Below are 113928 nucleotides of genomic sequence, written 5' to 3' on the forward strand. Positions count from 1 at the left end.
AGAACGATCGGGACAGCGGCGCCCGCCAGTCGAGGACCAGCGGCTCACCGGCGTCGTCGGTGACGTGCCGCCGCCCGACGTGATAGGCGAAGTCCTCGATGTCGAGCCGCCCGAAGAACAGCGGCGTGGTCGGATCGTCGGCGAGCTCGAGCACCCGCCGAGCCATGTGCCGCCCGAGCATCTCGGCGGTGTAGGCATCCCCGGCGACCTTGTCACCGGTGGAGAAGAGCGCCTCGGCGCGACCACGCATCCGCCCGAGAGCGGCTCGCGATTCACTGAGGTGCTGACGTTCGGCGGCGAGTTCGGTGTCCAGGTCAAATCCAGGCACGGTTCATCCTCAGGCCAGAGGGTGCAGGGATGCTCGCGTTCCCGAGGGCCGACCGCGGCCCGCGGCGCGAAGGACGTCCGCTGCGGTGCATGCTCACCACGGCCGTCGAAGCGGTCCACAACGTTACGCCCAAGTCATCCGCTGTCCACCGATTTTTCGACCGATCAGAGACGGCGTCGACAACCACCCGAGTTAAGAACATTCTTAACTCGGAGGTGCGCACGGTGGAGTGGGAAATCGGCAAGAGGAGATGGATGATGAGCGGAATTGAGCGTTGGCGGGACAGCGGTCACCTGGAGAAGGCCATCGAGAGCGCGGGTGGCGTGGAGGCGTTTGAGGCCAGCGTCAGCAAGATGCTGGATGAAGCTCGCGGGTGGCGGCTGGCGGAGCTGCGTAAGCGGCGGGAGATGACGCAGGAGCAGGTCGCCAAGCGGATGGGGATCTCCGTTGCGCGGGTTTCGCAGATCGAGGCGGGCGATGTCTCGACGCAGGATGTGCTGGCGCGCTACATCTCGGCGCTCGGCGGAACTCTCAAGCTCATCGCCGACTTCGGCGACGAGCAGCTCAAGGTGGCTTAGCCGCGCACTCGCGGCTCGTTGAAGAATGGGCGGCATGGCGGAGCGTGGGGTGCGGGTCAGTGATCCGCGGGTTATGCGGGCGCTTTCTCATCCGGCTCGGATCGAGATCGTGGAGTACCTGAGTGACACCGGGAAGGTGGTCACCGCTACCGAGTGTGCGGAGATCGTCGGGCTGTCGCCCAGTGCCACCAGCTATCACCTGCGGGAACTTGCCAAATATGGGCTTGTCGAGCAGGCGCCCAGCCGGGGGGACGGGCGCGAGCGGCTCTGGCAGGCGGTGGCCTCGGGGCTGCGGATCGACCCCGACTTTCAGGAGCCGGCCGCCAACGCGGCCGCCCGCGCACTCGTCGACATGTACCTCACCCGTGAACTGGAGCGGACGCGGGAGTGGTTCGGGCAGATGGACACCGAGACCGAGGAGTGGCGGAGCGTCGGGACGCTGCGCGGCAACCGGCTGCTGGTGACCCCGGACGAGCTGAAAGACCTGGTGGAACGGATCGTCGAGCTGGTCGACCAGTACCAGATCCGGGATCGGCAGGGCAGCGCGCCCGAAGGCGCTCGGGCGGTGGTCCTCAACCTCACGGCGTACCCGGAGCCGAACACGAAGGCATAGATGGGGGCTTGCGCCGACAGATGTGAAGGAATATTTTCGAAGTATGTCCTTCACATCTGATGAATCGCGCTGGGCGGATGTCTATCTGGTCTCGGGGACCCGGGCCGTCTCGGTGTGCGGCGACTTCCTCGCGGCCACCACGCTCGCCCTGGTCCTGCAGCAACGCGGGCACGGCGGGCTGGCCGTCTCCGGCCTGCTGGTGGCGGCGAGCCTGCCGCTGGCCCTGCTCGCCCCGATCGGCGGCCGGATCGCCGACCGCTTCGACAGCCGGACGATCCTGGTCGCGGCCGGCCTCATCCAATCCCTGATCTGCGTCGCGCTCGCCTTCGTGCACCAGCCGGTGGCGATCATCGGCCTGGTCGCGCTGCTGGCCGCGGGCCTGGCGGTGACCCAGCCGACGCTGGCGGCCCTGATCCCGCAGATGGTCCGCCCGGAAGACCTGCCGAAGGCGAGCGGCTTCAACCAGACCGCCGGCGTGATCGGCACGCTGATCGCCCCGCCGCTGGCCGGCGTGCTGCTCGGCCAGTTCGGGGCCCGGCCGCCGCTGCTGATCGACGCGGTCAGCTACCTCGCCCTGGTGGTGGCCGGCCTGGCCGTGAAGACCAGGCGCCGACCGGCGCTGACGGTGCAGACCGAGGCGGCGCCCTTCCGGGTCCGGGACGACCGGCTGCTGGCCATCATGATCGGGACGATGGCCGTGGTGATGGCCGGCGTGAGCGCGATCAACGTCGTCGAGATCTTCTTCATCCGCGACACGCTGCACGCCTCCACCACGACCTACGGCCTGGTGAGCGCCTGCTGGGCGGCCGGCATGCTGATCGGCAGCGTGCTCTTCGGCCGGGTGCCCCGCGCCTGGATCACCGTGCCCGTCCTGTTCCTCATCGTGGCCGGCACCTGCCTCCCGGCGGCCGTCGGCGCCCTGGCCACCAGCGCCCTCATGCTGGTGCCGCTGTTGCTGGTGGGTGGCATCTTCAACGCCGGCGTCAACGTCTTCGTCATGGTGATCATCGTCGGCCGGGTCCGGGCCGCCGCGCACGGCCGCGCCTTCGCCGCGCTGAACGGCGCCGTCCAATTGGCCGGCCTGATCGGCCTGGTGGCGGCCGGCCCACTGGTCGAGCGCTTCGACCCGCGCTGGCTGCTCGCCTCGGCGGCCGGCATCGGCCTTGTGGTCTGCCTTGCGGCAATTCCAGTCGCGCGACGCACGGCCGACAAGCCGTCGCTCGCGTCACCACAGCCCAGGATCGTTACGCCGGTAACGGCGCAGGGGTGAGCTTCCAAGCGCGGTCGGGGTCACTCGTCCTGTTTCTTCGAGCACCTTCAGCGCCCGCAGGACCTTCATGTGGCTGAGCCCAGTGCGCTGTTCGAGATCGCGGCGGCTGAGTTCGATCCCGTTTGCCAGAGCGTCCCAAACCAATTCCGTGGCGGTGCCGTCAATCCGGATCGGTGCCGGGTCGCTGACCTCCGGTGCGAGTACATACCGCGCGTGACGTCGCTCCCCCACACGCACGGCAATTCCGCGATTCACGAGGTCGGACAGTTCGGAAGTGGCTCGATGTGCCTCAAGACCGAGATTGCGCATGGTGCCGTTGGTGACGGTCCGTCCGGTGCGCATCTCGGCGAGCGCGAGATGTTGCGAAGTGGTCAGGCCGAGCTGCCCGAGACCAGCGATCCAGGCCGTTGTTGCGTCGTCGAGCAGGGCATGCCGCGGAAGTACGACCTTGAATCGAGTTATCCGATTGTGGAACTCAGGCGGAGGTGAGCCCGCTCGGCGGAGTTCGCGCAGCATGGTGGGGATGCCGCTGGCTCTGTTCTCGCAGACCATGCGGCCGGTTTCCGGCAGGCGGATGTCTTGAAGCAGCTTCGCCAGTACCGGATTGCGGCTCGAGGTAACGCCTTCGCCGCCCAGGTCATCCTCGGTAACCGCGCCGAACAGACCACCTGGATTGGCTACTACCAGGCGGTCCGCGTAGAGCGTGATTTGGACGGGTGTGCCGCGCGAGTAGGTCGAGTAGTCGCGGTGCAGCAGAGCGTTGGCCACAACTTCGCGAACAACCTCGGCAGGGTAGTCGTAGACGTCGGTTCGGCCACTTCCATCGACGAAGGATCGAACTGAGGTGTTGCGCAGTACTGCCGCCACGACCTCGTCAACGATTACGGGGATCGGACCGTCGAACGATCGATTATCGAGGAATCGGGGTCCGTTGGCCGGAACGTCTTGGGCCGAGGTGCCTGGGTATGCCACAAGTGTGGCGTTGAGCTGGGGAAAGAACTGCTGCGGATAGATGCCGAGAGCCAAAAGGCCGCCAAGCGTGGGGCGAACGACGCCATCGGTATCCTCGGCCACGACGTTGAGTCTGCGGAGAATATGAGGTTGGTCGAGGTTGGCGAATGCACGTGGCTGACGTTGACGAACCCGAGCAGCCAGCACCTGCACCTCAGTGGAGTCAAGATCCGCGAGGGTGGCGCCGGCAATGGGTTGACGGTCGTCCTCCGGCTGGCCGCGATTCGTGTGCAGGAGATGGATCTCGAAGTCGGTCAGGCGCCTGTCCCCATCGCCGCCACGAGTGAACGAGCCGTTGTACTCGCCTCGTGCCGACACGAAACAGGGCTTGAAGCGGGGGTCCAGCTCGCTGATCTCGGCGACGACCACCAGCGCGTCCTCGAACTCGACGATCTCGATCTCCGTGCGAACCGGTGGTTGGAGTTCGTCATTGCAGGCCGACGCGAGTGCACTGGCAATCCTGGCGGCGTCGAATCCAGGGGCCGGACGAAATCCGTCCTTCTCCTCAAGCCCCAAGATCACGGTGCCGCCGCGGTCATTGCTGAATGCGCTGAGTGTGTCACGGAGGGACTTCGGAAGTCCGCCTGCGGCGGCCTTTACCTCGACATCGCAGAGATCGCTGCCGGAGCGGCGAAGCAGACCCATCAGTTGAGTCAGTTGTTGCCTGTCCATCCGCGACCTCCTGCAACGGACCTTTGCAAAGGACCTTAGCAAGCCCTTGCGGAGCGATGTGGCTCACCATGCGTCCCCGCCCACGGGCAATGAGGCAGTCTCGGGGGATAGCGTCGAGGTCATGAGCGACAGCGCCGGTCGACCCCGGGTAGGGCACATTCAGTTTCTCAACTGCCTCCCGATCTACTGGGGCCTGATGCGCTCCGGCGCTCTGCTCGACGTCGACCTGCGCAAGGACACCCCCGACAAGCTGAGCCAGCAGCTTGTCGCCGGGGATCTCGACATCGGCCCGATCACGCTCGTCGAGTACCTCCGGCACGCCGACGACCTGCTGCTCCTGCCCAACCTGGCGGTCGGCAGCGACGGCCCGGTCCTCTCGGTCAACCTCATCTCGACCCGGCCGCTCGACGAGCTCGACGGCCGGCCGGTGGCGCTCGGCTCGACCTCCCGCACCGGCGTGCTGCTGGCGCAGATGCTGCTGGCCGAGCGCTACGGCGCCGAGCCCGAATACTTCCGCTGCCCGCCCGAGCTCACCCAGATGCTGATGGAGGCGGACGCCGGCGTGCTGATCGGCGACCCGGCCCTGCGGGCGATGTATGAAGCGCCGCAGAAGGGCCTCACCGTCGTCGACCTCGGGCAGGCCTGGCGGGACTGGACCGGCCTGCCGATGGTCTTCGCGGTCTGGGCGGTCCGGAAGGACTACGCGGCCGCCCACCCGGGCGCCGTCAAGGACGTGCACGAGGCGTTCCAGCGCTCCCGCGACCTGTGCCTGGACGAGCTCGACGAGGTGGCCGCGGCGGCCGCCCGCTGGGAGCCGTTCGACGCGACCACCCTCGCCACGTACTTCCGGGCGCTGGACTTTTCGCTCGGCGATCGCCAGATCGCCGGGTTGCGGGAGTTCGCCCGGCGCGCGGCGGCTCGTGGGGAAGTTCCCGCGTTGCCCGAGGATGGCCCGATCTTCGCCGAAGTTTGATCCTTTTCGAGGCAGGCCCTACGCTCCGCAGGCTCATCAGCGAACGGGGGACCTGCTCATGCGTCTGCGTCATCTCGCCTTACCCGCCGCGGTCACGCTGGCGGCCCTGACCGGGCTGGCCACGCCGGCCGCGGCCGCGCCCGACGACGAGCCGGCGTTCGTCGCCCTGGTCGTGCCCGAGCAGGTCACGGTCATCGAGGGCAAGACCAAGTCGGTCACGGCGACCGTCATCAATGCCAGTGACGTCACCGCCAAGGGCGTGGCGCTCACCTTCACCAAGATCGACGCGAGTGTCGCGGTGACCCTGCCGGCCGGGTGCGACCTGCCCACCGGCTGCGCGGTCGGCGAGCTCAAGCCGGGGGCGTCCCGCAAATACACGTTCAAGGTCACCCCGAACGTCGCGACCAGCGCCGACCTGACCTCGTCGCTCAGCCTCAAGGTGACCGGCGCGGACGGCGTGGCCGGCGACGAGGCGCAGGTGGCGATCGTGCGCGCGAAGGGCGGCGTGGACCTCGAGGTCGCCGACATCGCCGACATGAAGCTGAACCGTGGCCAGACCGCGGACGTGCCGATCACCGTACGCAACGCCGGCTCGGAGACGGTCGACGCGATCGGCGTCGTCCTGTTCGGCGAGGACGGGCTCGTGGCGCTCACCGAGTACCGCAACTGCGAGGACCAGTCCGAGGACGGGCTCAACGCGGTGGTATGCGTCTTCGAGCAGAATTTCCCGGCCGGCGCGGAGTTCACCGTGCCGTCCGCGACGCCGCTGCAGATCAAGGTCGCGGCCGACGCCGGTGGCCCGTACACCTACACGGCGGCGGTCGTCGCGGTCGGCATCAACAAGGTGGTGGCCGACTCGCTGGCCGCGAAGTCCGGCCCGACGCTGAAGCTGCAGAGCATCGAGGACGACTACACCGACGCTCCGGACGACCTCAACGAGGACGACAACGTCGCCGCGTTCGGCATCACGCTGGGTAAGTCCGCGGCCGACCTGCAGGCGATCGGCGGCACCTTCAAGGGCGCGGTCGGCGACGAGACCACGGTCCAGGTCGGCGTGCGTAACCTCGGCCCGACCGCGACGGTCCCGCCGAGCCTCGACGGAATCCTCACCGTCACGGTCGACCTCCCGACCGGCATCGAGGTCACCGACGGCGACGACACGTGCTTCCCCGACCTCTCCGGGGACCCGTCCCGCTATACCTGCCTGCTGCTCAACCGGGTCGGCGTGGGCAAGTCCGAGCTGTTCTCCTTCACCGCCACCATCCTCGACTCGCCCGAGCACACCGCGGGCTCGGTCATCGTGGACGGCGGCGTCCAGGACACCAACTCCGCCAACGACAAGGCCGTCCTCGGCCTCGAGCTCACCGGCGGCGGCGCGGGCGGCGGCCTCCCGGTCACCGGCGCACCGGCCGGGTGGGTTGCGGCCGGCGGCGCGCTTCTGCTGCTCATCGGCGGAATCTTCTTCTCGGCGGCCCGCCGCCGGCGAATCATCACCAAGGCCTGACTTCGGAGGGTACGGGGGCGGTCCTTCCGCCCCCGTCCTGGCCGTTCCCGGGAGCACGCGTTGATCCACGGGCTGCGCGGCCGCCCCCGATAAATGCGTCAAGGCGCCTCGCTGTCGACGCAGCCGAAACGATCCGGGTGACCGCGAGGGCCAGCCCGATCGGGATGAGCAGGACCGCCGGCACCGCGTAGCGATAGTCGAAGAGGCTGGTGGCGACGCTGACCACGAGCAGCCCGACCCCGGCCCCGGTGAACAGCAGCGCGTCGGCGGCCGAGCGCCACGACCGCCGCCGGACCCGCCACCCGGCCGCGAAGAGTGTCACGAGAATCCCGACCGCATAGAGCGGCCCGGGCGTGGTGACGACCCGGCCGTACGCGTGGAGCCGCCGAGCATCCGGATTGTCGACCAGGAAATGCGGAGCCGGCATCGCCCCGAGCCGGTCAGCCGGCGTGTAGTAGCGGGCCACGCAGTCGGAGCCGACCGTGACCGGCGGCAGCCAGACCCGGGCCAGGCAGTCGGCGTCGTCGTTGAGCGGCGGCCGCCAGGTCAGATGCCACCACGACTGCTCGGCCACCATGCCCACATAGGACAGCGGCCGCTGCTTGATCACCGTGTCGGCGAAGTCGCCGAGGACGGGATCGCCGGTCTCGGACGGGTAGAGGCGCCGGGCCGGACTCGCCGCGCTCCAGATGTAGTTGTCCGGCCGCTGATCCCAGCTGCGCGGCGCCTCCGGCATGCAGAGAGCGCGCTGCGAAACGGTGAGCCGCAGCCGGTCGCAGTCGGCGATCGGCATGACCCGGGCATAGAGGAACCGGCCCTGGTACTGCCCGAACGCGTAGACCCCCCGATGCTGGTGGTACCAGAGCAGATAGCCGCCGAGGATCGCCAGGACCGGCAGCGCGAAGGCACCCAGCCGCAGCAGCGAGACCCGGCGAACCAGCAGGTAGGCGGCGGCCAGCGCGAGGATCGGCAGCCCGACGGTGCGGGTGACCGCCGCGAACCCGAGCAGCGCACCCCCGCCCGCCGCCGCGAACCACCCGAGCCGATCGCGCCCGGCCAGCAGGAACAGCCCGCCGGCGGTGGCCGCCAAATACGCGGTCTCGGCCAGCACGTAGTGCTCGACCGTCAGCACCCGCGCGTCCACCGCGACCGGCAGGACGGCCAGCGCCGCGAGCCAGGGCCGGCAGCCGCGGCGCAGAAGGAACGCGTAGGCGGCGGCGAGGATCAGGACGCCGAGCATGTGCTGGGCGAGCGCGATCCGTTCGTACGGCATCCGGAGGAAGGGTTTCAGCAGCCAGGAGTATCCGAACGGGCGGATGACACCCGGTTCGCCCAGGAGGGACGACTCGATGTAGGAGCGGCTGTCCGGGAAGAAGAACGCGTAGGGGTAGGTGGCCGCGAACCAGACCCGCAGCGTCACGGCCGCGGCCAGTACCACCGAGAACGGGAGATGTCGGGATCGCAAGCTGGCCATCCCCCCGGGCGGCGGTCGATGAGCTGGCGAAACTATCAGCCGCCGCCGATCGACCTAACCGCCCGATTGGGCGAGCCCGTCCGGGTGTCAGCCGTTCAGGACGGCGTCCAGGGCGGCCACGTCCTCGGCGCTGAGCTGCCAGCTTCCGGCCGCCGCGTTGGCGTGCACCTGCTCGGCGTTGGTGGCGCCGGCGATCACGCTGGTCACCGCCGGGCGGGCGGCGAGGCCGGCGATCGCGACCTCGAGCAGGCTGTGCCCGCGCTCCTCGCCGAACGCGACCAGCTTCTCGATGGTGTCCCAGTCGGCGTCGGCAAGCACCCGCTGGTAGCGGTCCTGGGAGAGCCGGGTGCCGACCGGGGCGCGCTCGCCGCGGGAGTATTTACCGGACAGCAGGCCGGAGTCGAGCGGGAAGAACGGGAGCAGGCCGAGCCCGTATTGCTCGCAGGCCGGCACGGCCTCGTCCTCGACGTAGCGCTGGAGCAGGCTGTAGCGGTTCTGCGCGCTGATGAACGGGGTGTGCCCGGCGGCCCGGGCGGTCCAGTCGGCGTCGGCGATCTGCCAGCCGGCGAAGTTGGAGTTGCCGAGGTAGCGCACCTTGCCCGAGCGGACCAGGTCGTCGAGGGCGGCCAGGGTCTCCTCGATCGGGGTGGCCTCGTCCGGCTGGTGCAGCTGGTAGAGGTCGATGTAGTCGGTGCCGAGGCGGCGCAGCGAGGCTTCGACCGCGCGCACGAGGTAGCGCCGGGAGCCGCGGGCGTCGAAGTCGTTGCCGTTGAGGCCTTCCATGTCCATGCCGAACTTGGTCGCGACGATGACGTCGTCCCGGCGGCCCTTGAGCGCGGCGCCGAGACACTCCTCGGAGGCGCCGTGCGGGGTGCCGTAGATGTCGGCGGTGTCGAACAACGTGATGCCGGCCTCGATGGCCGCGTCCACCACTTCCCTGGTGCCGTCCGCGTCGAGCTTGCGGCCGAAGTTGTTGCAGCCGATCCCGACGACGGACACGACCAGGCCCGAGGTACCCAGCCTCCGGTAGCTCATCTCACTCATGATCCGAGCCTATGCCCGTTTGTCGCGTGGTTTGCCCACGGACACCGGACATAGGTGCAGCTCTATTGACACACGTTGTTAACAAAACTCACTGTGTGAGAGCGCTCTCCCCTTCCGCTCGAAGTACGGAAAGAGGTGTTCCCCGTGCGTACCGTCCTGCGTGCTCTCGCCGCGCTGGCCATGACCATCCCCGTCGCGGTCGCCGTCTCCCCACCGTCGGCGCAGGCCGTCGGTCCCAACCTCCTCCCGGTCACCGTCGCCAACAGCACCGGCCGCGGCGACGCGGTCTACCTGTATGTCACCGGCGTGCAGCTCTCCTCCGGCCGCCTCGGCTATGTCAACCAGGCCGGCACCTTCACCGCGTGGAGCGGCGGCACGAATCCGCCCTCGGCCGCGCCCGACATCGCGATCGCGGGTGCCGGCAACGGCGGCAGCACCACCATCAACTTCCCCCGCGGCTTCTCCGGCCGGGTCTGGTTCTCGCTCGGCGAGAAGCTGAAGTTCTTCCTCACCCCGGACGGACTCGTGCAGCCGGCGCCGTGGGCCTCCGGTGACCCGAACTACAACATCCTGTTCGACTGGAGCGAGTTCACCTACAACGACTCCGGCCTGTGGCTGAACAGCTCGCAGGTGGACATGTTCGCGCTGCCGCACGCGGTGACCGTGACCAACAGCGCCGGCGTCACCAAGCGCACCGGCGACCTGGTCGCCAACGGCCGCACCAACGTGATCAACACGATCAAGGGCACCTCCGGCTGGGCGAACACCGTCTACACCCGGTCCGACGGGACGGTGCTGCGGGCGCTGTCGCCGGGCAAGGCGGCCGGCTCGGGCCTGCTGAGCGCGAACTACCTCGACTCGTACATCTCGAGCGCCTGGAACGCGTACGCCAGCAAGACTTTGACCGTCGTGCCCTTCGGGGACCAGCCGAACACCAAGTACTTCGGGCGCACGTCGGGCAACGTCATGAACTTCACCAACTCGTCGGGCGCCACCGTGGCGTCCTTCAACAAGCCGTCCTCGGCCAGCGTGTGGGGCTGCGACGGCGATCTGCCGGCGCCGAACGACCTGGTCGTCGGGCCGATCTCGCGCACGCTCTGCGCCGCCCTCAACCGCGGCACGCTCGGCACCGTCGACACCCAGCCGAGCACCAACGCGGCGCAGTTCTACCAGAACAGCCCGACCAACGTGTACGCCAAGACCATCCACGCCAACATGAGCGACGGCAAGGCGTACGCGTTCGCCTTCGATGACGTCGGCAACTTCGAGTCGCTGGTCAACGACGGCGACCCGCGCTCGGCCGGGATCGTGCTCTCGCCGTTCACCGGTGGCGGCACCACTCCTCCGCCGTCGACCGGGACCGCGCTGATCAGCTCGCTGAACAACAAGTGCATCGACGTGCCGAACTCCAACTTCACCGACGGCGTACGGCTGCAGATGTGGACGTGCAACGGCACCAACGCCCAGAAGTGGACCTTCAGCAACGGCACGCTGCTCAGCCCGAGCGGCAAGTGCGGGGACGTGGCGTCCGGCTCCACCGCGAACGGCGCCGCGATCCAGCTCTGGACCTGCAACGGCACCGGGGCTCAGCAGTTCGTCCTGAGCAGCGCGGGTGATCTGGTCAATCCGCAGGCCAACAAGTGTGTCGACATCGTCGACCTGAACGCGAACGACGGCGCGAAGCTCCAGTTGTGGGACTGCGCCGGCACCTCGAACCAGAAGTGGCGCCAGGGCTGACCGCGCGCTAGGAGCCGCCGTCCATCGTGGACGGCGGCTCCGCCAATTCCCGGTACGCCGATTTGAGCAGGTCGACCAGCGGGATGTGCCGCACCCGGATCGGCGGCGCGTCGAGCGCGCGCAGCAGCAGCTCGGGCGGGGTGGTCACGCGGGCCGGCCGTTCCCGCAGCTTGCCGAGCGAAAGGCCGGGGGAGTAGTAGTCGGCGAGCCGCTCCTCCAGCGGAGTTTCCTCGACCGCGAGCGGATCCACCGCGTCGACCGGCTCGGGCGTGCCCCGCAACGCGCTGAGCAGGGCTTCCCGGTCGCGCCCACGCCAGGCGAGCACCAGGAACGGGTCGTCGTCGAAGGCTTCCGCGAGTACATAAAGGACGGCCGAGCCGTGTTTACAGGGGACTCCCCAATCTGGACAGTTGCAGCGAATGTCCAAATTATCGGGAAAAAGCGGGAGATTGTGTTCTTCGAATACGTCGATGATCTCGCGGGGCATCTCACCGGCCAGAAGTGCGGCCCGATACAGCGCGCGGCTCCCCAGTGATGACGTAACGTCGGTCCACTGTGTCTCGTCGAAAGCAGCGATGGCGATCTCCACGGCGTACGGCTGCGGGCGTGAACCCTGCACCCGGGCCGTCACCTTCCCGGCCGCCAGCTGGAAGTCCATGACCTGGCCTTTGCGGGCGTAGGCCCGCCCGCGGGCCAGCCGCCCGCCGTCGCAGACGCGTTCCAGCACGTCGACGAAGCGGCGCGACCACCAGCGTTCGCCGATCTTGCCGCGCTTGGCCCGCACCGCGAGCCCGCCGTCGACCTCGATCGTCTTGCCGGCCTCGTAGAACTTCCCGTCCCGGTCGAACGGCATCAGCGCACCCCCGCCAGGTCGAGCTCGAAGAGTTCGCGCAGCTGATCGGTGCCGAGGTCGGTGATCCAGCCCTCGCCGGTGCCGACCACCGACGAGGCGAGCGCCTTCTTCCGCTCGATCATCGCGTCGATCTTCTCCTCCAGCGTGCCGGTGCAGATGAACTTCCGGACCTGCACGTCGCGTGACTGTCCGATCCGGTACGCGCGGTCGGTGGCCTGGTCCTCGACCGCCGGATTCCACCACCGGTCGAAGTGGACGACATGGTTGGCGGCCGTCAGGTTGAGGCCGGTGCCGGCCGCCTTGAGCGACAGCAGGAAGAGCATCGGCTCGTCACTCGTCTGGAACTCCTCGACCAGTGCGTCCCGCCTGGCCTTGGCGAGTCCACCGTGGAGCCAGAGCACCGGACGGTCGAGGTGGGCGGCCAGGTACGGCTGCAGGAGCGTGCCCCACTCGGCGTACTGGGTGAAGACCAGCGCCTTGTCGCCGTCCTCGACGATCTCGGCGGCCAGCTCCTCCAGCCGGGCCAGCTTGCCGGAGCGGGCCGGCAGCTTGGAACCGTCCTTGAGCAGGTGGGCCGGGTGGTTGCAGACCTGCTTGAGCTTGGTCATCGCGGCCAGCACGTTGCCGCGGCGCTCGATGCCCTCGGAGTTCTCGATCGTGGCCATCATGTCCTCGACCACCGCCTGGTAGAGCGTGGCCTGCTCGGGCGTGAGCGTGCACCACACCTTCATCTCGTTCTTCTCCGGCAGGTCCGAGATGATCGACTTGTCGGTCTTGAGGCGGCGCAGCACGAACGGGCCGGTCGCCCGCTTCAACGCCTCGGCGGCGAGCTCGTCCTGGCGTACCTCGATCGGCTCCTGAAAGCGCTTGCGGAACCGCTTCGCCGGGCCCAGCAGGCCGGGGTTGCAGAAATCCATGATGGACCAGAGCTCGGCCAGGTGATTTTCGACCGGCGTGCCGGTCAGGGCGATTCGGGTACGGGCGGGGATGGCGCGCACCGCCTGGGCCTGACGGGTGCCGCTGTTCTTGATGGCTTGCGCCTCGTCGCAGACGATGCGTTCCCACTTGCCGGCCTTGAGGATCGCCAGATCCCGCACCGCGGTGCCGTAGGTGGTGATCACCAGATCGGCGGTCTCGATACCTTCTTTATTACGCGACGCTCCATGATGGACGTAGGTCCGGATCTGCGGGGCGAATCGCGCGACCTCCTTCTCCCAGTTGCTGACCAGAGACATCGGACAGATGAGAAGCGTCGGTTCCGGTGTCGCGTCGGCCCTTTCCTGGACAAGGAGCGAGATGGTCTGGGCCGTCTTGCCGAGGCCCATGTCGTCGGCGAGGATGCCGCCGAGGCCGATCCGGGCCAGGAAGTGCAGCCAGGACAGGCCGCGCTCCTGGTAGGGGCGCAGCGTCCCCTGGAAACCCGGTGGCGTGCTGATCGGGGCCAGCCGCTCGGCCGCCTGCCCGGAGATCAGGTCGCCGAGCATCCCGTCCGCGTCCACCTCGACCAGCGGCAGGTCCTCCTCGCCGCCGTCGACCACCTGCTGCAGCACCTCGCCGGCGGTCAGCTCGCCCTCCCGGCGCCGGCCGACCGCCTTGAGCGCGGCCTTGAGCTGCCGATCGTCCAGCTCGACCCACTGGCCGCGGACCCGGACCAGCGGCACCTTGAGCCGGGCCAGCTCGGCCAGCTCCTCGGCGCTGACCACGCCGTCCCCGATGACCAGGTCGAGCCGGAAGCCGACGATCTCCTCCAGCCCGAACCCGGAGCTGGCCAGCGCCTTCCCGGAGCTCTTGCCCTTCGAGCGGGTGGTCAGCTTCAGGCCGACCCCCTTGCGACCCGCCCACTTCGGCAGCAGCACGCCGAACCCGGCCGCCTGCAGCAGCGGCGCGGCCTGCCGGAGGAAGTCGTGCGCCTCGCCGGTGTCCAGCGTCATCGTGGTCGGTTCGGCCTCGGCGAGCCCGGCGTGCAGCAGCGGGAAGAGCCGGACCGCCCGGCCCAGCCCGGCCAGCAGGGTCTCGTCCGGCCGCGGCGGCATCCCCGGGAAACGCGCGCCGGCCCACACCTCGTCGGCGCGGAGATAGAGGTTGGGGTCCTCGGCCGACTGCAGCGCGAACTCCAGACCCCAGTCGTCCTCGCCGGGCGGCGGCTCGCTCAGCCGGAAGCTGACCCGGACCGGCCCGTTTGCCTCGTTCGCGGCCCGCATCCAGTCGCCGAGGGCCGCGCCCAGGTCGCGGACGTCCTCGGCCTTGGCTCCCGGCAGCGCCGGGTCGTCGGCAGTGAGCGCCGAGATCCACCGGTCCGGCAGCGGAGCCTTCGGGCCCGGCCGGTGCCCGAGCAGCAGCCGCTCCGGCATCAGGGTCCGGGCCGCCGCGTCGACCAGCACGTTCAGCGCGTCCCGCAGGGTGCGGGCCAGCCCGGCACCGGTCGCCCGGACCACCGGCGGCATACCGGCCGCGAAGTCGCGGTAGGTGGCGGCGTCGGCGCCGGTGATCACCGGGCGCCAGCGCGCGGCCGGCGTCCCGCCCTCGTTCACCAGCTGCGGCAGCATCCGCCCACGCCGGGCCAGGTCGAACGCGAACCCGGCGAGCACGCCCAGGTAGCGCAGCGACGGCCCGGCCAGCCACTCGTCGCCGCCGGCGTCATCGGCCGAGGCGAGCGTGGCCAGCGCGTCGCCGTCGGCGACCAGGAGAGCCGGCACGTCGTAGGTGCGCAGCTTGACCGCGCGGGTCGTGGCCAGCTCGGCCGGCGGCACCGGGCCGCGGGTCGTCCCGGGCAGTTTCATCGTCAGCGTCGCGGGCTCGCCGTCGAGCACCCCGGTGAGATCCTCGAGCCCCTCGGCCCACAGCGCCAATCCCGCGCCCGGCACCCAGCCGGCCTGTACGACGAGCACACCTACCCCCTGACGACGGGATCGAGAGTACTGAGGTGACCCTCGCCGCTGCCGTCACCGTGCCGGGGGACGTAATCTTCGAAGCGTGACGGCTAACCGGGAGATCGACAGCATCCTGCAGCGTGCGGCCGACGGTGGGCGGATCACGCCCGAGGAGGCGCTGCTGCTCTACACCGACGCTCCGTTCCACGCGCTGGGCGAGGCCGCCGACACGATCCGGCGCCGCCGCTTCCCGGACGGCGTCGTCACCTACCTGATCGACCGCAACATCAACTACACGAACGTGTGCGTCACGGCGTGCAAGTTCTGCGCCTTCTTCCGGGCCCCCAAGCACAAGGACGGCTGGGCGCACCCGATGGAGGAGATCCTGCGGCGCTGCGGCGAGGCGATCGACCTCGGCGCCACCCAGGTGATGCTGCAGGGCGGTCACCACCCCGAGTTCGGCGTGGCCTATTACGAGTCGCTGTTCGCCGGGGTCAAAGAGGCGTACCCACAGCTGATGATCCACTCGATCGGGCCGAGCGAGATCCTGCACATGGCCAAGGTCGACGGGGTGTCGATCGAGGAGGCGATCCTGCGGATCAAGGCGGCCGGGCTCGACTCGATCGCCGGGGCCGGCGCCGAGATGCTGCCGCAGCGGCCGCGTAAGGCGATCGCCCCGCTGAAGGAGAGCGGTGAGCGCTGGATCGAGGTCATGACGATCGCGCACCGCAACGGGCTGTCCTCGACCGCGACCATGATGATGGGCACCGGCGAGACGCACGCCGAGCGGATCGAGCACATCCGGATGATCCGCGACTGCCAGGACCTCGCGGTCGCGAACGGCTACCAGGACAGTGCCGTCGAGACCTCGCATCAGGTCGGGGGCTTCCGGGCCTTCATCCCGTGGACGTATCAGCCGGAGAACAACCACCTCAAGGGCCGCACCCAGGCCACCACGATGGAATATCTGCGGTTCATCGCGGTGTCCCGGCTGTTCTTCGACAACATCGCGCACCTGCAGGCGTCCTGGCTGACCACCGGTAAGGACGTCGGCCAGCTCGCGCTGCACCTGGGCGTCGACGACCTGGGCTCGATCATGCTCGAGGAGAACGTGATCTCCTCGGCCGGCGCCCGGCACCGGTCCAACCTGCACGAGCTGATCTGGATGATCCGCACCGCCGACCGGATCCCGGCGTGGCGCGACACCCTCTACAACCACCTGCAGGTCCACCGCACCGAGGCCGACGACCCGACCGACGATCGTGTCGTGTCTCACTTCTCGTCGATCGCGATGCCCGGTCGCAAGACGCTCCCGTTGGTCGACGCGAAGTAACGGCCCCTATTCGGGGGGTCGATATCCGCCGTTCGGTCAGGGCGGGGTCGGTTAAGCGGCGTGGGGGTCATTGCTGCTTCGTAACGAGGCCGGTAAACCTCTACCCCACTCTGTTCCCGCTGGTTACGTTCCTCGCGTAAGTCTGAGAACTTCCTTGGAACGGCAGGCGGCATCGCTTAAGACCCGGTGGAGCCTGACGGTCGCGGACCCGACCGATTGCGGTCGTTTATATAACGCATAAGGCACGGGCGGGATGGGTGACCATCCCGCCCGTTCTGTTTGTCCCGGGTGGCAGAGTTACGTGCGTGACGCGCGCAGATCTGGACAAACAACCGCACGAGGTCGCCGAGATGTTCGACGGCGTGGCCAAGCGGTACGACCTCACCAACACCGTGCTCTCCTTCGGTCAGGACCGGGGCTGGCGGCGGGCGACCCGGGCCGCGCTCGGGCTGCGCCCCGGCGAGCGGGTCCTGGACGTGGGGGCCGGCACCGGCGTCTCCACCGAGGAACTCGCCCGGTCGGGCGCGTTCGCGGTCGGCGCCGACCTGTCGATCGGCATGCTGCGGGCGGGCCGGCACGCCGGTCGCGAGGTTCCGCTGCTGGCCGGGGACGCTTTGAAGCTGCCGTTCGCGGATGCCACCTTCGACGCGGTGACCATCTCCTTCGCCCTGCGCAACGTGGTCGACACCGAAGGCGCGCTGCGGGAGCTGGGCCGGGTGACGCGACCGGGCGGCCGGCTGGTGGTCTGCGAGTTCAGCCACCCGCTGAACCCCGCATTCCGTACCGTTTACCTGCAGTACCTGATGCGATCGCTGCCGACCGTGGCGCGGGGTGTGTCGAGCAATCCCGACGCGTACGTCTATCTCGCGGAATCGATCCGCGCCTGGCCGGACCAAGCCGCTCTGGCCGACCGAATCGGCCTTTCCGGGCCGTGGAAGCGAGTCGGCTGGCGCAACCTTTCCGGGGGTATTGTCGCGCTCCATCGTGCTACTCGGGTATAAAACGGTCATTCGCCTTACAAGGTCGGTAAAAGCTGTTTGGCTGCGGCTATGACGACCTTTGGGCATCTCGAGGACACCGACATCGACATCGCCATCGACGAGGGTGAAGCGGGCGAGCGCCGCGGCATGGAGTTGGCGGCCCGGATCCGGATGGTGGCCGCACAGGATCCCGAGTTGGCCCAAGACCTAGTAGATGAGCTGATCGTCGCTCTTGATCGGGCAATGGGCGGTACGTTTCGGGAATACCTGGATCAAGAGCCGCGAAATGAGGCGGAGCGGCCCTTGACCGAGAGCGGATCGGGCATTTCACCGGTGCGAAACAGTTAGGGTTGCCTAACCCGAAGGTGTTTCGATGGCCGTCCTAGACTCCGATCTGGGCGTGCTTGTGAACTGTTTCACGAGCCCGCACGAGACGGAGGTGTGCCGTGCAGAGCCACGAAGTAACCGGGCCCGCTGGACCGTCAGCACCGATCGGCGATGAAGCAGATGTAATCGTGGTCGGGGCGGGGCCGGGGGGCTCCGCGGCGGCCTACCATATGGCGCGGCACGGTCTTCGCGTGCTGCTGCTCGAGAAAACCGAATTTCCCCGCGAGAAGGTCTGTGGCGACGGCCTGACCCCGCGGGCCGTGCGACAGCTCGTCCGGATGGGTGTCGACACCTCCGAGAAGGCGGGCTGGCTGCACAACAAGGGCCTGCGCGTGATCGGCGGCGGGGTCCGGCTCGAGCTCGACTGGCCCGACCTGGCCAGCTTCCCCAACTACGGCCTGGTGCGCACCCGGCTCGACTTCGACGACATGCTCGCCAACCGCGCGGTCGAGGCCGGCGCGTTGTTGCGGACCGGTGTGAACGTCTCCGGACCGATCCTCGACGACGAGGGTCGGGCCATCGGCGTTCTGGCCAAGGTCGGCGCCGGCAAGGAGCCGGTCGAATTCCGCGCGCCGCTGGTGATCGCCGCCGACGGTGTCTCCGGCAAGCTTCCGCTGGCCATGGGCCTGGCCAAGCGGGACGACCGCCCCATCGGCGTGGCGGTCCGGCGCTATTACCACTCACCGGTGCGCGCCGACGACGACTATCTCGAGTCGTGGCTCGAGCTGCGCAGCGCCAGCGACCCGAGCGTGCTGCTGCCCGGCTACGGCTGGATCTTCGGCCTCGGCGACGGCCGGGTGAACGTCGGCCTCGGCATCCTGAACTCGTCGGATGCCTTCGGCAAGACCAACTACCGCTCGCTGCTGACCGACTGGCTGGCCGGCACCCCGGACGACTGGGGCATGCGCGACGAGACCAACGCGGACGGCCCGATCCTGGGTGCCGCGCTGCCGATGGGCTTCAACCGGGTGCCGCATTACACCCGCGGCATGATGCTGGTCGGCGATTCGGGCGGCATGGTCAACCCGATGAACGGCGAGGGCATCGCGTACGCGATGGAGTCCGGCGAGTTGGCCGCGGAGGTCGCCGTGCAGGCGCTCGCGCGGCCCGCCGGTGCCGACCGTGAACGCGCTCTCCGGGCCTACCCGGCCGAACTCAGCCTGCGGTTCGGCGGCTATTACCGCCTCGGTGGGGTATTCGTGAAGTTGATCGGCAACCCGCAGATCATGCGTCTGGCCACCAAACACGGCATGCCGCACCCCACGCTGATGCGGTTCGTGCTGAAGCTGCTGGCCAACCTGACCGATCCCCGCGGCGGCGACGCCATGGACCGGATCATCAATGGCCTGACCAAGGTGGCTCCGGCCGTATGACGCCTACAGGGGTACCCCCGGTCGACGCAAGGCTGAATCGGATTAATAGTGTGAAGCCGCTAACAGTCGAGCTGGAGAGATGATGCATCTCAACCCGTACGTCCCGATCTTGGGGCTCTTGATTCTGGGCGCGCTCTTCGCGCTGTTCTCGGTGGGTATCGCGCCGATCGTCGGGCCGAAGCGCTACAACCGCGCGAAGCTCGACGCGTACGAGTGCGGCATCGAGCCGGCTCCGCAGCCGATCGGCGGTGGCCGCTTCCCGATCCGGTTCTACCTGACCGCGATGCTCTTCATCATCTTCGACATCGAGACCATCTTCCTCTACCCGTGGGCCGTGTCCTTCGGGTCACTGGGCGTGTTCGGCTTCGTGGAAATGGTCCTGTTCATCGTCTCCGTCTTCATCGCCTACACGTATGTGTGGCGGCGCGGCGGCCTCAACTGGGACTGAGCTGACATGGGAATCGAAGAGAAGCTACCCGCAGGCATCCTGCTGACGTCCGTCGAGAAGCTGTCCAACTGGGCCCGCAAGTCCTCGTTCTGGGGTGCGACCTTCGGCCTCGCCTGCTGCGCCATCGAGATGATGGCCTCCGGCGGTCCGCACTACGACCTCGGCCGCTGGGGCATGGAGGTCTTCCGGGCGTCGCCCCGGCAGGCCGACCTGATGATCGTCGCGGGCCGGGTGAGCCAGAAGATGGCGCCGGTCGTGCGGCAGATCTACGACCAGATGCCCGAACCGCGCTCGGTCATTTCCATGGGCGTTTGCGCGTCGTCCGGCGGGATGTTCAACAACTACGCGATCGTGCAGGGCGTGGACCACATCGTGCCGGTCGACATCTACCTGCCCGGCTGCCCGCCGCGGCCGGAGATGCTGATCGACGCCATCCTGAAGATGCGCGAGAAGGTCATGGCCACGCCGCTCGGCCCCAACGGCCGCAAGATGCTCGAGGCGCGCAAGGCCGAAGGCAAGATGCCGATCGTCGCCCCCGGCGCGATGCCCTCCTCCTACCGGGCCGACAAGGTCCGGCGCGCGGAGTGGACGCAGGCCGTCAAGGAAGGCCGCGAGGAGCAGCTGCGCATCGAGAACTGGATGAAGCTGGCGCCGCACCTGCGGGAGGGTGGCAAGTGAGCCTGGAATCTACTGGTGGCGTGCCGGTCAATGCGGAGCCCGTCGGTGCTGACATCGACGCCCCCGCCCAGACGCCGGCTTCGCCGCAGAAGGGCATGTTCGGCGTCAAGGGCACCGGTGACGTCTCCGGCTTCGGTGGCCTTGCCCGCCGCACGCCCGACGTGGTCGGCAGCCCCAAGCCCTACGGCTCCTACTTCGACGAGGTCACCGACGCCCTCGAAGAGGCCTACCCCGGCTTCGCCGACGCGATCGAGAAGGTCGTGGTCGACCGGGGCGAGCTGACCCTGCACATCGTGCCGGAGAAGATCGCCGAGGTCGCCCAGATCATGCGGGACGACGAGTCGCTCCGCTTCGAGCTGTGCTCCTCGGTGTCCGGCGTGGACTACCTGAACAGCGACGCCCGCCGGCTGCACGTCGTCTATCAACTGACCTCGATGACCTACCGCCGCCGCGTGCGCCTCGAGGTGGCCGTGCCGGCCGGTGGCAGCGTGCCGACGGTGACCAGCGTCTACCCGACCGCCGACTGGCAGGAGCGGGAGGCGTACGACATGTTCGGCGTCATCTTCACCGGTCACCCCAACCTCACCCGGATCCTCATGCCGGATGACTGGGAGGGCCACCCCCAGCTCAAGGACTACCCGCTCGGCGGCGTGCCCGTCGAGTACAAGGGTGCCGAGATTCCGCCTCCTGACCAGCGGAGGGTCTACCAGTGATCAGTGCGAGGAGTGAGCTTGCGAGCCCCGCAGTCCTGATCGGAGGAAAGCGATGACACAGTCCGGCTACGCCACCGAGCGCGAGACCACCGAGGGCCGCGTCTTCACGGTCACCGGCGGCGACTGGGACACGATCACCGGCAGCATCGATCCGCTGTCGAACGAGAAGATCGTCGTCAACATGGGCCCGCAGCACCCGTCGACGCACGGCGTGCTCCGTCTCGTCCTCGAACTCGAGGGGGAGACGGTCACCGAAGCGCGATGCGTCATCGGCTACCTGCACACCGGCATCGAGAAGAACCTCGAATACCGCAACTGGACCCAGGGCACCACGTTCGTGACCCGGGCCGACTACCTGGCGCCGCTGTTCAACGAGGCCGGTTACGTCCTCGGCGTGGAGAAGCTGCTGGGCATCGAGGACCAGATCACCGAGCGGGCCAAGACGATCCGGGTGCTCTTCATGGAGCTCAACCGGATCTCGTCGCACCTGGTCTGGCTGGCCACCGCGGGCATGGAGATCGGCGCGATCTCGATGATGCTGTACGGCTTCCGCGAGCGCGAGTACATCCTGGACATCTTCGAGGAGACGACCGGCCTGCGGATGAACCACGCGTACTTCCGCCCCGGCGGCGTCGCGCAGGACATCCCGGACTCGGCGATCAAGAAGATCCGCGACTTCCTCGTCTACCTGCCGAAGAAGCTCAAGGAGTACGAGGACCTGCTCTCCGGCCAGATCATCTGGCAGCAGCGGACCCAGGGCGTGGCCGTCCTCGACGTCACCGGCTGCCTGGCCCTCGGCATCACCGGTCCGGTGCTGCGCTCGGCCGGCCTGGCCTGGGACATGCGCAAGACCATGCCGTACTCGGGCTACGAGGAGTACGAGTTCGACGTGCCGACCGCGACCACCGGCGACGTGTGGGGCCGCTACCAGGTGCGGATGGCCGAGATGCGGGAGTCGCTCAAGATCGTTGAGCAGGCGCTCGACCGGCTCAAGCCCGGCCCGATCTTCGTCGCGGACAAGAAGATCGCCTGGCCGGCACAGCTCGCGGTCGGCATCGACGGCCTGGGCAACTCGCTCGAGCACGTCGCCAAGATCATGGGTCAGTCGATGGAGTCCCTGATCCACCACTTCAAGCTGGTGACCGAGGGCTTCCGGGTTCCGCCCGGCCAGGTCTACATCGGCATCGAGCACCCGCGCGGCGAGCTCGGTGTGCACGTGGTCTCGGACGGTGGCACCCATCCCTACCGGGTCCACATGCGCGACCCGAGCTTCGTGAACCTCCAGGCCATCCCCGCGATGGCCGAAGGTGCGCTGCTGGCCGACGTCATCGCCGGCGGCGCGTCCCTGGACCCCGTGATGGGTGGGTGTGACCGCTAAATGTCCGATACCGCTATCGAGTTCTCCCCGGCCGCGGCCCCGCTGGCAGCCAAGCTCCTCGGCCCGGCGCTCGAGATCATCGCGCGCTACCCCGAGGGCCGCAGCCGGTCGGCTCTTCTCCCGCTGCTGCACCTGGTGCAGACCGAGGAGGGCTTCGTCAGCCCGAACGGTGTCGCGTTCTGCGCCGAGGTGCTGGGCATCAACAAGGCCCAGGTCGGCGCAGTCGCCACGTTCTACACCATGTACAAGCGGAAGCCCACCGGCGAATACCTGGTCAGCGTCTGCACCAACACGCTGTGCAACCTGATGGGCGGCCAGGAGGTCTACGACCGGCTGACCGAGCACCTCGGCGTCGGCAACGGCCAGACCAGCTCCGACGGGCAGATCACGCTGGAGCACGCCGAGTGCCTGGCGGCCTGCGACTACGCGCCGGTGGTGACGGTCAACTACGACTTCGCCGTCGACGAGGCCACCCCCGAGTCGGCCGTCGAACTCGTCGAGCAGCTGCGCAAGGGCGAGCGGCCGACCCTGTCGCGGGGTGCCCGGGTCTGCTCCCTCAAGGACATGCAGCACCAGCTGGCCGGCTTCGCCGACGAGCGCGAGGGTGCGGTCGGCGACGGCCCGGCCGGCGTGTCCACGTTGCGCGGTGTGAACCTCGCCGACCAGCACGGGATCGCGGTGCCGAACTTCAACCTCGATGCCCCGATCGCCAAGACCAAGCCGGCTCGCGAAGGCAAGCCGGCCGGCAATGAGGTGAAGAAGTGACTCAGCCACGGCGTGAGGTCCTGGAAAAGCTGACCCCCGTCCTGACCAAGCGCTGGCTCTCGCCGGACGCCTGGAAGATCGACGTCTACGAGCGACTGGACGGCTACGCGGCCCTCAAGAAGGCCCTGGACGTGCACCCCGACGACCTGATCCAGCTGGTGAAGGACTCGGGCCTGCGCGGCCGCGGCGGTGCCGGCTTCCCCACCGGCCTCAAGTGGAGCTTCATCCCGCAGGGCGACGGCAAGCCGCACTACCTCGTCGTCAACGCCGACGAGGGCGAGCCGGGCACCTGCAAGGACCTGCCGCTGATGACCTACGACCCGCACGCGCTGGTCGAGGGCATCATCATCGCGTCGTACGCGATCCGGGCCAGCCGCGCGTTCATCTACATCCGCGGCGAGGCGGTGCACGCCGCGCGCCGGCTGCGGGCCGCCGTCAAGCAGGCGTACGCCAAGGGCTACCTCGGCACGAACATCCTGGGCTCGGGCTTCGACCTGGACCTGGTCGTGCACAGTGGCGCCGGCGCGTACATCTGCGGCGAGGAGACCGCGCTGCTCGACTCGCTGGAAGGCTTCCGCGGCCAGCCCCGGCTGCGCCCGCCCTTCCCGGCCATCGCGGGTCTCTACGCCAGTCCGACCGTGGTCAACAACGTCGGCACCATCGCCAGCGTGCCCTACATCGTGCTGGGCGGCGCCGACTGGTGGAAGAGCATGGGCACGGAGAAGTCGACCGGCCCGATGATCTATTCGCTCTCCGGCCGGGTCGTCAACCCGGGCCAGTACGAATGCGGCCTCGGCATCACGCTGCGCGAGCTGATCGAGCTGGCCGGCGGCATGAAGCCCGGCCACGAGTTGAAGTTCTGGACGCCGGGCGGCTCGTCGACGCCGCTGCTCACCGCGGAGCACATCGACACCCCGATGGACTTCGAGGGCGTCGCCGCCCAGGGCTCGCTGCTCGGCACCACGGCCATGCAGATCTTCAGCGACAAGGACTGCCCGGTCTACGCGACCTGGCGGTGGCTGGAGTTCTACCACCACGAGTCGTGCGGCAAGTGCACGCCGTGTCGCGAGGGCAACTACTGGATGGTCCGCACCTACCGCCGGATCCTGTCCGGCGAGGGGACCCACGCCGACCTCGACACCCTCCAGGACACCGCCGACAACATCTTCGGCCGGTCGTTCTGCGGTCTCGGCGACGGCGCGGCCACGCCGGTCATGTCGACGCTGAAGTTCTTCCGCCAGGACTACCTGGACTACATCGAGGGCCGGACCGCTCCGCGGCTTTCCGCCAAGGCTCTGGTTGGAGCGCACTGATGACGGACGTAGCGAAGAAGGTCGCTGATCCTGCCCAGACGGGCGTCACGCTCACCATCGACGGGATCGAGGTCACCGCCGAAAAGGGTGAGCTCGTCATCCGCGTTGCCGAGCGGATGGGGATCGCGATCCCGCGGTTCTGCGACCACCCGCTGCTCGCCCCGGCCGGCGCCTGCCGCCAGTGCCTGGTCGAGATCGAGGGCCAGCGCAAGCCGGTCGCCTCCTGCACGCAGGCGGTCGCCGAGGGCATGATCGTGCACACCCAGCTCACCAGCGCGGTGGCCGACAAGGCCCAGCACGGTGTGATGGAGCTGCTGCTGGCCAACCACCCGCTGGACTGCCCGACCTGCGACAAGGGCGGCGAGTGCCCGCTGCAGAACCAGGCGATGTCCAACGGCCGCACCGAGTCGCGCTTCCACGAGCACAAGCGCGAGTACGAGAAGCCGATCCACATCTCCAGCCAGGTGCTGCTCGACCGCGAGCGCTGCATCCTGTGCCAGCGCTGCACCCGGTTCTCCGAGGAGATCGCCGGCGACAAGTTCATCGACCTGATGGACCGTTCGTCCGGCGAGCAGATCAACGTCTACCGGGACGACTTCTTCGGCGGTCGCGGCACCGGCGACGGGCAGGTCGGCGAGGGCGAGGGCGACGTCGCCTTCAACTCGTACTTCTCCGGTAACACCATCCAGATCTGCCCGGTGGGTGCGCTCACCGGCGAGCAGTACCGCTTCCGGGCCCGCCCGTTCGACCTGGTCTCCACGCCGACCGCGTGCGAGCACTGCGCGTCCGGCTGCTCGATGCGCGCCGACCACCGCCGGGGCAAGGTGCTGCGGCGCCTGGCCGGCGACGACGCGGCGGTGAACGAGGAGTGGAACTGCGACAAGGGCCGGTGGGGCTTCCGCTACGCCACCGCCAACGACCGGATCATGAACCCGCTGATCCGCGACGCCAAGACCGGTGAGCTGCGCGAGGCCTCCTGGAGCGAGGCTCTCGTCACCGCGGCCGAGGGTCTGAAGGCCGCCAAGGCGGCCGGCGGCGTCGGTGTGCTGACCGGTGGCCGGCTGACGGTGGAGGACGCGTACGCGTACGCGAAGTTCGCCCGGGTCGCCCTCGGCACCAACGACATCGACTTCCGGGCCCGGCCGCTGAGCACCGAAGAGGCCGACTTCCTGGCCTCCTCGGTGGCCGGCGGGATCTCCGACGTCACCTACGACGACGTGGAGAACGCGCCGGCCGCGGTCATCGTCGGGCTCGAGCCGGAGGAGGAGAGCCCCATCCTCTTCCTGCGGCTGCGTAAGGCGGCCGACAAGCGCAAGCTGCGGGTCACGGCGATCGCGCCGTTCCTGACCCGGGGCTTCACCAAGATCAGCGCGACGCTGGTCGCGGCCGCGCCGGGTGGGGAGGCCAAGGCGCTCGCCGAGGACGCGACCGTCGCCGCCGCGCTCGGCACGCCGGGCGCGCTGCTGATCGTCGGCGAGCGCCTGGCCGAGGTGCCGGGCGGCCTGTCCGCGGCGGCCGCTCTCGCCGCTCGCACCGGCGCCCGCATCGCGTGGGTGCCGCGCCGGGCCGGTGACCGCGGTGCGGTCGACGCCGGCTGCCTGCCCAACCTGCTTCCCGGTGGCCGTCCGGTCAACGACCCGGCGGCCCGCGCCGAGCTTTCGCTCGCCTGGGACGTCGAGGCCGGCGCCCTGCCGAGCCGGCCGGGCCGGGACACCGACGCGATCGTCGCGGCGGCCGCGAACGGCACGCTCGGCGGCCTGCTGGTCGGCGGCGTCGACCCGGGCGACCTGGCCGACCCGCGCCTGGCCGAGCAGGCCCTGGACAACGTGGGCTTCGTGGTGAGCCTGGAGATCCGCGGCAGCGCGGTGACCCGCCGCGCCGACGTGGTGCTGCCGGTCGCCCCGGCCCAGGAGAAGTCCGGAACGTTCATGGACTGGGAGGGCCGGCTCCGCTCCTTCGGAGAGGTGCTGCCGACCGTGGCGATGACCGACGGCCGGGTACTCGAGGCGATCGCCGCCCTGCTCGAAGTCACCCTGGGCACCGGCGACGTGATGGCGATCCGCCGCGAGCTCGGGGCCATGCCGCCGAGCAAGGCGGACCGCCCGTCGGTGCCGTCGGCCTCGGCCGGCGCGCTGCCCACCACCGGTGCCAACGAGGCGGTCCTCGCCACCTGGCACCACCTGATCGACTCGGGTTCGCTGCTCGACGGCGACGACGTGCTCAAGGGCACGGCGCGGCCGGCGTTGGTGCGGATCGGCAAGGACCTGGCCGAGTCGCTCGGGGTCGCCGAGGGTGACGCGGTCACCGTCAGCACCGACCGGGGCGGGGTCACCCTCCCGGCCGCGATCACCGACCTGCCCCCGCAGGTGGTATGGCTTCCCACCAACTCGCCGGGCTCCAGCGTTCGTCGCAGCCTCGGCGTCACTTCGGGCGCGGTGGTCCGGCTCTCCGCCGGTAAGCCGGGACCCGTCCTCGCCGAGGGGGCGAACTCGTGAACTCGATGATGGTGGCGGCGCACGCCACGGACCCGAGCCTCCAGACGTTCGAGAACGACATCTGGTGGATCACGCTGATCAAGCTGCTCGGCGTGTTCGTGATCCTGCTGCTCCTGACGCTCTTCACGATCAACTACGAGCGCAAGGTCGTGGCCCGGATGGCGGTCCGGCCGGGCCCCAACCAGGTCGGCCCGAACGGCTGGCTGCAGAGCCTCACCGACGGCCTGAAGCTGCCGTTCAAGGAGGAGATCATCCCGAAGACCGCCGACAAGGTGGTCTACTTCATCGCCCCGGTGATCTCCTGCACGACCGCGTTCACCGCGTTCTCGGTGATTCCGTTCGGCGGCGTGGTCAGCATGTTCGGCCACAAGACCGCGCTGCAGCTCACCGACGTGCCGGTCTCGGTGCTGGTGCTGCTGGCCTGCTCCTCGATGAGCGTCTACGGCGTGGTGCTGTCCGGCTGGGCGTCCGGCTCGACCTACCCGCTGCTGGGTGGTCTCCGGTCCAGTGCCCAGATGATCTCGTACGAGGTCGCGATGGGCCTCTCGATCGTCGCGGTCTTCATGACCGCGGGCACGATGAGCACCTCGCAGATCGTCGCGGCCCAGGCGCACGGCAACCCGTTCCACCTCTTCGGCATGGAGCTCACCACGCCGAGCTGGTACGCGGTGCTGCTCTTCCCGAGCTTCATCATCTACATGATCGCGGGCGTCGGGGAGACCAACCGGGCGCCGTTCGACCTCCCCGAGGCCGAGTCCGAGCTGGTCGGGGGCTTCCACACGGAGTACTCGTCGTTCAAGTTCGCGATGTTCTTCCTCGCCGAGTACATCAACATGATCACCGTGTCGGCGTTTTGTACCACGCTCTTCCTCGGTGGGTGGCGTGCCCCATGGCCGATCACGGCCGTCTGGCACGGTGCCAACGCCGGCTGGTTCGGGCTGATCTGGTTCCTCGCCAAGCTGCTGATCTTCCTGTTCGGCTTCATCTGGCTGCGGGCCACCCTGCCCCGCATGCGCTACGACCAGTTTATGCGCTTCGGCTGGAAGGTCCTCATCCCGGTCAGCCTGGTGTGGATCCTCTTCCTCTCGTACGTGAAGCTGGCCAACAACGAGCTCACCGACCGCACCAAGTGGTACTCCATCGGTGGTCTGGTGGTCGTCGTCCTGGTGGTGGCCATGCTCTGGCCGGCCAGCCGCAAACCACGGCAGCTGTCCGTCGAGGAACAGCTGGCGGCCAAGCCGCCCGGCAGCTTCCCGGTGCCGCCGATCGATCTGCAGGTACCCCCGAGCCCGCGGGCCCGCCGCGCGGTGGCCGAACGCACCCCCGCCACCGTCGGCGGCGATACCGAAACCAAGGAGGTGTGACGTGGGGACGTTCACGGGCTCGTTCAAGGGCTTCGGAGTGACCTTCGCGCACATGTTCCGCAAGGTCATCACGACCGACTATCCGTTCTCGCCACCGAAGCCGGCGCCGCGCTACCACGGCCGGCACATCCTCAACCGGCACCCGGACGGCCTGGAGAAGTGCATCGGGTGCGAGCTGTGCGCCTGGGCCTGCCCGGCCGACGCGATCTACGTCGAGGGTGGGGACAACACCGACGAGGAGCGCTACTCGCCCGGTGAGCGGTACGCGAAGATCTACCAGATCAACTACGCCCGCTGCATCTTCTGCGGCCTGTGTATCGAGGCCTGCCCGACCCGTTCGCTGACCATGAGCAACGAGTACGAGTTGGCCCGGGACAACCGGCAGGACCTGATCTTCACCAAGAAGGAACTGCTCGGCCCGCTGCTGCCCGGCATGGAGCAGCCGCCGCACCCGATGCGACTCGGCGACACCGACAAGGACTACTACCTCGGTGCGCTGACCAACCCGGGCACGTCGGCCGGCGCCGAGCGGGCGCCGTGGGCCACCAACGACGCGGCCGACGGCACCGGCGGCTCCGGCGAGGCCGCGAAGGAGGCGGCCCGATGAACCACGTCTCCACCGCCGAGGCGGTCGGGTTCTGGATCCTCGCCACGATCGCGGTGGCCGGTGCGCTCGGCATGGTGATCGCCCGCAACGCGATCCACTCCGCGCTCTGGCTCGTCATGACGATGCTCTCGCTGGGCTTCATCTACGTGATCAACGCGGCGCCGTTCCTCGGTGCCGTCCAGATCATCGTCTACACCGGCGCGATCATGATGCTTTTCCTGTTCGTGATCATGCTGGTCGGCCGGGATGCCTCCGACTCGCTGATCGAGACGCTCCGCGGCCAGCGGATCGCCGCGATCGTGCTCGGCGTCGGCTTCGCGGTCCTGGTCGGGACCGGGCTGGCCCGGGCGCTCGGCGACACCCCGGTGGTCGGCCTGACCGAGGCCAATGCGGCCCACGGCACCAACGTGGAAGGCCTGGCGAGTCTGCTGTTCACCCGCTACGTCTTCGCGTTCGAGGTCACCTCGGCCCTGCTGATCACGGCGGCGGTCGGCGCGATGGTGCTGGCCCACGTCGAGCGGGCCAAGAGCGAGATGGTCGACCAGGTCAGCCGGATGACCCAGCGCTTCCGCCCGGGCAACTACCCGGGTGCGAAGGCGGGCCCGGGCGTCTACGCCAACACCATGTCGGTGGCGGCGCCGGGCCGGCTTCCGGACGGCAACGGGTCGGAGCGCACCATCTCGCCGATCCTGCCCGTGCGTGAGCTGACTGCCCAAGAGGCGGCTCCGAAGGGAACCGAGAAGTGACTCCCGACTACTACCTCGTACTTGCGGGGATCCTGTTCACCATCGGTGCTACCGGGGTGCTCATCCGCCGCAACGCGATCGTGCTGTTCATGTGCATCGAGCTCATGCTCAACGCGGCCAACCTGGCATTCATCACCTTCAGCCGGATCAACGGCAGCCTCGACGGTCAGATCATCTCGTTCTTCGTGATGGTCGTCGCGGCAGCCGAGGTCGTGGTGGGTCTCGCCATCATCATGTCGATCTTCCGTACTCGACGCTCCGCGAGCGTCGACGACGCGAACCTCCTCAAGTACTAAAGGGGCCTTCACGTGGAACAGACAGTGGAGTATGCCCACGCGACGGGAGCGTTGAGCGGAATCTGGCTTTTGGTGGCCATTCCGCTCGCGAGTGCCGCGGTCCTGCTTCTCCTCGGCAAGCGCGCCGACAAGTGGGGGCACTGGCTCGGGGTCCTCGCGGTGGCGGCCTCCTTCGTGCTCGGGCTCGTCTTCTTCATCCAGCTCGGTGGGCTCGACGCGGAGCATCGCTCCGCCGAGCTGAGCCTGTGGGACTTCATCGCCGTCGGTAATCTGCACGTCGACTTCGGGCTGCTCTTCGACCCGCTGTCCGGCATCTTCGTACTGCTGATCACGGGTGTCGGCTCGCTGATCCACCTGTACGCGGTCGGCTACATGGAGCACGACCCGGGGCGCCGCAAGTTCTTCGGTTACTTCAACCTGTTCGTCGCGGCCATGCTCCTGCTGGTCCTCGGCAACAACTACGTGATGCTGTACTTCGGCTGGGAAGGCGTGGGTCTCGCGTCGTACCTGCTGATCAGCTTCTGGTACAACCGGCCGGCCGCGGCCACCGCCGGCAAGAAGGCGTTCCTGATGAACCGGGTCGGCGACACCGGCCTGGCCATCGGCATCTTCATCATGTTCGCCACGCTCGGCAGCACGCAGTACGACGACGTCTTCAACGGCGTCACCGCGCTGTCCGGCACCACGGTGCTGATCCTCGGCATCCTGCTGCTGCTCGGGGCGGCCGGTAAGTCCGGTCAGTTCCCGCTGCAGGCCTGGTTGCCGGACGCGATGGAGGGCCCGACCCCGGTCTCCGCCCTCATCCACGCCGCGACCATGGTGACCGCGGGCGTCTACCTGATCGCCCGCTCCAACCACATCTTCTCGGCCAACCACACGCTGCAGACGATCGTGGTCAGCGTCGGCGCGCTCACCCTGCTGGTGGGCTGCATCATCGGCTCCGCCAAGGACGGCATCAAGCGGGTCCTGGCCTGGTCGACGGTCAGCCAGATCGGCTACATGTTCCTGGGCGTCGGGCTCGGCGGCGGGGCGTACGCCCTGGCGATCATCCACCTGGTGGCGCACGGCTTCTTCAAGGCCAACATGTTCCTCGGCGCCGGTTCGGTCATGCACGGCATGCACGACGAGGAAGACATCCGCCGGTTCGGTGGCCTCAGCAAGCACATGAAGTGGACCTGGCTCACCTTCATGATGGGCTGGCTCGCGATCATCGGCATCCCGCCGCTGTCCGGCTTCTTCTCCAAGGACCCGATCATCGAGGCGGCGTACGCCCGCGGTGACTGGACGTCCTGGCTGTTCGGCACGGCCGCCCTGCTCGGCGCCGGCCTGACCGCGTTCTACATGACCCGGCTGTTCGTGCTGACGTTCCACGGGCCGGAGCGCTACACCGAGCAGAACAAGCACCCGCACGAGTCGCCGTTCATCATGACCGTGCCGCTGATGCTCCTGGCGCTCGGCTCGATCGTGGCGGGCTTCCTGCTCAGCCGGCACTCGGCCATCCCGCAGTGGCTGGAACCGGTCACCGGCGAGGGCGAGCACGACCCGGTCATGCCGAAGCTCCTGATCTCGATTCTGGTGCTGGTCGTCTCGGTCGGCGGCGCCGGCCTCGCCTGGGCGCTGTTCAGCAAGGGCACCGCCCTGCAGGAGCAGCCGGCCGGTGCGGTGGTCACCGCCGCGCGGCGCAACCTCTACACCGACGCCTTCAACGAGGCGGTGTTCGAGCGCCCCGGTATCTACCTCACCCGGGCGCTGGTGTTCTTCGACAACAAGGGCATCGACGGCCTGGTCAACGGGATAGCGGCCGGCGTCGGTGGCAGTTCCGGACGACTACGGCGGCTGCAGACCGGGTTCGTCCGCTCGTACGCCCTCTCCATGCTCACCGGTGCCGTGCTCGTGGTCGGCGCCTTCCTTGCAATCCAGCTGGGGTGGTTCGCGTGAGTGGCTTTCCCTTCCTGTCCGTCCTCACCGTGCTGCCGCTGGTCGGCGCGCTGGTGGTGGGCCTGATCCCACGGCAGAAGGCCGAGCTGGCCAAGACCGTGGCGCTGGCCTGGTCACTCGTCGTCCTCGTGCTCAGCATCTTCATGTGGGTCGCGTTCAAGATCGATGGCGACCGGTTCCAGTTCCACGAGTCGTACCAGTGGATCCCCTCCTGGGATGCCCGCTTCACCTTCGCCGCCGACGGCATCGCGCTGGTCATGCTCATGCTGATCGCGGTGCTCACGCCGGTCGTGATCCTGGCGTCCTGGCACGACGTGGACGGGGACGGCAAGCGCTCGGCGCCGGTCTACTTCGCCCTGCTGCTGGCCTTCGAGTTCACCATGATCGGCGTCTTCGCGGCCGCCGACATCTTCCTGTTCTACGTGTTCTTCGAGGTCATGCTGATCCCGATGTACTTCATCATCGGATCGTTCGGCGGGGCCCGGCGGCAGTACGCGGCCGTCAAGTTCTTCCTCTACAGCCTGGTCGGCGGCCTGTTCATGCTGGCCTCGGTGATCGGGCTGTGGGTGGTCGGCGGCCACACCTTCGACTTCACCCGGGTGCTCCAGTCGGTCGGCGAGATCGACCAGAACACGTCCCGCTGGCTGTTCCTCGGCTTCTTCGTGGCGTTCGCGATCAAGGCGCCGTTCTTCCCGTTCCACACCTGGCTCCCGGACGCCGGTGGCGCCGCACCCGCCGGTGCGGCCGCGCTGCTCGTCGGCGTGATGGACAAGGTCGGGACGTTCGGCATCCTGCGCTACTGCCTCCCGCTGTTCCCGGAGGCGTCCCGCTGGTTCGCGCCGGCCGCCCTGGTCCTCGCGGTCATCGGCATCATCTACGCGGCGCTGCTCGCGGTCGGCCAGAACGACCTGAAACGCCTGGTGTCGTACACGTCGATCGCGCACTTCGGTTTCATCGGGGTCGGCATCTTCGCCTTCACCACCCAGGCCGGGACCGGCTCGGTGCTCTACATGGTCAACCACGGCCTGGCCACCGGCCTGCTGTTCATCGTGGTCGGCATGTTCGTGGCCCGGCGCGGTTCCAGCCTGGTGAGCGACTTCGGCGGCGCCGGCAAGCTGCTCCCGGTCCTGGCCGGGGTGCTGTTCTTCGCCGGTCTGGCCTCGCTGGCCCTGCCCGGCACGGCGCCGTTCATCAGCGAGTTCCTGGTGCTGATCGGCACGTTCACGGTGCACAAGGCGTACGCCGTCATCGCGACCGTGGGCATCATCCTGGCCGCCGCGTACGTCCTCTGGATGGTGCAGCGCACCACCCAGGGCACCTTGAACCCGGCCCTCGAAGAGGTGCCGGCCATGCGTAAGGACATCACGCTGCGGGAGAAGGTCGTGGTCGCCCCACTGATCCTCCTGCTGCTGTTCCTCGGCTTCTACCCGAAGCCGGTCACGGATGTGATCAACCCGGCGGTCCAGGCGACCATGCAGGACGTCGGGAAGACCGATCCGGGGCCGACGGCGGTCACTGCTAATGGAGGGGTGGCTCGCTAGCCATGGAAGCACTCAAACTTCCCGCCATCGACTACGGCGCGTTGTCGCCGATGCTGATCCTCTTCGGGTTCGCCTGCCTCGGCGTCCTGGTGGAGGCGCTCACGCCGCGCAGGTCGCGGCACGCCGTCCAGCTGGGCCTCTCCTTCGTGGCGATCATCGCGTCGTTCGTGGCGGTGATCGTCGAGCACAACACCCAGAAGATCACCATCGGCGGCGCGGTCGCGGTCGACGGCCCCACCCTCTTCCTGCAGGGCGCCATCCTGGCGCTCGGTGCCGTCTCGCTGATGCTGATCGGCGAGCGGTCGATGGAGAAGGGCGGCGCGTTCGTCTCCCAGGCGGCGGTCACCGTCGGCTCGCAGAAGGACCTGCGGCAGGCCGGCGAGCAGCCGGGTGCCACCGAGGTCTACCCGCTGACGCTCTTCGCGCTCGGCGGCATGCTGCTGTTCGTGTCCGCGAATGATCTGCTGACGATGTTCGTGGCGCTCGAGGTCTTCTCGCTGCCGCTGTACCTGCTGTGCGCGCTCGCCCGCCGGCGTCGCCTGCTCAGCCAGGAGGCCGCGCTCAAGTACTTCCTGCTCGGCTCGTACGCCTCGGCGTTCTTCCTGTTCGGGGTGGCCCTCATCTACGGCTTCTCGGGCGGCATCTCGCTCGGCGCCGTGCACGACGCGGTCGCCAACCCGCAGCGCAGCGAGGTCCTGCTCTACGCGGGCCTCGCGATGGTCGCGATCGGCCTGCTGTTCAAGGCCGCGCTGGCGCCGTTCCACGTGTGGACGCCGGACGTCTACCAGGGCGCGCCGACGCCGATCACCGCGCTGATGGCGGCCTGCACCAAGGTCGCCGCGTTCGGTGCCCTGCTCCGCGTGCTGTACGTGTCGTTCGAGGGCGTCCGCTGGGACTTCCAGCCGGTCCTCGGTGTCATCGCGGTCCTCACCATGCTGGTCGGCGCGGTCCTGGCGGTCACTCAGACCGACATGAAGCGCCTGCTCGCCTACTCCTCCGTCGCCAACGCCGGCTACCTGCTGGTGGGCGTCCTGGCGCTCAACGAGCAGGGCCTGAGCAGCACGATGTTCTACCTGGTGGCGTACGGCTTCTCGGTGCTCGCCGCGTTCGGCATCATCACCCTGGTGCGCGACGCCGACGGGGAGGCCACCCACCTGTCCCGCTGGGCCGGCCTGGGCCGCAAGAGCCCGCTGTTCGCCGGCACCTTCACCTTCATCCTGCTGGCCTTCGCCGGTATCCCGCTGACCAGTGGCTTCACCGCCAAGTTCGCGGTCTTCGGGGCGGCCGTCGAGGGTGGGCAGACCTGGCTGGTCATCTTCGGTGTGATCAGCAGCATGCTGCTGGCCTTCCCGTACCTTCGGGTCGTCGTGCTGCTCTGGCTGAGCGAGCCGGGCGAGACCACCCCGACGGTGTCGATCCCCGGCTTCCTGACGTCGGCGGCCCTGACCATCGGCGTGATCGCGACCTTCGCCCTCGGCGTGGTCCCGGCCCCGCTGATCGACCTGACCCGCGACGCGGCCCAGTTCGTCCGATAAAGATCGCCTGTGGAACGGGCCCCGGCTTCGGCCGGGGCCCGTTTTGCGTGCCGGGTCAGACCGGGAAATCGATCAGCGACAGCCGGGTGGCGTGGGTTTCCGGGTCGGCCGCGGCCAGCAGGCCACGGTGACCGCGACCATCGTGGTGCCGGCGGCGAAGTCGCCGGTACCCTTCGCCCCCGCGGCATCTCGGTGCCGAAGCGGGCTCGCACCACTGCCGCCCCGGCTTCGGCGGCGGCGATGGCGAGTTCGTGATCGTCGATCGACATGGGGCGGCGTAGGTCGGGCGGTGGCTGGAAATGATCGGGGCCGGAGAGCTGGTGGGCCGGGCCCGCCCGGCGGCCGCGCGCGGAGCGTGACCCACCGCCTGGCCGGGCGCTGGGGCGGGAACTCGGCTTACCCGTACATCTGATGGCTTCTGATTTTGATCTTGTGCCCCCTGATCCCGAAAGCGTCGGACCCATGTGGCATCGTGAAAGCGTGGTAAGCACCGGTGATATGACGCTGTCGTCGCTTGGCCTCGACATCGACCCCGCGGTTGATGCCTCGGTCACCGCGACGCTGGCCGCTGTGGAGGAGGCGCTGCGGGCCTACGTGGCCAGCGCCGATCCGTTGGTGGCCGAGGCTGCGCGGCATCTCGCCGATGCCGGCGGGAAGCGATTCCGGCCGTTGCTGGTGGCGCTGGGAGCGCAGTTCGGTGACCCGACCGCGCCCGAGATCGTGGCCGCCGCCAATGTGGTCGAGTTGACCCACCTTGCCACGCTTTATCACGACGACGTCATGGATGAGGCCCTGGTTCGCCGGGGTGCGCCGAGTGCCAATTCGCGCTGGGGCAACTCGGTGGCGATCCTGGTCGGCGACTTCCTGTTCGCCTGCGCCTCCGACATCGCCGCCTCGCTCGGGCCGGAGGCGGTCCGGCTGCAGGCGCGCACGTTCTCGCGGCTGGTGCACGGGCAGATCGCCGAGACGGTGGGCGCGCGGGGGCTCGATCCGATCGAGCATTACCTGCACGTCATCACCGAGAAGACGGCGTCGCTGATCGCTACGTCGGCGCGGTTCGGCGGGCTGTTCTCCGGTGCGTCGCCGCAGATCGTCGAGGCTCTCACCGGTTACGGCGAGACGATCGGCATCGCGTTCCAGCTCTCCGACGACCTGCTCGACATCGCGTCCGAGTCGGACCAGTCGGGCAAAACGCCCGGCACCGACCTGCGCGAGGGTGTGCCGACCCTTCCGGTGCTCTACGCGCTGGCCGACGACGGCGACACCGACGCGTCCGCGGTGCGGCTGCGCGAGATTCTCGCGACCGGGCCGATCACCGACGACGTCCTGCACGCCGAGGCGCTGACGCTGCTGCGCGAGTCGGCCGCGATGAAGCGGGCGCGGGAGACGGTGCGCAACTACGCCGAGGAGGCGCGGGCGCAGCTGGCGCCGCTGCCGGCGAGCGAGGCGAAGCGCGCGATGGAAGCGCTCTGCGACTACATCGCCGACCGCACGAGCTGAGCTGTACCGGCCGAGCTGAGCTGGACGGCACGAGCTGAGCTGTGCCGCACGAGCTGAGCTGGTCAGCCGGCGTCAGCCAGCAGGCGGCTTCCGAGCAGCATCAACACGGCGGCCGCCACCATCGCCACCGCCGCGGCGATCCACATGGTCGGATAGCCGGCCGGCGAGGCCACCGCGCCCAGACCCAGCGGCCCGGCACAACCCCCGGCGTAGACGCCGGTCTGGGTGATCGAGGTGGCCGCGGCCGGTGCCTGCGGATGCAGCCGCACCACGGCGAAGTTCATCAGGCCCGGCCACGACCAGCCGAAGCCGAACCCGAACACCACCCCGGCCACGAGTGGCACCGGCCCCGGCACGGCCAGCAGGAGCAGCCCCACCGCCCCGCAGGCGAGCAACCCGGCGATCACCCCGACCTGGCGGCTCGGGCGTCGATCGGCCTGCCAGCCGCCGCCGAGCCGGGCGGCCACGCAGACCGCGCTGCCCAGGGTGAGGGCGAGCCCGGCCGGGCCGGGCGAGATGCCGCGGGCGACGGCCGAGTCGACCAGGAAGGTGCCGAGCGCATTGGCCGAGCCGGCCGCGAGCGTGGCGGCCAGGCCGACGACGACCAGGGCTCCGGTGGCCCTCTTCTCCGGTTGGCCGCCGGATGGGGCCGATACCGGGCGGTCGGCCGGCACCAGCAGGACGGCCGAAGCGGCGAGCAGAGCGGCCAGGACGAACGCCCAGCGCCATCCGAGGGTCAGGGCCACCGTCGGCACCGCCGCACCGGCCAGGAGCGTGCTCACCGGGATGGCGGCCTGCTTCACGCCGAACGACAGGCCCTGCCGGCCGGGCGGCACGTGCCGGGACAGGCTGGTGTTGCTGGCGAGCTGGCCCATCGCGTTGGCGCCGGCGCCGAGGGCGAGGATGGCGATGAGGCTCCACAGTGCATTCGCGGCGACTGCGATGCCGAGCAGCGAGACCGCGGAGAGGGCGATGCCGGCCCGGGAGATCCGGGCGGCGCCGTAGCGCTCGACGAGGACCCCGGCCGGCAGTGAGGCGAGTGCACTGGCGCCGAAGTAGGCCGAGACGGCCAAACCGAGGCCGGCGGGGGAGAAGTTGAGCTCGTCGCCGATCTGCACGGCGAGACCGCCGACCAGGAACACCGGGACGCTCACCGCGATGGTCGTGGTGAGGGCGCCGGTCGCCGCGCGCACCGGACGGACTACGTTCACGCTGGTCGATGCGTTGCGGGTGCCGTTGATCTTGAACGCGGCCATCTCTCGGAGACTAGGCCCGGAGAATGCATCCGAGCGCGTTGAGTGCAAATGACCACACACGTCGTGTAAATCGATCGTGATCCACACGCTTTTGGCATTCCGTCGGCGGAAGATTCTTCATATGGTGTAAGTCCCTGGCGTCGGAGGTAGCTGTGCGCGACCCCCTGGCGGAGCCGTCCGATCTGATTCGGAGCGTGTCACGCGCGTTGCGCGTCCTCGAGTCGGTCGGCCGGGCCCCGCGCGGACTCACCGTGAAACAGATAGCGCGGCGGTGCGAGTTGACCGTCGCCACGACGTACCACCTCGTGCGAACTTTGGCGTACGAGGGATACGTGATCCGTCGCGAGGACGGCACGTACATCGTCGGTCTGGAGATCGCAGATCGGTACCGAGAGCTCGTATCGGCATTCCGTGGCCCGCCCGCGGTCGGTGAGGCGCTACGCCGCTCGGCCCTGGACACCGGCTACACCCATTACCTCGGCCGCTTCGTCGGCGGCCGGATCGCGGTGACCGCGTCGGCCGAGGGCGCTCGCTCGCCCTTCGTCGACGACATGGCGCCCGGCTTCGACGAGGGCGGCCACGCCACCGCCCTGGGCAAGGCGCTGCTGGCCACGCTCACCCCCGATCAGCGGGCGCGCTACCTGCGCGACTACGGCATGCGGCAGTTCACGCCGGCCACCCTGATCACGCCGGAGGCCCTCGAGGCCGACCTGTCGGCCGGCGAGCGACGCGGCATGCAGATCGAGATGGGTCAGTTCCGGCAGGGGCTGGCCTGCGCGGCCGTGCTGGTGGTCGCCGACCGTGACATCGAGCGCCGGCTGGTGCTCGCCTGTTCGCTCCCGGCGGCCGAAATGCTCACCTCGGCGCGGGTGGTGCGGGCCAAGCTGACCGCGGCCGCCCGCAATGTCGCGGAAGCGCTCTCCGCGGGTGAGTCGGCGACGGCCTGACATGCACCTCTAAGACTCCGTTGAACCTCCCGTAGCCCGGCCACGTAAGACAGGGTGCACGCGGGAGGTCAGCGGAGGGTGGTGACGGGGTGCACTGCGAGCATGAGCATGATGACGGGGCGTATGTGTTGGGTGCGCTGTCGCCGGCCGAGCGGGCCGCCTACGAGCGCCATCTGGCCACCTGTTCGTTCTGTCGGGAAGCGGTTGCTGACATCTCGGCACTGCCCGACCTCCTGGCGCGTCTCGACGCCAAGGAGTTCGCGAAGCTTCTCGACCCGACCCTGACGGCCGGCGATCATCCGGGCGCCTCACTGCGGGACATGGCGGCGCCGGCCATCGGCCGGGGAAAAAGGCGGAAGGCTTTCGGTGTACGGGTACTGAGCTCCATCGCCGCGGCCATCCTGGTCGGGCTGGTCGGCATCGGGGTGCTGGCCTGGACCCGCGGCACGACCCCGGCCGGCGCACCGACCGGTCCGGCGGTGGCGATGACCCGGGTCGAAGGCTCCTCGCCGGTCAGCGCCACGGTGCGGCTGACCAGCACCAGCGGCGGCACCACGGTCGAGCTCCGCTGCTCGTACCACGGTGACCAACCGGCGACCCTGCGCCTGGTCGCCTACGGTCCCGGCAACGAGCAGGAGCAGATCGGCTCCTGGCAGGGCGCGCCCGGCACCGATTTCCGGATGAACAGCCCGACCCACTTCGGCCGCGGCAGTCTTTCCCGGCTGGAGCTGGTGAAGTCCGACGGCAGTCCGCTGCTCGCCTACGACGTCCCCTGATCCCCTGATTCCGGGTCAGCGGGGTGGCAGTGCGGTGACCGGTTCGACGGTGGCGGCCGTCGTGCCGGTCGCCGTTCGTTTGCGCTGGTTCCGCAGCGCGTCCACGGTGAAGATGATCAGCGCGACCCAGACCAGGCAGAAGCCGGCGAGGCGGGCCGGCGGCATCGGCTCGTGGTAGATCAGCAGGCCGCAGGCGAGCTGCAGGATCGGCGCCACGTACTGCAGGATGCCGATGCTGGTCATCGAGATCCGGTTGGCGCTCGCCGCGAAGAGCAGCAGCGGCACCGCGGTGGCCACCCCGGAGAAAACCATCAGAACCGTGTGCAGCGTCGACACGTGGCCGAACTTCGCGTCGCCGGTGCTGGTCAGCCAGATCACGTAGACCAGCGCCGGAATCGCCAGGACCGAGGACTCGACGAACATGCCCTCGGCCGGCGGGAGTGACAGCCGCTTCTTGACCAGGCTGTAGGTGCCGAAGCTGGCGGCCAGCAGCAGCGCGATCCAGGGCAGCCGGCCGTAGTCGATGGTGAGCACGGCGACCGCGATGCCACCGACCGCGACCGCGGCCCACTGCCAGCGGCGCAGCCGTTCGCCCTGCACGGTCACGCCGAGCAGCACCAGCAGCAGCGGGGTGATGAAGTAGCCGAGCGCCGTCTCGACGACCCGCGACGAGTTGACGCCGTAGATGTAGGTGCCCCAGTTGATCGCGATGAGCACCGCGGCGATCGCGATGCCACCGAACAACCGGCGCGAGCGCAGCACCCGGCCGAGGAAGCGCCAGTTGCGCATGGCCGCGAGCAGCAGGGCGACGAAGACCACCGACCAGATCACCCGGTGCGCGAGGATCTCCAGCGGGGAGGCCGGGCGGAGCGTCTTGAAATAGATCGGGAAGAAACCCCACATCACGTAGGCCAGCAGGCCGTAGAGGTATCCGCGCCGCTCTTCGCTCATGCCCACACCGTAAGGCCGGGGGCCGGGAACGGTCCTTGCGTATGGCTCAGCTCACGGGCTGCGGGCAGTCAAGCTCGTGCACCTGACCGCCCCGCCCGCGGAACGTGCGACTCAGTCGTCGGAGCCGTCCGGCACCAGCATGTTGAGCAGCCAGCTCACCACGCCGACGAGGAGCGCGCCGAGCACGGCGCTCGGCCAGAAGTCGGCCACGTGGAACGGCAGGTCGAGCTCGCCCGCGATCCAGCTCGTCAGCAGGAACAGCAGCCCGTTGACGACCACCGCGATGAGACCGAGGGTCAGCACGTACAGCCCGCAGCCGATCACCTTGATGATCGGCCGGAGCACCGCGTTGACGATGCCGAAGATGGCCGCCACGACCAGCAGCGTGACGATCTTCTTGGAGAGCGAGTCGGTGTCCAGCTCGATCCCGCTGATCACGAGAGTCGAGATCCACAGCGAGACCGCCGTGATCACCAGTCGGATGAGAATGCCCATGGCCAGCGATGGTGTCACGATCATGCCAACGCCGGATATGGCACCACGCCGATCTTTTCCGGACTGCCGGCCTTTACCGTGTCGGGGACCCGATCAGCTGGCCCTCGATCGCGGTCTGGGCGAGCGCCGCCCAGCGCACCGCCCGCCGGTTGACCACGCCGACCATGTCGGGGCGGATGCGGGTCAGCCACTGGCCCACCTCGCCCAGGCCGAGGGCGCCGGCCAGCAACGTCGACTCCTCGTCGCGCAGCGGCTGCAGGATCAGCAGGTCGGCCCGGGAGGCGACATCCACGTCGGCCACCCCGAACTCATCGCGCACCACCAGCGTGGCCTGCCAGCCCTCGCCGGGCCGGGTGTCGGCGCCGACCGGGCCGACGTCGACCACGGTCAGCAGCGGGTGCAGGGCCGAGCCGGGGGCGATCTCGATCGGCCGGCCGGGCGGGACCACGGCGATCGACTCACCGGGCACCGCGGCGCCCCGGACGAACGGCTCCCAGGCCTGCGGGCGGGCGGTCTGCACCACCACCCGGGCGCCGAGGGCCATCGCCCGCAGCACCACCAGCTGGGCACAGGGCACGCCGCCGATCAGCAGCGCCCGGGTCGGCTCCGGGCGGAACAGCCGGATCACCACCGGGTTGCCGTGCCGGTTGCGGCCCAGCATCAGCCCGGACGTGCCGACCGGCAGGTTGAGCCCGTCGAACTTCTCGGCCGGATGCACCCCGTCCGGCGGCAGGCCGGGCACGGTCGCCGGCTGGCCGTTGCCGAGCGGCAGGGTGGCGGCCAGGCCGGCCAGGTGCTCGCCGTCCATCCGGCGAACGTTCGCGTGCTCGGCCGCGACGACCTTGCGCAGGGCCTGGCCGGCGACGCCGAGCGAGGTCGGCTCGGGCGCCGCGAGCCGCACGATGAGATCGATCGGGGTGGGGCCGCTCGCCGGGCGGGGACCGGCGGTCAGGGACACCGTGGTGGCCGCCGCGGGCAGCGTGAGCAACCGCGGCACCAGCCGCCGGGAGGTCTCGACCCGCAGGTCGGGCCAGCGGGTCATCCGGAACGAGGCCTGCGCCAGGCCGCCGACCCGCAGGCCGGGCCAGGTCTCCTGGGCCGCGCCGGACCCGTCGTCGTGCGCCAGCTCGGCCATCACCCGCAGCGTCGCGGCCTCGCCGAGCGGCCGGGCCGGCGCCGTGGAGAGCCGGCGGGTCAGCTTGCGCACCAGGCCGGAGAGGGCGCGCAGCAGCTCCTCCTCGGCCCAGCCCTCGGCGCGGAGCACCCGCACCGCCAGCAGCGCGCGGCTGTGCCCGAGCAGGCGGCCCTCGGTGAGCTGACGGTAGGAGTTGGCCGGGGTGCCGGAGCCGGCCCGCAGCGACGGCGCGGGCGCGCCGCTGAGCAGCAGCTGGATGACGACCGGCGGGTGGTCCGGACCGGCCGACGGCAGCAGGGCGGCCGGGGAGGGCAGACCGGCCGCGTCCTCGGCGAGCAGCCCGGCCGGGTCGCCCAGCTCGAGCACCGCGGTGAGGCCGGTGCCGTCGACGATCACGGCGGCCGGATCGCCACCGAGGTCGGCCTGCTCCACTCTGGACCCGGGCGCGACGAAGTCGAGCAGGCCGGCCGGCGCGTGGTGCCGCCGCCCGGAGTAGCGCATCGCCACCCCGATCCACTGGAAGACCCAGCGACCGCGCATCCGCAACCAGGTCAGCGCCAGGATGCCGATGGCCACGACGGCGGCGGCGGCGATCGCGATCGGGCCGTTGATCGCGCCGATCAGCAGTGCCACGGCCGCGACCTGGGTGCCGACCAGCTGGCTCGCCCGCACACCGAAGAGCCGTCCACCCCGGATCGGACGAGCGTCCGCCTTCGGTGCCGGTTTGGCCGGCCCGGTGAGATCGCGGTAGTCCCGGCCGTCTGCCACGCCCACCGTCACACCACACCGTCCTTCCGACCGCATTCACCCCGTGCGCGGCCCATCGTATGGCCTGGCGGTCCGTCGGAGGGGGCAGCGAGTTATCCACAGGCCCTGATGCCGGGGTTTCGCGCATTGAACCGAGTCGCTACCGTCGGCGTTCTAGGGGCACAAGTAGCTGGCCCATCACGGGCTGCCCCCCTCGATCGGGGCAGACCAGCTAACGTGGTGGTCCACGTCGATGCATCGGGGTCTACGTCGGACCCTGGCGTTTCGGCAAATCGAGCCAGGAAAGCGGGGTGAAGTCCGGGTGGCCGGACAGACGGAAGCTCAAGCCAGTGAAATGGCGGCAGGCGCTCAGAACTTCGAGCGGGTCAACCAGGACCTTACGAGCATGCTGAGCCAGCTCATGAACCAGCTGTCGCAGCTCAGTTCGAGCTGGAAGGGCATGGGTGCCCAGGCGTTCGAGCAGGTCAAGATTCAGTACGAGTCGGACCTCAAGCAGCTCAACCAGGCGCTCGCCGAGACCGCCGAGTCGATCAAGGCGTCGGGTCTCGGTTACGACTCGACCGACACGAGCGCTGCTAGCAAGCTGACCAACAGCGGTGGCAGCTTCAGCCTGCCGCTCTGACGCCTGGACGGGGAAAGGAACAAAGACCATGGCTGGTGACGGCATGCTGCTCGTCAACTTCGCTTCACTGCAGAACGCGAGTGCCGACATCTCTTCGGCGATCAGCAAGCTGCAGTCCTCGCTCACCCAGCTCGAGAGCGACGGCAAGCGGCTCACCTCGACCTGGGGCGGCGACGCTCAGCAGGCGTACGAGGTGCGGCAGACCAAGTGGCAGAACGCCTCGCAGGATCTCCAGCAGATCCTGACGAACATCAAGAAGGCCGTCGACGAGTCGGCCGAGGACTACATCAACACCGAGAAGCAGGCGACCCAGCGCTTCTCGTAGGGGCGCGGACACTGCTCGACGGCGAAACGGTCGGATCAGCCATGACGGCTGCCCGGCCGTTTTCCCGTTAAGTCCGTTCTTCCGTGTTTGTTGTCCCTCGATCGCGTACTGGCCAAGTTGGCCTTTCTGACTACGATCAGTGCTTGACTGATCGCGCCCAGCGATCGTTTTGGGTCCGTCGGCCTATTTGAGGTCTTATAGCGAGGGCGCCGTAACACAACACTTATCGGTCTTCGTCCTGCCGCCCATTGTGATCGCCGCCTGACCTTGTAGGTTGTACGCGTTGAGATGGCCTCGTCGCGCGGTGGGGAGAGGTGGACGTGTCCGAGTGGGAACCGGCTACGGACGCCGAGGTGGCAATGCGCGATGCGTTGCGGACCGACGACCAGGAGTCGTACTTTCGCATTCTTTCCGGCGTTGACCTGCTGTTACCGGTCTCGGCCGACGCCCTCGCGGGCCTCGCGCCGCTCGGCTGGGGCACCTGGAGCACCGGCGGCCGCACACACGTGCTGGCCTTCACGTCGTCGGGCGCTCTTCAGTCGTGCCTGGCCGACTACACCGGCTCGGCCCGCCGCGTGGCGTATGCGGAGCTGGCCAACACCTGGCCAAACCTCGAGTGGTGGCTGGCGGTAAACCCCGGCCTGCCGATCGAGGGCTACCTTCCGGCCTGGTTCGTGGCCCAGCTGTCCCGCGGTGACCTGCGGCTGCCCACCCGTGGGCCGGGCCGTGACAAGGCGCCGTCCGCCTCGCGCATCCAAGACCTGCACTCGGCCGCGATGGCAGCCAACGCGGCCGTCGCCCAGCAGGACGGTGCCGGTGGCCCGACCCACGAGCCGATCGCCTACCCGCAGCAGCCGGTCAGCGTTCCGCCGGCCGCGGCCGCTGCCGCCAACCACCCGGCGAGTGCGCCGCCCGCCGGTTACGCGCCGCCCGGGCTCCCGCAGCGGACGGTCGGCGCATCGTCCGGCGCCGCCGCGGGCCTCGCGGCCCCCAGCAGTGCACCCCCGGTCGGCTACGGCCGGCCCAGCAGCGCGCCGCCGGCCGGCTACGGTCAGCCGATCAGCGCGCCCCCGGCCGGTTATGGCCGGCCGATCAGCGCGACCCCGATCAGCTACCCGCAGCCGATCAGTGCGCCGCCCGCGGCCTACGCTCCGCCGACCGGGCATCCGCGCCCGACCAGCGCGCCCCCGGCCGCCGGTGGCGCCTCGTCCGGTGGTTACGCGCCGGCGCTCGGCGGGCCGCCCGGATACGCGCAGGCCGCGGCCGCCAACCAGATGCCGTACTTCCCGGCCGCCGACGAGGAGCCGGGGCCGGCTCCGGCCGCCGCACCGCAGTCGGGCCCACCGGCCGCGCCTGCCGGCCCGTCAGCACCCGCTTCCGAGCCGTTGTCGTTCGGCCCGCCGCCCGTCCGGCCGGCCCCGGCCGCGCGCCCGACCGGCCCGACCGGTCCCGCCGCGCTGCCGGTCGGTTTCGGCGGCCCGGTCGCGCCGCCGACCGGCCCCGGCCAGGCGGAGAAGCCACAGGTCGGCCCGGGTGGGCTGCCGGTGCGCACGCCGAGCGGCGTGATGCCGAGCGGCCTGCCGGCCCGCACCCCGCCGCCGGCTCCGGTCTCCGCCGCTCCGGCGTCCGCGGTCCCGACCGCCTACCGCCCGCCGTCCGTCCCCGGAGACAACCGGCCCGCCCCGCTGGACTCGCGTGGCCCGGTCCAAGACCTGAACGCCCCGCTGCCCGTGCGCACCCCGATGGCGAACACGCCCCCGGTGCCCGAGCACATCGCGAGCCTCCCGGTCGAGGAGCCGCCGCTCGACCCGCGCTGGGCCGGCGCCGGCGCCGCCATTCCGCCGCCCGCCCCGGCACTGCCCGAGCTTCCCCGGCGCCAGCCGCCGGCCGAGTCGGGGTCCAGCGGCTTCCCGCAGGGCCCGGCGTCACCGCAGGCCGCCGCCGCGCAGCGGACCGACATGCCCGAGCAGCCGGCCCCCGGTTTCGGCACCCCGCTGCCGCGCCGTCAGTCCGCCCCCGGTGGCGAACCGGCCCCGATGACGTCGTTCCCGGCGTTCAAGACCCCGGCCGAGCGGGCCGCCACGTCCGCGGCGCAGGCCCCGTCGCCGGGTCGGCCCGGTCTGCCGCCGCCGGTCATCCCGGGTTCGCCCGGCAGCGACCGCCCGGCGCGTCTCGGCGCCGAGCAGCCGCCGCTGGAGGTCCGCGGGGCCATGCCGGTGCCGCCGGTCGGCCGCCCGACCATGTCCGGCGCGATGCCGTCGCAGGTTCCGGCGACCGAGCCGTTCCTGCCGGCCAACGAGGTCGAGCGGGATCTGTACGACGCCGCCGAGGGTGGCAGCACCGACCAGTTCCTGTCCACGCTGCTGCTGGCTCCGGTGCTGGTCCCGGTCGCGAACCACTCGCGGCCCGGGAGCACGCCCGGCGAGTCCGGCTTCGCGTTCCGCACCGAGCAGATCGACGGCGAGGAGTTCCTGGTCGTCTTCACCAGCAAGGATCGGCTGGCCGAGCACTTCGCCGAGCCGACCCGCACGGTGAGCGTCCGGTTCTACGAGCTGATCCGGAACTGGCCCGACCCGTCGTGGTCGTTCGCGGTCAACCCGCGGACCCCGGTTGGTGCCCGTTACCCCGGACCGCAGGTGATCGCGCTGGCCAGTTGGGCCGCCGAGGCCGGTCTGGGTTCCGACCCGGCCGAGCACGAGGAGGCGGGCGAGCCGATCCCGGCGCCGCCGCCGGTCAACGACGACGCCCAGCACGCGACGGTCATGCAGAAGACGCTGCCGCCCGAGCAGGTCGACTACTACCTGGAGCGCGGTTACGACCGGGTCGCCGGGTTCGTGCACCGGGCCACCGAGGTCGAGCACCTGCGCACCCCGCACGAGCTGTTCGGCGCGCTCGGACTGACCTACCAGGGTTCGCCGCACCAGCCGGAGGCCAAGGAGGCGTACGTTCTGCGCTGGCCGGCCTACCGCCCGAGCCTCTACCGCATTCCGTACGGCGGCCAGAACGAGCAGGCGCTCAAGGCGATGGACGGCTGGGTGATCGAGCGTCCGCCGTTCCGCGGCAACGGTTTCGCGCCGGGCGAGGGCCGCGACGTGATCGCCGAGTTCAAGGTGGACAGTGTCCGCCTGCCGCACGGTTCCCAGCTCTGGCGGATCGACGCGGACGGTTCCGAGCACATGATCGCGATCTTCGACAACGACGGTCCGCAGTGGCGCCGGGTGGGTGAGCAGTGATTCGCGACGGCTACGTGGTGAGCTGGCAGGGCCGCGAGTTCGACGCGGTCCCGGACGGCGACAACGCGCGCATCTACAGCACCCAGCCGGCCGACGGCTTCGAGGAGATCAAGCCCGGCCGGTACGTTCGGGTGCTGACCCCCGAGGACTACGACGAGATGGTCTACGTCCGCACGGTCTGCGTGTGGCGCGGCGCCCCGTTCCTGGTCCTCGGTGAAGCCGACAACTGGCTGCGGGTGGAATACACCGGCGGCCGCGCCCCGATGGCCCGCCACATGGGCCTGGAGGAGTTCGACTACGGCGTCTACCAGACCTGGGCCCCGGCCCACGAGGTCTCCGACGTCCACGAACAGCGCATCTGACCGGCCCCGATCGGATCGGACCGCAGTAGTCGGGCGTCAGCAGGGCGCCTTCGGCCAGGGTTGAAGCCGAAGGGAGGCCTCGTGATCGCGGCACTCAACCGGATCGTCGAGCTCGTCGAGGAACATCTCGGCGACGAGATCGACGTCAAGGCGTGGGCGGGCAAGCTCGCCACGACCGAGTACCACCTGCGCCGGATGTTCTCGTCGCTGGCCGGCATGAGCCTGTCGGAGTATGTCCGGCGGCGCCGGATGACCGTTGCCGCCGCCGACGTCGTCAGCGGCCACGACGATCTGCTGAGCATCGCGGTGCGGCACGGGTACGGCTCGACCGAGGCATTCGGCCGGGCGTTCCGGTCCGTGCACGGCGCGAGTCCCGGTGACGTACGCCGCGACGGCGGCCCCCTTCGCACACAACCACAGCTCAGGTTCCGCCTGAGCGTCGAAGGGAGTACCCCCATGGACACCCGCATCGTCAACCACCCGGCCTTCCGGCTCATCGGCCACGCCGCCCGGGTCCCGCTGATCCACGAGGGCGTCAACCCGCACATCCAGCGGCACGTGACCGCCCTGCCGCCGGCCGAGCACCTCCGCCTGAAGGCCATGAGCAACACCGAGCCGGCCGGGCTGCTGGCGGTCAGCGACGACCTCGACCCCGACCGCACCGAGGGCAGCGAGCTCACCTATCTGCACGGGGTGGCCGTCACCGTGGACACCCCGGCCCCGGACGACCTCGACGCCATCGAGGTGCCGGCCGGCAGCTGGGCGGCCTTCCGGAGCTCCGGCCCCTATCCCGGCGCCCTGCAGGAGACCTGGGCGGCGACCGCGACCGAGTGGTTCCCGTCCAACCGATGGCGGCTGCGCCCGGGCCCGGAGATCGTCGCGGTGCTCGACCGCGCCGACGACTTCAGCACCGCGACGACCGAGCTGTGGCTGCCGGTGGAGCCGGGATAAACCGGTGGGCGTTCCCGCCCGCCTCCGCGAAAATGGCGGCCATGGACAAGGTCGAGGTCGTCGTCGCCCATGCCGAGCGCGTGACGCTGCGCCTCGGTGACACGTTCATGAAGATCGACGCCGATCAGGCACGGATCGCCGTCGAGGTCCAGGCGATGGCCATGGCGCCGGTCCCGACCCCCGAGGTGCGGTGGCACCAGCCGCCGGTGCTCGCGATCGCCGCCATGCCGGGGACAGCACTGGGCGTGCTCGGTGCGCCGTCCACCGCATCGGCGGCGGCGTGGGCGGCGGCCGGTGCCGCGATCCGGCGGCTGCACGAGGCACCGCTGCCGCCGTGGCCCGGCCGCCGCCTCGACGACATCGTCGCGGAGCTCGACCGCGAATGCGAGTGGCTGGTGTCGACCGGCACCCTCCCGGCCGACCTGGTCACCCGCAACCGGGAGGTGGCCGAGGCCGCGCTCCGGCCGTGGACACCGGCGTTCATCCACGGCGACCTGCAGATCACCCACGTGTTCGTCGACGGCGACGAGTTCCGCGGCATCATCGACTGGTCCGAGGCGGCCCGCGGCGATGCCATGTTCGACCTGGCCATCCTGACCCTCGGCCACGAGGAGCGCCTCGACGACGTCCTCGCCGGGTACGGCACCGACGTCGACCGCGACGTGATCCGGGCGTGGTGGTCGGTGCGCAGCCTCTCGGCCACCCGCTGGCTGGCCGAGCACGGTTTCGACCCGTCGGCGCCGGGCTGCGAGGTCGACGTGCTGAAAGCCCGGATGTGAGCCGGAAATCCGGTTGACCCGCGTGATGGGGTGGCAGCATGGTCACCCTTTCCGCCGGGCTGTCGCCGGCCGCTCTGCAAGCCATCGCCGACCTCGAGCACCGCGTGGTCGCAGCCGACGGCGGGCGGCTGAAACTGGAGTGGAACGCGTTGCGCCACCGCTCCGGCGAGGCCGTCGAGGACGTTCTGTGGTGGGACGGCGACCGGCTCCTGGGGTTCCTGGGTGTCTATTCGCACGGCGCACCGACCCTGGAGCTGGCCGGCATGGTCGACCCGGAGGCGCGCGGGCGCGGGATCGGCGCCGCGCTGCTGAACGCCGGGCTGCAACTGTGCAAGGACCGCGAGCACGGCTCGATCCTGCTGGTCGTGCCGCGGAGCTCGGCCGCGGGCCGCGCCCTCGCCGAGCGGCAGGGTGGCCGTCTCGACCACAGCGAGCACGCCCTCGAGCTGCTCGGTGACCCGGTCGAGGTGGCCGCCGACCCCCGCGTCACGCTGCGCGCCGCTGCCGAAGCCGACCGGCCGGCTGTCCGCGAGCTCATGCGGCTCGGCTTCGGCTGGGAGCCGCCCGCGTCGGCCGACCGCGACCCGCACACTCTCGTGATCGAGCAGGACGGCCGCCCGGTCGGCGCCGTCCGGTTGCTCCGCGAGGGCGATCGAGCCGGCATCTACGGCTTCGTCGTCCACCCCGACCAGCAGGGTCGCGGCATCGGCCGGGACGTTCTGCACCGCCTGTGCCGCACCGCGCGGGCCGAGGGTGCCGACGTCGTGCATCTGGAGGTGGAGACCGACAACGATCGGGCCCTGCATCTCTACACCTCGATCGGCTTCCAGCCGGTGATCACCGAGGACTACTACGCGCTATGAGGTCTTGAGCCAGCGGAGGATCTCGCCGGTGACCACGTCGGGCGCCTCCTGGTGGAGGAAGTGGCCGGCGTCCGGGATCAGCCGCCACTCGTAGGGGGCGATCACGTAACGGCCGGAGCCCTGGGCGGTGCGGGGGAGCGTGGCGGTGTCGAGGGCGCCGTGCAGTTGCAGCGTCGGGGTGATGAGCGGGTGCTGCATCAGCTTCACGAAGCGGTAGCCCTGCAGGCGCAGGGCGCTGCGGGCCACCCAGCGGTAGGCCTCCAGGGCGCAGAACGCCGCCTGCGGGATCTGCATGGCTTCCCGGCACCGGTTCACGTAATCGGTGAATTCGGCCGTCTGCCTCCACTGAGGACCGGTCCAGTGCGTCATCAGCTCGCCGACCAGCGCAGCGTTGTCGCGGGTGAGGACGTGCTCGTAGCGGGGGACCTGGAAGCGCAGGATCGTCGAGGACGCGGCGAACTGGCCGCGCGGGTCGGCGAAGAGGGCGGCGCGCAGCCGCAGCGGGTGCGCGGCGCCGAGCACGACCAGGCGGCTGACCAGCTTGGGGTGGAAGGCGGCGGCGGCCCAGCCGATCATGCCGCCGGCGCCGGCCCCGACGATCATCGCGGAGCGTTCGCCGAGCGCGCGGATCAGGCCGGTCACGTCGGCGGCCATGGTGTAGCCGTCGTAGCCGCGCGGGGGTTTGTCGCTGGCGCCGTAGCCGCGCAGGTCGATGGCGACGGCCCGGAAGCCGGCGTCGGCGACCCGGGTCATCACGTCGTGCCACGCCCACCAGAACTCGGGGAAGCCGTGCAGGAACAGCACGAGCGGGCCGGTGCCGGCCTCGACGACGTGGAACCGGCTGCCGTTCGCGCCGACGAAACGGTGCGTCCAGGGGCCCTCCACCAGGACACACGACTCGTCAACCATGGCCACAAGACTAGGACATGCCCTGGGCGGTCGATTCGAATCCGCCCGGGTCCCGTCGCGTTACCCGGCGAGTTGGACGCGCTCCAGCTTCGCCGTGCGGCCCGAACCGCAGTCGGCCGGGATCGTGCCGGGGGTGATCCGGGCCCGGACCTGGGCGCCCTTGGTCAGCTTGAGGCCCTGCGTGGAGTAGGTCGCGTAGGTCACCCCGGCGCTGGTGGTGAGGCCGTAGCAGGGGCCGGAGCCGCCGCGGGTGACGGTGGCGGTGATCCAGGCGACCTGCAGCGCCCCGATGTCGGGGGTGGCGTGCCCGGCCGGCCGGGACGGGGTGGCGGCGATCCGTGGCGGCAACGTTGCCGGTGCAGTGGTCGCGGTCGGCGCACCGGCGGGCCGGCCGGGAAGCGCCGCCGACGTCGGAGCGACGGTACCGGCGGAGCCGCTGGGCTGCGCGATCGGTGCCGCGGCAGCGATGTCGGATTTTTCCGGCTGTTCCTCGACGCATCCGGCAAGGAGCGCCAACAGGACGACTGCGATCGGTATGGCTCTGCGCACTGACATCTACCCCCGTGAACGTGCTGCGGCGGTAAAGGTTAGCCGGATTCACGTCAGCGCAGGGGTACCGATTCCACCATTTCCAGGAAGGTGCCGGGACCGCAGTACATCTTGACCTTGGCCGGTGCGGTTTTGATCCGGATTCGTGCGCCCTTGGCGAGTTTCGCACCGCCGGTGGCATGCAACGCGTACACCTTGCCGTCGTCGGTTTCCAGGCCGTAGCACGGACCGGAACTGTCGCCGGTGACCGTGCCCACCACCCAGTCGGTGGCCTTGATCTGGTCCGTCGGGCCCTTCGGCGGGCCGCTGGTCAGCGGGCTGACCGGAATGGCCGTCGAGGTCGACGACCGCGCCGCAGCTGGGGAAGAGGCGGTCGGCGCCGCCAAAGACGGCGCCGCTGACGACGCCGCTGACGACGTGGCCGGCGTCGTGGACGAAGGAAGAGACGTAGGGGTGGCCTGAGCGCCGCACCCACCCAGCGCGACCGTTGCCATCGCCGCGACCACCAGCTTGCCGTTCATCAGCACCTCCAGAGCGTTCCGATCAGACGCGCCGGACGTGCCCGACGTTCCCGCCAAAAGGGCAGCGCCCGGGGAGTGAACTCCCCGGGCGCTGTGGTGAACGTGCGAAATCAGGAAACCGCGACCGTCATCGACGTGCCGCTCTGGCTGACGACGCCGATCTTCACACCGACCTTGGGCAGCTTGACGCCCTGGTTGGGCAGCGCGTCGTAGTAGTACGTCCCCTTGTCGTTGAAGACCGGGTTGCCGAGCTGCGGCCAGACCACCGAGGGCTTGCCGTCCACGTGCAGCAGCATGCCGTCGGTCGGGTACAGGCTGAACGGAGCGTCATAGACCTGGACACGGGACCGGAACGGAACACCGTTGACGTTGTTGAACGGCTTCGGGTGCGCGTCGATGTAGAGGTTGCGACCCTCACCCGGGTGCTCGTTGGTGTTGTTGTCGGCCTGCGAGGTGTCCCAGTACGAGATCAGCAGACCGGTCTGGTAGTTGTAGTGCTCCACCCAGTCCGGCTTCGTGGACGGCCAGCCGAAGTTGTACGGGCCGGTCGCCAGGTACTTGTCGTACGAGGTGTAGCTGCGGTTGCCCGCGATGTAGAAGTGGTCGAACTGGTTGGTGACGCTCGAACCAACGACCGTCCAGCCCGCGAGGGTCCAGGTCGGCGTGGTCTCGGCACCGTCGGTCGACACGACCGCGCCGTCCGCGGTGACCGTGAGCTCGTCGCCGAAGAAGCCGCCGGACGAGACACCACCGTCGGTGATGTAGTGCAGGCGGAACTTGATCGCCTTGCCCGCGTACGCGTCGAGCGGGATCGAGATGTCCTTCCACGCGCCGCCCGAGTCACCGGTCAGCGCCGGCACGTCGCTCGAGTCGACCGGCAGCGGAGCACCGTCGACGGTGCCGTTCAGCGGCGTCCAGGTGGCACCGTTGTCGGCCGACGCCTCGAAGTAGAGGTAGTCGTAGTCCTGCTCGATGTTGTAGCGGCCCTTGACGCCGAAACTGCCGCTGGTCTTGCCGGTCAGGTCGATGTCCTTGGTCGCGCTGGTGTTCAGCCCGTCCGCGTTGCCGGAGAAGTACTGCTTGGTGCCGGCGAACGGCGCCCCGAGGTCGGTGGTCACCGACTTCTTCGGCAGGTTCACCACCACGGCCTGCGACTTCTTGGTGTTGAACTCTTCCGGGCCGAGCTGGACGACCTTCTTCGTACCGGCGTCCACCGCGGTGTAGTTGAGCCAGCCGAGCTGCAGCTTGTTCCAGGCACCGAGGTCACCCGGGTGGGTACCGATGGCCTGGTCGCCGGCCGCGCCGAGACGGCTCTGCGCCATCAGCGTCCAGTACTCGCTGTTGTTGTCACCGAGGCCGCTGGTGTCGTAGTCGTCCGGCAGGCCGAGGTCGTGGGTGTACTCGTGCACGAAGACGCTCAGGCCGCCGTTCTCCGGCTGGATGGTGTAGTCACCGATCCAGATGCCGGAGTTGCCGATCTGGGTGCCGCCGAGCAGGTTGCCCGCCGGGCCCGCGGTGCCCTGCAGCGTCGAGTACGCGTACCACCGGTGGCTCCAGATCGCGTCCTCACCCTGCTGCGGGTCACCGTCGGCCTGGTCGCCGCCGGCGTGCACGATCTGGAAGTGGTCGATGTAGCCGTCCGGCTCGTTGAAGTCGCCGTCACCGTCGTAGTCGTACCGGTCGTACTGGTCGAACGACTTCAGGTCGGCGGTGATGTCGGCCTGCGAGCGGCCGGCCGCCTCCTGCTCGGCGACCCACTTGTTGGCGGCGTCCCGGACCAGCGCCCACACGTTGGTGCAGACGTGGCTTCCGCAGACGTCCCGGCCGTAGCGGGCCTCGTTGTACTGCACCTTCACCCAGTCGGTGACCTCGCCGTCGACGCTGTACCGACCGGAGGACTGCGACTCGAAGTACTTCTTGACCGACTCGGTGTCCTTACCGGCCCCGAAGTACAGGTTGCGGTAGTAATCGGCCGAGTAGTCCGACTGCCAGACCGTCGAGTTGTCCTTGGTGCGGTCCGGCTGCGGGATCTGGTTGTTCAGGGGACCCTCGAACGTGGACGGACCGGCCGTGGCCGGATCCGAGTCGACGTCGGGGTAGCTGGGGTGCCGGTCGTTGCCGAACTCGGCCAGGATCACGAAGATCCGGTCGGTGCGCTGATTGTCGAGCTCGACGTACTGGTCCTTGCCGTGCTTACCGGGACCACCCTTGGTGTGCCCGACCTTGACGACCTTGCTGCCGTTCTTGGTGACCGGCTTGGCCTTGCCGCTGACCACATCGGACACGGCCTGCTCGCGCAGGGCGCGGCGCTTGTCCTCCAGCGGGTTGGGGAGATCGTCGATCTGGGCGGACGACTTCTCGCTGGAACTCGCCACCGGAGCCGGGTCAACCGGTGGTGCCGCCTGGGCCACCGCGGGGAGCATTACTCCGACGCTGGTGACCATCGCGGCGCCGAGTAGTCCTGCGACCACCTTGCGCACCACGCATACCTCCGTTATATGGCCGGGCGCTGGGGTAGGCCCGGCATAAAAAACGGCCCCGGGGTTCGGAGCTAGAGGTAAACGTATGCAAACACAACGATGGAAGAAGAGTGCACAGCGAATCGATAGCGATCGGTTATGTGTTATGGCCTGAACATAATGTCGAGACCGGCAAAAAGGGCAGAGGCCGGTGACGCTTTGCACGTCACCGGCCCTTGTCGCCCGAATTAGATCAGTCTTCGGTCTTTGCCGACTTCATCCCGGCGGAGATCAGGTCCATGACCGCGGAATCCTGCAGTGTGGTCACGTCACCGAGCGAGCGGCGCTCGGCCACGTCCTTCAGTAGCCGCCGCATGATCTTGCCGGACCGGGTCTTCGGCAGCTCGGCCACCAGCATGATCTGGCGCGGCTTGGCGATCGGCCCGAGCTTCTTCGCCACGTGATTACGCAGGTCGACGTTGAGCTGTTCGCCGGCTTCCCCGGAAGTGTCCACATTGCCGCGAGGGATCACGAACGCCACGATCGCCTGGCCGGTGGTCGGATCGGTCGCGCCCACCACCGCGGACTCGGCCACCGACGGGTGCGACACCAGGGCCGACTCCACCTCGGTGGTGGAGATGTTGTGACCCGAGATGAGCATGACGTCGTCGACCCGGCCGAGCAGCCAGATAGAGCCGTCCTCGTCGCGCTTCGCGCCGTCCCCGGCGAAGTAGATCCACTCGTCACCCTGCCCGGCGCCCGCACCGAACCGCGACCAGTAGGTGTCGAGGAACCGCTTGTCGTCGCCCCAGATGGTGCGCAGCATCGACGGCCACGGCTCGCGCAGCACCAGGAAGCCACCGCCGCCGTTCGGCACCGACTCGGCGGTGTCGTCGACCACGTCGGCCGAGATGCCCGGCAGCGGCGTCATGGCCGAACCCGGCTTCGACGCGGTCACGCCCGGCAGCGGCGAGATCATCACGGCGCCGGTCTCGGTCTGCCACCAGGTGTCCACCACCGGGGTGTTGTCGTGGCCGATGTTCTTCCGGTACCAGATCCAGGCCTCCGGGTTGATCGGCTCGCCGACGCTGCCCAGGATGCGCAGCGACGACAGGTCGTAGCCGGCCGGGATGTCGTCGCCCCACTTCATCATCGTGCGGATCAGGGTGGGCGCGGTGTAGAGGATCGACACCTTGTACTTGTCGACGATCTGCCAGAACCGGTCGCGGCCCGGGGTGTCCGGCGTGCCCTCGTACATCACCTGGGTGGCGCCGTTGGAGAGCGGGCCGTAGACGATGTAGGAGTGCCCGGTGACCCAGCCGATGTCGGCCGTGCACCAGTAGACGTCGGTCTCCGGCTTCAGGTCGAAGACCGCGTTGTGGGTGTAGGAGGTCTGGGTCAGGTAGCCGCCGGTGGTGTGCAGGATGCCCTTCGGCTTACCGGTGGTGCCCGACGTGTAGAGGATGAACAGCGGGTGCTCCGAGTCGAACGGCTGCGCCTTGTGCTCCGGGCTCGCCTGCTCGACGGTCTCGTGCCACCACTTGTCCTTGTCGGTCCACGCGACGTCCTCGCCGGTGCGGCGCACCACCAGAACGTTCTCGATGCTCGGGCACACCGCGACGGCCTCGTCGACGGTCGGCTTGAGCGCCGAGGGCTTGCCCCGCCGGTAACCGCCGTCGGCGGTGATGACCAGCTTGGCGTCGGCGTCCTGGATCCGGGTGGAGAGCGCGTCGACCGAGAAACCGCCGAAGACGACGCTGTGCGTGGCGCCGATCCGGGCGCAGGCCAGCATCGCGACCGCGGCCTCCGGGATCATCGGCAGGTAGATCGCCACCCGGTCGCCGGCGCCGACCCCGAGCTCGGTGAGCGTGTTGGCCGCCTGGCTGACCGACTTGAGCAGGTCGGCGTAGGTGATCGTGCGGGTGTCGCCGGGCTCGCCCTCCCAGTGGATGGCGACCTTGTCACCGTTGCCGGCCTCGACGTGCCGGTCGACGCAGTTGTAGGCGACGTTCAGCTCGCCACCGATGAACCACTTCGCGAACGGCGGGTTCGACCAGTCGAGGACCTCGTCCCAGGGCTTGGCCCAGGTGAGGCGCTCGGCCTGCTTCGCCCAGTAGGCGAGGCGGTCGGCGGCGGCTTCCTCGTACTCGGCTGCCTTGATGTTGGCGTTCGCGGCGAGCTGCTCCGGCGGAGGGAACTGCCGCGTCTCCGAGTAAAGGTTCTCCAGGGTCCTGTCGCTCATGAGGGCGGCTCCTGTTCAAGGCATGACCGGGGCTTCTTCGTTGCACACTAGTTCCGCCGGTGGGGCCCGGCGAGAATTGCGCACGGTAGCGCGCCCGATGGTGCGATAGGCGCGCTGGATGACAGGTTTGTGCTTGGTGCTGCGCGAATCTTGCCAGTTCCGAGCCGGTTTGCGCATCCCATGTTTCGGGTCTTTTACCGGTTACCGTGTTCGGGTGGACCCTCTCGCGCCTCTGCTTGATCTTGCCGACGTCGCCCCCGCCCTGGCCGGGGCCCGCGACCGGGTGGACGCCGCCATGCGGCACCGCGCGCTGCGCCGGCACGGCGGTCAGGTGGCCGCGGAAGCCAGCCTGCGGGCGGCGGTGGCGAGCGCCGCGCTCGAGGGCAACGCCTACGAGCTGGAGGAGGTCCGCGGCGGCACGGTCACCGATCCGGTGCTGCAGGGCGCGCTGCGGGTCGCCGAGGGCATCGGCGGCCTGGTCGACATGTGGCCGCGGGCTCCGCGGCAGGCCCTCGCGAAGCTGCACGTGCTCGCCGCCCGCGGTGTCGTGCCCGCCGCCGACCTGGGCCGGCTGACCAGTGGCGCCGAGCGCATCGACGCGCTGGCCGGCCTGGTCGCGGGCAACGACCGGACCCCGCCGCTGCTGCTGGCCGCGATCGTCCACGCCGAGCTGATCACGTTGCGGCCCTTCGCGGGACCGGCCGGCGTGGTGGCCCGGGCCGCCGCCCGCCTCACCCTGATCAACCGTGGCTTCGACCCGAGAGGCCTGGTCGCGGTCGAGGTCGGGCATCGCGAGCGCGAGCCGGAATACGTCGGCTCGGCCGGCGCCTACGCCACCGGCACGCCGGACGGGGTTCGCTCGTGGCTGCGCCACTACGCCGCCGCGGTGACGGCCGCATCCGAGGAGATGACCCGCATCGGCGACGGCGTGTTGGCCGCCGCCTGATTGGTCAGACTTTGCTGCGGACCTGTCATCCGGCTACGAGCCGCTGGAATACTCGCTCGAGTGGACGAGACCTGGACCCGCCCTTACACTCCCGGGCCCGGCCGCTGGCTGGTGATCGCCTGGGAGGCCGCTGCGCTGGCCTTTCTGGCCTGGGTCACGATCCGTCAGTTCGAGCTGAGCGGCCACGGCGTCAAGCTGGTGGCCTGCACGCTGGCGGCCCTGTGGGTGCTCGGCGCCTACCGCATCCTCCAGATGGGCGCCTACGTCGGCGCCGCCGGTCTGCGCCTGCACGGCCTGCTGCGCTCACGCACGCTGAGCTGGCACGACATCACCCACGTGCGGCTGCATCGGGCCACCCACCGGATGGGTCCCTTCGAGATCGAGTCCGGCATGACCGTGGTGATCGACCGCCGCGACGGCTCCACGATCAACACCGAGTTGTGGGCCAAGGGCGTCGACTTCCACGCCCGCCCGAGCCTCTTCCGCGCGGTCTACCAGGAGCTGCGCTCCCGTCACCGAGAAGCCCAAAACGCATAACACCATTGGAGTACGCGGTGGGATGAGTCCCCGCCGCTGCGCCACGCCGGGTGCAACGCACCCTCCGCGCGCCGCTACCGGGCGGGCCCGGGACAAGGGCAGAAATAGAGCCGGCGTCCCGCTAGGGGCGCCGGCTATGCGCGTCCATGCCGGGTTATCAAGCGTGCACCTGGGTCGTTGTCGACAGTCCACAAGCCTCTCGGCTGAGGTCCCGTCGCAACGTGCCTGCCGTGGCTGATCGCGCGTGGGTTCCCGGTGGCCGTGCACGAGGCCATCCGCAGCGACCGAGTGGCCGGTGCCGCCGAAGCTCGGGTATCCCCGCTCCTCGGCCTGCCTGTCTCCCGATCCCCTGGTCGGGCCCGACCTCTCGGTCGGTCTCTCCAGGTCTTCCGCATCAGGTCTCGCCGTTTCTTTCTACGCCCGTCGCGGCTTGATCGCCAGGCTTCAGCCCGGCAAATCTCGCTTTTCAGATTAGTCAGACCAAAGCCATTCGCCCAGCTCACTGCCTATGCATTTGCGTCCGAATCGGCCGCGAGACCGCCCATGCCCTCGGCGAGGGACCGCCCGTGCTCTTGTCGCGGGCCCGCCCGTGCTCTTGTCGCGGGCCCGCCCGGTAGCGGCGCGCGGAGGGTGCGTTGCACCCGGCGTGGCGCAGCGGCGGGGACTCATCCCACCGCGTACTCAAAGCGTTTCCTGGGCTTTGGAAAGCTCTTCAGGCGAGGGCTTTGGAACGGCGGTGGCGGGCGTAGAGGGCCAAGCCGATTACGGCGCCCACGCCGACGCCCAAGGCGGCGGCGACCGGGACGGCCGGGCGGTCGCGGAGGCGCTTTCCGACCGGAATCGGATTGCGGAACTCGAGAATCGGCCAGGCGTTTTCGATGGCGGCCCGGCGCAGGGCTCGATCGGGGTTCACCGCGCTCGGATAGCCCACCGCTTCGAGCAGCGGAAGGTCGCTCGCCGAATCGGAGTAGGCGTAGCAGTTGGCCAGGTTGTAGCCGCGGGTGGCGGCCAGCTCCGCGACGCCGACCACCTTGTTCGGCCCGGCCGCGTAGAACTCGATTTCGCCGCTGTATCGACCATCGACGATGCTCATTCGGGTGGCGATGACGTCGGTGATGCCGAGGAGCGCGCCGATCGGGCGGACCATTTCGTCGCCGGACGCGGACACCAGCACGACATCGCGGCCGGCCGCCTGATGCTCGCTGATCAGCGTGGCTGCTTCGGCATAGACGTAAGGGTTGATCAGCTCGTCGAGCGTTTCCGCGACGATCTGCTGCACCTGCTCGACCCGCCAGCCTTTGGTGAGCGCGGCGAGGTAGTCACGGGTGCGGGCCATCGCCTGTTCGTCGCTGCCGCCGCCCAGCCGGAACATCAGCTGTGCGTAAGCGGATTTGACGACATCCCGGCGGCTGATGAGGCCGTCACGATAGAACGGCCGTCCGAAAGCCAGCGCACTGGACTTCGCGATGACGGTCTTGTCGAGGTCGAAAAACGCGGCGCTGCGGCCCACGGGCCGAAAGTGTAGCCGGAAGTCGTTCACCGCCGCCGTCCCCGGCGCGTCACGGGGGCGATGGTGACGCGCTGTGAAATCGGTCAGAGGGGCAGCACGTTCGCACTGAGCCACAATCGGTACTCGACGGGTGCGGTTCCGTGAGGCATGCTAGTGCTGTTGCGATCGGGATTCATGTTGCTACCGTCGCGTTCCACCACCTGAACCCTCGGTGATTGCGCCCCCCGCGATCACCGAGCCGATTCGGCTCGACCCCCCCGGAGCCGAATCCTCGGACGGCCCCCGTCTCCCCCGACGGGGGTCGTTCCCTATGCGCCGGTGGCCTGCGCGGATTCCGGTGCTTCCGCGCCGCTCAACCCGTCTCCGAGTCCCTCGCTGAGTCCAAAGAGGTCGGACAGGCCGGTCACGTCGAGAACGCGGCGGAATGTTGCTGTCGGATTCACGACAATAAAACGCAGACCGGCTCCGATCGCGGCCTTGTAGCCCTCGATCAAGGCCCCCAAGCCGGTCGAATCGACAAAGGTCGCATCGCGCAGATCGACGCGGACAAGCGACGGGGTCCATTCCTCGACGGCGTCACGCGCACAGGCGGCCAACTCGTCGCAGTTAGCGAAGTCGATCTCTCCGTGCACGGTGACCGTGGCGGTGCCGTCGGTGGCAAGTGACCGGTTGAACGAGCTCTCCATGCAATCCCCATCGGTGGTCCGTGTCGGCCCAAGATACCCACCCGATGCTCGTCTCACTCCTCTCCCGCGCGCCTTTATCGGCCCGCCCGCATAGCAGATCGGCCCGGCCGGCGGGCGCTGTCCACAGGGCGGTGAGTTATCCACAGGCAGCCGTGGGTGGCGTTGCCCGGCCCGATCCGGCACCGCGAACGTGGGCGCCTCACCCGCCGACGTTGGAGAGCCACGATGCCCGAACCGAGCCTGCCCCTCGTCGTGACCGCCGACCCCGAGCTGCTCGACGACCTGCTCCGGCTCGCCGCCGCCGGCGGCACCGAGGTCGTGGTGGCCACCGATCCGGTGGCCGCCCGCGGCCACTACAACGCGGCCCCGCTCGTCGTCCTCGGCGCCGACCAGGTCCAGGCCTGTCGCTCGGCCCGATTACCGCGCCGGTCCCGGGTCGTGGTGGCCGGCCGCCGGGCCTGGCCGCCCGGCGTCGCCGAGGCGATCGGTGAGCTGCGCCCGGTCGAGGCCTGCCTGCTGCCCGACGGCGAACCGTGGCTGATCGACCGCTTCGCCGACGGTCCCGGCCGGCCGCTCGGTCGCATCCTCGCGGTCATCGGCGGTAGCGGCGGCGCCGGTGCCAGCATTCTGGCCGGCGGCCTGGCCGTCACCGCGGTCTCGGCCGGCCACCGCACCCTGCTCGTCGACGCCGACCCGCTCGGCGGCGGCCTCGACCTGCTCCTGGGCTGGGAGCAGATCGACGGCCTGCGCTGGCCCGCGCTGACCGCGGCCGGCGGCCGGGTCGATCCGCCGGCCCTGCTGCGCGCCCTGCCGCAGCGCGGTGACCTGGTGCTGCTGTCGTTCGCCCGGGACGAGTCACCGGTCGTGCCCGGCGAGGCGATGGCCACCACCCTGGACGCCGGCCGCCGCGGCCGCGACGTGATCATCACGGACCTTCCCCGCCGGCTCGACGACGCCGCGGTGCTGGCCCTGCAGGCCGCCGACCGGGCCGTGCTGATCGTCCCGGCCGAGCTGCGCGCCACCGCGGGCGCGGCCCGGATCGCCCAGATGATCCGCTTCCACCGCGACGAGCTGTCCGTCGTGGTGCGCGGCCCGGCCCCCGGCAAGCTGACCGCCCGGGACATCGCGGCGGCCCTGCGGTTGCCGCTGGCCGGTTCGCTGCGCCCGGAGCCGGCGATGTGCCAGGCGCTGGAGCGCGGCGCCCCACCCGCGTCCACCGGCAAGGGCCCACTGGCCGAACTGTGCCGCCGCCTGGTCCGCGACCTGCTCCGCGAGCAGCGGGTGACGGCATGACGGACCGGCTTCTTCGCCAGTTGCTCGGCCCGGCCGCAGGCGACGAACGGAAGGGCATGGCATGACCTCCTACGGCGAGTTGACCAGCACGGTTCGGCAGCGGTTCGCGGTCGACGGGGTGGAGGCGACGCCGGCCGCCGTGGTGCGGGCGGTCCGGCGGGACACGAGCCTCGGCGAGACCACGGTGCTGCGCGTCGCCGACCGGGTGCACGACGAGCTGGTGGGCGCCGGCCCGCTCGCGCCGCTGCTCACCGACCCGGAGGTGACCGACGTCCTGGTCAACGGCTTGCGGGTCTGGGTGGATCGCGGCGCCGGGCTGGAGCGGGCCGCGGTGGCGTTCCGCGACCACGCCGAGGTGCGCCGGCTGGCCCAGCGGCTGGCCGCCGCGTGCGGCCGGCGGCTGGACGACGGCCAGCCGTATGCGGACGCCCGCCTCCCCGACGGCACCCGGCTGCACGCGGTGCTGCCCCCGGTCGCCACCGACGGGCCGTACCTTTCGCTGCGCACCTTCCGCCAGCGCCCGTTCAGCCTCGCCGACCTGGTCGACCACGGCACCGTGCCGCCGACCGTGGCACCGGTGCTGGCCGCGATCGTGGCGGCCCGGCTGGCCTACCTGGTCACCGGCGGCACCGGCAGCGGCAAGACGACGTTGCTGGCCACGCTGCTCGGCCTGGTGCCACCGACCGAGCGGATCGTCCTGGTCGAGGACGCGGCCGAGCTGCGACCGGTGCACCCGCACGTGGTCGCCCTGCAGGCCCGCACCGCCAACGTGGAGGGTGCCGGCGCGGTCGGGCTCACCGACCTCGTCCGGCAGGCCCTGCGGATGCGACCGGACCGCCTGGTGATCGGCGAGTGCCGGGGCCCGGAGATCGTCGACCTGCTGGGCGCGCTGAACACCGGCCACGAGGGTGGCGCCGGGACGCTGCACGCCAACGCACCGGCCGACGTTCCGGCCCGGCTCGAGGCGCTGGGGCTGCTGGGCGGGTTGCCGAGGGCGGCGCTGCACGCTCAGGCGGTGGCGGCGCTGCAGGTCGTGCTGCAGGTGCGGCGGGTCGCCGGCGGCCGGGTGCTCGATTCGGTGAGCGTCCTGCTGCCGTCCGGCGAGCAGCGGCTGGCCACGGTGGTGCCGGCCTGGCGGCACAGCCGCGGCGCGGGCCCGGGAGCGACGGCGCTGGCCCGGATGCTGACGAGCCGGGGCGTCGCCGTGCCCGCCGTGCTCGAACCGCCGGTCGGGGTGGGCGCATGAACTGGACCCTGACGATATGCCTGCTGCTCGGAGCCGTGGTGATCGGCTGGCCGACCGGAAAGGCCCGGGAACGGCTTCGCCGGCAACGCTGGTGCCTGCCGGCCGGATTGTTCGCCCGCCCACACCGGACGGTGGTCGTCGCCGTCGGCGGGATCGCCGGCCTGGGCATGGCCGGCGGTGGCCCGGTGGCCGCGGTGATCGCCGGGGCCTACTCGGGTCTGGCCGGCCGGGCGCTGCTCCGCCGATCGGCCCGGCGACAGGAGGGGGTCGCACGGGTAGCGGCGCTGGACGGACTCTCGGCGCTCGCGGCCGACTTGCGGGCCGGGTTGCCACCGGCCGCCCGCGCCGTCGCACCGCTGACGTCGGATCGGATCGGACGGCTCACCTCCTCGGTGTGGCAACTGGCCGAGCGCACCGGCGCACCGGCCGCCGACCTGGTCGAACGAATCGAGGCCGACGCTCGGGCCGCCGACCGGGCCGGGGCGAAGGCGTCGGCGCAGGCGGCCGGGGCACAGGCCACCGCCCTGCTGCTGGCCGGCCTGCCGATCGGCGGGATCGGGCTGGGGGTGGCGATCGGCGCCGACCCGCTGGACGTCCTGCTGCACACGCCGATCGGCGCCGCCTGCGCGATCGGAGCGGTGGTCCTGCAGTCGGGCGGTCTGCTCTGGGCCGAGAGGTTGGCGCGATGACCCGCGAAGGCTGTTCGCTGGCCGTCCTCCTGAACGCCGGCGGCCCGGTGAAGGTCGAGGTCCGCCCGTGTTGCCTGTCCGCCCTGGTCGGCCGCCGCACACCGGACGGCGAGGTCATCTGCGAGGCCACCGCCCTCGCCACCGCGACATCAGCGGTGATCCCCACCGCCGCACCCGCCCTCTCCGTCATCGCTCCGGTGCTTTCGGCCGTAGGCACGGTCGACTTGACCGTCGCTCCAGTGCTTTCGGTTGTAGCCGTGGTCGACTCGACCGTCGCTCCGGTGCTTTCCGCAGTAGGCGCGGTCGACCAGACCGGCGTTCCCGGGCTTTCGGCTGTCACTCCGGTGGGCTCTGCGCTCGTCGCCGCTGCGTCGGTCGTCGCCTCCCTCGACGACGACGATGAAGTCGTCGAGTCGGAGGCGGCCTAGTGGTTGCGCTGCTGGCCGTTGCCGCGGCGGTGGTCCTGCTGGTGCCGGCCGCGTGGCCGGGCCGGGCCCGGCGCCGGCTTCGCGGGCTGCGGATGTCGTCCGATCCGCCGGTCTCCGATGGACGCCGGTCCCGGCTGGTGATCGCGGCCGGGGCCGGGCTGGCCGTTGCAGGTCTGCTCGGCACGTGGTGGGGCCTCGCCGTCGGAGCCGCTGCCGGGGTGGTGGCCGAACGGCTGCTGCGCCGGCGCGAGCCTCCGCGGGTGCGGCGGGAACGGCTGGCCGCGATGGCCGATCTTCCGCTCGGGGCCGACCTGCTGGCGGCGGCGTTGCGGGCCGGGGCGCCGCTCGACCGGGCGGCCGGCGCGGTGGCCGAGGCGCTGGGTGGACCGTTGGGGGAGCGTCTGCAACGGACCGCCCGGTCGCTGCGGCTCGGTGCCGGCCCGACCGAGGCGTGGGCGCACCTGGCCGGGGTCACCGGCGCCGAGCGACTGATCGCCGCGGCGGTGCGGTCCAGCGCCAGCGGGGGAGCGCTGGCCGGGGCGCTCGGCCGCCTGGCCAACGACCTGCGCGCCGACCGTGCGGTGGCCGCCGAGGCCGCCGCCCAGCGAGCCGGTGTCCTGATCGTCCTGCCACTGGGCCTGTGCTTCCTGCCCGCATTCCTGCTGGCCGGCCTGGTCCCGGTCCTGATCTCCGTGCTGGGCGACGTGCTTTGAGAGCTGGCGCGCGCTGTGCCTTGGTCCTGATCTCTGCGCTGGGAAACGGGCTCTGCGGCTGGGCGCGCTGGGGCCGGCCCTGAACTCCGTGTTCGGGGCGGGCCGGAGCGGCTCTATCGCGTGCGGGCCGCTTGCCGGGCGGTTCGGCGCAGTTCGACTCCGTGGCCCGTCGCCAGGTGGCGGGTTGCGGCTTCCGGCAGTGGTCGCCGAGTTCGGCGGCTGCTGGCACCAACACAACTGAAGGAGAACCACGTGCACCAACTGATCGCGAACTTCGCCCGGCTGCGGACCGAGGCCGCCGATGCCGGGATGAGCACCGCGGAGTACGCCGTCGGCACCCTCGCGGCGGTCGCGTTCGCCGGCGTCCTGCTCAAGGTCGTCGGCAGCGAGAACGTGCAGGCGGCGCTCACCGGCATCATCGACCGGGCCCTGAAGTGACCGGGCGCCGGTGGCCCGGCCGTGACCGGGGATCGTTCACTGCCGAGCTCGCGGCCGGGCTGCCGGCGCTCATCCTGCTGCTCCTGGCCGGCCTGACCGCGGTGGCCGCGGTGACCACGAAGGGGCAGTGCGTGGACGCGGCCCGGGAGGGAGCGCTCGCCGGCTCCCGGGGTGACGGAGCGGCCGCGGCGGCGGCCCGGATGGCTCCGCCCGGCGCCGAGGTGGAGATCGACCGGGGAGAGGACGCGGTCACCGCCGTGGTGCGGGCGCCGGTCCGCGTGCTCGGCGCGCACCTGCCCGCGATCACCGTGACCGGCCGGGCGGTCGCGGCCCGCGAGCCCGATCTGGCCGGCGGCGGGACGTCGTGAGGGCCCGATCTGGTCGACGGCGGGACGTCGTGAGGGTTCGATCTGGCCGGCGGCGGGACGTCGTGCGGGACCGATCCGGAGTGCGGGCGGGTCCCGGCCGGGACGATCGTGATCGGGGTGCGGCCACGATCTTTGTGCTGGCGGTGGGGCTGGTGTTTGTTGCGGCGGGGCTGGCGGGGGCGTCGATCGGGGCGGCTCGGGTCGGGCGGCATCAGGCGCGCGTCGCGGCCGACCTCGGTGCGCTGGCCGGAGCGTCGGAGGCGGTCTACGGGCAGCCGACCGCGTGCACACGGGCCGAGCGGTTCGTGAACGCCAACGGTGGCGAGATGACGCTGTGTGCGGTGGACGGCCTGGACGTCACCGTGCGGGCACAGGTCGAGGTGCGGCCGATGCCGGGGCTGACCCGACAGGCCGAGGCGGACGCCCGGGCCGGGCCGGTCTACATCCCGGTCGGGTGACCGGTCGGGTGACCGCTCGAGTGATCGGTGCGGGGAGCGGTCCGAGGGGCAGATCAGGGGGCGGGGGTTGGGCAGTTGAGCAGTTCAGTGACTAAGCAGTTGAGCGACTATAGTCGTACGCCTATAGTCATTGGCATGACCTCAGAGAGGATCCGGATTGTCGGCGCACATGAGATCCGCGTGCGCCTTGGCGGCAAGATCAGTCGACAGCGGGTTTACCAGATCACCGGCAGCAGCACCTTTCCGAAGCCGATCGCCACTCTTGAGCAGGGCAAGATCTGGGCGGCCGAGGATGTCGAGACCTGGATCCGGGAGCACCGTTCCGAGCCTGCCGCAGCGGGGCGGCCCAAGACCGTGCGCGCCCAGACCCGTCAGTGCACGACTTCCCTGCAGCCGAAGCGGCGGTGAGAAGCGCTGGTGAGAGTGACGATGAAAAGCAGCTAGCTCGACGGCGGAGCGGTGGCCAGGGCGGCGAGGACGGCGTCCAGCACGAACACCGCCCCGGGCTTGTGGAGCGGGTTGTTGCCGTTGCCGCACTTGGGGGATTGGACGCATGACGGGCAGCCCGCCTCGCAGGCGCACGCGGCGATGGCTTCCCGGGTGGCCGTGAGCCATTCGGCGGCGGTCGCGTAAGCGCGCTCGGCGAAGCCCGCCCCGCCGGGGTGGCCGTCGTAGACGAAGACAGTCGGTGCCTCGGTGTCGGCGTGGCTCGCGGTGGAGAGGCCGCCGATGTCCCAGCGGTCGCACGTCGCCATCAGCGGGAGCAGGCCGATCGCCGCGTGCTCGGCGGCGTGCAGGGCGCCGGGGAAGTCCGGCGGTTCCACGCCGGCCGCCTCCAGCGCGCCCGGTGACACGGTGAACCAGACCGCGACCGTGCGCAGTTCGCGGATCGGCAGGTCGAGCGGCCGGGTGTCGAGGACCTCGCCGGTGCCGATCCGGCGGCGCTGGTAGGAGACGACCTGGTTGGTCACGTCCACCTCGCCGAGGAAGAGGCCGACCGGGCCGGCATTGACGTACGAGCGGACGTTCACCACCGAGAGGTCGGTGACGTCGTTGGCGTGCGTCGACCAATTCGGCTCCTCCTGGTGCACGAGGGCGACCGCGTCGTCCAGGTCGAGGTCGTCGACCACATAGGTGACGCCCTGCTGGAGGTAGACGGCGCCGGTGTGCAGCATCGAGTGCGACGACTCGGGGTCGACGGTGCCGAGCAGCCGGCCGGTCGACTTCTCCACCACCTGGATCGGTGCGCCGCCGGTGCCGCGCAGGTCGACGTCGGGGCGGCCGGCGTGTGTCCAGTACCAACCGGACGGGCGGCGGCGCAGCGCCCCCGACGCGGTCAGGCCGGCGACCGCGGCGCGGGCCGGGTCGCCGCCGAAGAGTTCCAGGTCGGCCTCGGTGATGGGGGCCTCCGAGGCGGCGCAGCAGAGCTGCGGGCCGAGCACGTACGGGTTCGCCGGGTCCAGCACCGTCGCCTCGACCGGGCGGCCGAACAGCGCTTCCGGATGGTGCACCAGGTAGGTGTCGAGCGGGTCGTCCCGGGCGATCAGCACCGCGAGGGCCTCGCCACCGGCCCGCCCGGCCCGGCCCGCCTGCTGCCAGAGCGATGCCCGGGTGCCGGGGTACCCGCAGATCAGCACGGCGTCCAGCCCGACCAGGTCGACGCCGAGCTCGAGCGCGTTCGTCGACGCCAGCCCGAGCAACTCGCCGGAGAGCAGCGCCCGCTCGATCGCCCGCCGGTCCTCCTTGAGGTAGCCGGCTCGATAGGCGGCGACCCGCTCGCCCAGGCCCGGCACGGCCTCCTCCAGCTGCCGCCGGGTGATCGCCGCGACCAGCTCGGCACCCCGCCGCGAGCGCACGAAGGCGAGCGTCCGGGTCCCGGCCACCACCGCGCTGGTGAGCAGATCGGCCGTCTCCCGCAGCGCGGACCGCCGTACCTGCGGCAGCTCGATCTCCGGATCGAAGTCGGCGTCGGAGGAAGGAGCAGCGGAAGGGGAACGAGGAGCGGGCACATCGGGCGAGGAAGGCGAGGAAGGCGAGGAAGGCGAGGAAGGCGAGGAAGGCGAGGAAGGCGAGGAAGGCAAGGATGGGAAAGCGGGCTGGAGCGGCGGCTCCCACAGGGCGAACGTCACCCCGCCCCGCGGCGAGGCATCCTCGGTCACGGCGGTGACCGGCAGCCCGATCAGGCGCGACGCGGCACCGGCCGGATCACCCGAGGTGGCCGACGCGAGGACGAACGTGGGCCGCCCGCCGTAGCGGGCCGCGGCCCGGCGGAGTCGGCGCAGCACGTGTGCCACATGGGAGCCGAACACTCCGCGGTAGGTGTGGCACTCGTCGATCACCACGTACGCAAGCCGGCGCAGGAAGACCGCCCAGCGTTCGTGTCCCGGCAAAATCCCAAAATGCAGCATGTCGGGGTTTGTCAGAACAAACCGTGAGTGTTCCCGGATCCATTCGCGCTCGTCCCGCGCGGTGTCACCGTCGTACGTGGCGGGGCGGACGTCCGGGAGGCCGAAGCCCGCGACGGCCCGCAACTGATCCGCGGCCAGGGCTTTTGCCGGCGCGATGTAGAGCGCCGTGGCACGCGGATCGGTCAGGATCCGGGAAAGCACCGGCATCTGGTAGCCGAGCGACTTGCCCGACGCCGTCCCGGTCGCCAGCACGACATTCGCACCGTCGAAGGCGAGCGTCGCGGCCGAGGCCTGATGCGCCCAGGGCGATATGATCCCCTGCGCGCGGCAGGCATCGACGAAGGCCGGTGCGGCCCACCCCGGCCACGCCACCGGCCGCCCTGACCTGGGCGGGATCCGCTCGACGTGAGTGACCGGCGAATCGTCGCCGCGGGTCCAGAAGAGCTGGGACAACGAGGCGCTGGAGGTCACGAACTGCACTCTGGCACCGGTATGGCCGGAACCCCAAACGGGTAGGACGGGTGGGTGCCATGCGCCGGGCCAAGTGCCGCGATGGTTAGATTCGCAGGAGAGATCGCAGGGAGGAGGAGCGATGGAGCTGTCCCTTGCGACACGGACTGTCGCCGAGCACACGGTGCTCGAGGTCGGCGGCGAGGTGGACGTCTACACGGCGCCGAGGCTGCGTGAGCGCCTCGTGGAGCTGGTCGACGCCGGCGCGCGCAACGTGATCGTCGATCTGGCGGGCGTCGAGTTCCTCGACTCCACCGGTCTCGGCGTGCTGGTCGGCGCGATGAAACGGCTGCGGGTGGCGAACGGGACGTTCGGCCTGGTCTGCTCGAAGGAGCCGTTGCTGAAGATCTTCCGGATCACGGCGCTCGACCAGGTGTTCCCGATCTACCCATCGGTCGAGGCGGCTACCGGGGACGGCGACGGCAGCGGTCCGATTTCGTGATGGCGACTGTCCGCCTGTCCTTCTCGCCGGCTCCCGTGCACGTGCGCACGGCCCGGCTCGTCGGCGTGGCGGTGGCCCGGCGGGCCGGCGTCGCCGAGGAACTGCTGGACGAGGTCCGGCTGGCGATCGGTGAGGCGTGCACCCGTGCCGTCGCGCTGCACAACCAGTACGGTCTGGCCGATCTCGTCACAGTCGAAATGTCTGATTCGGACTCATATGCCGTTCGGGTGATCGATCATGCCCCGATCGAGGCGAGTGTGGGTCTGGCCAAGCTGCCGCCGGACGAGCTGGCCGCCGAGTCGCTCACCGACGAGGCCCTGACCACCGGCGTCGGCTTCGCGCTCCTCGCCGGATTTGTCGATGACCTGCAGGTTCGCCCGGTCGAGGATGGTCCGGGCACGGAGGTCCGAATGGTGTGGCCGGTACAGCGCCGCTGAGCCCAGAAAGATCAAAAACCGTCTTTACGACTCTGGCGCCGCGCTAACACAGCGGCGAACATCACCACGACACGGCCGGATCCGGGTGTGACCATCACCACGGTTGGCCGCTACAGTACGCGAGTTATCAGCTACTGCTCCTGGTCCCGCGACCGCGGGGCCCGGTTGTCGTCTCCCCGGTGACGGGGATGCGCCCGGGCGGTTACGTCCGCCTCCCGGGTGCGGTCGGTGTACAGGAGGACATTGATGTCCGGGACCTTGATAACTTCTGCCGCGGGCGGAGTGTCCCTCAGCGGTTCAAACGTCACATTTATCATTGTCGCGCTGGTCTTCGCCCTCATTGCGCTGGGCTTCGCCGCGATGTTCGTCCAGTCCGTGCTGAAGGCCGGGCGCGGCACCAAGAACATGCAGGAGATCGCCGGCGCCGTTCAGGAAGGTGCCTCGGCGTACCTGTTCCGCCAGTTCAAGACGCTGGCGATCTTCGTGGTGATCGCGGTCGTCCTGCTCTTCCTCCTGCCGGTGCACGACACCGACAACGAGGTATGGGTCAAGATCGGCCGGTCGCTCTTCTTCATCGTGGGTGCGGTCTTCTCGTCGTTCATCGGCGGCGCCGGCATGGCGCTCGCGACCCGGGCCAACCTGCGGGTGGCCGCGGCGGCCGGTGAGCAGGGCGGCCGTGAGACCGCGATGGGGATCGCGTTCCGCACCGGTGGTGTGGTCGGCTTCCTCACCGTCGGGCTCGGACTCTTCGGCGGCGCGCTGGTCGTGCTGATCTTCAAGACCGACGCGCCGACGGTGCTCGAGGGCTTCGGCTTCGGTGCCGCGCTGCTGGCCATGTTCATGCGGGTCGGTGGCGGCATCTTCACCAAGGCCGCGGATGTCGGCGCCGACCTGGTCGGCAAGGTGGAGCAGGGCATCCCCGAGGACGACCCGCGCAACGCCGCGACCATCGCCGACAACGTGGGCGACAACGTCGGTGACTGTGCCGGCATGGCGGCCGACCTCTTCGAGTCGTACGCGGTGACCCTGGTGGCGGCCCTGATCCTGGGCCAGGCCGCGTTCGGTCAGGACGGTCTGATCTTCCCGCTGATCGTCTCGACGGTCGGTGTCGTGATCGCGATCATCGGTGTCTTCATCACCCGGCTGCGCCCGTCCGACAAGAACGGTCTCACCGCGATCAACCGGGCGTTCTACATCTCGGCCGCGATTTCCGCGATCGTGGTGGCGGTGGTCAGCTTCCTGTACCTCCCGACCACCTTCGCCGGCTTCAACGACAGCGGCATCTCCGCCGACATCGTGGCGAGCGGCCGCAACCCGCAGTGGGTGGCGATCGGCGCGGTCGTGATCGGCATCGTGCTGGCCGCCGCCATCCAGGCGCTGACCGGCTACTTCACCGAGACCAACCGGCGCCCGGTGCAGGACATCGGCAAGTCGTCGCAGACCGGTGCGGCCACCGTCGTGCTGGCCGGCATCAGCGTCGGCCTCGAGTCGGCGGTCTACTCGGCGCTGGTGATCGGTGCCGGCGTCTTCGGCGCGTTCCTGCTCGGCGGCTCGTCGCTGACCCTGTCGCTGTTCGCGGTGGCGCTGGCCGGCACCGGCCTGCTCACCACGGTCGGCGTCATCGTCGCGATGGACACGTTCGGCCCGATCTCGGACAACGCGCAGGGCATCGCCGAGATGTCCGGTGACGTCGACGAGAAGGGCGCCCAGATCCTCACCGAGCTGGACGCCGTCGGTAACACCACCAAGGCGATCACCAAGGGCATCGCGATCGCGACCGCCGTGCTGGCCGCCACCGCCCTCTTCGGGTCGTACACGAACACGCTGGCCACCTCGCTGGCCGACGCGGGCATCTCGCCCGACCAGGTCGGCAACGAGATCCTCGGTCTGCTGAACATCTCGAACCCGCGCAACCTCGTCGGCCTGCTGGTCGGCGCGGCCGTCGTGTTCCTCTTCTCCGGCCTGGCCATCAACGCCGTGTCCCGCTCGGCGGGCGCGGTCGTGATGGAGGTCCGCCGCCAGTTCCGCGAGTTCCCCGGCATCATGGACCGCACCCAGCGGCCCGAGTACGGCCGGGTCGTGGACATCTGCACCCGGGACGCGCAGCGCGAGCTGGTCACCCCCGGTCTGCTGGCGATCCTGGCGCCGATCGCGGTCGGCTTCGGCCTGGGTGCGGGCGCGCTCGCGTCCTACCTGGCCGGTGCGATCGGCACCGGCACCCTGATGGCGGTCTTCCTGTCCAACTCGGGCGGCGCCTGGGACAACGCGAAGAAGCTGGTCGAGGACGGTGCGTTCGGCGGCAAGGGCTCGGACGCCCACGCCGCCACCGTCATCGGTGACACCGTCGGTGACCCGTTCAAGGACACCGCCGGCCCGGCCATCAACCCGCTGCTCAAGGTGATGAACCTGGTCTCGCTGCTGATCGCCCCGGCCGTCGTCGGCTGGAGCATCGGCACCGACGCGAACACCCCGCTGCGGGTCACCATCGCGGTGGTGGCGGCGGCGATCATCGTGGGTGCGGTGTTCTGGAGCAAGCGCAAGCCGATCTCGATGGGCGACGACACCCCGGCCAGCCCGTCCGGCGACGCCACTCCCTCGGAGCGGGTCAGCGCCTGATTCAACCGTCAAAAGGGGGCATCCGGGAAATCCCGGGTGCCCCCTTGCCCATGGATGAGGGTTGTCACACCCGGGCCGTACCCTGCTTCCATGCGTCCGGCCCGACCCCTCGCGGTGCTCCTTCTTCTTGCGCTCGTTCTCCCGGTCGCCGCGGCCTGCGGAAGCTCGCACGGTCCGCGCGTCTGGGCCGCCAGCGTGTGCACGACGCTGAGTCCGTGGCGCACCGAGATCGGCTCGCTGACGAGCCGGGCCCAGCAGCAGATGGATGTGGCGACCACGCCCGGTCAGGCCAAGGAAAATCTCGCCCGGCTCTTCTCCGGCGCGCACGACGCGAGTGAGCGGGCCCGGGCCGGTGTGCTGAAGGCCGGGGTCCCCGACGTCGACGACGGTCAGCGGATCGCCGACGGCTTCACCACCGCGCTGGCCGCCATGCGGGATGCCTACGGCCGTGCCGCCTCCGGCATCGACGGCCTGGCCACCGCGCCCGCCAAGACGTTCTACGCGCAGGTGGCCGAGGTGGTCGACAAGCTGAACGCCGACTACGAGGCGAGCAGCCTCGACACCAGCAAGCTCAGTTCGGCGGAGCTGAAGGCGGCCTTCGACGAAGTGCCCGAGTGCCGCTGAGCCGATGACAGAGACGGGCCGATGACCGAGACCGGGCCGAAGACCGAGACGGGCTGGCCGCTGATCCCGCGCGAGGTGCTGCCCGCGCCGGTCCCGGCGGTCAAGCGGAGCCCGTTCCCCCGTCTCCCGGTCCGGGACGGTGAGAGCGGCCGTCAGCTGCCGTTCTTCGGCGCCGAGACCACCGAGCCGACCCCCGCCGATCTCGCCGGTCTGCTGGCCGGTCCGGGCCGGTTGGGCCGGATGGGCGGCACCGCCCGGGTGACCGTCGAGGTCGACGCCGCCTGGCGGGTGCACGTCCTGGTGGCCGAGCTGGTCACGCGAGGCCTGGTGGCCCATTGGCGCCCTCTAGATCAAGATCAAGATCAAGATCAAGAGAGACTTGCTGATGTACGGGTGGAAGCGCCCCCGATCGAGCCGGTCGAAAGTCGTCCCGAGCAGGTCGGCGACCCGTTCGACGACCTGCCGCCGGAGGAGCCCGACCCCTGGGCCGATCCACCCGCTGCGGGTGACGCGCCCGCCCCGAAATCGGCGAAGGATGGTCGTGCGGGCCGGCGTCTTCCTGTCCCGGACGGGGATTTCTCTCTAGCGCCGGCCCCACCCCAAGAGTCGGACACGCCGACCGAGCCACCAAAAGAGTCAGAAGGGGATGAAACGCCAGACGAAGAGGCAGCGGAGCCAAAACCGAGATTCGAGGTGCTCACGGCGTACTCAAGTCGGTTGAATGGTCTTGCCCGCGCCTGGCCGGAGGCCGCCGCACAGCTTTTTCTCAGCGGAGGCCGGCTTCGGCTGTGGGTCGCGGCGGCGGGAGAGCCCGTCACCGGCGGTTACGCGCTGGGCCTCGACCCCGGCAAGGACCTTGCGGCGATCGATGCCGCCCTGGTCCGCGCCGGTCTCGCCGGTCGTCTTTCGGATGACGGGCGGCACTATCGGATCATGGGGAAAAGACGTGTCCGACGGCTTGCTGAGCTGGTCGGCGAGCGCCCCGCGGCGGCACCCGAGGAGATGTGGCCGTCCGGCGCGGGTGCGTGATCTTCCTGGATTGTGTGCGACACGACGCTACGTTCCCGGTGTACGGTGTCGCCGTCGGACGCGTGCGGTGGCCGGACCGTTACCATCCGACTCCTGGGTTCCCGGGGAATGGTTGCCCGTCCGGCGCGTTACGTTGAAAGTCTGCGCTCCGCCGGCACAGGGCTCGCCCGCGGCGGAAAACAGGATGAGACCCGTCCACAGGGCGGAACGCTGAGTCTGAAGTTTGGGAGTGCCGTGCCGAGTGAAGCCAGGACGACCCGTCTGGTCATCGTCGAGTCTCCGTCGAAGGCCAAGACGATCGCCGGTTATCTGGGCCCCGACTACTTCGTCGAGGCTTCCTTCGGCCATGTCCGCGACCTGCCACGCAACGCCGCCGACGTGCCCGCCAAGTACAAGGGTGAGGCCTGGGCGCGGCTCGGTGTCGACGTCGACAACGGCTTCCACGCGCTCTACGTCGTGTCCCCGGACCGCAAGGCGCAGATCGCCAAGCTGACCAAGCTGGCGAAAGAGGTCGACGAGATCTTCCTGGCCACAGATGAGGACCGCGAGGGCGAAGCCATCGCGTGGCACCTGGTCGAGACGATCAAGCCCAAGGTCCCGGTCCGCCGGATGGTCTTCCACGAGATCACCAAGCCGGCCATCCAGGCCGCGGTGGCCAACCCGCGCGAGATCGACCGCGACCTGGTCGACGCGCAGGAGGCCCGCCGCATCCTCGACCGGCTGTACGGCTACGAGGTCAGCCCGGTCCTGTGGAAGAAGGTGATGCCCCGCCTCTCCGCCGGGCGGGTGCAGTCGGTGGCGACGCGCATCGTGGTCGAGCGTGAGCGGCAGCGCATGGCGTTCCGCACCGCCGAGTATTGGGACATCCTGGCCACCCTGGCCGTGCAGGGGACGACCGAGGGCCCGCGCAGCTTCAACGCGACCCTGATCGCGCTGGACGGCGACCGGATCGCCACCGGTAAGGACTTCGAGCCCACCACCGGCCAGGTCAAGCCCGGCGCCGGCGTGGTGCACCTGGACGAGGCCGGTGCCCGTGGCCTGGCCGCCCGGGTGGCGGACCGCCCGTTCACGGTGACCAGGGTCGAGGAGAAGCCGTACCGTCGCCGCCCGTACGCGCCGTTCATCACCTCGACGCTGCAGCAGGAAGCGGCCCGCAAGATGCGCTTCTCGGCGTCGCAGACGATGCGCACGGCCCAGCGGCTGTACGAGAACGGCTACATCACCTACATGCGTACCGACTCGGTCAACCTGTCCGAGACCGCGATCACCGCGGCCCGTCGGCAGATCACCGAGCTCTACGGCGCCAACAACGTGCCGCCGCAGCCGCGTCGCTACACCGGCAAGGTGAAGAACGCGCAGGAGGCGCACGAGGCGATCCGCCCGGCCGGCGACAACTTCCGCACCCCGGGCGAGGTCGCCAAGGAGCTGTCCGCCGACGAGTTCAAGCTGTACGAGCTGATCTGGCGCCGCACCATCGCCTCGCAGATGACCGACGCGGTCGGCAACTCGGTGAGCGTGCGCATCCGGGCGATCTCCACCAGCGGCGAGGAGGTCGACTTCTCCGCCTCCGGCAAGACGATCACCGACCCGGGCTTCCTGCGCGCCTACGTCGAGTCCTCGGACGACGAGAACGCCGAGGCCGAGGACGCCGAGCGCCGCCTGCCCAACCTGGTCAAGGACCAGCCGCTGACCGCCGAGGAGCTGGCCGCGGTCGGCCACCACACCTCGCCGCCGGCCCGCTACACCGAGGCCTCGCTGGTCAAGGCCCTGGAGGAGCTGGGCATCGGCCGCCCGTCGACCTACGAGTCGATCATGCGGACCATCCAGGACCGCGGCTACGTCGAGAAGCGCGGCCAGGCCCTGATCCCGTCGTTCCTCGCGTTCGCGGTGATCGGCCTGCTCGAGGGGCACTACCCGCGGCTTGTCGACTACAACTTCACCGCCGCGATGGAGACCCAGCTCGACGACATCGCCGGTGGCGACCACGCGGCCCTCGACTTCCTCACCGCCTTCTACTTCGGCAGCCAGACGGCCGGGGCGGAAGACACCATCGCCGCGGCCGGCGGCCTGAAGAAGATGGTCACCGAGAACCTGAGTGCCATCGACGCGCGCTCGGTCAACTCGATCCCGCTCTTCATCGACGACGGCGGCCGCCAGGTCGTGGTCCGGGTCGGCCGCTACGGCCCCTACCTGCAGCGTCAGCTGCCGGAGGCGGCCGACGAGCCGACCGACGACCGGGTCTCGATCCCGGAGGGCGTGGCCCCCGACGAGCTGACCCCGGAGAAGGTCACCGAGCTGTTCCTGGGTGGCGGCGGCGAGCGGTCGCTCGGCGACGACCCGGCGACCGGCGAGTCGGTCCAGCTCAAGTCCGGCCGCTTCGGACCGTACGTGCAGGCCGGCGAGCGAAAGTCGTCGCTGTTCCGCACCCAGTCGCCGGAGACGGTCACCCTGGAGCAGGCGCTGCGTCTGCTGCAGCTGCCGCGCACCCTGGGCAAGGACCCGGAGGGCAACGAGATCTCGGCGGCGAACGGCCGCTACGGGCCGTACGTGAAGCGTGGCGACGACTACCGCTCGCTGGACAACGAGGACCGTCTCTTCACCGTCACGCTGGACGAGGCGCTCGCCCTGCTGGCCCAGCCGAAGACCCGGCAGCGTCGCGAGGCCAAGCCGCCGCTGCGCGAGATGGGTGCCGACCCGGTCACCGAGAAGCCCATGGTGATCAAGGAAGGCCGCTTCGGTCCGTATGTGACCGACGGCGAGTACAACGCGTCGCTGCGCCGCGATCAGACTCCCGAGGAGCTGACCGTCGAGCAGGCGTCCGAGATGCTGGCCGAGAAGCGCGCCAAGGGCCCGGCGCCGAAGAAGAAGGTCGCGGCCAAGAAGGCACCGGCCAAGGCCGCCGACGGCAAGGCTCCGGTGAAGAAGGCCGCCGCCAAGAAGGCCACGCCGGCCAAGAAGGCAGCTCCGGCCAAGAAGGCGGCAGCCGCGAAGAAGGCCGCCCCGCGCAAGGCGACGGCCTCCGCCGAATAAGTCAGCTGCCGAGCACCCGGTCCAGGTAGTCGTTGGCGAAGACCCGGGCCGGGTCGAGGCGGTCGCGCACGGCCACGAAGTCGTCGAACTTCGGGTAGGCCGGGCGCAGGTCGGCAGCGCTGCGGTAGTGCAGCTTCCCCCAGTGCGGCCGGCCGCCGAGCGCCTGGCACATCGCCTCGACGGCCCGGAAGTACGGCTCGTACTCGACCCCGGTGAACTGGTGCACGGCTATGTAGGCCGACTCCCGCCCGTAGCCGTGGGACATCCAGATGTCGTCCGGCCCGGTGAACCGGACCTCGACCGGGAACTGCACCTTGAACGGCAGCCCGCCGATGAGCCCGGGCAGGGCGGCGATCACCTCGGGCAGGGCGGCGCGCGGGATCTCGTACTCCATCTCGGTGAAACGCACCCGCCGCTCGGAGCAGAAAACCTGGTCCGACCGGCCGGTATAGGTCCGTGCGCTCAGCGCGCGGGCCGCGAACGCGCTGATCGCCGGCACCGTGCCGGGCATCGCCCGGCCGAGCCGGCACACCGCCGCGAAGACCGAGTTGGACAGGAAGTCGTCGTCCATCCAGCCGCGGAACTTCGACAGCGGCCGGTCGTGCGCCGGGACCCGGTTGTTGACCTTCAACATGGCCCGGTCGGTGTACGGGTACCAGAAGAACTCGAGATGGTCGTTGGCCGGGATCCACTTGTCCAGGCCGGCCAACACGTCGGCCAGGGCCATCGGCCGCTCGTCGGCGAGCAGCGTGAACGCCTCGACGCAGCGCAGCGTCACCTCGACGAGGACGCCGAGCGCGCCCAGGCCGACCCGCACGGCCGGGAAGAGCGGATCGTCCTTGCCGATCGCCAGGATCTCGCCGGTGCCGGTGACCAGCTTGACCGCCTCCACACAGGACGCCAGCGTGGCGTACTCGATGCCGGTGCCGTGCGTGCCGGTGGAGATCGCGCCGGCGACGGTCTGCCGGTCGATGTCGCCGAGGTTGGTCATCGCCAGGCCGTGCTCGGCGAGCACCGCGTTGAGGGTGGCCAGCTGCATGCCGGCCTGCACGGTGACCAGCGGCCCGTCGACCGCGACGAGACCGGCCATCCGGTGCAGGAAGAGGCGCTGATCGTCGGCGACCGCGATGGCGGTGAACGAGTGCCCACTGCCGACGGCCTTGATTCTGCGTCCGGAACCGGACGCTTCCTTGACCTGAGCGGCGAGCTCGTCGACAGTGCCGGGAGTGAGCACGTCGGTCGCGACGGCCTGCTGGTTGCCGCCCCAGTTGGTCCAGCGGGGGCCGATGACGGGGGTAGTCATTATGGCTTTGTCCTCCGTACGAGCGGACAGTCGCACAAAACCGGGAATGCCGAGTGTCCTCCGCGTCCCGTCGATGCCTCTCGCTCGTTGATCCGAGTAACGTTCCGATTATCACTGCTGAGAGGGAGTGGCGACGCGTGTCGACACCAACCGTCACCACCGGGCCGCTGCGACGCGTCCCGGTGCAGGGCAGAAGCGTTGCCCGGGTCCAGCGCATGCTCGACGCCTGCGCCGAGCTTGTCGATGAGGTGGGCTATGAGGGCCTCACCACGACGCTGCTCGCCGAGCGAGCCGAAGTAGCCATCGGCTCGGTCTACCAGTTCTTCCCTGACAAGAGGGCCATCGTGCAGGCGCTGGCCATGCGCAACATGGACGCCTACCTGCAGGGCCTGTCCGCGCGCTTCGCCAGCGAGACGTTCGCCCACTGGTGGGACGGTGTCGACGCGGCCATCGACGTCTACATCTCGATGCACCGCAACGTGCCGGGCTTCCGCACGCTGCACTTCGGCGATGTGGTCGACGTGCACCTGCTGGACATGGAGCGGGACAACAACGCGGTCATCGCCGATCGGCTGGCCGAGCTGCTGGTCGAGCAGTTCCAGCTGATGGACCGGGCTCGTCTGCGGTTCGCGCTGCAGATCTCGGTGGAGGCGGCGGACGCGCTGATCAAGCTGGCGTTCCGGCGCGACACCAACGGTGACGAGTCGGTGCTGACCGAGGCCAAGGCGTTGATCCGGGAATACCTTCACCGTCACGTGACGGCCTGACGGTAGGTCACCCGAGAAACGCATGGCCCTCGCCGCGGTACGTCGGGGCCGGCGTGGCTGTCCCGCCGTCGATCAGCTGAAGCTCGTTGACGTGCTCGCACAGTTCGCCGGCCTTGGCGTGCCGGAACCACACCCGATCGCCGGGCCGTAGCGTGGCGGCCACCCGGCCGAGCACCGGCGTCTGCACCTCGCCGGGGCCCTCGTCGGGCTTGAACCGCAGCCCGGCCGGAAGGTAGGGCTGCGGCAGCCGGGACTGGTCGGCCGGCCCGGACGCGATCCAGCCGCCGCCGTGCAGGGTGGCGATGCCCGGCGCCGGCCGCCGCACCACCGACAGCGCGAAGAACGCGGCCGGGGTGGGCCGCCAGTTGCGGTACGAGTCGAAGAGCGTCGGGCCGTACAGCCCGGAGCCGGCGGTGACCTCGGTGACCGCCGGGTCCGCGCTGGTCGCGGCCACACTCCCGGTGCCGCCACCGTTCACGAACTCGAGGTCGGTGTGCTCGCTCAGGGCGGCGACCGCCTCGGCGCGCCGCCGGACCAGCTCGGGGAACGAATACGCCTGCATGAGCCGGATGGCGCGGCCGCGCAGTGCCTGCCGGGGTGGGGCGTCACCGACTCCGGCGATCTGCGCCTCGTACGACATCATGCCGACCAGCTTGAAACCGGGCCGGGCGACGAGGCGGCGGGCGAGGGCGGAGGCCTGGGCGGCGGAGTGGATCGGTGAGCGGCGTACGCCCACGTGCAGCGGCCCGGCCGGCTTCCAGGACGAGTCAAGCTCCAGGCAGAGCCGGACGTCGGGCCGGTTTCCGGGCGGCACGACCCGGTCGATGAAGTCGAGGTGGGCCACCGAGTCGACCATCACCGAGATGGCGGCGCTGAGCTTCTCGTCCGCGGCCAGCTCGGTGATCGCGGTGCGGTTCACCGTCGGATATGCGACCAGGACGTCGTCGGTCACTCCTGCGCGCACCAGCCAGATCGCCTCGGGCAGCGAGTAGGCCATGACGCCGTGCCAGCCCGGCCGGGCGAGAACCCGCTCGAGCAACGGCCGGCAGCGCACCGACTTGCTGGCCACCCGGATCGGTTTGCCGCCGGCCCGGGCTTCGAGCTGGGCGGCGTTGTCGTCGAAGGCGGCCAGATCGACCGCGGCGACCGGCGTCTCGAGGTGGCCGGTGGCCTCGTCGAGGCGCCGCTGCAGGGAGGTGGGGTCGGCGCGCACGCCAGCACCGTAACCGTTTCACCAGCAACACGAAAGACATTCACTTCTTCGCCACCCGAACGTGCAAAACCCGGCTCGTCGGTGTCGCCGGTTAGAGTGCTCCCTGGCTGGGAGCACGGGAGGTACCACCATGACCGCCGAAACGCGCGAAAGCGGACCTGTCGACTTATCAGGTGCCGCGGCGCTGCGCTCCGTCCTGCGCATCCGGCCGTTCCGCCGGTTGTGGCTCGTGCTCGGGCTCGCCTCGTTCGGCGACTGGATCGGCCTGCTCGCCACCGGCATCTTCGCGGCCGCCCAGTTCCAGAGCAGCGCCGGCCAGGGCGCGGCCTTCGGCGGCACCATCGCCGTACGCCTGCTGCCCGCTCTCCTCCTGGGCCCGATCGCCGGCGTCTTCGCCGACCGGTTCGACCGCCGCTACACGATGGTCATCACCGACCTGATCCGGTTCGTCTTCTACGGCTCGATCCCGATCGTGGCGCTGGTCGGCGCGTCCCCGGGCGTCATCGTCGCGTGGGCCACCATCGCCACCTTCATCGGCGAGACCATCACGCTGATCTGGATCCCGGCCAAGGAAGCCGCGGTCCCCAACCTGATCCCGAAGTCGCGGATCGAGGTCAGCAACCAGCTCACCCTGGTCACCACGTACGGCATCACGCCGATCCTGGCCGCCCTCGCGCTCAGCGCGCTCACCGCCGGCGTGCAGCAGTCCGGCCTGACGCTGCCCGATTGGGCGCAGCCCGTCCAGATCGCGCTCTACCTCAACGCGATCTCCCGCCTGGCCACCGCACTCACCGTCTTCTTCGGCATCAAGGAGATCGGCGGCAAGAGCGCCGAACGCCAGCAAGAAGCGCAGCAGCAGAGCATGTTCCGGCAGTTCCTGGACGGCTGGAAATACATCGGCACCACCCCGCTCGTCCGCGGCCTGGTCCTCGGCATCTTCGGCGCGTTCGCGGCCGGCGGCGTGGTCATCGGCGCCGCCAAGACGTTCGCCACCTCGCTGGGCGCCGGCGAAGCCGCCTTCTACCTGCTCTTCGGCGTCATCTTCATGGGCCTCGCGCTCGGCATCGGCCTCGGCCCGATGATCATCCGCGAGCTCTCCCGGCGCCGCTGGTTCGGCATGAGCATCATCCTGGCCAGCGGCTCGGTCATGTTCCTCGGCCTCGCCTTCCACCTCTCCATGGCCCTGGCGGGGGCCCTGCTGGTCGGCGCGGGCGCCGGCATGGCGTTCCTGGCGGGTACGACGTTGCTGTACGGCGAGGTCGACGACGCGGTCCGCGGCCGGGTCTTCGCGGTCGTGCAGATCGGCGTCCGGATGGTCCTGCTGCTGGCCATCACCCTCTCCGGGTTCCTGGTCGGCCTCGGCAGCTCCCGCCGGGTCCACCTCGGCGTCGTTCACTTCGACGTGTCGTCGACCCGCGTGCTGCTGCTGGTGGCGGGCGCGATCGGCATCTGGGTCGGCGTCAGCGCATTCCGCCAGATGGACGACAAGCGCGGCGTACCCATCCTCGCCGACCTGTGGGGCTCGATCCGGGGCCGCCCGCTCAGCCCCGACGAGGAGTTCGTCCGCACCGGCGTCTTCGTGGTCTTCGAAGGCGGCGAGGGGGCCGGCAAATCCACCCAGGTCACCCGGCTCGCCGCCACCCTCGGGGCGGACGGCCGCGACGTCGTGGTCACCCGGGAACCCGGCGCCACCGACGTGGGCGCCCGCATCCGCCAGCTGGTCCTCGACAAGGGCGACGCCCCCGCCCCCCGGGCCGAGGCCCTCCTCTACGCCGCCGACCGGGCCCACCACGTCGCCACCGTGGTCCGGCCCGCGCTGGCCCGGGGAGCGGTGGTGGTCAGCGACCGCTACGTCGACTCGTCCCTCGCCTACCAGGGCGCCGGCCGCACCCTCCCGGTCGCCGAGATCTCCTGGCTGTCCTCGTGGGCAACCGGCGGCCTGAAGCCCGACCTGGTCGTCCTGCTCGACGTCGACCCCGGCATCGGCCTGAGCCGGGTCGACTCCCGTGGCCTCGGCCAGGACCGGCTGGAGAGCGAATCCCGCGCCTTCCACGAGCGGGTCCGCTACGCCTTCCTCGACCTGGCCGCCGCCGACCCGAAGCGCTACCTGGTGCTGGACGCCGGCCGCCCGGCCGAGGAGATCAGCGAGGCAGTGACCGCCCGCCTCGCCGGCCTGCTGTCCACCCTGAACGGAGGCCCGCACCCGGCGCCTGCTCCCGCGTCGACGGCCGTTCCGCCCGGCCCCGACCTGGATGCCCCTGACCTCCGCGACGAGCCGGTGCTGGAGGAGATGGCCGAGGTTCTCGGCCTCGAGGACGAGGCGCCGGAGGACCCGGTCCGCCGCCGCTGAACCCCCGAAATGCCGAAAGCCCAGGTCTCTGACCTGGGCTTTCGTTCCGAGCCGCCTGACGGAATCGAACCGTCGACCTACGCATTACGAGTGCGTCGCTCTAGCCGACTGAGCTAAGGCGGCAACGAGCGTTAAGTGTACGGTATCCGCCCGGCTGGGTTCTGTCGGACCCCGCGACTACTGTGCCATGGGTGACGATCGATCACTCCCCGTCCGCCGAGGCGGAACGCGTCGTGCCGCCCCGCCCGAGCAGCATGGACCCGAAGGAGCTCGGTTTCACGCCGCAGCGCCCGGTCGGCTGGCTGGCACCCCTGCTGCTGCTCAGCACCGGCCTGCGCACGCTGCTGGCCATCCTCTTCGGGGCCTACCTCGACAAGCGCGAGCTGCAGAACTCGTTGGACGGCTCCTGGTTCGACCTGTCCGCCACCGAGAACGACGAGCTGTGGTTCGACTACGTGGCCGACCTGGGCGACGGCTTCCACGCCACCTATTCGGTGGCGTGGCTGCTCGCCCAGGACAGCCTCACGGTCGGCGACGCCGAGCTGCCCCGCGGCCAGGTGCTGCTGATGGGCGGCGACCAGGTCTACCCACTGGCCAGCGGCGACGGCTACGAGAGCCGGATGAAGGGCCCCTACCGCGCGGCCCTGCCCGAACCGCCCGCCCGGCAGCCCCGGCCCACCCTGTTCGTGCTGCCCGGCAACCACGATTGGTATGACGGGCTCACCGCCTTCCTGCGCCTCTTCGCCCGCCGCAAGGACGGCCACATCGGCGGCTGGCGCACCCAGCAGCGGCGCTCCTACTTCGCGGTGAAACTGCCCGGCGACTGGTGGCTGTTCGCGATGGACGAGCAGTTCGGCGCCTACATCGACGACCCCCAACTGCAGTATTTCGAGGAGGCCGCGAAGAACGTCGGCCCCCGCGACCGGATCATGCTGATGACCCCGTCGCCGAAGTGGGTGAAGGCCGCCGAGGACCCGGAGACGTACGACGCGATCGACTACCTGATCCGGATGATCCTGGCGCCCACCGGTGCGAACGTGCGGGTGCTGGTCTCCGGCGACCTGCACCACTACGCCCGCTACTCGGGCGAGGACCGCGAGCTCATCACCTGCGGTGGCGGCGGCGCCTACCTGCTCGCCACCCACCAGCTGCCCGAGCAGCTCACCGTCCCGCCCGAGGAGACGCTGACCCGCAACAAGAGCCGCAGCCGGACGTACGATCTGCGGTCCCGTTTCCCCAGCAAGGCCGCCTCGAAGCGGATGAGCTGGGGCGTCTTCCACCGGGTGCCGACCCGCAACCCCGGCTTCGTCACCATGCTCGGCCTGATCCAGACGCTGACCATGCTCGCCGCGGCCGGCGCGGCCAGCCAGGGCGGCAACATCCAGCGGCTGTTCACCATCCCGCTCAGCCTGATGGTCGTGCTGATCATGGCCGGTACGGTGATGTTCGCGAAGCCACCCGGCGCATCCCTCAACAACCACGCGCGGCACTGGCTGTTCGGCCTGGGCCACGGCTTCGCCCAGATCGGCCTGGCCGTGCTCGGCGCCTGGCTCTGGCTGAACCTGCCGGTGCACGACTGGCCCTGGCCCGTCCCGCTGGCCGCCGCCATCGCCATCTACTGGCCGGTCGTCGGCTTCCTGTCGACCCAGGTGTGCGCGCTCTACCTGCTGATCGCCGGCATGTTCAACGTGAACGTCAACGAGCTGTTCGCCGGCCAGGGCATCGAGGACGCAAAGAGCTTCCTGCGCCTGCACATAACCGCCGACGGCACCCTGACCATCCACCCGATCGGCGTCGACAAGATCTGCAAAAAGTGGGTGGCCGACCCCGAAGGCGACCCACACAGCTCCTGGCTACGCCCGGAGCAGCCCCTGGTGCCCCACCGCATCGAGCCCCCCATCGAGGTCCGCTGACCCTCAGCAGCAACATTCTTCGTGGCTCGCTCACTTGTTCGAAAGCGGTATTGGTCCTAACCTAGTCTCATGACAACTAGTCTGCGGATTGTGAGCGCGGCCAGGCGTCGTGCAATGAAAATCAGCGCGCCCACCAGAACGGCCCCACGCGCAGTGTTGTACCTCCGGATGAGCATGGACAGGACCGGCGAGGGGGCCGGTCTGAAGCGTCAGGAGCAGGCGTGCAGGGCGCTTGCGCTGGCGCGGGGCTGGGTGGTTGTCGACGTGGTCGACGACACGATTTCAGCTACTACCAGCCGACTTGCAGATCGGCCGGGCTGGAAGCGAGTGGTCCAAATGATCGAGACCGGCCGAGCGGACCTCATTGTGGCGTGGCATCTCGATCGGGTAACCCGATCGATGAAGGACTTGGAGCTCCTGATCGACCTTGCTCTGGAGCGGGACATCGGTCTGGCCACCGCCACCGGAGACATCGACCTGACTACCGACGCCGGCCGCATGGTCGCCCGGATTCTGGCGGCTGTCTCCTGGGGTGAGACCGAACGCAAAAGCGAGCGGCAAGTCCTGGCCAACGACGTGCGCCTGGCTGCCGGCAAGCCGCAGTGGATCCGGCGCCCCTTCGGTTACGAAATGGACGGCACGCTGCGCGAGGGGGAAGCAGCGGCCGTTCTCAAGGCATATCACGACGTGCTTGCGGGCAAGGCGCTGACGACCGTGGCACGGGAGTGGAACGAGGCGGGCTTCAGGACCTCCGCGCCTGATGCGGCGACCGCCCGGCCGCGGGTGTTCCGCAAGAACGTCTACGACCCCACTGGTCGGTGGAGCAACGTCGCTGTGCGGTCGCTTCTGGGGGCTCCGCGCAACATGGCGAAGTCAACGTTGTACGGGGAAATCGTGGGCGACGGGAATTGGACGCCCATCGTGGACGAGCCGACCTGGCGCGCGATGGAGCTCTTCTTGGCCGACCGTGAGCGACCGAACAGCTCGGTAGGCAAGTTGACCAAGATGTTGTCGCGGATCGCCATCTGTTCGGTGTGCGGTGGCCCGATGGGGGCGAGCAAGCGCGGCAGCTTGCCGATCTACGTCTGTCAGGGGTTCAAAGACCCCACTGCAAGCCGGCGTGGTCATAGGGCCTGCACTCAAGCGGAGCCGGTGCCCTCGGCATCCGAACGCTCTCGACCTTCGTACGCCTGCCGCGGCCCGCACACCGAGGCTCGCGAACAGGAGCACCGAGAGCCATCGGCGTCCATTCGCACCACTACCTCGTCCTTGGGGACGCTATGAGCCACCACCCTGCCATCGCCTACGGGGGTAGTCACTCGTGTCCCCACCGAGGGAGCATCCGCCTGAAATCGGGCGTATAGGGGATGTTCGTACTTGAGGCAACACATGAGGCGGCCGCAGGCGCCGGAGATGCGCAGTGGGTTCAGGGGCAGGTCCTGGTCCTTGGCCATGCGGATCGTCACCGGCTCGAAGTCGGTGAGGAACGTGGCGCAGCACAGGTCGCGGCCGCATGAGCCGATGCCGCCCTGGACCCGGGCCGAGTCGCGGGCCGACAGCTGGCGCAGCTCGACCCGGCAGTGCAGGGTGGCGCCCAGGTCGCGGACCAGGGAGCGGAAGTCGACCCGGTGCGGTGCGGTGAAGTAGATCGTGGTGCGCGGGCCGCCGGAACCGGCCTGGTCCAGCACGTGATCGACGGCGACCACCTTCATCGGCAGCTCGTGTGCCTTGATCAGCTTCTTGGCGGCGACCTTGGCCTCGGCCTTGCGTTTGCGCAGCAGCTCGTCGCGGCGCAGGTCGTCGTCGCCGGCCAGGCCCGCGACCTTGGGGAAGCTGTCGGTGTCCTCGCTGACCCATTGCGCCGCCCAGACGCACTCCGCCACCTCGGGGCCGTCGTCGGTGGGCACCAGCACGCGGTCGCCGACCTGAGGCGAGAACTCACCCGGATCGAGGTAGTAGAGACGGCCGTACCGGTTGAAGCTGACCGCGCACAGCATGCCCATGGCGACCACCCTACGACGCCCGGTGGGCCGTACCAAATGCCGGATTTGGACTACCCGCGGGGGTTGTCGCATAGATGCCACGCAACTGTACAGATAGACCTTCGTTGGGCAGACCCGTAGACACCGCCACATCGCGGAACACTTCGGGAGGGAACCACCCAATGACGCCCGTAAGGTCGCTGGCTGCCAGTGTCGTCGCCCTCGGATTCGCCGGCACGATTGCCGCGCCGATGCCGGCCAACGCCGCGCTCGTGCCATGCGAACGAGCCGAGAACTACGCGGCGCAGTCCGGCGCCGAAGCGCTCCGGATCGACAAGCTCGAGATCCGTGCCGAGGATCGAGGGTCCGAACGCCCGGTGACCAAGGCCGGCCAAAGCGCGGAGAAGGCCGACGAGGACTCGGGCGGCGAAGGCGCGGCCGACCGGATCCTCGGCACCGGTGCGGCCGCCATCGACCCGACGGCTGGCGGCGAGGACGCCGACACGCTGAGCGAGGGCATCGGCATCCTCGGCGAGGCGGTGCTCGACTCGGTCGACCCGCACGGCGTGATCCCGCGTGCCAAATCCCAGCCGTTCAGCGCCCGGTCCTCAGCCGATCCCGAGTCGCACTCCGACGGCGACACCGGCGGCCAGGGCGGCGGCGAGATGGGCACCGGTGACCAAGGCGGTGGCCAAGGTGGCGGCGAGGAGGACAAGACGGTCACCGTTCGCGAGGTCGGGGTCGGCGAGGCGCGGACCGCGCTCATCGGGCCGGCCGCGGTGAAGTCGGCCGCGGTCGCGCGCATCCTCGACGGCAAGGTCTCCGGGAAGGACTCCTGGACGAAGCCGGCCGTTCAGCAGGCGCCGCCGTCGCACGCGACGGCCGCGACCCGGACCACCGCCGGCGGCCAGGCCGGGCCGTTGAAGATCGGTGCCGGCGCGGTCTCGGCGCACGCGCGGTGGGATGCCGGAATGGCCTGCGGCCGGACGCCGGGGGAGGCGGCTCGCTCGCAGTCCGCGGTGCGCGGCGCCGAGATCCTCGGTGGAGCGAAGAGCTCGCTGGTCCGGGTGCCGGAGAAGATCGCCGGCGTGAGCTCGACGGCGCTGGAGCGGTGGGATGGGACCGCGCGGACGGTGGCCTCGGCCACCGTGACCGCCGGGCGGATCGAGTTGGCCGACGGCCGGGTGCGGGTGCGGGTGCTGCGGGCGCCGTCGCTGGTCGCGACGATGTCGGCGACCGAGGGCGGCGAGGTGCGGTACCAGCCGGCCCTGATCGAGGTCTCCGGCGACGGAATCGCCACGAAGCGGCTGTCGGCGGCCGGCGCCACCGCCGAGTTCACCCTGGCGCCGGACCGGCACGCGATGGAGGCGGGCCTGCTCGGCTCGGGCCTCGGCGACCTGGGTTCGGGGGGTCTGGGTTCGGGCGGTCTCGGTACGGCCTCGGCGCTGCCGCTGCCGCACATCCCCGGCGTGCCGGCGGTGACGATGCCGCCCGCGGTGGGCGGGAAGTCGCCGGAGGCCGCGCCGGCGGCCGGTGCCACCCGGGTGCGCATCGCGCTCGGCGAGCTGCGCAAGGCCAGGAAGGGCCACGCCATCGCCGCCCGCGCCACCGCGATCAGCGTGTCGCTCGATCAGGTCGGCGCCCCCGTGGAGAGCGGCCGAGCCGATGACGGCGACGGCGACGGCTACGGCACGTCGCACGACAACGGCAAGCCCGGCGACCAGGGCAAGCCTGGCAACCAGGGCAAGCCCGGCGACCAGGGCAAGCCCGGCGACCAGGGCAAGCCCGGCGACCAGGGCAAGCCCGGCGACCAGGGCAAGCCTGGCAACCACGGCAAGCCCAGCGACCACGGTAAGCCCGGCGACCAGTGCACGTCCGATGACGACGACAAGCCGGGCGTCCCATGCGAACCTGGCGACCAATGCGAGCCTGGCGACCAGGGCACGTCCGATGATCACGGCAAGCCCGGCGATCAGAACAAGCCCGCCGATCAATGCGAGCCTGGCGATCAGGGCAAGCCTGGCGATCAGGGCAAGCCTGGCGATCAGGGCAAGCCGGTGGGTCCGGGTGCGCCCGGTAACCGCGGAAAGGCCGCCTCGGTCTCGCTCGACGTCGCTTTCGGTCTGATGGAGGCCGCTGCCGTCGCGCCGGAGAAGCGGATCACGGCCGACAACACGGCCGGCGAGGCCGGTGGACTGCCGATCACCGGCCCGCAGGTGACCGGTCTGGCCGTGGGTGGTGCGGCGCTGCTGGTCACGGGCGTGATCACGGTACTGCTCGGCATGCGCCGCCGCCGGACCCGCCAGTAACATCCCGCGCCGTCCCGGAACGCGATTGGCTGGATGGACATATGTCGATCCCCTGACGGCTGAGGCGAGAGCAACCGGTCGTTCCGTCCTGGCCCGCCGAGCGTCCGGAAGAGTCCCCAATGCCAAGACAATCGTCGATCCATGGCGCAAAGTAATCGGCACACCTGCGGGGGGTGCAGGAGGACGCGGCGTCGCATTCGGAGTCGGTACAACCCGAATGTGGCGCCGCGCCCATGCCCACCGAAGCCCGTTGGAGTGTCACATCGGAACAGGGCCGGCCAGGTCGGTGGAGCCGTGCAGCAGATCGTCCGCGTCGGCGTAGTTGTCGGCGATGGTGCGCAGCACCCGGGTGGCCACGGCGGCCGCGGCATCGGTCTCGGCCTGCGACGGCGGTGAGCCGGCCCCCGCGGTCAGCGTCAGCGCCTCGCCCGACGCAAGGACAGCGGTCAGCGCCTCGGCCAGGTCGGCGCGGGTCTTGGCCATCCAGTCGGTGAGTGCCTGAGCCAGGTCGGCCGTCGCCTCCAAGCGCTCGTCGAGGCTGTCGTCGTCACCGCTGAGCCGGTCGGTGACCCGCTGCCGAGCCACGCCGTAGGCCTCGGCCGCATCGCCCGTCCAGTCACCGGCCGACGGCAACTCGGCGGCCGTGGTGGCGCAGGCCCGGGCCTCGGCCCGCAGCTCCGGGACCGCGTCGTCGAACGCCGCCGGCTGCAGCCCGGCCACCGCCCGCGCGGCACCGCCGGGCAGCAGCCGCACTCGCCGCAGCTCACGCCACACCTCGTGCCCGACCGGCGCGCCGGACGTCTCGAGCATGTCGTCGACCCGATCGAGCAGCGGCGTGCAGACGGTGAGCACCTCGTCGAGACGATCCATCACATCTCCCGCGCGAACCGGCGCTGCGCCGCCTCGTCACTCTCGGTGTAACTCTGCGCGGTGGCTCGCACCGCGCCGGCCGCGTCGGTCAGCCGCGCCGCGAGCGCGCCGGCCTCCCGGGCCCGCGACTCCAGCACCGCGGCCCAGTGCGCATGCAGCTGCCGCCCGAGGCGCCCGGGCACGCCGGCCTCGTCGGCGGCGAACGCATCGGCCCGGACGGCCAGCGCCGGCATCCGCCGGTCGACCGCGGTGAGCGTGTCGGCGGCTTGATCGAGCCGGTCGGCGAGGTGGTCCATATCAGTCCTCTCCCAGCGAGTGACGCATGCCGAAGACCTCGCCGTGCAGCTTTTCCCGGGCCCACCGGGCTGCATCGGCGGCCGTGGTGACCACGGCTTGAATCTCCCGCGCGAACTCGGCCGGATTTCGATGGTGCAATGTGCCGTTGATCCGCACATCGGTGATCGCCCCGGCCGCGGTGACCACGACCTCGATCGAATTGTCGGGCGAGTGCACCGACACGGAATGCCCGGCAACCGCCTTGTCGAACTCGCCCCGCAAACGCTCAAGGCGTTGATATCGCTCGATGGCCTCGTCTATCCACCCCTCGTCGATCTCGCGCGCCATGCCCCTGGCTCCTCACCGCGCGTCAGCGCCCCGTCGCGTTCCGGCACCAGACCGTACCCGCTCCTGTCACCCCTTCGCTACGCCCAGTTGTCCCCTGTGGATAACCCTTTTTCGGGTACGCACATGGGGCTACCCAACCGCACCATCGCGAACCCGCCCCAGGGCCGATCCGCCTGCAACCCGAGGCCGTTCCCGGCCTCCGGCGAAGTGACCGAAAGGGCCGGCCCTGCGGGCCGCCGGGGCTGGCCGGCGAAGATGTCGGACCCGCGCAATACCATTCGGGGCGTGAGTGACGTCTTCGCTGACCTGGTGGGTCAGGACGAGCCGGTGGAAACGCTGCGCCGCGCCGCCGCGGCCGCGGCCCGGGTGGTCGCCGGCGACGAGGTTGCCGCCGGTGCGATGACCCACGCTTGGATCTTCACGGGTCCACCCGGTTCGGGCCGGTCGGTCGCCGCCCGGGCCTTCGCGGCCGCGCTCGAGTGCGAACGCGCCGGCATCGGCTGCGGCGAGTGCCACGGCTGCCACACGGCGCTCGGCGCCACCCACGCCGACGTGCGGTTCGTGGTGCCCGAGGGCCTCTCCATCGGCGTCAACGACATGCGTGCCCTGGTGCTTCGCGCGGCCAGCGCCCCGTCCGGCGGCCGGTGGCAGGTGGTCGTCATCGAGGACGCCGACCGGCTCACCGAGCAGGCCGGCAACGCGTTGCTCAAGGCGATCGAGGAGCCGCCGCCGCGCACGGTGTTCCTGCTCTGCACGCCGTCCACCCACCCCGACGACATCTCGGTGACCATCCGGTCCCGCTGCCGCGTGGTCGCCCTGCGCCAGCCGCCGGCGTCCGCGGTCGCCGAGGTGCTGACCCGCCGCGACGGCGTCGCCCCCGACGTGGCGGCCTGGGCCGCCGCGGCCGCTCAGGGGCACGTGGGCCGGGCCAAGCGCCTGTCCCGGGACACCGAGGCCCGCGGTCGCCGCGAGGCGGTGCTGGCCGTGCCGCGCCGGCTGACCGGGGTGGGTGCCTGCTACGAGGCGGCGTCCGCACTGATCAAGTCGGCGGAGGCGGAGGCGGCCGAGTCGTTCGCCGAGTCCGACGCCGCCGAGCGCGTGGCCCTGGAGCAGGCGCTGGGCGCCGGCGGCACCGGCCGGGGCGCGGCCGGTGCGATGCGCGGCGCCGCCGGCCAGATCAAGGAGCTGGAGAAACGGCAGAAGTCGCGGGCCACCCGTTCGAAGCGGGACGCCCTCGACCGGGCGCTGGTCGACCTGGCCGGCTTCTACCGTGACGTCTTGGTCACCACGATGCGGGCGCCGGTCTCGGTGGTGCACACCGACGTCGCGGCCCAGTCCGGGGCCGCCGCCGGCAAGTGGACGGCCGAGAGCACCCTGCGTCGCCTGGAGGCGGTGCTGGCCTGCCGCGACGCCATCGACCAGAACGTGAAGCCGGACATCGCGGTGGAGGCGATGATGCTCACCCTCTGGCGCGGCTGACCCGCGGCGGCGGAGCGACGCACTCGTCATGCGTAGGTCGGTGAGCGGCCTCGGCATTCGAGGGCATGTGTGGATCAGCCGGCGATGCGGTCGACCAGGGTCTCGCAGAAGGCCGGGAGGTCGTCCGGCCTGCGGCTGGTGACCAGGCGGTCGTCCACGAAGACGTCCACGTCCACCCACGTCGCGCCGGCGTTGGCCAGGTCGGTGCGCAGGCTGGGCCAGCTGGTCAGGGTGCGGCCGTTCAGCACGCCCGCCTCGACCAGGGTCCACGGGCCGTGGCAGATCGCGGCCACCGGCTTGTCGGCGGTGAAGAAGTCGCGGACGAAGGCGACCGCGTCCGGGTCGGCCCGCAGGAAGTCGGGGTTCGCCACGCCGCCGGGCAGGACCAGGGCGTCGTAGTCGGCGGCGTCGGCCTCCCGGACCGTGCGGTCCACGCGATGGGTGCCGGCCTTGTCCAGGTGGTTGACGGCCTGGATGTCGCCGTCCTTGAGCGAGATCAGTTCGGCGGTGCCGCCGGCGTTCTCGACGGCCCTGCGGGGCTCGGTGTATTCCACCTCTTCGACCCCGTCGGTCGCCAGGAATGCCACTCGCTTGCCCCGAAGCTGCGTGCTCATCGTGTCCGCCCTCTCGATGTCGACCGCTTCTCCTTGGCGTGCCCGTCGATGCGCGCCGCAAACTTCGCGGTGCGATGCGGGCGGAGCCTGCGAGCCGGATTCCCGCCGGGGCCGAGCCGGAAGCCGGGTGAAAAGCACGTGGCGCACGGAGATCTCCGTGCGCCACGTAACTCGTCCTACCCGTACGTTTCTAATAACCGCGATTTCCCACCGCGGCCTTGGCGAAAGCGGGGGTTCGGCCGTTCGCGAGCTCGCCGCCGAACCAGGCGCCGAAGCCGGCGATCGACAGGGCCAGCAGTTCGATGAGGAAGAGGCCGACACCGGCGGCGCGGTCCGCGGCACCGACCCGGACCATCAGGATGACGGCGAAGAGGAAGAGCACGCCCATGTTGAGCAGGGCGCGCAGCACACCGATGCGCTTCGCGGTGGGGCGGCGGACCAGGGCGGTGTCGATCGCGCCGGCCAGCATGGCCAGGAATCCCCCGATCAGGCCGGCCACGACGTTCCAGTAGGCCAGCGTGCCGAGGATGTCGGGGCCGCCGGCGATGTTCGCCAAATCGAAGATCACGGCCATCGTGAAGAGTCCGAGAGGGAACATCACGAGGATGGGTTGCACCGCTTGTCCCGCGATGCTCAGGCGGCTCTCCATGCGGTCATCGCCCTTCTACCTGCGCATATCGAAGATTCGTCATAGCTCGTCGCAGTTGGCCTACCCGGGGCGTACATGAATGAAACGCCACACGTCGGTCATGGTGACGCACGCCATCAAGTCCACATGGCTTGTACGCAATCTGCAACCTGGCAACTTGAACAGTGGCGGACTGCCGGGTCGCATGTTCTACTTACCAGTAAGGGCGGAACTCGAAGAGGGATCAGGCAGCGGCACCCGGCGGCAACCGGGTGCCGTTGTCGCCTCCAAAACTCCGTCACGACCAACGCACATCGGAGTGACCCGAGCGAGGCGGGGAAATCTCTCTGCTGCCCATAGTGGCTCGCCCTCCCGCGTCTCGCAAGGAGAACGGGGAGGGAGTACGTCATGCGTCTCTACTACCGTGGACGCGAGGCTGTGGTGACCAGCGAACATTTCGTTCGGCGCGTCCCCAGTTCACGGCATTTCGCGATCCGCGAGTTGCGCAACGTCCGCATCGTCGTTCCGGGCCGCATCGTCGAGGCCCTGTTCCGTCCCCAGTTGAGCACACGGGAGTGGGCACTGTGGGCGGATTACCGCGGCCGGTCCATCGCTCTGTACACCTCACCGGACGAGCGAGTGTTCAACCAGGTCACCCGGGCCCTCCGGCGGGCCCTCGAGGAGGTCGAGCCGTGGGACCGGGAGGCGGCCTGACCGGCCACGATGATCCTTTGTCGAAGCAGCCTCCGCGCAATGTGCCAACTAGCTGATTGAGGGGTAGCCAGCCGACAGTTGGCCGTGGATACTCGAAGACAGATAGTCCGGAGGGCGGAGTTCGAGGGGAAGCACCAAACAGCGGCACCTGGCGGCAACCGGGTGCCGCTTTTTCATCCCCGACCGATTCCTGAGCCGGCGTTCCCTTCTCGTGCGCAATGCCGAGGGAGTGGCCATGGCCATGCGGGTGTTCTATCGGGGCCAAGACGCAGTCATTACCGAGCAGCAGTTCATGTGGTTGACCGGCACGCTCCGCTCCTTCGACATCGCCCCCATGCGGCGGGTCTGGGTGGTCAAGCGCGATGCGAGGGTCACCGGCCCGCGGGCGGAGGTGGTCGCCTCGGCGGTCATGGCCGCGACCGGGATCGGGGTCAGCGCGATGTTCGTGGACGTACCCCTGGTGCGTCTGTCACTCGCCGGCGTGGCGGTGGCGCTGGTGGCGATCGCCACATTCCGGCGGCGCACGGTGCCCTGCTGGGAGATCAGGACCCTCTACCGGGGGCGCGAGACTACCATCTATACAACCCGTGACGAGACCACATTCAACCAGGTCAAGCGGGGTCTGAACCGGGCCCTGGAAACCTCGGCCGGCGCTCGTTACCGGGCGCGGGCGGCGACCGGGTGACGGCCACGTCGCGGAAGCGTGTCGTGACTCATCTCTTTTTGAGAAACACCAAGTAACCGCTTCGTCGTTTTGGTACGACAGTGGATAGCATGATGCCACCTCGCCGTCAGCACTGTGGCACCCAGCGAGGTGGCGCCTTCATATTGACGAACCCTGAAGGACTGACGAGAGACCGTGGCCGAGGACGTCTCGCCGACCATCGCGCGGCGAATCGTGCGATTGGCGCTGCGTGACGCCCGGGAGAAGGCGAAACTCACTCAGCCGCACGTGGCCGAGGCCATGGAGTGGTCACTCAGTAAAGTCATTCGGATTGAAAATGGCGACGTCAGCATCGCGCCCAATGATCTTAAGCCGCTTCTGACGTTTCTCGATGTCAAGGATCGGACAGTCGTCGCCAACCTGGTCGACCTGGCCAAGATCGCTCGCACCCGGCAGCGGACGGCGTGGTACCAGAAGCCGGGGATGAAGGAGCACCTGACGCCCCCGATGCTGCGCCTCGTCGAGTATGAAGCCGAGGCCGTGGAGATCAGGTATTACCAGGTCTACTACATGCCGGGTCCGCTGCAGGTGCCGGCGTACGGGCATGCCAACCTCGAGACCTACACCGACGACGACATCCCGGAGGAGACCCGGCGGCTTCGTATCGAGGCGCGGACCTTCCGGCGAAACACGGTGCTGAGCCGCTTGGGTAACGGACTCACCATCTTCGCCCTGCTCGACGAATCAGTGTTCCGCCGGCCGCTCGGCGGCCCGGAAGTATTTCTCGAGCAGTTGCGCGATTTGAATGACTTGGTCGCCACGGGAAACATTAAACTGCGAATGATTCCGTTCGAGTTTGACTCGGCGGTGACCAACAACGCCACGTTCGACCTGCTGACCCTCACTCCCGGGACCGCCGAAGAGCGCAGCGAAGTTCTCTATCGGGAGACCGGATTGCAGGACGAGATCGTGGAGGATCACACAGTCCGAAAGCATCACGAGCGCTTCGATAAAATTTGGAACGCTGCGGTTACCGAGGAAGACACGATCGACTTCATGGGTAGCCGGATCAAGGACCTGGAAGCGCAGATCCGCCACAGGAAAAACCCGTAGCGATAACCCGAATCCGCAGTACCGGTTCGGGCTGCGGGTTCCTTTTGTGTGGAGAGACAGACAATGGAGTCCAGCTCGGTCAACTGGCGCAAGAGCAGCCGGTGCGCCAGTAACGCGTGTGTCGAGGTCGCCAAGGTTGACGGCGGCGTCATGGTTCGCGATTCGAAGAACCCGGACCAGGCACCGATGCGGTTCACCCCAGAGGAGTGGTCCGCTTTCGTCGCGGGCGTCAACCTGGGCGAGTTCAGCTTTTGATCCAGGCGCCGGCCTCGTCCCCCGAGTTGTCCTCCGAGCCGTTCGGCATCGGTGTCAGCCCAGGGTACGAGGCCAGGCGTCTTTTACAGCACACGTTACTTAGCGGACTTAACCGGCGTAAAGGGAAGTGACATTCATCCGTTTCAGTGATGAATGACGCATTTCGCCGAGTTTCACTCATGTTACTTCCTCCGCGTTCTTTTGCTGCTCCCTTACCGTGGATGACGGGAACCGTCACGGAGGAGTAGCAAATTGATCAAGCTGACGGAGAACTTGCGATGGCGCCGATCGTCGCGCTGTGCGTCGAACACCTGCGTCGAGATCGCCACGGTGGGCCAGACCTACCTCGTACGTGATGCGAAGGACCCCAACGGCGCGGTCCTCTCCGTCGACGCGGCCGGCTGGGCCGCGTTCGTGTCGGCCGTCAAGACCGGCGAGTTCGACGCCTGAGCCGTTCATCATTCGCCAACCTCGGCCAACGCCGGGGTCGCCGCCCGCCACCGGCGGCATAATGACCCAGGTGAGGGCCGACCCGCACGCCACCGCCACCGCTCGCTTCGCGGTGCTGCACAACGCGGCCGAGGCGTTGCTCGACACGCTCGGCGAGCGATTCATGGTGGAGCGGCGGGAAAGCAAGGAGTTGCTCGGGCCCACCGATGCCCTGGTGCGCACGGTGCGACTCATTCCCCGTACGCCGGCGGCCGGCCCCCTCGCCGTGGCGTTCACCGACTTCCCGGGGCTGATGGTGCGCCTCGGCCGGTGGTGGGCCGAGGCGCTACCCGCGTGCGGGTGCGACGACTGCGGCGAAGATCCGGACGAGTTGGCCGACGTGCTCCGCACCCAGGTCGGCGCGCTCGTCGAGGGCGGGCTGTGGGAGCGGGTCCGGCGTGGGGTCGGCGGCTCGTGGTTCGAGTCCCGGCTGATCGGCGTGGGGTTGAGCGCGCGGCGGGAAGGTCCGCTGACCGCCCGGGATGCCCGGGAGGCGCGGCGCAGCGGTTTTGCCGCGCCGGTCCAGTGGGCGCCCTGGCCCCGGCGCTTCTAGCCGAGGAACCGCACGGCGGCCGCGATGCCGGGCCGATGGACCACGTCGGCCATCGCCAGTTCGCCGCGGCAGAACATCTGGAAGGCCCGCCAGCCCACCGGCGTCGCCATCGCCGCGTGCACCAGCAGCGGGCGGCGGGAGTAGACGCCCAGCATGTGGCGGCCGGCGGTCATCTCGGGGACGAGTTCCGCGCCGATCCGCTGCTCGTAACCGGCCAGGTCGTCGCGGGCGGCGGCCTCTCCCGCCCAGGTGCCGGAGCGCAGCGCGAAGCTGATGCCCTCCCTGGTCCACGGCTCGAGCAGGCCGGCCGCGTCGCCGGTGACGATCACCCGGCCGCGGCGCAGTGGTGAGTCCGGCCGGCGGCAACGGGTGAGGTGGCCGGAGTCGCGGACCACCGTGCGGTCGGCCAGGCCGAGCCGGGCCACGAAGTCGTGCAGGTACTGCTTGGTCTCGGCGCCGTGGCCCTTCGTCATGATCACGCCGACGGTGAGCTCGTCGTCCTTCGGGAAGACCCAGCCGTAGGAACCGGGGTAGGGACCCCAGTCGAGCAGCACCCGGCCGCGCCAACTCGCCCGGTCCTCGGCGGTGGCGGCGATCTCCACCTCGAGGCCCAGGTCCTGCTGGTCGAGGGTGACGCCGACGTGGCGGGAGGTGATGCTCGCCGAACCGTCGGCGCCGATCACCGTGCGGGCGACGATCTCGGTGCCGTCGGCCAGGGTCACGGTCGCCGCGTCGTCGTCCTGGGTGACCGCGCGGACCTGGGTGTTCTGCCGGACGGTGGCGCCGGCCGCGACCGCCGCCTCGTACCAGGCGTGGTCGAAGTCGTCGCGGCGGACCATGGTCAGCAGCGGGCGGTGCCGGGCACGGCGGGTGAAGGTCAGCCGACCGGCCTTGGTGAAGGTGATGGCGCTGATCGTGTCGCGGCCGGGGACCTTGATGTGCGACTCGGCGATCCCGAGCGAGGTGCCGATCAGGCCGCCGCCGCAGGTTTTGTAGCGCGGATGGGTGGCGCGTTCGAGCACGATGGTGCGGGCACCGGCCTCGGCCGCGGCGTAGGCAGCGGCGAGTCCGGCGGGGCCGGCCCCGATTATGGCGACATCCCAGGGCGGCTCTTGGTTCACGAGCGGATTCTAGACCCGAGAGTTGTGTACGATCGTACATATGGAGACCCGGACCATGCGGGAACGGATGCTCGCCGGCGAGCTGTACATCGCCGACGACCCGGAGCTCGCCCGTGACTCGGAGCGCGCCATGGCGCTCACCCACCGACTCAACATGGCCGACCCCAACGATCACGCGTTGCGCCATGAGTTGCTCAGCGACCTGCTCGGGGCGTTCGGCGAAGGCAGCGAGATCCGGCCGCCGTTCCGCTGCGACTACGGCTACCAGACGTTCGTCGGCGCGCGCACGTTCGCGAACTTCGGGCTGATCAGCCTCGACGTGGCCCGCGTGACGATCGGCGACGACGTGCAGATGGGCCCGAACGTGCAGCTGCTCACCGCGCTGCACCCGGTCGCGGCCGGCCCGCGCCGGGACAAGTGGGAGGCCGCCAAGCCGATCACCATCGGGCACAACGTGTGGCTCGGGGGTGGGGTCATCGTGCTGCCCGGGGTGACCATCGGTGACAACACCGTCGTTGGCGCGGGCGCCGTGGTTACCAAGGACCTGCCACCGAACGTGGTGGCGGTGGGTAACCCGGCGCGGGTGATCCGGGCGGTCGAGCCGTGACCGCGGTTCCGGCCGCGCGGGCGGCCCGCCGCTACGACCCCGACCGCAAGAGCCGCATCGTCGACGCGGCCATCGACGTGATCGCCGAGCACGGCGTCGCCGGCACCACCAGCCGCCGGATCGCGGCCGCCGCCGACGTGCCGCTCGGCTCGATCACCTACCACTTCACCGGCCTCGACGACCTGCTGGCGCAGGCCTTCGGCCGGCACGCCGAGCGGATGTCCCCGCTGTACGAGGCGCATTTCGACGGGGTCCACGACCTGCCCGGGTTCGCCGACGCGGTCACCGACCTGATCCACGGCGACGCCGGCGCACCGCAGCGCGACTGGGCGGTCGCGTACGAGCTCTATCTGGCCGCGCTGCGCAACCCGGCATTGCGGATCGTCACCGAGTCCTGGATGCGCCGGTCACGCTCGGTGCTCGAGCGCTTTGTCGATCCGGTGACCGCGCGCGGCGTCGACGCCCTCATCGAGGGCCTGGTCATGCACCTCACCCTCTCCACCGCCACGTTCGGCCGGGCCGACACCAGGGCGATCGTCGGCCGGCTTCTCGGGCTGCCGTGATGAGCGCGGCCACCGCCGTCGCCGCGCCGGTCCGGGCCGCCACCCGAGGTGTCTACACCGCCTTCACCCTGATGGGTTTCGCCAGTGCCAGCTGGGCCGCGCGCATCCCGCAGGTCCGCGACAAGCTCGAGCTCAGCCCGTCCGGGCTCGGGCTGGTGCTGCTCGCGATCGCGGCCGGCTCGATCGTGTCGCTGGTGCTCGCCGGGCAGATCGTCGCCCACTTCGGCTCCCGGCGCACGGTCACCGTGATGGCCGGTCTCCTCGGCCTGGCCCTGTCCGGCGTGGCGATCGGCTACCAGTTCGGCGTGCTTCCGGTGGTGATCGCGCTGTTCCTGGCGGGCTTCGCGAACGGCGGCTGGGACGTCGCGATGAACGTCCAGGGCACCGTGGTCGAGCGGCATCTCGGTAAGGCGATCATGCCGCGCTTCCACGCCGGCTACAGCGTCGGCACGGTGGTCGGCGCGCTGGTCGGCGCGGGTGCGGTGGCCGTGCACCTGTCGGTCACCGCGCACCTGATGATCTCCGCGATCCTGGTGGCGATCGTGGTCATGCTGGGCGTCCAGGCGTTCATGCCCGACGATCCGGCGGACATCGAGCCGCCGGTGCCGATCGAGCCCGCGCACGCCGCGCCGCCGGCCAGCCGCGTCGGCCGTGCCCTCGCTACCTGGCGTGAACCGCGCACCCTGCTGATCGGACTCTTCGTGCTGGCGTTCGCGTTCACCGAGGGTGCCGGCCTCGACTGGATCAGCATCGCGATGATCGACGGCTACGGCGTGCCCGCCACGGTCGGCACGCTCGCCTTCGCGACCTTCCTGGCCGCGATGACCGCCGGCCGATGGTTCGGACCGGGCTGGCTCGACCGGTACGGCCGGGTGCTGGTGGTGCGAGCGCTGGCCGGGGTGAGCCTGGTCGGGCTGGCGCTGTTCGTCTTCGGCACGGTGCCGGCGATCGCCTTCGTCGGCGTGCTGCTGTGGGGCCTCGGCGCGTCCCTCGGCTTCCCGGTCGGGATGAGCGCGGCGGCCGACGATCCCGCTCACGCTGCGCCACGGGTGAGCGTGGTCGCGACGATCGGTTACTGCGCGTTCCTGGGCGGCCCGCCGCTGGTCGGCTTCCTGGGCGACCACGTGACGGTCCTGAAGGGCCTGCTGGCGGTGGCCGCCCTGCTGGCCGTGGCGATCGCCCTGGCCGACTCGGTCAAGCCTCTGCGCCCGGCCCACGATTGATCCGCCGCGATGCGGGCGAAGCCTGCGAGCCGTGATCCCACCGGGGCCGGGCCGGAAGCGGGGTGATCGGCGTTTGGCGCACGGACCTTGCCGTGCGCCACGGGACTCGTCATGCCCGTACTCAAAAAGGTTTAGGTGTTTGCGGCTATGTATTCGGCGTCGGCCGCTTTCTTTTGGGCCAGGCCGTCTTTTCCGTTGTAGCGCAGGAAGCGGGGGAGAGCCGCGGCCAACGCGACCGTTCCGGCTATGCAGAGGACGCCGCCCATCCAGATCGAGCCCGTTACGCCGAGGCGGGTTCGGGCCATCAGGCCGGAGCGCAGCTGGCCCAGCAGCGGGCCGGTGGTGTAGCTCAGCATCTCGATGCCGGCCAGGCGTCCGCGCAGGTGGTCGGGGATGGTCTGGCTCCACATCACCGAGCGGAAGATGCCGCTGATCATGTCGGCGGCGCCGGCGAAAGCCAGGCAGAACAGGGTCAGCCACAGGGTGTTGGAAAGGCCTACGCCGACGATTCCCAGGCCCCAGAAACCGGCGGCGATCAGCACCATCACGCCGTGCCGGTGGACCTTTCCGGTCCAGCCGGACGTCAGTGTGGCGACCATCGAACCGGCGGCGGGAGCGGCGTACAGCAGGCCCAGAACTTTCGGGCCGCCCAGCTGCGTCGCCAGGAACGGGAAAAGGGCCTGGGGCATGCCGAAGAACATGGCGTTGATGTCGACCAGATAGGTGCCCAGCAATTCGGGGCGAGACTTGGCGTAGCGCAGGCCGGTCAGGACGGCTCGGATCGACGGGCGGTCGGCGGCCGGCGGTGGCGGGACGGCGCGGACGAGGGTCAGGCAGATCAGCGACACCGCGAAGGTGAGCAGGTCGAAGGCGTAGACCCAGGCCAGGTCCACGGCGGAGATCAGCAGGCCGGCCACGGCGGGACCGCCCAGTTGGGCCACCTGGAAGCCGAGTGACTGGATTGCCATCACCGCGGGTAGCTGCTCGGGCTCCACCAGGCGCGGGATCATCGCCTCCAGCGCGGGCCGCTGCAGGCCGTCGACGCTGGCGGCCAGGGCGGCGATCACGTACAGCAGCCACAGGTGTGGTTCGTCGCTCAACGCGTTGATCAGCAGCACGCCGGTCAGGGCGGCCAGGGCGAACTCGCCGCCCCGGACCAGCAGACGGCGGTCCAGGTAATCGGCCAGCGCACCGCCCACGAACGCCATCACCAGCAGCGGGACCAGCTCGCAGACGCCCAGCAGGCCGACCATCAGCGGGTCGTCGGTGATCTTGGCGACCTGGTAGGGGATGGTGACGTAGGTGATGAACGACCCGAAACCGGAGACCGTGCCGCCGGCGAAGACGAGCCGGAAGTCGCGGGATCTCAGCGGGCTGAGATCCATGCCCAGGTACCTACGCTTGCTCACGAGCGGCGACGCTACTTGAGCACGAGGCGTCCGGTCTCCTGAAATTCCTCGAGGTCGCGAAGGGTCTCCTCGATCACGAACGACTTCGGGCCGGGCAGTTCGTCGAGCGCGAAGAAGCCGGCGTCGATCGACTCGTCGGTCTCCCGTTGCAGCTCACCCTCCCAGCTGTCGATCCGGAAGCTCATCAGGATCTGCTGGTAGGTGTGCCCGTAGTCGTTGGTGTACGTGTACGCCGTGTAGAACGCGAACGGGGTCAGCGACGTGGCCCGCAGGCCGGTCTCCTCCCACACCTCGCGGATCGCGCACTCCTCCATGCTCTCGCCCAGCTCCATGGCACCCGCCGGGATCGCCCACCGCTGGTTGTCGGAGCGCTGGATGAGCAGGAGGCGGCCCCGCTCGTCGAAGATCACGCCCCGCGCCCCCACGAAGAGAATCGTGTCGGTGTCGCCGATACTCGCCCGTACCTTGCCGAGATAAGACTCGTCCCACGTCAGTGCCACGGGGCAACTCTAGTCACGCGGACTTCTTGACCGCCTTCTTGGCAGGCGCGGCTTTCTTAGCGGCCGCCTTCTTCGGTGCGGCTTTCTTGACGGGGACGGGCTCCTCGCCCCGGGCCTTCTTGGCCCGCTCGACCGACGCCTTCAGCGCGGCCATCAGGTCGATCGCCGCGGCCGGCGCCTCCTCGGCCTCCTCCGGCTGCACGATCTCCCGGCCCTCGACCTTCGCGTCGATGACCTCCTGCAGGGCGGCCCGGTAGTTGTCGGTGAACTCCTCCGGCTTGAAACTGCCGGCCATCGAGTCGATCAGCGAGCTGGCCATGGCCAGCTCGGCCGGGCGGGTCTCGACGTCCTCGTCGAGGAAACCGAAGTCGGGGGTGCGCACCTCGTCCGGCCAGAGCATCGTGTTGAGCACCAGCACGTCGTCGTGCACGCGCAGGGTGGCCAGCTGCTCCCGCTGGCGCATCGCGATCTTGACGATGGCGACCCGGTCGGCGTCCTTGAGCGCGTCGCGGAGCAACACGTACGGCTTGGCGGCCTGGCCCTCGGGTTCGAGGTAGTAGGTCTTGGCGAACAGGATAGGGTCGATGTCCTCGGCGGGCACGAACTGCAGCACGTCGATCGCCCGGGACGTGGTCAGCGGCAGCTCGGCGAAGTCCTCGTCGGTCAGGATGACCATCTCGCCGCCGCCGATGTCGTACCCCTTGGCGATGTCGTCGTAGCTGACCACCTCGCCGTCGATGGAGCAGGTGCGCTGGTATTTGATCCGGCCCCCGTCGGTGCGGTGCACCTGGTGGAACCGGATGTCTTTCTCCTCGGTCGCGGAGTACAGCTTCACGGCGATCGACACCAGGCCGAACGAGACCGCGCCCTTCCAGATCGCGCGCATGGTGAATATCCCCTCGTCATTCCTGATCAGGATCGCATCAGTGAGACGCCTGCGTAAGGTGTTCGCTCCTGCTTATGGTGATCGGGTGCCCGCTGCCCCGCTGTCTCCGATGCTCGCCACCGCCGGTGCGCTGCCGGCCGGGGCGGGCTGGAGCTACGAGTTCAAGTGGGACGGGGTCCGCGTTCTCGCGCTGTTCGCCGGGGGTCCGCCCGACCTGTTCGCCCGCTCCGGAGCGGTGGTGACCAAGGCATACCCGGAAATCGCCGACCTGCACCTGCCGGAGGGCACGCTGCTGGACGGCGAGATGGTGGTGCTCGACGCGCAGGGGCGGCCGTCGTTCACGGCCCTGGCCGAGCGCATGCACGTGCGCGAGCAGGGCCGGGCGGCGCGGCTGGCGGTGAGCGTGCCGGTCACGTACATGATCTTCGACCTGCTCTTCTACGACGGGCAGGACTACACCGGGCTGCCCTATCTGGCTCGCCGGGAACGGCTGGAGGAGCTGGGGCTGGCCGGGCCGCGCTGGATGGTGCCGCCGGCGTTCGGCGACGGGCCGGCGACCGCGGCCGCGGCCCGGGAGAACCACCTCGAGGGCGTGGTGGCCAAGCGGACCGACTCGGTCTATCTGCCGGGCAACCGTTCGCCGGACTGGGTCAAGGTGAAGTTCGATCGCACCGGGGACTACGTGATCGGCGGGTGGCGGTCCGGCGTACGCAAGCTCGGGGGTCTTCTTGTCGGGGTGCCCGGCCCGGAGGGGCTGGTTTTTCGTGGCCGAGTGGGCGGCGGCATCGGCGCGGTGGCCGAGAAGGAGCTGCTGGCCGCGCTGGAACCGCTCGCCCGGCGGGATTCTCCGTTCGCGCCCGGCGCGGTTCCGCGGGAGGATTCGAGGGGCGCCCACTGGGTAGATCCGCAGCTGGTGGTCGAGGTGCGGTACGGCAATCGCACGCCGGACGGCCGGTTGCGCTTCCCGCGCTTCCTGCGGATCCGCGACGACAAGTCCCCGGCCGAGTGCGCGGAGGAGGACGAGGATGGCTCCTGACCGGTTTCCGGTGTCCATCGAGGGCCGTGACCTGGAGCTTTCCAATCTCGACAAGATCTTGTTCCCGGCCGCCGGGTTCACCAAGGGCGAGGTCATCGACTACTACACCCGGGTGGCGCCGGTCATCCTCCCGCATCTCGCCGATCGGGCCGTGACCCGGATCCGCTATCCCAACGGGGTCGACGGCGTGCACTTCTTCGAGAAGAACAAGCCGGGGGGTACGCCCGGTTGGGTGCGCCTGGAGACGCTGCCGGTGCCGGGCTCGACCAAGAGCCGGGAGACGATCGACTTCGTGGTGGTGGACGACCTGCCCACCCTGGTCTGGCTGGCGAATCTGGCGGCCCTCGAACTGCACACTCCGCAGTGGAAAATCGGGAAAAATCCGGATCTGCTGGTGGTGGACCTTGACCCCGGCGCGCCGGCCGGGCTGCGGGAGTGCTCCGCGGTGGCGGTGCTGATGCGGGATCGGCTGGCGGCGGACGGGGTGGCGGCGTTCCCGAAGACGTCCGGCAAGAAGGGCATGCAACTGTGCTGCCCGATCTCCGGGACGCAGGATGCGGAGCTGGTCACCGCGTACGCCAAAAAGGTGGCCGAGGAGCTGGCGGCGATGGTCCCGGCCTCGATCACCGCGAAGATGGCGAAAGCCATCCGGCCCGGAAAGATCTTCATCGACTGGAGCCAGAACGCGGCGGCGAAGACGACCGTGACGCCCTATTCGCTGCGGGCGCAGGAGCACCCCACCGTGTCGACGCCGCTCACCTGGGACGAGGTCGAAGCGGTCGGCACCGGCGCGGCCGAACCGCACCACTATCGGCCGGCCGAGGTGCTCGACCGGATCGAGGCGCACGGTGATCTGCTGAGTGAGCTGCTGGTTCCGGGACCGAAGGTGCCCGTTTCGTGATCGACGACCGCTCGTAACTACCGCCGCTAGACCCTCGATCCCCGCCGGTGCATGCCGGCGGGGATTTTCTTCGTGGCTCTACCTTGCGTGGCAAGGTACTGTGTCTGGCATGGCAGAACTGGCGACCAGCCTCCGACGTGGAACCCTCGAGTTCTGCGTGCTGGCCATGGTCGAGCACGAGGACCGCTATGGCACCGAGATCGTCCGTCGCTTCGGCGAGGAGCCCAACCTCGCCGCCAGCGAGGGCACCATCTATCCGCTGCTCTCCCGGCTGCGCCGGGTCGGCTGGCTGGACAGCAAATGGGCCGAGTCGCCGTCCGGGCCACCCCGGCGCTACTACGCACTGACCGGCGACGGGCGCTCCGCGCTCGCGCACTTCCGCACCGAATGGGTTTCGTTCCGTCAAACCGTTGATCGTCTCGTGGGGACCGGTGAAGCCGCGTGAACACCAAGAACACTGACGTCGTCGCGGAGTACCTGCACGAGGTCGACGTCCGGCTGGCCGGGCTGCCCGTGCTTCAGCGCCGCGAGTTGCTCGCCGACCTGGCCGCGCACATCGCCAGCGAGCGGGCCGAGCGCAACATCCAGACCGAGGGCGAGCTGATCGAGGTGCTCGAGCGGCTCGGCAGCCCGGACGTGGTGGCCGCGGCCGCGCACGAGGAGTTCGGCCCGGCGGTGGCGCCACCGTCGGCCAAGAAACGGATCCCCTGGTATTGGCCGGCGGCGGCGATCGCCACGGTGGTCGTGGTGCTCTTCCTCTGCGCCGGGGCGTTCTTCTGGTCGAGCTCGTCCGGCCCCGAGCCGTCCATCGAGCAGGTGACGCCGGTGCCGGCGCCGTCGATGGCGCCCAGCCGTTAGTCGATCTGCGGAAGGGGCGGGCCGAGCACGTCGTCCGCGTCCACGATGGTGTACGCGTACCCCTGCTCGGCCAGGAAGCGCTGCCGGTGCGCGGCGTAGTCGGTGTCGATCGTGTCGCGGGAGACGACCGTGTAGAAGTGCGCCTGCCGGCCGTCCGCCTTCGGTCGCAGCACCCGGCCGAGGCGCTGGGCCTCCTCCTGCCGGGAGCCGAACGTGCCGGACACCTGGATCGCCACCGCCGCCTCGGGCAGGTCGATCGAGAAGTTACCGACCTTGGACAGCACCAGCGTCCTCAGCGAACCCTCGCGGAACGCGTCGAACAGCCGCTCCCGCTCCTTGTTCGTGGTCGAGCCCTCGACGATCGGGGCGTCCAGGTATTCGCCCAGGGTGTGCAGCTGGTCCAGGAAGCCGCCGATCACCAGCACCTGCTCGTCCGGGTGCTTGTCGACCAGGGCCTTCACCACCGGCAGCTTGGTGCGCGCGGTGGCGGCCGCCCGGTAGCGCTCCTCGGCCTCGGTCACCGCGTACGTCATCCGCTCGGCGTCGGTGAGGGTGACCCGCACCTCGACGCACTCGGCCGGCGCGATCCAGCCCTGCGCCTCGATGTCCTTCCAGGGCGCGTCGTAGCGCTTCGGCCCGATCAGCGAGAAGACGTCGCCCTCCCGGCCGTCCTCGCGCACCAGGGTGGCGGTGAGGCCGAGCCGGCGGCGGGCCTGCAGGTCGGCGGTGAACCGGAAGATCGGCGCGGGCAGCAGGTGCACCTCGTCGTAGATGACCAGGCCCCAGTCGCGGGCGCCGAACAGGTCGAGGTGGGTGAACGTGCCGCCGCGACGGGACGTCAGCACCTGGTAGGTCGCGATGGTGACCGGGCGGATCTCCTTGCGCTCGCCGCTGTATTCGCCGATCTCCTCCTCGGTGAGCGAGGTGCGGGCGACCAGCTCGCGCTTCCACTGCCGGCCGGCCACCGTGTTGGTGACCAGGATCAGCGTGGTCGCCTTGGCGGTGGCCATCGCGGCCGCGCCGACCAGCGTCTTGCCGGCGCCGCAGGGCAGCACCACCACGCCGGAGCCGCCGGCCCAGAAGCCGTCGACCGCCTCCTGCTGGTAGGAGCGCAGGGTCCAGCCGTCTTCCGCCAGGGCGATCTCGTGCGCCTCGCCGTCCACGTAACCGGCCAGGTCCTCGGCCGGCCAGCCGAGCTTGAGCAGCGCCTGCTTCAACCGGCCGCGTTCGGACGGGTGCACCATGATCGTCTCGTCGTCGATCCGGTTGCCGAGCATGCCGGCCAGCTTCTTCGACTTGGCCACCTCGATCAGCACGATCTTGTCGAGGCCGTGCAGGACGAGCCCGTGCACCGGGTCGTTGCGCAGCTGGAGCCGGCCGTAGCGGTCCATCGTCTCGGCCACGTCGACCAGCAGAGCGTTCGGCACCGGGTAGCGCGAGTAGCGCAGCAACGAGTCGACCACGTTCTCCGCGTCGTGCCCGGCGGCCCGGGCGTTCCACAGCCCGAGCGGGGTCAGCCGGTAGGTGTGCACGTGCTCCGGCGAGCGTTCCAGCTCGGCGAAGGGCGCGATCGCCATCCGGCACGCCTTCGCGTCCGGATGATCCACCTCCAGCAACAGTGTTTTGTCCGACTGCACGATCAGTGGTCCGCCGCTCAACTGAAGTCCCCTCGAACCGACGAAAGCCGACCCTCCAGTTTGCCACGGCCTCGCGGTGCGAGTCAGTCCTCCTCGGGGACCGCCGCGGTGATCCGGTGCAGGGCGAACGTGTGCAGCGTCTCGGTCCGCTCGTCCTCGGCCCGCAGGTACCCGGCGCTCAGCGACACCGGGCGGACCAGCCGGGACAGCGTGGAGCCGTGCGAATCCACATATCCCACCCAAACCCGCGCCTTCTCCCGGACCGCCTGCTGCAGCACCTCCATCGCCTCCCCGTGCCGCTGCACCGAGGTGAGACCGGTCACGCTCTGCCCGTTCGCGGCACGCACGGTGACCGGCGCGCGGCGAGCCGCCCGGGTGGCGACATCGCCACGGCGCAACTGCTCGACCACCCCGGCGAGACGGGGTCCGGCCAGGATCGGGGGTCCGGCCTGATCGGCCAGCCTGCTTGCGAGGGACGTACGGGTGGGAGCGCGCCGCACCTTCGGCCTGGTCAGCACGGTCGCCCCGCCCGCGTCCTCGGCGACCGGCGCGAACCCGTGCTCACGCAGCTGGGCCAGCATCCGGGCCACCTGCATCGGGCTGACCAGCACGGTCGGCGCGATCTGCCGGAAACCGAGGGGAGCCAGCCGCTTGTCCGCCAGCACCTCGGCGATCAGCGCCTCGTCGTCGCCGCGCAGGTAGGAACCGGCCGAGCCGACCCGCAGCCCGCCGTGCCGGCGCGCCGCGTCGTCGATCATGTAGGTCAGGGTCTGCGGCACCGGCGTCCGCGACCGCCGCTTGAACAGCGCGTGCAGGTCGTTCGCGGTGTAGCCGACGTCGAGGGCGCGGCGCACGCTGGCCGGGGTCACCCGGAAGACGCTGGCGCCGCCCGCCGACTCCGGCTCGGCCAGCACGTCCAGCTCGGCGGCCAGCTCCGGCTCGGGCGGGCCGGGCACCACCACCGACAGGTCGGCCTGCACCAGCACGTGGTCGACCGGTGCCGGCAGCAGCGCATCCAGGGCACGGACCAGGTCGGGCGGCGGTGCCGCGATCCGGACACCCAGCGGGTCGGTCTCGTCGTCGTCCGGATCGTCGAGCAGCAAGCGAGCGTACGAGGTGATCGCGCCCAGCGCGGTCACGCCGAGCAGGGCGGCCCCGGCCAGCGCGTCCCGGTGGGCCGCCTCCCGGCCCCGGGCGCGCCGCGGCGCCTGCCAGGCCAGCAGCTCCAGCACGTCGTCGACGGCCGGGGCGGTGCCCGGCTCCAGGCCGGCCAGCACCAGCAGGGCCTCCCGGCGAGCCTGCGGTGCGCCGGCCCGCTCGGCCTCCGGGGCCAGCGCGTTGATCGGGCGGTCCCGATCGTCGCGGGCACCGACCAGACCGGGCTGACGGGTCATCGCCAGCCAGGCCCGGGCCAGGGTGTGCCAGCGCTGGGCGATGCTCAGCGCCCGCCACAGATCGAACGCTCCGGTCGGCAGGAAGATCTCGTCGACCGCGCCGGTCGCCCGGCTCACCGTCACCGAGCGGTTGACGCCGGTGGTGTCGGTCTCGGCGAGCAGGCCCGCGGTGTAGCTGATCTCGATGAGCAGCGCCGCACCGGCCTCGTCGAGGCCGGCCGACCGGGCCAGCCGTCGCAGGTCGCGCACGCCCAGGCCGCCGGCTCGCAGCACCGGCGCCGCCTCGGCGGAGAGCGCCTCGAGCAGGGTCTCGGCGCTGCGCACCGCCTCCATCACCTGGCCGGCGCCGGCCGAGTCGACCGACTTCCGGTCGCGCGACGAGCCGGCCGGCACCGGCGGGAACGGGCGTAGCTCGCCGAGCGGACCGGACTCCCGGCGCAGCAGCATGCCCACCTCGCGGGGCAGCTCGACCAGCTCACCGTCGGCTCGCGGGGCCCGGCCGGCCTCCAAGATCGGCACCAGGATGTGCTGCTCGACCAGCCAGCGCACCGGCTCGGCCATCGACTCCCGGCCGGTGCCGCCGAGCGCGCCGATCGGCGGCCCGGCGGACAGCCGGTCGAGCACCGCGCGGGCCCCGGCCGGCGCGGCCAGGACCGTGCGGCGCAGCTTGGCCCCGTCGGCGCAGAGCGCGGCGGTCTGCGGGTCCAGGTAGTCGGCGGGCCGGCCCAGACCGGCCGGGTAGGGGGAGGTGACCTCGTCGACCGCGCCGGCGACGGCCAGCGCGTCGGCCGGGCCGTGCAGCAGGAACCGGACCCGGAGGCGGTCGATCGCCACCCGCACGTCGTCCGTGTGGGTGCTGCCGGCCAGCTCGAGGATGGCGTCGACCGAGGTCAGGGCGGTGTCGGCGGAGCGGGTCAGCCGGGCCGCGTCGAGGATGCGCAGGGTGAACTCGTCCAGCCCGTCGAGGCAGCGAGCGACCGAGCCGCGGGACTGGGCCCGGACCGCCAGCGCGGAGATGTCGGCGGGCACGGGCACGACGAGGTCGGGGCGCAGCTGAATGAGCGCGCCCAGGGCCTCGTCGGTGAGCGACCGTAGTTGATCGGCGAATGTGGTGGCCATCGTGTTCAAAGCTAGCCGTCGTGGGACGATATTGAGGTGTCCGGGCGGGTCGCCCGGTTCGCTGAACGCCTGAAGGGGAGATCCGTGGCCGCACAGAACAAGTTGCCGGGTACGAATGTGAAGGGTGGCGCCGGGAGCCGTCCGGCCACCGGGCAGCCCGCGACCAGCGAAGCGCACCCCGTCTCCGAGATCCTGTCCGACCGGGCCGCCGCTCCGTCGCCGTTCGGTGACGACCAGACCTTCCCGCTGCCGGTGGAGCGTTTGACGTACATCCCGTCGACCCCCGCGTGAGGGGTGCGGTCGGTTTCGATCTGGACATGACCCTGATCGACTCCCGGCCGGGGATCCATGCGGCCTACCGGGCGCTGACCGCCAAGACCGGTGTCTTCGTCGACGCCGACCTGGCGGTCACCCGGCTCGGCCCGCCGCTGCGCACCGAGCTGAGCGAGTGGTTCCCGGCCGCGGACGTCGAGGAAGCGGTCACCACCTACCGGGCGCTGTACCGGGAGTACGCGATCACGCCGACCGTCGCCGCCGCGGGCGCGGCCGAGGCCCTCGCCGCCGTGCGCGAGCTGGGCCTGCGGGTGGTCGTGGTGACCTCGAAGCTGGGCACGCTGGCCCAGGTGCACCTGGATCACCTCGGGATGACCGCCGACGAGCTGGCCGGCGACCTCTTCGCCGAGGGCAAGGCGACCGCCCTGACCGAGTACGACGTCCGCTGGTATGTCGGTGATCACGTCGCCGACATGGTCGCGGCCCGCACCGCCGGGGTGCCCGGCATCGGCCTGACCACCGGCCCGTGTTCCGCCGACGAGCTGCGCGCCGCCGGCGCCTCGTACGTTCTGCCCGACCTCATCCCGTTCCCCGAGCTGCTGCGTGAGATTGCAGTTGGGCCGTAGTGCTCCGTATCAGTAGCCTTGCGGTGAGTGGTTGTTTCCATTTGAGGGTTATTCAGGGCCCACCCCGACCCGCGCGTAGCCGCACCGTTCGCGCCTAGGTCTCCACCGCCCTGAATAATCCTCACCAGTGAAGTTGAGGTCAGCGGTGCCCACGGGTCGAGTGAAGTGGTACGACGCGGCGAAGGGATTCGGGTTCGTCACCAGCGATGAGGGCGGTGACGTGTTCCTGCCGAAGGGGGCGCTCCCGGCCGGCACCGCTGAGTTGAAGGCGGGCCAGCGAATCGAGTTCGGCGTGGTGGACAGCCGCAAGGGTGCGCAGGCGATGGGCGTGAAACTGATCGACGCGCCACCCACCCTGGCGGAGTTGCGCCGGCGCCCGGCCGACCAGCTGCACAGCATGATCGAAGACATGATCAAGGTGCTGGAGCAGCAGGTGCAGCCGAGCCTCTCGCGCGGTCGCTACCCCGACAAGAAGACCGCGCAGACGATCGCGCAGGTTGTGCACGCGGTCGCGCGGGAGTTCGAGGTCTAGGGCGCTAGCTCCTAGAGAAACGGTTTTACCGACGGTGTCAGACCCGCCGCCGCCGCACGCTGAAGCAGAGCGTCGGCGGCGGCGAGTCCGTCTCGGCCCAGTTCCAGGGTGAACTCGTTCACATAGAGCTCGATGTGCTGCTTCACCACGTCCGGTTCCATCTCCTGCGCGTTGGCCAGGATGAACTCGCGGCTCGCCTCGGGGTTGGCCCAGGCCATGCTCACCGAGTTGCGGATCCACTCGGTGGCCTGCGCCGGGTCGACCGCGCCCTTCCTGGCCAGGATCGCGCCGAGCGGGATCGGCAGGCCGGTGTCGGCCTCCCACCACTCGCCGAGGTCGGCCAGGGCGACCAGGTCGTAGCGCTGGTAGGTGAAGCGGGCCTCGTGGATGACCAGGCCGGCGTCGTAGGTGCCGTCGGCCACCCCGGGCATGATCTGGTGGAACGGGACCACCTCGATCTTGGCGGGCTGCTTGTCGGCGGCCCAGAGGCGGAACAGCAGGTATGCCGTGGTGCGGTCGCCGGGGACGGCCACCGTGGCGCCGGTCAGATCCTGGTCGGCCGTGCGGGCCAGCACCAGCGGGCCGCAGCCGCGGCCGAGGGCACCGCCGGTGGGCAGCAGATCGTAGTCGTCGAGCAGCCACGGCAGCGCCGCGTAGCTCACCTTGACCAGGTCGAACTCACCACGCTCGGCCGCCGTGTTGGTGACGTCCACGTCGGCGAAGGTCAGATTGACCTCCGGGGCGCCGGGGATGAGCCCGTGCACGAGAGCGTGGAAGACGAACGTGTCGTTGGGGCAAGGAGAAACCGCGATCGAGAGCGCCACGTGTCCACGCTAGACCGGCAACGGCCGCCCCGCGTGGCACACCACCTGTCTTCCATCCCACATGGTGAAGTTATCCACAGGCTGTCCACAGGGCGCCGGAAGCTGTGGACAACGCGGTGAACGCCTCCTTCAGCCGCCATGCGTCCCGGTCCCGGGGGCCGATCGGGTTGGAGATCGTCCGCAGTTCGGCGAACGGGAGCCCGGCCCCGGCCGCCGCCGTCGCGACGCCGAAACCCTCCATCGCCTCGGCCACCGCCTGCGGGAAGCGGGCGGCGAGAGCGTCGGCGGTCGCGGCCGTGCCGGTGACCGTCGCGAGCGTGAGCACGTCGCCGGCGATCGCCTCGGGCAGCGCGGCGAGCAGGCCCTTGAGCAGCACCGGATCGGCCGCCAGCACGCTGCGGCCGAAGCCCAGCTCCTCGATCGGCAGGAAGCCTTCGGGCGACTCGGCGCCCAGGTCGGCGGCGATGCTGCGGGTGCCGAGGACGGTGCCGCCGACCGGCGCGCGGCCGGGGAAGCCACCGGCGATGCCGGCGCTGATCACCGCGCGGTAGTGGCCGGTGGCGAGCAGCCGGGCGGTCCCGGCGGCGGCCGCCGCCGGTCCGACGCCGACCGGTTCGGCGGCGACATTCCGCGGGTCACTCCCGGCGCGGACGGCGTCCGCCTCGGCGGCCACCGCGGTGACCACGAGCAGGGGGTACGTCATCGGAGGTCGTCATCCTCGGGGGAGTGCTCGCCGTTGCCGTTGCCGGTGGGCCGCCCGACCGACGACGGCCGGTAGACGTGGAAACCGGGCGGCGCCGGGTCCGGCTTCGGTTTCGGGGTAGTGGCGGCCGGTGGCTCGGGCTTCGACTCGGGCGGCGGAGCGGGCTGTGTCGCGGCGGGCTGTTTGCGCTTGCCGAAGCCCCACTTGCGCTTGCCGGCCCCCGGAGCCGCCGCGACGTCGGGCAGGGTCGGGGCCGGGCGGTCCTGGGTCACGGTGCGGCCGCCCTGCGGGGCGCGCGGCGCCGGCGGGGTGTGCGGCTTGTTGCGGACCGGGACGGTGGGAGCCTCGGGCCACGGATCGGTCGGCTCCAGCGGCTCGGCCTTTCCCTCCTCGGCCTTTCCCTCCTCGGCCGGGGACTCGCCCTCGACGCGGCCGCTCAGGTGCTCGTTGTGCAGGCGGGCCGCGGCCCAGCCGGCCCGGAACGCCATCGCCACCGCCAGCAGGGCGGCCAGGGCGACGCCGAGGCGGCCGGCCAGCGGAATGATGCCGATCGCACCGCCGGCCACCCAGGCGATCATCAGGACCGTCTCGGAGTGGGCGAAGGCGCTGGCCCGCAGCCGCTCGGGGACGCGCTCCTGGATGCTGGCGTCGATGGCGAGCTTGGAGATGCCGCTGAAGATGGCGGTGATCAGCGCCAGCAGGGCCAGCATCGGCAGGTTGTAGAAGATCGCCGAGAGCACGGCCACGCCGGCCGTGATGGTCAGGCCGGCCGACTGCAGGGCCAGCGGGCGGCGGATGCGCAGCCGGGTGCCGGCCGCGGTGGACAGGAACGTGCCGACGGCCAGCGCGCCGCCGATCAGGCCGACCGCGCCCTGCCGCCCGATGTCCTTGCCGAGCACGTCGGTGTCGAGCTGGTTGGCCATGATCACGAAGGCCAGGAAGAGCAGCAGGAAGCCGTAGAGAAGGCGCAGGCTGGCGCTGCCGAGCAGGGCGGCGATGACCAGCTTG

General features: G+C 70.1%; 106 protein-coding genes, 1 tRNA gene and 2 pseudogenes (2 of these 109 only partly in view). 73 read left to right on the forward strand and 36 right to left on the reverse strand.

All coding sequences use genetic code 11. The features are described from left to right. Positions 1-328 carry the start of a HelD family protein gene (locus tag Adu01nite_RS24170; RefSeq protein WP_203729486.1) on the reverse strand. The gene continues 1673 nt to the left of window position 1, outside the view, so the window shows 328 of its 2001 coding nt (coding positions 1-328); its start codon is at positions 326-328; the stop codon falls past the left edge of the window. A gap of 89 nt (positions 329-417) precedes the next feature. On the opposite strand from Adu01nite_RS24170, the gene Adu01nite_RS24175 reads away from it, so the two are divergent. From Adu01nite_RS24175 to Adu01nite_RS24185, 3 genes are all read left to right on the forward strand, one after another. Continuing rightward, positions 418-906 (forward strand): transcriptional regulator, encoded by a 489-nt coding sequence (locus Adu01nite_RS24175; protein ID WP_239132659.1) that lies wholly within the window; start codon positions 418-420, stop codon positions 904-906. A gap of 73 nt (positions 907-979) precedes the next feature. Next, positions 980-1519 carry an ArsR family transcriptional regulator gene (locus Adu01nite_RS24180; protein ID WP_307836650.1) on the forward strand — a complete coding sequence of 180 codons (540 nt, stop codon included), beginning with the start codon at positions 980-982 and terminating at the stop codon, positions 1517-1519. A 43-nt stretch (positions 1520-1562) separates the two neighbouring features. Then, positions 1563-2789 carry an MFS transporter gene (locus tag Adu01nite_RS24185; RefSeq protein WP_203729490.1) on the forward strand — a complete coding sequence of 409 codons (1227 nt, stop codon included), beginning with the start codon at positions 1563-1565 and terminating at the stop codon, positions 2787-2789. Here the strand turns inward: Adu01nite_RS24185 and Adu01nite_RS24190 are convergent. Next, the gene (locus tag Adu01nite_RS24190; protein WP_203729493.1) at positions 2745-4472 is read right to left on the reverse strand and encodes an ATP-binding protein; all 1728 of its coding nucleotides are present in this window, start codon (positions 4470-4472) and stop codon (positions 2745-2747) included. The genes Adu01nite_RS24185 and Adu01nite_RS24190 overlap by 45 nt on opposite strands. A gap of 121 nt (positions 4473-4593) precedes the next feature. Here Adu01nite_RS24190 and Adu01nite_RS24195 point away from each other — a divergent pair, with 121 nt between their 5' ends. Together Adu01nite_RS24195 and Adu01nite_RS24200 are read left to right on the forward strand one after the other, a co-directional pair. Beyond that, positions 4594-5445 carry a menaquinone biosynthetic enzyme MqnA/MqnD family protein gene (locus Adu01nite_RS24195; protein WP_203729495.1) on the forward strand — a complete coding sequence of 284 codons (852 nt, stop codon included), beginning with the start codon at positions 4594-4596 and terminating at the stop codon, positions 5443-5445. A gap of 58 nt (positions 5446-5503) precedes the next feature. Continuing rightward, a complete protein-coding gene (locus Adu01nite_RS24200) occupies positions 5504-6949 on the forward strand; it encodes an LAVTG motif-containing sortase-dependent surface protein (RefSeq protein ID WP_203729497.1) in 1446 nt (481 codons plus the stop codon). Here the strand turns inward: Adu01nite_RS24200 and Adu01nite_RS24205 are convergent. Next, positions 6936-8423, reverse strand: a complete 1488-nt coding sequence (locus Adu01nite_RS24205; protein ID WP_203729504.1) for a phospholipid carrier-dependent glycosyltransferase — start codon at positions 8421-8423, stop codon at positions 6936-6938. The two genes, Adu01nite_RS24200 and Adu01nite_RS24205, sit on opposite strands and share 14 nt — an antisense overlap. A gap of 87 nt (positions 8424-8510) precedes the next feature. Then, on the reverse strand, positions 8511-9467 hold the full coding sequence (locus tag Adu01nite_RS24210) for an aldo/keto reductase (protein WP_203729506.1): 957 nt from the start codon (positions 9465-9467) through the stop codon (positions 8511-8513). A 144-nt stretch (positions 9468-9611) separates the two neighbouring features. Between Adu01nite_RS24210 and Adu01nite_RS24215 the strand changes: the two genes are divergently transcribed. Continuing rightward, a complete protein-coding gene (locus Adu01nite_RS24215) occupies positions 9612-11204 on the forward strand; it encodes a beta-1,3-glucanase family protein (protein WP_438871092.1) in 1593 nt (530 codons plus the stop codon). Positions 11205-11211: 7 nt separating this feature from the next. Here Adu01nite_RS24215 and Adu01nite_RS24220 read toward each other — a convergent pair whose 3' ends face one another. Next, complete coding sequence (locus Adu01nite_RS24220) at positions 11212-12057, reverse strand: SWIM zinc finger family protein (protein WP_203729510.1); 846 nt, start codon at positions 12055-12057, stop codon at positions 11212-11214. Beyond that, the gene (locus Adu01nite_RS24225) at positions 12057-14945 is read right to left on the reverse strand and encodes a DEAD/DEAH box helicase (protein WP_203729512.1); all 2889 of its coding nucleotides are present in this window, start codon (positions 14943-14945) and stop codon (positions 12057-12059) included. The genes Adu01nite_RS24220 and Adu01nite_RS24225 overlap by 1 nt, the downstream gene beginning before the upstream one ends. 85 nt (positions 14946-15030) lie before the next feature. On the opposite strand from Adu01nite_RS24225, the gene mqnC reads away from it, so the two are divergent. From mqnC to Adu01nite_RS24320, 19 genes and pseudogenes are all read left to right on the forward strand, one after another. After that, positions 15031-16260: a cyclic dehypoxanthinyl futalosine synthase gene (mqnC, locus tag Adu01nite_RS24230; protein WP_203729514.1), complete on the forward strand. Its 1230-nt coding sequence runs from the start codon at positions 15031-15033 to the stop codon at positions 16258-16260. Positions 16261-16565: 305 nt separating this feature from the next. After that, the gene (locus Adu01nite_RS24235; RefSeq protein ID WP_203729516.1) at positions 16566-17261 is read left to right on the forward strand and encodes a demethylmenaquinone methyltransferase; all 696 of its coding nucleotides are present in this window, start codon (positions 16566-16568) and stop codon (positions 17259-17261) included. Positions 17262-17309: 48 nt separating this feature from the next. Further along, positions 17310-17588, forward strand: coding sequence for a hypothetical protein (locus Adu01nite_RS24240; RefSeq protein ID WP_203729518.1), 279 nt, complete (start codon positions 17310-17312; stop codon positions 17586-17588). A gap of 143 nt (positions 17589-17731) precedes the next feature. Continuing rightward, positions 17732-19000 carry a geranylgeranyl reductase family protein gene (locus Adu01nite_RS24245; RefSeq protein WP_203729713.1) on the forward strand — a complete coding sequence of 423 codons (1269 nt, stop codon included), beginning with the start codon at positions 17732-17734 and terminating at the stop codon, positions 18998-19000. Between the two features lie 82 nt (positions 19001-19082). Beyond that, the gene (locus tag Adu01nite_RS24250) at positions 19083-19448 is read left to right on the forward strand and encodes an NADH-quinone oxidoreductase subunit A (protein WP_203729716.1); all 366 of its coding nucleotides are present in this window, start codon (positions 19083-19085) and stop codon (positions 19446-19448) included. 6 nt (positions 19449-19454) lie between these two features. Further along, positions 19455-20126: a NuoB/complex I 20 kDa subunit family protein gene (locus Adu01nite_RS24255; RefSeq protein WP_203729520.1), complete on the forward strand. Its 672-nt coding sequence runs from the start codon at positions 19455-19457 to the stop codon at positions 20124-20126. Then, complete coding sequence (locus Adu01nite_RS24260) at positions 20123-20839, forward strand: NADH-quinone oxidoreductase subunit C (protein WP_203729522.1); 717 nt, start codon at positions 20123-20125, stop codon at positions 20837-20839. The genes Adu01nite_RS24255 and Adu01nite_RS24260 overlap by 4 nt, the downstream gene beginning before the upstream one ends. Before the next feature lie 52 nt (positions 20840-20891). Then, on the forward strand, positions 20892-22217 hold the full coding sequence (locus Adu01nite_RS24265) for an NADH-quinone oxidoreductase subunit D (protein WP_203729524.1): 1326 nt from the start codon (positions 20892-20894) through the stop codon (positions 22215-22217). Then, a pseudogene (nuoE, locus tag Adu01nite_RS24270) lies at positions 22218-22964 on the forward strand (NADH-quinone oxidoreductase subunit NuoE); the annotation flags it as partial. It abuts the gene before it with no gap. Positions 22965-22978: 14 nt separating this feature from the next. Continuing rightward, positions 22979-24295: an NADH-quinone oxidoreductase subunit NuoF gene (gene nuoF, locus Adu01nite_RS24275; RefSeq protein ID WP_203729529.1), complete on the forward strand. Its 1317-nt coding sequence runs from the start codon at positions 22979-22981 to the stop codon at positions 24293-24295. Then, positions 24295-26790, forward strand: a complete 2496-nt coding sequence (locus tag Adu01nite_RS24280; protein ID WP_203729531.1) for an NADH-quinone oxidoreductase subunit G — start codon at positions 24295-24297, stop codon at positions 26788-26790. The genes nuoF and Adu01nite_RS24280 overlap by 1 nt, the downstream gene beginning before the upstream one ends. Positions 26791-26795: 5 nt before the next feature. After that, positions 26796-28154: an NADH-quinone oxidoreductase subunit NuoH gene (gene nuoH / locus Adu01nite_RS24285; RefSeq protein WP_379138255.1), complete on the forward strand. Its 1359-nt coding sequence runs from the start codon at positions 26796-26798 to the stop codon at positions 28152-28154. 1 nt (position 28155) lies between these two features. Next, complete coding sequence (nuoI, locus tag Adu01nite_RS24290) at positions 28156-28761, forward strand: NADH-quinone oxidoreductase subunit NuoI (RefSeq protein WP_203729533.1); 606 nt, start codon at positions 28156-28158, stop codon at positions 28759-28761. Further along, on the forward strand, positions 28758-29507 hold the full coding sequence (locus Adu01nite_RS24295) for an NADH-quinone oxidoreductase subunit J (protein ID WP_203729535.1): 750 nt from the start codon (positions 28758-28760) through the stop codon (positions 29505-29507). Before nuoI ends, Adu01nite_RS24295 begins: the two co-directional genes overlap by 4 nt. Next, positions 29504-29803, forward strand: coding sequence for an NADH-quinone oxidoreductase subunit NuoK (gene nuoK / locus Adu01nite_RS24300; RefSeq protein ID WP_203729537.1), 300 nt, complete (start codon positions 29504-29506; stop codon positions 29801-29803). The genes Adu01nite_RS24295 and nuoK overlap by 4 nt, the downstream gene beginning before the upstream one ends. Before the next feature lie 12 nt (positions 29804-29815). Then, positions 29816-31741, forward strand: a complete 1926-nt coding sequence (gene nuoL / locus Adu01nite_RS24305) for an NADH-quinone oxidoreductase subunit L (protein WP_203729539.1) — start codon at positions 29816-29818, stop codon at positions 31739-31741. Then, positions 31738-33282 (forward strand): NADH-quinone oxidoreductase subunit M, encoded by a 1545-nt coding sequence (locus tag Adu01nite_RS24310; RefSeq protein WP_203729541.1) that lies wholly within the window; start codon positions 31738-31740, stop codon positions 33280-33282. The genes nuoL and Adu01nite_RS24310 overlap by 4 nt, the downstream gene beginning before the upstream one ends. A 2-nt stretch (positions 33283-33284) precedes the next feature. Then, a complete protein-coding gene (gene nuoN, locus Adu01nite_RS24315; protein WP_203729543.1) occupies positions 33285-34817 on the forward strand; it encodes an NADH-quinone oxidoreductase subunit NuoN in 1533 nt (510 codons plus the stop codon). 498 nt (positions 34818-35315) lie between these two features. Beyond that, positions 35316-36317, forward strand: coding sequence for a polyprenyl synthetase family protein (locus Adu01nite_RS24320; protein WP_203729545.1), 1002 nt, complete (start codon positions 35316-35318; stop codon positions 36315-36317). A gap of 62 nt (positions 36318-36379) precedes the next feature. On the opposite strand, the gene Adu01nite_RS24325 is transcribed toward Adu01nite_RS24320, so the two are convergent. Further along, the gene (locus Adu01nite_RS24325; protein WP_203729546.1) at positions 36380-37573 is read right to left on the reverse strand and encodes an MFS transporter; all 1194 of its coding nucleotides are present in this window, start codon (positions 37571-37573) and stop codon (positions 36380-36382) included. A gap of 152 nt (positions 37574-37725) precedes the next feature. Here Adu01nite_RS24325 and Adu01nite_RS24330 point away from each other — a divergent pair, with 152 nt between their 5' ends. Together Adu01nite_RS24330 and Adu01nite_RS24335 are read left to right on the forward strand one after the other, a co-directional pair. Next, positions 37726-38520 (forward strand): IclR family transcriptional regulator, encoded by a 795-nt coding sequence (locus Adu01nite_RS24330; RefSeq protein ID WP_203729548.1) that lies wholly within the window; start codon positions 37726-37728, stop codon positions 38518-38520. 125 nt (positions 38521-38645) lie between these two features. Continuing rightward, entirely contained in the window at positions 38646-39296 is a 651-nt protein-coding gene (locus Adu01nite_RS24335) for an anti-sigma factor family protein (RefSeq protein ID WP_239132661.1), read from the forward strand. 15 nt (positions 39297-39311) lie between these two features. Here Adu01nite_RS24335 and rarD read toward each other — a convergent pair whose 3' ends face one another. From rarD to eccE, 3 genes are all read right to left on the reverse strand, one after another. Further along, complete coding sequence (gene rarD, locus Adu01nite_RS24340; RefSeq protein WP_203729552.1) at positions 39312-40247, reverse strand: EamA family transporter RarD; 936 nt, start codon at positions 40245-40247, stop codon at positions 39312-39314. A 111-nt stretch (positions 40248-40358) separates the two neighbouring features. Next, on the reverse strand, positions 40359-40742 hold the full coding sequence (locus Adu01nite_RS24345; protein WP_203729555.1) for a phage holin family protein: 384 nt from the start codon (positions 40740-40742) through the stop codon (positions 40359-40361). A 73-nt stretch (positions 40743-40815) separates the two neighbouring features. Next, entirely contained in the window at positions 40816-42651 is a 1836-nt protein-coding gene (eccE, locus tag Adu01nite_RS24350) for a type VII secretion protein EccE (RefSeq protein WP_239132662.1), read from the reverse strand. 226 nt (positions 42652-42877) lie between these two features. On the opposite strand from eccE, the gene Adu01nite_RS24355 reads away from it, so the two are divergent. The 7 genes from Adu01nite_RS24355 to Adu01nite_RS24390 all read left to right on the forward strand — a co-directional run bounded on the left by Adu01nite_RS24355 (position 42878) and on the right by Adu01nite_RS24390 (position 49780). Next, a complete protein-coding gene (locus tag Adu01nite_RS24355) occupies positions 42878-43267 on the forward strand; it encodes a WXG100 family type VII secretion target (RefSeq protein WP_203729559.1) in 390 nt (129 codons plus the stop codon). 28 nt (positions 43268-43295) lie between these two features. Beyond that, positions 43296-43592, forward strand: a complete 297-nt coding sequence (locus Adu01nite_RS24360; protein ID WP_203729561.1) for a WXG100 family type VII secretion target — start codon at positions 43296-43298, stop codon at positions 43590-43592. 320 nt (positions 43593-43912) lie between these two features. After that, positions 43913-46825, forward strand: a complete 2913-nt coding sequence (locus Adu01nite_RS47935) for an SseB family protein (RefSeq protein ID WP_239132664.1) — start codon at positions 43913-43915, stop codon at positions 46823-46825. After that, complete coding sequence (locus Adu01nite_RS24375) at positions 46822-47187, forward strand: UCP033725 family protein (protein ID WP_203729563.1); 366 nt, start codon at positions 46822-46824, stop codon at positions 47185-47187. Before Adu01nite_RS47935 ends, Adu01nite_RS24375 begins: the two co-directional genes overlap by 4 nt. 81 nt (positions 47188-47268) lie before the next feature. Continuing rightward, positions 47269-48138, forward strand: a complete 870-nt coding sequence (locus tag Adu01nite_RS24380; protein ID WP_203729565.1) for an AraC family transcriptional regulator — start codon at positions 47269-47271, stop codon at positions 48136-48138. Between the two features lie 41 nt (positions 48139-48179). Continuing rightward, complete coding sequence (locus Adu01nite_RS24385) at positions 48180-48917, forward strand: phosphotransferase family protein (protein WP_239132665.1); 738 nt, start codon at positions 48180-48182, stop codon at positions 48915-48917. Positions 48918-48955: 38 nt separating this feature from the next. Beyond that, a complete protein-coding gene (locus Adu01nite_RS24390; RefSeq protein WP_203729569.1) occupies positions 48956-49780 on the forward strand; it encodes a GNAT family N-acetyltransferase in 825 nt (274 codons plus the stop codon). Here Adu01nite_RS24390 and Adu01nite_RS24395 read toward each other — a convergent pair. From Adu01nite_RS24395 to acs, 5 genes are all read right to left on the reverse strand, one after another. Next, positions 49775-50689 carry an alpha/beta fold hydrolase gene (locus tag Adu01nite_RS24395; RefSeq protein ID WP_203729571.1) on the reverse strand — a complete coding sequence of 305 codons (915 nt, stop codon included), beginning with the start codon at positions 50687-50689 and terminating at the stop codon, positions 49775-49777. The two genes, Adu01nite_RS24390 and Adu01nite_RS24395, sit on opposite strands and share 6 nt — an antisense overlap. Before the next feature lie 60 nt (positions 50690-50749). Then, positions 50750-51205, reverse strand: a complete 456-nt coding sequence (locus Adu01nite_RS24400; protein ID WP_203729573.1) for a hypothetical protein — start codon at positions 51203-51205, stop codon at positions 50750-50752. 86 nt (positions 51206-51291) lie between these two features. Further along, positions 51292-51759, reverse strand: a complete 468-nt coding sequence (locus Adu01nite_RS24405) for a hypothetical protein (RefSeq protein ID WP_203729575.1) — start codon at positions 51757-51759, stop codon at positions 51292-51294. 110 nt (positions 51760-51869) lie between these two features. Beyond that, positions 51870-54203, reverse strand: a complete 2334-nt coding sequence (locus Adu01nite_RS24410; RefSeq protein WP_203729722.1) for an immune inhibitor A domain-containing protein — start codon at positions 54201-54203, stop codon at positions 51870-51872. Between the two features lie 268 nt (positions 54204-54471). Next, a complete protein-coding gene (gene acs / locus Adu01nite_RS24415; protein ID WP_203729577.1) occupies positions 54472-56460 on the reverse strand; it encodes an acetate--CoA ligase in 1989 nt (662 codons plus the stop codon). 214 nt (positions 56461-56674) lie between these two features. Here acs and Adu01nite_RS24420 point away from each other — a divergent pair, with 214 nt between their 5' ends. Together Adu01nite_RS24420 and Adu01nite_RS24425 are read left to right on the forward strand one after the other, a co-directional pair. Next, a complete protein-coding gene (locus tag Adu01nite_RS24420) occupies positions 56675-57406 on the forward strand; it encodes a Fic family protein (protein ID WP_239132666.1) in 732 nt (243 codons plus the stop codon). A gap of 60 nt (positions 57407-57466) precedes the next feature. Continuing rightward, positions 57467-57943 (forward strand): SCO5741 family PH domain-containing membrane protein, encoded by a 477-nt coding sequence (locus tag Adu01nite_RS24425; RefSeq protein WP_203729579.1) that lies wholly within the window; start codon positions 57467-57469, stop codon positions 57941-57943. A gap of 712 nt (positions 57944-58655) precedes the next feature. On the opposite strand, the gene Adu01nite_RS24430 is transcribed toward Adu01nite_RS24425, so the two are convergent. Together Adu01nite_RS24430 and Adu01nite_RS24435 are read right to left on the reverse strand one after the other, a co-directional pair. Beyond that, the gene (locus tag Adu01nite_RS24430) at positions 58656-59453 is read right to left on the reverse strand and encodes an HAD family hydrolase (protein ID WP_203729581.1); all 798 of its coding nucleotides are present in this window, start codon (positions 59451-59453) and stop codon (positions 58656-58658) included. 308 nt (positions 59454-59761) lie between these two features. Beyond that, positions 59762-60139 (reverse strand): STAS domain-containing protein, encoded by a 378-nt coding sequence (locus Adu01nite_RS24435; RefSeq protein ID WP_203729583.1) that lies wholly within the window; start codon positions 60137-60139, stop codon positions 59762-59764. Positions 60140-60364: 225 nt separating this feature from the next. On the opposite strand from Adu01nite_RS24435, the gene ssd reads away from it, so the two are divergent. The 9 genes from ssd to Adu01nite_RS24480 all read left to right on the forward strand — a co-directional run bounded on the left by ssd (position 60365) and on the right by Adu01nite_RS24480 (position 66180). Then, complete coding sequence (ssd, locus tag Adu01nite_RS24440; protein ID WP_203729585.1) at positions 60365-61432, forward strand: septum site-determining protein Ssd; 1068 nt, start codon at positions 60365-60367, stop codon at positions 61430-61432. A gap of 61 nt (positions 61433-61493) precedes the next feature. Next, entirely contained in the window at positions 61494-62678 is a 1185-nt protein-coding gene (locus Adu01nite_RS24445; RefSeq protein ID WP_203729587.1) for a TadA family conjugal transfer-associated ATPase, read from the forward strand. After that, entirely contained in the window at positions 62675-63367 is a 693-nt protein-coding gene (locus Adu01nite_RS24450) for a hypothetical protein (protein WP_239132667.1), read from the forward strand. Before Adu01nite_RS24445 ends, Adu01nite_RS24450 begins: the two co-directional genes overlap by 4 nt. Continuing rightward, positions 63364-63795, forward strand: coding sequence for a hypothetical protein (locus Adu01nite_RS24455; protein ID WP_203729589.1), 432 nt, complete (start codon positions 63364-63366; stop codon positions 63793-63795). Before Adu01nite_RS24450 ends, Adu01nite_RS24455 begins: the two co-directional genes overlap by 4 nt. Positions 63796-63887: 92 nt before the next feature. Further along, on the forward strand, positions 63888-64508 hold the full coding sequence (locus tag Adu01nite_RS24460; RefSeq protein ID WP_203729728.1) for a type II secretion system F family protein: 621 nt from the start codon (positions 63888-63890) through the stop codon (positions 64506-64508). A 309-nt stretch (positions 64509-64817) separates the two neighbouring features. After that, entirely contained in the window at positions 64818-64946 is a 129-nt protein-coding gene (locus Adu01nite_RS24465) for a DUF4244 domain-containing protein (RefSeq protein ID WP_239132676.1), read from the forward strand. Then, positions 64943-65314, forward strand: coding sequence for a TadE family type IV pilus minor pilin (locus Adu01nite_RS24470; RefSeq protein WP_203729593.1), 372 nt, complete (start codon positions 64943-64945; stop codon positions 65312-65314). The genes Adu01nite_RS24465 and Adu01nite_RS24470 overlap by 4 nt, the downstream gene beginning before the upstream one ends. Positions 65315-65466: 152 nt before the next feature. Then, positions 65467-65772 (forward strand): Rv3654c family TadE-like protein, encoded by a 306-nt coding sequence (locus tag Adu01nite_RS24475; RefSeq protein WP_379129773.1) that lies wholly within the window; start codon positions 65467-65469, stop codon positions 65770-65772. A 135-nt stretch (positions 65773-65907) separates the two neighbouring features. Next, complete coding sequence (locus tag Adu01nite_RS24480) at positions 65908-66180, forward strand: helix-turn-helix transcriptional regulator (protein WP_239132668.1); 273 nt, start codon at positions 65908-65910, stop codon at positions 66178-66180. A 32-nt stretch (positions 66181-66212) separates the two neighbouring features. Here the strand turns inward: Adu01nite_RS24480 and Adu01nite_RS24485 are convergent, their stop codons facing one another. Next, positions 66213-68651, reverse strand: a complete 2439-nt coding sequence (locus tag Adu01nite_RS24485; RefSeq protein WP_239132669.1) for a DEAD/DEAH box helicase — start codon at positions 68649-68651, stop codon at positions 66213-66215. A 121-nt stretch (positions 68652-68772) separates the two neighbouring features. Between Adu01nite_RS24485 and Adu01nite_RS24490 the strand changes: the two genes are divergently transcribed. The 6 genes from Adu01nite_RS24490 (at position 68773) to topA (ending at position 76868) form a co-directional block, all read left to right on the forward strand. Next, the gene (locus Adu01nite_RS24490; protein WP_203729597.1) at positions 68773-69132 is read left to right on the forward strand and encodes an STAS domain-containing protein; all 360 of its coding nucleotides are present in this window, start codon (positions 68773-68775) and stop codon (positions 69130-69132) included. Next, a complete protein-coding gene (locus Adu01nite_RS24495) occupies positions 69129-69569 on the forward strand; it encodes an ATP-binding protein (protein ID WP_203729599.1) in 441 nt (146 codons plus the stop codon). Before Adu01nite_RS24490 ends, Adu01nite_RS24495 begins: the two co-directional genes overlap by 4 nt. Before the next feature lie 246 nt (positions 69570-69815). Next, positions 69816-72185 (forward strand): sodium-translocating pyrophosphatase, encoded by a 2370-nt coding sequence (locus Adu01nite_RS24500; RefSeq protein WP_203729601.1) that lies wholly within the window; start codon positions 69816-69818, stop codon positions 72183-72185. 90 nt (positions 72186-72275) lie between these two features. Beyond that, positions 72276-72809: a hypothetical protein gene (locus Adu01nite_RS24505; protein WP_203729603.1), complete on the forward strand. Its 534-nt coding sequence runs from the start codon at positions 72276-72278 to the stop codon at positions 72807-72809. Positions 72810-72830: 21 nt separating this feature from the next. Then, positions 72831-73838: a hypothetical protein gene (locus tag Adu01nite_RS47940; RefSeq protein ID WP_379129765.1), complete on the forward strand. Its 1008-nt coding sequence runs from the start codon at positions 72831-72833 to the stop codon at positions 73836-73838. A gap of 234 nt (positions 73839-74072) precedes the next feature. Then, complete coding sequence (gene topA / locus Adu01nite_RS24520; RefSeq protein ID WP_203729604.1) at positions 74073-76868, forward strand: type I DNA topoisomerase; 2796 nt, start codon at positions 74073-74075, stop codon at positions 76866-76868. 1 nt (position 76869) lies between these two features. Here topA and Adu01nite_RS24525 read toward each other — a convergent pair whose 3' ends face one another. Further along, positions 76870-78171 carry a D-arabinono-1,4-lactone oxidase gene (locus Adu01nite_RS24525; protein ID WP_203729606.1) on the reverse strand — a complete coding sequence of 434 codons (1302 nt, stop codon included), beginning with the start codon at positions 78169-78171 and terminating at the stop codon, positions 76870-76872. Between the two features lie 137 nt (positions 78172-78308). On the opposite strand from Adu01nite_RS24525, the gene Adu01nite_RS24530 reads away from it, so the two are divergent. Next, complete coding sequence (locus Adu01nite_RS24530; protein ID WP_203729609.1) at positions 78309-78938, forward strand: TetR/AcrR family transcriptional regulator; 630 nt, start codon at positions 78309-78311, stop codon at positions 78936-78938. 7 nt (positions 78939-78945) lie between these two features. On the opposite strand, the gene Adu01nite_RS24535 is transcribed toward Adu01nite_RS24530, so the two are convergent. Beyond that, a complete protein-coding gene (locus Adu01nite_RS24535; RefSeq protein ID WP_203729610.1) occupies positions 78946-80151 on the reverse strand; it encodes an amino acid deaminase/aldolase in 1206 nt (401 codons plus the stop codon). A gap of 229 nt (positions 80152-80380) precedes the next feature. On the opposite strand from Adu01nite_RS24535, the gene tmk reads away from it, so the two are divergent. Continuing rightward, entirely contained in the window at positions 80381-82501 is a 2121-nt protein-coding gene (gene tmk / locus Adu01nite_RS24540) for a dTMP kinase (protein ID WP_239132678.1), read from the forward strand. Between the two features lie 49 nt (positions 82502-82550). Here tmk and Adu01nite_RS24545 read toward each other — a convergent pair. Continuing rightward, a tRNA-Thr gene (locus Adu01nite_RS24545) sits at positions 82551-82624 on the reverse strand. 131 nt (positions 82625-82755) lie between these two features. On the opposite strand from Adu01nite_RS24545, the gene Adu01nite_RS24550 reads away from it, so the two are divergent. Together Adu01nite_RS24550 and Adu01nite_RS49240 are read left to right on the forward strand one after the other, a co-directional pair. Continuing rightward, positions 82756-84414 carry a metallophosphoesterase gene (locus Adu01nite_RS24550; protein ID WP_203729732.1) on the forward strand — a complete coding sequence of 553 codons (1659 nt, stop codon included), beginning with the start codon at positions 82756-82758 and terminating at the stop codon, positions 84412-84414. Between the two features lie 114 nt (positions 84415-84528). Next, positions 84529-85350 (forward strand): annotated as a pseudogene (locus Adu01nite_RS49240) (recombinase family protein); the annotation flags it as partial. 203 nt (positions 85351-85553) lie between these two features. Here the strand turns inward: Adu01nite_RS49240 and Adu01nite_RS24555 are convergent. Next, on the reverse strand, positions 85554-86417 hold the full coding sequence (locus Adu01nite_RS24555; protein WP_203729614.1) for a PSP1 domain-containing protein: 864 nt from the start codon (positions 86415-86417) through the stop codon (positions 85554-85556). 161 nt (positions 86418-86578) lie between these two features. Between Adu01nite_RS24555 and Adu01nite_RS24560 the strand changes: the two genes are divergently transcribed. Next, the gene (locus Adu01nite_RS24560; RefSeq protein WP_203729616.1) at positions 86579-88705 is read left to right on the forward strand and encodes a hypothetical protein; all 2127 of its coding nucleotides are present in this window, start codon (positions 86579-86581) and stop codon (positions 88703-88705) included. A gap of 258 nt (positions 88706-88963) precedes the next feature. Here the strand turns inward: Adu01nite_RS24560 and Adu01nite_RS24565 are convergent, their stop codons facing one another. The 3 genes from Adu01nite_RS24565 to Adu01nite_RS24575 are packed head-to-tail and all read right to left on the reverse strand — an operon-like array spanning position 88964 to position 90199. Beyond that, positions 88964-89575 carry a hypothetical protein gene (locus tag Adu01nite_RS24565; protein WP_203729618.1) on the reverse strand — a complete coding sequence of 204 codons (612 nt, stop codon included), beginning with the start codon at positions 89573-89575 and terminating at the stop codon, positions 88964-88966. Next, a complete protein-coding gene (locus Adu01nite_RS24570) occupies positions 89575-89871 on the reverse strand; it encodes a hypothetical protein (RefSeq protein WP_203729619.1) in 297 nt (98 codons plus the stop codon). The genes Adu01nite_RS24565 and Adu01nite_RS24570 overlap by 1 nt, the downstream gene beginning before the upstream one ends. Before the next feature lies 1 nt (position 89872). After that, the gene (locus Adu01nite_RS24575; protein WP_203729621.1) at positions 89873-90199 is read right to left on the reverse strand and encodes a YbaB/EbfC family nucleoid-associated protein; all 327 of its coding nucleotides are present in this window, start codon (positions 90197-90199) and stop codon (positions 89873-89875) included. 285 nt (positions 90200-90484) lie between these two features. On the opposite strand from Adu01nite_RS24575, the gene Adu01nite_RS24580 reads away from it, so the two are divergent. Next, positions 90485-91678 carry a DNA polymerase III subunit delta' gene (locus tag Adu01nite_RS24580; protein WP_203729623.1) on the forward strand — a complete coding sequence of 398 codons (1194 nt, stop codon included), beginning with the start codon at positions 90485-90487 and terminating at the stop codon, positions 91676-91678. Between the two features lie 74 nt (positions 91679-91752). Here Adu01nite_RS24580 and Adu01nite_RS24585 read toward each other — a convergent pair whose 3' ends face one another. Continuing rightward, positions 91753-92292 (reverse strand): type 1 glutamine amidotransferase domain-containing protein, encoded by a 540-nt coding sequence (locus tag Adu01nite_RS24585; protein ID WP_203729625.1) that lies wholly within the window; start codon positions 92290-92292, stop codon positions 91753-91755. A 190-nt stretch (positions 92293-92482) separates the two neighbouring features. Continuing rightward, positions 92483-92941, reverse strand: a complete 459-nt coding sequence (locus Adu01nite_RS24590; protein ID WP_203729627.1) for a DUF2231 domain-containing protein — start codon at positions 92939-92941, stop codon at positions 92483-92485. Between the two features lie 387 nt (positions 92942-93328). Here Adu01nite_RS24590 and Adu01nite_RS24595 point away from each other — a divergent pair, with 387 nt between their 5' ends. The 6 genes from Adu01nite_RS24595 to Adu01nite_RS24620 all read left to right on the forward strand — a co-directional run bounded on the left by Adu01nite_RS24595 (position 93329) and on the right by Adu01nite_RS24620 (position 96708). Next, positions 93329-93634, forward strand: a complete 306-nt coding sequence (locus Adu01nite_RS24595) for a DUF6232 family protein (protein WP_203729629.1) — start codon at positions 93329-93331, stop codon at positions 93632-93634. A gap of 235 nt (positions 93635-93869) precedes the next feature. Then, entirely contained in the window at positions 93870-94319 is a 450-nt protein-coding gene (locus tag Adu01nite_RS24600; protein WP_203729630.1) for a DUF6232 family protein, read from the forward strand. Positions 94320-94493: 174 nt separating this feature from the next. After that, a complete protein-coding gene (locus tag Adu01nite_RS24605; protein WP_203729632.1) occupies positions 94494-95411 on the forward strand; it encodes a helix-turn-helix domain-containing protein in 918 nt (305 codons plus the stop codon). A gap of 63 nt (positions 95412-95474) precedes the next feature. Then, positions 95475-95666, forward strand: coding sequence for a DUF397 domain-containing protein (locus Adu01nite_RS24610; protein ID WP_203729634.1), 192 nt, complete (start codon positions 95475-95477; stop codon positions 95664-95666). 252 nt (positions 95667-95918) lie between these two features. Further along, the gene (locus Adu01nite_RS24615; protein ID WP_203729636.1) at positions 95919-96116 is read left to right on the forward strand and encodes a DUF397 domain-containing protein; all 198 of its coding nucleotides are present in this window, start codon (positions 95919-95921) and stop codon (positions 96114-96116) included. Positions 96117-96186: 70 nt separating this feature from the next. Then, positions 96187-96708, forward strand: a complete 522-nt coding sequence (locus Adu01nite_RS24620) for a DUF6226 family protein (protein WP_203729638.1) — start codon at positions 96187-96189, stop codon at positions 96706-96708. Here the strand turns inward: Adu01nite_RS24620 and Adu01nite_RS24625 are convergent. Next, positions 96705-97829, reverse strand: coding sequence for a geranylgeranyl reductase family protein (locus tag Adu01nite_RS24625; protein WP_239132671.1), 1125 nt, complete (start codon positions 97827-97829; stop codon positions 96705-96707). The genes Adu01nite_RS24620 and Adu01nite_RS24625 overlap by 4 nt on opposite strands. A 40-nt stretch (positions 97830-97869) precedes the next feature. Between Adu01nite_RS24625 and Adu01nite_RS24630 the strand changes: the two genes are divergently transcribed. The 3 genes from Adu01nite_RS24630 to Adu01nite_RS24640 are packed head-to-tail and all read left to right on the forward strand — an operon-like array spanning position 97870 to position 100222. Then, positions 97870-98436, forward strand: a complete 567-nt coding sequence (locus Adu01nite_RS24630) for a sugar O-acetyltransferase (RefSeq protein WP_203729640.1) — start codon at positions 97870-97872, stop codon at positions 98434-98436. Then, positions 98433-98999: a TetR/AcrR family transcriptional regulator gene (locus tag Adu01nite_RS24635; RefSeq protein WP_203729642.1), complete on the forward strand. Its 567-nt coding sequence runs from the start codon at positions 98433-98435 to the stop codon at positions 98997-98999. Before Adu01nite_RS24630 ends, Adu01nite_RS24635 begins: the two co-directional genes overlap by 4 nt. Then, on the forward strand, positions 98999-100222 hold the full coding sequence (locus Adu01nite_RS24640; RefSeq protein ID WP_203729644.1) for an MFS transporter: 1224 nt from the start codon (positions 98999-99001) through the stop codon (positions 100220-100222). The genes Adu01nite_RS24635 and Adu01nite_RS24640 overlap by 1 nt, the downstream gene beginning before the upstream one ends. 131 nt (positions 100223-100353) lie before the next feature. Here Adu01nite_RS24640 and Adu01nite_RS24645 read toward each other — a convergent pair whose 3' ends face one another. The 3 genes from Adu01nite_RS24645 to ku are packed head-to-tail and all read right to left on the reverse strand — an operon-like array spanning position 100354 to position 103017. Next, positions 100354-101631, reverse strand: a complete 1278-nt coding sequence (locus Adu01nite_RS24645) for an MFS transporter (RefSeq protein WP_307836648.1) — start codon at positions 101629-101631, stop codon at positions 100354-100356. An 11-nt stretch (positions 101632-101642) separates the two neighbouring features. Further along, positions 101643-102131: an NUDIX domain-containing protein gene (locus tag Adu01nite_RS24650; RefSeq protein WP_203729646.1), complete on the reverse strand. Its 489-nt coding sequence runs from the start codon at positions 102129-102131 to the stop codon at positions 101643-101645. A gap of 13 nt (positions 102132-102144) precedes the next feature. Next, positions 102145-103017, reverse strand: a complete 873-nt coding sequence (ku, locus tag Adu01nite_RS24655) for a non-homologous end joining protein Ku (RefSeq protein WP_203729648.1) — start codon at positions 103015-103017, stop codon at positions 102145-102147. 85 nt (positions 103018-103102) lie between these two features. On the opposite strand from ku, the gene ligD (Adu01nite_RS24660) reads away from it, so the two are divergent. The 4 genes from ligD (Adu01nite_RS24660) to Adu01nite_RS24675 all read left to right on the forward strand — a co-directional run bounded on the left by ligD (Adu01nite_RS24660) (position 103103) and on the right by Adu01nite_RS24675 (position 105812). Next, on the forward strand, positions 103103-104053 hold the full coding sequence (ligD, locus tag Adu01nite_RS24660; RefSeq protein WP_379129741.1) for a non-homologous end-joining DNA ligase: 951 nt from the start codon (positions 103103-103105) through the stop codon (positions 104051-104053). Further along, entirely contained in the window at positions 104043-104954 is a 912-nt protein-coding gene (gene ligD, locus Adu01nite_RS24665; RefSeq protein WP_203729650.1) for a non-homologous end-joining DNA ligase, read from the forward strand. Before ligD (Adu01nite_RS24660) ends, ligD (Adu01nite_RS24665) begins: the two co-directional genes overlap by 11 nt. Before the next feature lie 109 nt (positions 104955-105063). Continuing rightward, positions 105064-105399, forward strand: a complete 336-nt coding sequence (locus Adu01nite_RS24670; RefSeq protein WP_239132672.1) for a PadR family transcriptional regulator — start codon at positions 105064-105066, stop codon at positions 105397-105399. Then, a complete protein-coding gene (locus Adu01nite_RS24675; RefSeq protein ID WP_203729654.1) occupies positions 105396-105812 on the forward strand; it encodes an HAAS signaling domain-containing protein in 417 nt (138 codons plus the stop codon). Before Adu01nite_RS24670 ends, Adu01nite_RS24675 begins: the two co-directional genes overlap by 4 nt. Here the strand turns inward: Adu01nite_RS24675 and Adu01nite_RS24680 are convergent. Next, positions 105809-107470, reverse strand: coding sequence for a DNA repair helicase XPB (locus tag Adu01nite_RS24680; protein WP_203729656.1), 1662 nt, complete (start codon positions 107468-107470; stop codon positions 105809-105811). The two genes, Adu01nite_RS24675 and Adu01nite_RS24680, sit on opposite strands and share 4 nt — an antisense overlap. 62 nt (positions 107471-107532) lie before the next feature. Beyond that, entirely contained in the window at positions 107533-109962 is a 2430-nt protein-coding gene (locus Adu01nite_RS24685) for a helicase-associated domain-containing protein (protein ID WP_203729658.1), read from the reverse strand. 84 nt (positions 109963-110046) lie between these two features. Here Adu01nite_RS24685 and Adu01nite_RS24690 point away from each other — a divergent pair, with 84 nt between their 5' ends. The 3 genes from Adu01nite_RS24690 to Adu01nite_RS24700 all read left to right on the forward strand — a co-directional run bounded on the left by Adu01nite_RS24690 (position 110047) and on the right by Adu01nite_RS24700 (position 111393). Then, positions 110047-110253 (forward strand): hypothetical protein, encoded by a 207-nt coding sequence (locus tag Adu01nite_RS24690; protein ID WP_203729744.1) that lies wholly within the window; start codon positions 110047-110049, stop codon positions 110251-110253. After that, positions 110250-110861, forward strand: a complete 612-nt coding sequence (locus tag Adu01nite_RS24695) for an HAD family hydrolase (protein ID WP_379129736.1) — start codon at positions 110250-110252, stop codon at positions 110859-110861. Before Adu01nite_RS24690 ends, Adu01nite_RS24695 begins: the two co-directional genes overlap by 4 nt. 145 nt (positions 110862-111006) lie before the next feature. Further along, the gene (locus Adu01nite_RS24700) at positions 111007-111393 is read left to right on the forward strand and encodes a cold-shock protein (protein WP_203729661.1); all 387 of its coding nucleotides are present in this window, start codon (positions 111007-111009) and stop codon (positions 111391-111393) included. 11 nt (positions 111394-111404) lie between these two features. On the opposite strand, the gene Adu01nite_RS24705 is transcribed toward Adu01nite_RS24700, so the two are convergent. From Adu01nite_RS24705 to Adu01nite_RS24715, 3 genes are all read right to left on the reverse strand, one after another. Continuing rightward, the gene (locus Adu01nite_RS24705) at positions 111405-112217 is read right to left on the reverse strand and encodes a 1,4-dihydroxy-6-naphtoate synthase (RefSeq protein WP_203729663.1); all 813 of its coding nucleotides are present in this window, start codon (positions 112215-112217) and stop codon (positions 111405-111407) included. Between the two features lie 70 nt (positions 112218-112287). Beyond that, the gene (locus Adu01nite_RS24710) at positions 112288-112920 is read right to left on the reverse strand and encodes a futalosine hydrolase (protein ID WP_203729665.1); all 633 of its coding nucleotides are present in this window, start codon (positions 112918-112920) and stop codon (positions 112288-112290) included. Further along, a protein-coding gene (locus tag Adu01nite_RS24715; RefSeq protein WP_203729667.1) for an MFS transporter crosses the window boundary here: on the reverse strand, positions 112917-113928 show its 3' portion. It continues 776 nt past the right edge of the window; 1012 of the gene's 1788 nt are visible here — the last part of the coding sequence; the start codon falls outside the window, past its right edge — the gene reads right to left on this strand; its stop codon occupies positions 112917-112919. Before Adu01nite_RS24715 ends, Adu01nite_RS24710 begins: the two co-directional genes overlap by 4 nt.

It is taken from the genome of Paractinoplanes durhamensis (assembly GCF_016862175.1).
Taxonomy (GTDB): domain Bacteria; phylum Actinomycetota; class Actinomycetes; order Mycobacteriales; family Micromonosporaceae; genus Actinoplanes; species Actinoplanes durhamensis.

Excerpts from the sequence above, each read along its gene's own strand:
- Adu01nite_RS24175 (WP_239132659.1), top strand. The coding sequence starts at position 418 with ATGCTCACCACGGCCGTCGAAGCGGTCCACAACGTTACGCCCAAGTCA.
- Adu01nite_RS24180 (WP_307836650.1), top strand. The coding sequence starts at position 980 with ATGCGGGCGCTTTCTCATCCGGCTCGGATCGAGATCGTGGAGTACCTG.
- Adu01nite_RS24185 (WP_203729490.1), top strand. The coding sequence starts at position 1,563 with ATGTCCTTCACATCTGATGAATCGCGCTGGGCGGATGTCTATCTGGTC.
- Adu01nite_RS24190 (WP_203729493.1), bottom strand. The coding sequence starts at position 4,472 with ATGGACAGGCAACAACTGACTCAACTGATGGGTCTGCTTCGCCGCTCC.
- Adu01nite_RS24195 (WP_203729495.1), top strand. The coding sequence starts at position 4,594 with ATGAGCGACAGCGCCGGTCGACCCCGGGTAGGGCACATTCAGTTTCTC.
- Adu01nite_RS24200 (WP_203729497.1), top strand. The coding sequence starts at position 5,504 with ATGCGTCTGCGTCATCTCGCCTTACCCGCCGCGGTCACGCTGGCGGCC.
- Adu01nite_RS24205 (WP_203729504.1), bottom strand. The coding sequence starts at position 8,423 with ATGGCCAGCTTGCGATCCCGACATCTCCCGTTCTCGGTGGTACTGGCC.
- Adu01nite_RS24210 (WP_203729506.1), bottom strand. The coding sequence starts at position 9,467 with ATGAGTGAGATGAGCTACCGGAGGCTGGGTACCTCGGGCCTGGTCGTG.
- Adu01nite_RS24220 (WP_203729510.1), bottom strand. The coding sequence starts at position 12,057 with ATGCCGTTCGACCGGGACGGGAAGTTCTACGAGGCCGGCAAGACGATC.
- Adu01nite_RS24240 (WP_203729518.1), top strand. The coding sequence starts at position 17,310 with ATGACGACCTTTGGGCATCTCGAGGACACCGACATCGACATCGCCATC.
- Adu01nite_RS24250 (WP_203729716.1), top strand. The coding sequence starts at position 19,083 with ATGCATCTCAACCCGTACGTCCCGATCTTGGGGCTCTTGATTCTGGGC.
- Adu01nite_RS24255 (WP_203729520.1), top strand. The coding sequence starts at position 19,455 with ATGGGAATCGAAGAGAAGCTACCCGCAGGCATCCTGCTGACGTCCGTC.
- Adu01nite_RS24265 (WP_203729524.1), top strand. The coding sequence starts at position 20,892 with ATGACACAGTCCGGCTACGCCACCGAGCGCGAGACCACCGAGGGCCGC.
- Adu01nite_RS24280 (WP_203729531.1), top strand. The coding sequence starts at position 24,295 with ATGACGGACGTAGCGAAGAAGGTCGCTGATCCTGCCCAGACGGGCGTC.
- nuoH (WP_379138255.1), top strand. The coding sequence starts at position 26,796 with ATGATGGTGGCGGCGCACGCCACGGACCCGAGCCTCCAGACGTTCGAG.
- Adu01nite_RS24295 (WP_203729535.1), top strand. The coding sequence starts at position 28,758 with ATGAACCACGTCTCCACCGCCGAGGCGGTCGGGTTCTGGATCCTCGCC.
- nuoN (WP_203729543.1), top strand. The coding sequence starts at position 33,285 with ATGGAAGCACTCAAACTTCCCGCCATCGACTACGGCGCGTTGTCGCCG.
- Adu01nite_RS24320 (WP_203729545.1), top strand. The coding sequence starts at position 35,316 with ATGACGCTGTCGTCGCTTGGCCTCGACATCGACCCCGCGGTTGATGCC.
- Adu01nite_RS24325 (WP_203729546.1), bottom strand. The coding sequence starts at position 37,573 with ATGGCCGCGTTCAAGATCAACGGCACCCGCAACGCATCGACCAGCGTG.
- rarD (WP_203729552.1), bottom strand. The coding sequence starts at position 40,247 with ATGAGCGAAGAGCGGCGCGGATACCTCTACGGCCTGCTGGCCTACGTG.
- Adu01nite_RS24345 (WP_203729555.1), bottom strand. The coding sequence starts at position 40,742 with ATGGGCATTCTCATCCGACTGGTGATCACGGCGGTCTCGCTGTGGATC.
- Adu01nite_RS24355 (WP_203729559.1), top strand. The coding sequence starts at position 42,878 with ATGCATCGGGGTCTACGTCGGACCCTGGCGTTTCGGCAAATCGAGCCA.
- Adu01nite_RS24360 (WP_203729561.1), top strand. The coding sequence starts at position 43,296 with ATGGCTGGTGACGGCATGCTGCTCGTCAACTTCGCTTCACTGCAGAAC.
- Adu01nite_RS24385 (WP_239132665.1), top strand. The coding sequence starts at position 48,180 with ATGGACAAGGTCGAGGTCGTCGTCGCCCATGCCGAGCGCGTGACGCTG.
- Adu01nite_RS24390 (WP_203729569.1), top strand. The coding sequence starts at position 48,956 with ATGGTCACCCTTTCCGCCGGGCTGTCGCCGGCCGCTCTGCAAGCCATC.
- Adu01nite_RS24395 (WP_203729571.1), bottom strand. The coding sequence starts at position 50,689 with ATGGTTGACGAGTCGTGTGTCCTGGTGGAGGGCCCCTGGACGCACCGT.
- Adu01nite_RS24405 (WP_203729575.1), bottom strand. The coding sequence starts at position 51,759 with ATGAACGGCAAGCTGGTGGTCGCGGCGATGGCAACGGTCGCGCTGGGT.
- Adu01nite_RS24410 (WP_203729722.1), bottom strand. The coding sequence starts at position 54,203 with ATGGTCACCAGCGTCGGAGTAATGCTCCCCGCGGTGGCCCAGGCGGCA.
- acs (WP_203729577.1), bottom strand. The coding sequence starts at position 56,460 with ATGAGCGACAGGACCCTGGAGAACCTTTACTCGGAGACGCGGCAGTTC.
- Adu01nite_RS24435 (WP_203729583.1), bottom strand. The coding sequence starts at position 60,139 with ATGGAGAGCTCGTTCAACCGGTCACTTGCCACCGACGGCACCGCCACG.
- ssd (WP_203729585.1), top strand. The coding sequence starts at position 60,365 with ATGCCCGAACCGAGCCTGCCCCTCGTCGTGACCGCCGACCCCGAGCTG.
- Adu01nite_RS24445 (WP_203729587.1), top strand. The coding sequence starts at position 61,494 with ATGACCTCCTACGGCGAGTTGACCAGCACGGTTCGGCAGCGGTTCGCG.
- Adu01nite_RS24450 (WP_239132667.1), top strand. The coding sequence starts at position 62,675 with ATGAACTGGACCCTGACGATATGCCTGCTGCTCGGAGCCGTGGTGATC.
- Adu01nite_RS24455 (WP_203729589.1), top strand. The coding sequence starts at position 63,364 with ATGACCCGCGAAGGCTGTTCGCTGGCCGTCCTCCTGAACGCCGGCGGC.
- Adu01nite_RS24460 (WP_203729728.1), top strand. The coding sequence starts at position 63,888 with ATGTCGTCCGATCCGCCGGTCTCCGATGGACGCCGGTCCCGGCTGGTG.
- Adu01nite_RS24465 (WP_239132676.1), top strand. The coding sequence starts at position 64,818 with ATGAGCACCGCGGAGTACGCCGTCGGCACCCTCGCGGCGGTCGCGTTC.
- Adu01nite_RS24480 (WP_239132668.1), top strand. The coding sequence starts at position 65,908 with ATGACCTCAGAGAGGATCCGGATTGTCGGCGCACATGAGATCCGCGTG.
- Adu01nite_RS24490 (WP_203729597.1), top strand. The coding sequence starts at position 68,773 with ATGGAGCTGTCCCTTGCGACACGGACTGTCGCCGAGCACACGGTGCTC.
- Adu01nite_RS24500 (WP_203729601.1), top strand. The coding sequence starts at position 69,816 with ATGTCCGGGACCTTGATAACTTCTGCCGCGGGCGGAGTGTCCCTCAGC.
- Adu01nite_RS24505 (WP_203729603.1), top strand. The coding sequence starts at position 72,276 with ATGCGTCCGGCCCGACCCCTCGCGGTGCTCCTTCTTCTTGCGCTCGTT.
- Adu01nite_RS47940 (WP_379129765.1), top strand. The coding sequence starts at position 72,831 with ATGACCGAGACCGGGCCGAAGACCGAGACGGGCTGGCCGCTGATCCCG.
- Adu01nite_RS24525 (WP_203729606.1), bottom strand. The coding sequence starts at position 78,171 with ATGACTACCCCCGTCATCGGCCCCCGCTGGACCAACTGGGGCGGCAAC.
- Adu01nite_RS24550 (WP_203729732.1), top strand. The coding sequence starts at position 82,756 with ATGGACCCGAAGGAGCTCGGTTTCACGCCGCAGCGCCCGGTCGGCTGG.
- Adu01nite_RS24555 (WP_203729614.1), bottom strand. The coding sequence starts at position 86,417 with ATGGGCATGCTGTGCGCGGTCAGCTTCAACCGGTACGGCCGTCTCTAC.
- Adu01nite_RS24560 (WP_203729616.1), top strand. The coding sequence starts at position 86,579 with ATGACGCCCGTAAGGTCGCTGGCTGCCAGTGTCGTCGCCCTCGGATTC.
- Adu01nite_RS24565 (WP_203729618.1), bottom strand. The coding sequence starts at position 89,575 with ATGGATCGTCTCGACGAGGTGCTCACCGTCTGCACGCCGCTGCTCGAT.
- Adu01nite_RS24570 (WP_203729619.1), bottom strand. The coding sequence starts at position 89,871 with ATGGACCACCTCGCCGACCGGCTCGATCAAGCCGCCGACACGCTCACC.
- Adu01nite_RS24575 (WP_203729621.1), bottom strand. The coding sequence starts at position 90,199 with ATGGCGCGCGAGATCGACGAGGGGTGGATAGACGAGGCCATCGAGCGA.
- Adu01nite_RS24585 (WP_203729625.1), bottom strand. The coding sequence starts at position 92,292 with ATGAGCACGCAGCTTCGGGGCAAGCGAGTGGCATTCCTGGCGACCGAC.
- Adu01nite_RS24590 (WP_203729627.1), bottom strand. The coding sequence starts at position 92,941 with ATGGAGAGCCGCCTGAGCATCGCGGGACAAGCGGTGCAACCCATCCTC.
- Adu01nite_RS24595 (WP_203729629.1), top strand. The coding sequence starts at position 93,329 with ATGCGTCTCTACTACCGTGGACGCGAGGCTGTGGTGACCAGCGAACAT.
- Adu01nite_RS24600 (WP_203729630.1), top strand. The coding sequence starts at position 93,870 with ATGGCCATGCGGGTGTTCTATCGGGGCCAAGACGCAGTCATTACCGAG.
- Adu01nite_RS24610 (WP_203729634.1), top strand. The coding sequence starts at position 95,475 with ATGGAGTCCAGCTCGGTCAACTGGCGCAAGAGCAGCCGGTGCGCCAGT.
- Adu01nite_RS24630 (WP_203729640.1), top strand. The coding sequence starts at position 97,870 with ATGGAGACCCGGACCATGCGGGAACGGATGCTCGCCGGCGAGCTGTAC.
- Adu01nite_RS24640 (WP_203729644.1), top strand. The coding sequence starts at position 98,999 with ATGAGCGCGGCCACCGCCGTCGCCGCGCCGGTCCGGGCCGCCACCCGA.
- ku (WP_203729648.1), bottom strand. The coding sequence starts at position 103,017 with ATGCGCGCGATCTGGAAGGGCGCGGTCTCGTTCGGCCTGGTGTCGATC.
- ligD (WP_203729650.1), top strand. The coding sequence starts at position 104,043 with ATGGCTCCTGACCGGTTTCCGGTGTCCATCGAGGGCCGTGACCTGGAG.
- Adu01nite_RS24670 (WP_239132672.1), top strand. The coding sequence starts at position 105,064 with ATGGCAGAACTGGCGACCAGCCTCCGACGTGGAACCCTCGAGTTCTGC.
- Adu01nite_RS24685 (WP_203729658.1), bottom strand. The coding sequence starts at position 109,962 with ATGGCCACCACATTCGCCGATCAACTACGGTCGCTCACCGACGAGGCC.
- Adu01nite_RS24710 (WP_203729665.1), bottom strand. The coding sequence starts at position 112,920 with ATGACGTACCCCCTGCTCGTGGTCACCGCGGTGGCCGCCGAGGCGGAC.